A 112,569-nucleotide genomic window follows, 5' to 3' on the forward strand; every position below is an offset into this window, starting at 1 on the left:
GCCCCCGGGCACGACGCCGCGAACCTCGACGCCTCCGCCGAGGCGGCGCTGTCCGAGCTGGGGTTCATCATCGGCCAGCTCCAGCGCGTCATCTTCTACGCCCCGGGCATCAAGGAGACGAACTGGTCGGCGACCCGTGAGGTCGAGGGCGTCGACGGCGTCGTCCGTCGCTGGGTGTACCTGCACTACTTCAAGCAGGGTCAGCCCTCCGTGAACTGGCTGGACCCCAGCTTCGCCGGGATGAAGCTCGTCATCGGCGACGCGCTGCACTCCCTGGGCGACCTCGGGACGAGCGCGCTCCGTCTCGACGCCAACGGTTTCCTCGGGGTCGAGAAGAGCGTCGAGGGGCCCGCCTGGTCCGAGGGCCACCCGCTCTCCGAGGCCGCGAACCACCTCATCGCCGGGATGGTCCGCAAGGTCGGCGGGTTCACCTTCCAGGAGCTGAACCTCACCATCGAGGACATCCGCGACACCTCCGAGGTGGGCGCGGACCTCTCCTACGACTTCATCACCCGTCCCGGCTGCCAGCACGCCGTCGCGACGGGGGACACCGAGTTCCTCCGGCTCTGCCTGCGCCAGGCCCTCGAACTCGGCGTCGACCCGGCCTCGCTCGTGCACGCCCTGCAGAACCACGACGAGCTGACCTACGAACTCGTCCACTGGGCCACGCGGCACGCCGAGGACGAGTACGACTACCACGGCGGGAAGATCACGGGCGGGGCGCTGGCCGAGAAGATCCGCGCCGACCTCGTCGAGAAGCTGACCGGGGACGCCGGTCCGTACAACCTCGTCTTCACCACCAACGGGATCGCCTGCACGAGTGCGAGTGTCATCGCGGCCAGCCGCGGTCACCGCGACCTCGACGAGCTCACCGACGACGACGTGGAGCAGATCAAGCGAGCCCACCTGCTGATGGCGATGTTCAACGCCTGGCAGCCCGGCGTGTTCGCGATGTCCGGTTGGGACCTCATGGGCATGCTGCCGCTGCCCGTCGAGAGCGTGAAACCCCTGCTGTCCTCCGGCGACACCCGCTGGATCGAACGGGCCGCCCACGACCTCATGGGGGTCGCTCCCGAGGCGACGATGTCGGCGTCGGGGATCCCGGTCGGCCGTTCGCTCTACGGGACGATGCCGGAACAGCTGGCGGACGAGGCCTCGTTCGCGAACCGGCTCAGCGCGGTCCTCACCGTCCGCCGGGACCACAAGATCGCCACGGCCCGCCAGATCGACATCCCGGCCGTCGCGCACCCGAGCATGCTCGTCATGGTCCACGCCCTCGACCCCGCCGACCACGACGGCCAGGAGGTCCTGCAGGTCACGGTGCTGAACTTCGGGCAGGAGACCATCGAGGGTTCGGTGCGCTCCGAGCACTTCACCCCGCGGGTCCCGGTGTGCGACATGACGTCGGGTGCGGAGATCGGCTGGGTCGACGACCTGAAGAGCTTCGGGGTCTGGCTGGCGCCCTACGGCGGGTTGTCGCTGCTGCTCAAGCCGGCGACCGTCGAGGACGAGGACGTCCGCACCGCCGGCTGATCCTCAGCGTTCCTGCACGGGAACGTTGAAGGGGGTCAGGATCTGGATCGTCGAGGCCGAACCGCGCTGCTCCGAGCGCGTGTAGGGGGCCTGCAGGAGCATCCTGCAGGCCTGGGCGCAATCGGTGCGCAGGTCGTGGTGCAGCACGGCGGAGATCTCACCGCGGCTCAGCAGGTCGGCGTTCTCCCCGTCGAGGTCGTGCACCACGAACGGCAGCGGGCGGGAACCCCGGCGCTCGAAACCCCGGAGCACACCGGCGTTCCCGCCGGCCCCCGCGCACATGGAGTACACCGCGCGCAGCCCGGGTCGTTCCTCGAGGACCTTCGCGACCGCGTCCTCGAGGGCGCTCGGGTCGAGGTCGTCGTCGTAGACGTCGACGACGGTGCGCACCGACCCCTCCAACTGCGCCAGGGTCGCCTCGAAACCCCGCGAGCGCTGGCGTTCGCTGTCCTGCTCCAACCGGCTGCGGACGACGAGGACGGGGTCCTCGGGGTCCGGGGCCCACTGCGTCAGCAGGTAGGCGGCCGTCGCCCCGGCGCCGCGGTTGTCGGCACCGACGTACCCGCGGCGGGCGCTGCCCGGGAGGTCGCTGGCCAGCGTCACCACCGGGACCTGCCCGTCGGCGAGTCGTTGCACGGCGGCGCGGACGGCGGGGGAGTCCGGCGACTGCAGGACGACGCCGTGGGACCCGGTGCGCAGCACCCGGTCCAGCTCGGCCGCGACCCAGTCCCCGTCCGCGCCGTGCGAGGTGTGGAAACGGGCCCGCACGGTCGCGGGACGCAGGGTGGGCAGTTCGACCTCGAGGGCGGCGCGCACGGCGTCGGCGAACCGGCGCGGCGCGGACATCACGACGTCGAACATCACGGTGCGACCGCTGAGGCGCACCTGCGACTGCTGGAGCTCCAGGTCGGCGACGGCCCGGCGCACCTGCTCCACCGTCCCGGCCCGCACCCCCGGACGCTCGTGCAGGACCCGGTCCACGGTCGCTTCGGACAGCCCCGCCTGCACGGCGATGTCCCGCACGCTGAACTTCCGCCTCACCTCGTGAGTCTCGCACCCACCCCGGCCGGACTCAGCCCTGGTAGCGCCCCGGGCGGTGGTTCATCGACAGCACGAGGTTGAGCACCACGGCACCGAGCGCCGACAACCCGACGACCGGGGGCGGGACGACCGTGAGGGAGGCCAGCACCACGACGACGTCGAGGGCCATCTGGACGTACCCCGCGCGCCAGCCGAACCGGTCCTGCAGCAGCAGGGCCAGGATCCCGAAACCCCCGAGACTGGCCCGGTGGCGGAACAGCACCAGGATCCCCACGCCCGCGGCCAGGTTCCCGAACAGCGCCGCGTAGACCGGGGCGACGTCCAGGTCCGGCAGGGCCGCTGCGTGGATCGAGGAGAACACCGACACCGCGACCACCGCGACGAGGGAGCGGACCGTGAAGGCCCAGCCGCGCGTGCGCAGGGCCACCACGAAGAACGGCAGGTTCACCAGCGGGAACAGCACGGCGAAGGGGATCGGCGCGGCGTAGCTCAGCAGCAGGCTGAGTCCCGCGGTCCCGCCGGTCACGGCGGACGTGCTGTGCAGCAGGAACAACCCGAAGGAGGCGAGGAACGTCCCGACGGTGATCCCGGCGACGTCCTCGACGAGCGTGTGCGGTGGCGCCGCGGTCAGCGTCGGCGCGCTCACCGCAGCACCGCCAGCACGCGGTCGTTCGTGGCCGGATCGGCGAGGGTGATCCGGACCCCGTCGCCGGCGTAACCCCGCACCAGGACGTCGGCGGCGGCGAACGCCTCGACGAGCCCCTCGCGCCGGGCGTCGTCGGCGCGCAGCCAGACGAAGTTCGCCTGCGAGTCCGGTACCGCGTACCCCGCGGCGCGGAGTTCGCCCGTGACCCGGGCTCGCTCACGGGTGACCGCCCGCACCCGGTCGCGGACCTCGTCGGCCGCGTCGAGGGAGGCGATCGCGGCCCGCTGCGCGAGCGCGCTCACCGCGAAGGGCAGGGCCACCCGACGCAGTCCCTCGGCCAGCTCCGGGGACGTGACGGCGTAGCCGACGCGCAAGCCGGCGAGTCCGTAGGCCTTGGAGAACGTCCGCAGGACGCAGAGGCCGGGGAAGCGGCGTCGCAGCTGCAGGCTGTCCGGGCCGGTGCCGTCGGCGTACTCGACGTAGGCCTCGTCCACGACGACCAGGACCCCCGCGGGCACCTTCCCCAGGAACTCCTCGAACTCGACCGCGGAGATGCCCACGCCGGTCGGGTTGTTGGGCGAGCAGACGAGGACCGCCCGGGTCCGGGGGGTGACCGCGGCGGCCATGGCGTCCAGGTCGTGCCCCTCGTCGGCCCGCAGCGGGACCGGGACGGGCCGGGCCCCGGCCAGGGTCGTGAGGATCGGGTAGGCCTCGAAGGAGCGCCAGGCGAAGACGACCTCGTCGCCCGGGTCGCAGACGGTGGCGAGGACCTGGGCGAGGACCCCGACGCTGCCGGGACCGACGGCGATCTCCTCGGCCCGGGCGCCGAGGTGCGCGGCCAGGCGTGCGCGCAGGTCCTCGCACGTCGGGTCGGGGTAGCGGTTCAGGGTGGCGGCGGAGGACAGCACGACGTCCAGCACCGACGGCAACGGCGGGTAGTGGCTCTCGTTGGCGGCCAGCGCCGCGGTCAGGTCGCTGGTCGCGCGGCGACCGGCGACGTACCCGGGAAGTCCGGCCACGGTGGACCGGGGGCTCATGATCGTGCTCACCCGCCCAGGTTCGGGGTCCGGTGGAGGCTGCGCAACAGACGTCTCCACGACTGAGCACGATGACACCGTCTGGACGCAGATCGTGGCATCGTGCTCAAGGTGACGACCTTCACCGCCCTGGATCCCCTCGACGCCCGGATCCTGCTCGCCCTGGACGCCGACCCGGACGCGACCGTCCTCTCCCTGGCCCGTGAGCTCGGGGTCGCCCGCAACACCGTGCACGCCCGGCTGCACCGGATGAACGCGGCCGGCGCGCTGGGGGAGTTCAGCCGCCGCCTCGATCCCGTCGCGCTCGGCTACCCGATGATCGCGTTCCTGTCCGTGGCGCTGAGCCAGGCGTCGGGACCGGAGGCCGTCGCCGCGCTCCGCGAGGTCCCCGAGGTGGTCGAGATGCACGCCACGACGGGCGACGCGGACCTGCTCCTGAAGATCGTCGCCAGGGACACCTCCGACCTGCACCGCATCACGACGTCGCTGTTCAGCGTGCCGGGGGTGGTCCGCACCAGCACCTCGATCTCGCTGGCCACGGAACTGCCACCGCGGCACGGGGCGCTGCTGCGCCGGGTCGCGGAGGGCTGAGGCTCACATCAGCACCGACGACAACAGCAGGCTCGTCTCGGAGTTCACCACCCCGTCGACCCCGCGGATGCGGCCGAGCACGCGGTCGAACTCGGTCAGCGACGTCGTGCGGATCTCGGCGACGAGGTCCCAGCCACCGTTCGTCGTGTGCAGCGAGACGATCTCGGGCAGTCCGCGCAGCCGCTGGATCACCCGGTCCGTGGCACGGCCCTCGAGCTCGATGAACGAGATCGCCCGGACGTCGCCCTCGGCCCCCTCCCGGACCCGGGTGGTGAACCCGAGGATGGACCCGTTGGTCTGCAGCCGCTCGATCCGGTGGGTGATCGTCGCCCGGGTCACCCCGAGCCGCCGGGCCAGTGACGCCGCGGGTTCCCGGGCGTCCGTGCGCAGGGCGGCCAGCAGCCGCCGGTCGAGGTCGTCGAGTTCGGGCACGAGGGCAATCTAGGCGTTGTGCCTCCGGTCCGGGGTCGATCCGCGCAGTTGCCACCTGCAGATCGCGCGATCAGCCGGTTGATCCGCAGCAGACCCCGTTCCTAGCCTGGGGGACATGCAGTTCGTGAGCGTGCGCAACATGGCCCGGTGGGTCAGCTCGACGGGACCCGAGGCGGTCATCGCCGGGATGGTCGACGTCCTGGAGCGGGACTTCCGGCGGTGGCCGGACTTCGAGCGGACCCCCCGGCTCGCGGCGCACTCCGCCGTCGGGGTCATCGAGCTCATGCCGACCACGGACGGGGAGCAGTACGGGTTCAAGTACGTCAACGGCCACCCCGGCAACCCCGCGCACGGCCTGCAGACGGTGACCGCGTTCGGCGTGCTCGCCGACGTCTACACCGGCTACCCGACCTTCCTGGCCGAGATGACGCTGCTGACCGCGCTGCGCACGGCCGCGACCTCGGGGCTGGCCGCCCGCTGGCTCGCCCCGCCGGAGGCCCGCGACGGCGTGATGGCGATGATCGGGACCGGGTCGCAGGCGGAGTTCCAGGCCCTCGGCATCCGCTCCCAGCTCGGCGTCGCCCGGTTGCGCGTCTTCGACGTCGACCCCGCTGCCACGAGCAAGTTCGTCCGCAACCTCGCCCCGCTCGGCTTCGAGGTCACGGTCTGCGCCAGCGCCGCCGAGGCCGCCCGGGGGGCCCAGGTCGTGACGACCTGCACGGCCGACAAGCAGAACGCCACCGTCCTGCACCTTGACGACATCGCCCCCGGCGTCCACGTCAACGCCATCGGCGGCGACTGCCCCGGCAAGACCGAGCTCGACCCGCGCATCCTGCAGGCGGCCGACGTCTTCGTCGAGCACACCGAGCAGACCCGCGTCGAGGGTGAGATCCAGCACCAGCCGGCCGACTTCGCGGTCACCGAGCTGTGGCAGGTCATCCGCGGTGAACGCGCCGGCCGGGGCAGCCGCACCACGGTCTTCGACTCCGTGGGCTTCGCGATCGAGGACTTCTCGGCGTTGACCTACGTCCGGGACGCGGTGCGCGACAGCGCCTTCGCCGAGACGATCGACCTCATCGCCGGGCCCGAGGACCCCAAGGACCTCTTCGGGGTCATCGGGGCCCCGGTGCCGACCGGGTGACGCTCGGGTTGCCGCGGCGGCACTCCCGCGGGACGGTTGAGGTCAGGACGGACCAGGGAGGCAGTCGTGGCACGGCTCGAACTCGACGCGGGGTTGTCCTCCGTCGGCGCCGCCCGGCGCTGGGCCGCCGACGAGTTCCTCCGCGGTGACGGCCGGGTCGACGACCACGAGCTGGCGGTCCTCGAACTGCTGGTGACCGAGACGGTCTCCAACGCCCTCCGCCACGGCCGCGGACCGGTCAGCCTCGAGCTGAGCCGGGACCTCGCCACCGGCGGCGTGCACGTCGCCGTCCACGACGGCGAACCGAGCGCCCCCGTCCTGCGGGACGTCGACGACCACGCGACCGGGGGCCGGGGTGTCGCTCTCGTGGACCAGCTCGCGCAGTCCTGGGGAACCGACCTCCAGGGCGCCGAGGGCAAGACGGTGTGGTTCGACCTCGTTCCCCTCCCCGCCGCCGCCTGATCCCTCGTGCGCGAACGTTTCACGCGCGAACGGGTAACCTGGCGGGATGACCGCTGAGCTCGAGACCGACCCCCTCGCCTTGGAGCGACAGGTCTGCTTCGCGCTCGTGGTGGCCGCCCGGACCGTCCTGTCGGTCTACCGGCCCGTGCTGGAGCCGATGGGGCTGACCCACCCGCAGTACCTGGTCATGCTGGCTCTCTGGGGCAGCGAACCGATGTCGGTGAAGGACCTCAGCGAGGCCCTGCAGCTCGACCCGCCGACGCTGTCCCCGCTGCTGAAGCGGCTGGAGGCCGCGGGCCTGCTGGAACGCCGGCGCCTCCCCGAGGACCAGCGGTCGCTGGCCGTGACCCTCACCGAGCAGGGCCGGGCGCTGCGCGTGGAGGCGTTGAAGGTCCCGGCGCAGATCGTGGCCAGGCTGGGCATGGACGTCGGGGAGCTCGAGCGCCTCCGCGACGGCCTCACCCACGTCATCGACGCCGCCGTCCGCGCCGACAAGGGCGCCTGAGCGCCCGGGACGTCGTCCCGCGAGCTCAGGAACCCGTCGGGTACGGGTGGTCGGCGTCGTCGGCGTAGCAGATGCCGAAGGGCTTGTTCGTGATGAACAGGAACGTGCAGTCGTTCTCGGTGGCCCCGTGCTCCATCCAGCCGCCCTCGGGGAACCACACGAAGCTCCCCGGTCCGTGGTCGCCGGAGTGGGTGCGCAGCACCCCGTCGAGCACGAACATGCCGTGCGCGCAGGGATGGGTGTGCCAGACGTTGGTGAAACCCGCGGCGTAGCGCATGAGGAAGACCTGCATCCCGGGTCTGCGGCACCGTGAACAGGTCCCAGGGCAGGGAACTGGTGTCGGTGGCGAGCACGTCGACCAGGTTGGTCGGGATCATCGGGAACCTCCGGGGTGGGTGTCGGTCAAGCGGCGGTAGAGCTCGAGGTGGGTCCGTGCGGCGGCCGTCCAGGTGTGCCGGGCGGCCAGCTCCCGACCGCGAACGACCCGGTCGGGATCCGGGGTTCCGATCGCCGACCGGAACGCCTGCGCCATCCCCGGCGGTTCCGCCGCGAACAGCGCCGCCCCGTCGAAGACCTCCCGCAGCACGGGCAGTTCCCGGGTCACCAGCGGGACCCCGGCGGCCAGCGCCTCCATCGCGGCGAGCCCGAAACCCTCCTTCGTCGACAGGAAACCCATGGCGGCCGCACCCGCCACCAGCCCCGGGAGTTCCTCCTCGTCCACGACACCCAGCACGACGGGGTCCACCCCGAGTTCTCCGGCGAGCCGGTCGAACCGCACGCGGTAGTCCCGGTGGTCGAACAACGTCTCGCCCCCGGCGATCACCAGCCGGACGTCGGGGAGCTCCTCCCGCAGCAGGGCGAGCGCCCGCAGCAGGTCGAGGCTGCCCTTGCGGGGTTCGATCCCGCCGACGGCGACGACGTAGCGACCGAACCGGTCCCGCCACCGTCCGGGGTCCGCGCGGGCGAACCGGGCGGCGTCGACCCCGTTGGGGATCACCGTCGCCGAGATGCCCCACCCGTCGGCGAGTTCCCGCGCCACCGCGCCGGACACGCAGACGTGCGCGAACGGTTCGACGATCGCCCTCTCGTGGCAGGCCGCGAGCTGCGGGGTGGTGAAGGTGTCCAGGTGGTGGACGGTCCGCACGCAGCGCCCCACGGCGTTCGCGCTGATGCAGTCCTGGGCGTGCACCACGTCGTAGCCGGCCGGATCGAAACCCGCGTGCAGCACCTCGATCGACCGGACGATCCTCTCCCCGACGTCCTCACCGTCCCGCGCGGCGAACTCGACCACCCGGACGTCGACCCGGGGGTCCACCGGCCGGAAGAACGCCCGGTCGCCACCCCGCCCGAGCGTCCACACCGACACCTCGGCCCCGGCGGCGGCGAGCGCCTCCGCCAGCGCGAGCGTGTGGACGACCCCTCCGCGGGGTTTCGTCGAGTACGTGGTGAGCGCGATCCTCATCAGCGGACGGCGACCAGGTGACGCGCCGGGGACAGTTCCTGGATCCGGTCGGCGAGGAACTCCGCGTCCCGGGCCACCCCAGCGAACCGTCCGGAACCCCAGGTGTGCATCCACGGCAACCCGAGGAAGAACAACCCCTCGGTGCCGGTGACGCCGCGGGTCTGGCGGGGTCGCCCTCGGCCGTCGAACACGCCGAGCTCGATCCAGCGGTAGTCCGCCCGGTACCCGACGCTCCACACGATCGAGGTGATGCCGCTCGCCGCCAGGTCCAGGTCGGTGACCTCCTGCTCCGGGTGCCACACCGGCACGTAGCGGGCCTGTTCGGGCGCCTCGATCCCGCGGGCGGCGATCCAGCGGTCGATGGAGTCCTTGATGCTCTCCGCCACCGCGTCGGCGTGGTCCAGCGCCTCGCCCAGCGTGGGCGCGAACGTGACGACCCCGTCGCGGACGTCCTCCAGCCGGCCGTGCAACCGCATGCCCTCCAGCGCGAAGGTCCGCAGGTCGATGTCCCGGCCACCGTCGCGGCCCGTCATGTAGTGGTTCGTCTTCTCCTGCGCGGCAGCGCCGCCGGGGACCTCGGTGGCGGAGACGTCGTAGACGCCCATGTCCTCGAGCCAGGCGATGCAGTCCCGGCCGCGGTAGGTCCGGGCGCAGCGCGGGGCGTTGCCGACGGCGAGGTGGACGGTGCGCCCGGCCAGGTGCAGGTCCTCGGCGATCTGGGCCCCCGACTGCCCCGACCCGACGACGAGCACCGCACCGTCGGGGAGTTCCGGGGAACCGCGGTAGAGCGAGGAGTGCAGCTGCACGATCTCCTCGGGAACCCGCTCGGCCGCCGCCGGGACGATCGGCAGGTGGTACCCGCCCGTCGCCACGACCACCTGCCGCGCCGTGAACTCCCCGGCGCTGGAGGCGACGTGGAAGAGCCCGTCGTCCTCGCGGGTCAACCGCGTCACCTCCACGTGCTCGCGCACCGGCGGTCCGAAGCCGGCGGCGTAGGAGGTGACGAACCGGTGCACGTCGTCGCGGGGCATGAACCCGTCGGGGTCCTGACCACCGAACTCACCGGTGTAGGAGAACCCGGGGAGCCGGCACTGGAAGTTCGGGGTGACCAGGGTGAACGCGTCCCAGCGACCGTCACGCCACTCGTGGCCGATCTTGTCGCGTTCCAGCAGGACGTGGTCGATCCCGCGCTGCACGAGGTGCCAGCTGAGCGACAACCCGGCCTGCCCCGCGCCCACGATGAGCACGTCGTGGTGTTCGGTCATGACTCCTCCTGGGGGAGCGGGGGTTCGAGGGCGAGGACCCGGACCGTCCCGGCCGTGCCGGCGGCACGGTCCTCGATGGCGGCGAGCTGGGCCACGGCCGAGGTGCAGGTCATCCCGAACCTCGCCCGGACCCGTTCGCCGGCCTCGGTCAGCGCCGTGCGAGCGCGGGCGGTGAACTCCTCGACGGTGTACTCGGCGCCGACCTCGAGGTGGTCGTGCACCACGAGCGAGGGGGAGTAGCAGTGCTGGACGCCGCCGTCCGGCCACCGGACGCTGAACGTCATCTCAGGCATGCGCCGGCTCCCGCACGAGGGCGCCGTACGCGTCCGGACGGCGGTCGCGCAGGTTGAACATCGCCCGGCGGGCCGCGTCGAGTTCCGCGTCGACGTCGACGTCCGCGGCGGCGACCCCGGCGCCCACCCCGGTGTCGGCCAGGACGTCACCGCCGGGTCCGACGACCTTCGCGCTGCCCACGAACCGCAGCGAACCGAACGTGCCGGCCTGGTTGGAGGCGACCCAGACCACCTGGTTCTCCAGGGCCCGCGCCTGGTCGTAGAGGTCGAACCGCTTCTTCCAGCGGTCCTGCGCGAGGTCGGCCGCGGCCGCGGTCCGGGCCCCGGGCCAGGCGGAGATGCTGACGATGATCCGTGCCCCGTCGAGCGCCGCGGTGCGGGCGGCCTCCGGGAACGCCTTGTCGTAGCAGATCTGCAACCCGATCCGCCCGACCGGCGTCTCGAACGCCTCGAACGTCGAACCCGCCGCGTAGGAGAGGTTCTCGCCGAGGGGCTGGTGCACCTTGCGGTGCACCCCGAGGACGCCGTCCCCGGTCAGGGCGACGGCGGTGTTGTACCGGTCGGTCCCGCCGTCCTCGCAGATCCCGAGGACGACCACGACGTCGCGGGCCATCTCCTGCACCCGGCGCAGTTCCGGCCCGTCCAGGGCCAGGGCGGGTGGACCGGAACGCTGCCGCCGGGTCTCTGCGGTCCCGCGGTCCTCCGCGGAACCCAGGGAGGACAGGTACCCGCCGAGGCAGGCCTCCGGCAGGGCGATCAGTCCCGTGCCCTCGGCCCGGGCCTGCTGCAGCAACCGGTCGATGGTGGCGTAGGCGGCATCGAGGTCACGGCCGAAGTTCTCGGCCACGGCAGCCAGTCTGGTTCTCATGCGGTTCCCATTCCCGTCACAGTGCCCCGGATCGCCGGGGTCACCTCTCCGTCGGGCCAGCGCAGCGAGACCCCGGAGGGTCCCGGCCGGAGGCGGCCGATCGTTCGTGTGGTGGCCGGTCCGGCGGGTGCCGGTGCCCGGCCGGGGGTGTCGGCGGTCAGCATCCCGAACCCCGGGAAGCAGGTGAACCAGTCGCCGACGGTGGTCCCGGACGGACGCGGCACCGCGGCGACGTCGATCTCGGCCGCGACCCCGCTCGCCTCCGCGAGCATCCCCGCGGTCCCGACCAGACCGGCCATGCTGACGTCCTTCGCGGCGGCCGGCGCGGTGCGGGCCACGAACGACCCCATCGCCCGCAGGTCACCCGCGCGCCGCCACGACGTGGAGTCCCACTGCGACCCCGCGTACCCCGCTCGCCAGTGGCCCTCGAGGTCCGCGGTCAGCGACAGGTCGTGCCCCACCCGCCCCCCACCGGCCGGGACCGGGTGGTCGCTGCGCCCCAACGCCGTCACCGACAACGCCGCGGGAACCCCGAGCTGGGTGTGTCCTCCCAGGACCGGGACCCCCCAGGCCTGCGACGCCGCCCGCAACCCGGCGACGATCTCGGCGGCGTGCTCCCGGGTCGGAGCCGCCAGCGCGTCCAGCAACCCGACGGGTTCGGCCCCCATCGCCGCGAGGTCGTTGACGTTCACGAGGACGGCGCACCACCCGGCCCACCGAGGGTCGCGGTCCACGAGCGAGGGCAGGATCGCGTCGCAGGCCGCGACGACGTCGGTTCCCGGTACCGGGGAACCGTCGTCCCCGCGGAACCCCGTCGGAGTTTCGACGAACTCGGCCAGCAACCCCGCCAGGGCCGACTTCGTCGCGTCGGCCAGCCGTTGCGGGCGGTCCACCGGGTAGCGGACCAGCACGTGCGGAGTGCCCTGCACCTCGACGTCGCGGACCCGTTCCCACCCCAGCCGCCGGAACAGCACCACGTTCGCGGCCTGGACCGTCGCCTCGAACCGCAGCGCGCCGAGGTCCTCGGCGTGGGCGCAGGCCGCCCGGACCAGCGCGCTCCCGACCCCACCGAGGGTGCGCGCCCCGGCGACCACGACGAGCCGGCTCCCGCGCCACCAGCCGACGTCGGGTTCCGCGCACGGCGCCAACCGCACGCCACCCACGACCGTCCCGTCCGGGGTCCGGGCCACCAGGACCCGGCGACGCGGGTCGTCGTCGGCCTCGTCGTGGTCGTCGAGGTCGAACAAGCCCTGCTCCGCGACGAAGACCTCGCGCCGCACCCTGCGGTACGCGGTCTCGGTCGCGGCGTCCGCGACCTCGACGTGGAACCCCGCGCGGGGCCGCGGGACCCCGGCGAGGACGGGCACGTCCGGCGCGGCGAGGAACTGGTGCGGGACGAGGTGCTCGAGGTCCACCGGAACCCCTACGCGCCGAGGTTCTGCAGGACCGAGCAGGCGCCGCAGGCGGCGCAGCCGGCCATCTGGTCCGCCCCGCGCATCCCGGCGGCCTGCAACGCCTCCGCGACCCGGCGCGAGACGTCCGCCAGGACGGCCGGATCGGGTGCGGCGGCCCCGTCCTCGTCCACCGCGAGGGTGCCGGCCAGCGGCCGGAACGGGACGACGAACGGGTAGACCCCGAGCTCGACGAGGCGCTGCGCCCCGGCGACGAGCTCGTCCGGGTCCTCACCCAGCCCGACCAGCAGGTAGGTGGAGACCTGGTTGCGCCCGAACACCCGGACCGCCTCGGTCCACGCCGCCCAGTACTCGGTCAGCGGGACGCTCGACTTGCCGGGCATCCACCGACGGCGGACCCCGTCGTCGAGGGACTCGACGTGGATGCCGATCGACGACGCCCCGGCCTCCCTGAGCTCGGTGATCGTGGCGAGGTCGGCGGGGGGTTCGCACTGCACCTGGACCGGCAGTCCCGGAACGGCCTCCACGATCGCCCGGACGCACCGGGCCAGGTGCCGCGCCCCCCGGTCCGGTGCGGTCGAGCTCCCCGTCGTCATGACGACGTGCCTGACCCCGTCGAGGCGGACCGCGGCCTCCGCGACCTCGGCCAGCATCGCCGGGGTCTTGACCGCGATCGTCGCGCCGGAGTTCAGGGACTCCTCGATGGCGCAGAACCGGCAGCGGTTCTCCGGTGCGTAGCGGGAGCACGTCTGCACGACGGTCGTCGCGAGGACGTCCTTCCCGTGCAGCTTCGCGATCTTCTCGTAGTTCGTCCCGTCGGCGGTCTCCAGGTCGTAGAACCGCGGCCGTCGCACGGGATCGACCTCGATGCCGAGGTCGGTGACCGACCCCATCCGCTCGATCAGCAACCGCCCGTCGCGGACGAGGTAGGGGCTGTCGGCGCGCCGGGGGATCGCGGAGGCGAACCCGTCCAGGACCACGTGGCCGTCGTCGCTGGGGCCGGCCCCACCCGTGCGGCGCACGGGCGTGGCCAGCCGGACACCCCGGATCGCGACGTCGGCACGCGTGGCGACCCTGTCCGGGCAGGACATCAGAGGTTGTAGGTCGAGTTGATGATCGCGCCCTTGCGGGCGTAGTGGATGAGGGCGTCCTGCACGTCGAGAGGGTGGCAGGGGATGACGCCCTCGATGAGGTCCTCCTCGCGGTTGCCGTGCAGGGCGAGGCCGAAGCGGCAGCAGTAGACCGTGCCGCCCTCGGCGATGAACGTCGCCAGCGAACCGTTGATGTTCTGCTCACCCGGGAACCCCGAGTCCCCGACGGTCGGGAAACCGCGGGTGTCGATGCAGTTCATCGCGCCGGGACCGTAGAAGTAGATGGCGGAGTCGAAACCCTTCCGCAGCGCGCGGGTGGCCTGCAGGACCGCGACGAAGCTGACCGAGGACTCGTGGGCGATGCCGTGCACGAGGGTGAAGTAGGTCTCACCGCCTTCGGCCTGGTAGTCGGGGAACACCTTGGTGGAACCGTAGAGGTTCTCGCCCTTCGCCTTGCTCGGGTGCGGGACCTCGGCCAGCGACTTCGCGATGTTCGCCCTGATCTGCTCGTCGATCGCGGTGCCGGTGGTCGACGTCGTGGTGGTCGTGGTCATGTCGGGCTCCTCAGCCGTAGAGGGTGGAGTAGTTGTCCTGCAGGAACATCCGGACGAGTTCGGAGTTCCCCGAGGCCGCCTGCAGGCGAGCGAGCTCGCCCGCGTGGTCGCCCCACGGTTCGTCGCTGGCGAAGAGGACGCGGTCCGCGCCGACCCCTCGCCGTTCGATCTCCTGCGCGAGCCACCGGGGCGCGAAGCCGATGGCCCAGCTGGTGTCGGTGTAGACCTGCTTGCCGGCCTCGATCCAGTCGAAGAACCGGCCACCGATGAGTTTGACGTGGGCGCTCATCCCGCCGCCGAGGTGGACGAGGTGGATGCGGACGTGGTCGCCGTAGCGCTCCACGAGCTTCCCCACCTCGTCGATGTCCGAGGCCGCACCGGGGGAGGTGTGCACGTGCACGACGAGGTTCCGCTCGCGGGCCGTGCCGAAGATCTTCTCGATCTGCGGTTGCGAGGTCGGATCGTCGACCCCGCCACCGAGCAGGAAGCTCGTCTTGAGCGCGACCACCCCACGTTCCCCAGCCAGGGCCAGGGCGGCGTCGGTGAGTTCGGCGTCCTGGGCGCGGGGCGAGGTCCACAGCCCGCAGAGGAACCGGTCGTCCTTCGCCGCGGTCTCGAGGACCAGGTCGTTCAGGGCGAAGGACGCCGCCGCGACCGGGACGCCGTAGTTCGGCAGGAGGAGGGCCCGGGCCGTGCCCTCACGGTCGAGGTCGGCGAGCAGGTCCGCGATCTGGTCGCGGGCCGTGGTGTCGGGGTTGACCGGCGGGCCCCCGTAGAAGGGGTACGCCGGCAACCGTCCGAGGTGACGGTGCGCGTCGTACGTCGTGGTGCTCGGGGTGTTCGGCACGGGACATAGTTCACGCCCTAACTGTTTCGTGCTGGTTACACCTGGAACACGTTCAGGTTTCGTACACGTCGCTGCGCCGCTCGTCCAGGTGGTGCAGCGTGCGCCGCGCCCGGGCGACCTCGGCCTCGACGTCGACCTCGACCGCGGCCAGGCCGCCCTTGGACCCCGTCCGGGCCAGGACGTCGCCCCCGGGGCCGACGACCTTGGCCTGACCGAGGAAGCGGAGCGAGCCGTGCATGCCGGTCTGGTTCGAGGAGATCCAGACGACCTGGTTCTCCGCCGCCCGGGCGCAGTCGTAGAGGTCGAAGAGGCGCGACTGGCGGTCCTGGGGGAGCCGTGAGGCGCGGTCGGTCACGCTCGCCGGCCAGGCGGACAGGCAGGCGATGGCCTGCGCGCCCTGCAGGGCCAGGGTGCGCGCGGCCTCGGGGAAGGTCTTGTCGAAGTCGATGAGCATCCCCAGCCGGCCGACGGGGGTGTCGAACGCGGCCAGCCGGTCACCCGCCGCGTACAGCTCCGCCTCACCGGGCGGCAGGTGGACCTTGCGGTGGCGGCCCAGCACCCCGTCCCCGCTGAGGCAGACCGCCGCCGGGTGCTGCACGGGGGTGCCGTGGACCTCCTCGACCTCGGTGTAGCCGAGGCACACCGTCAACGGTCCGCACGCCTGCCGCAGGACCTCGAACACGGGGTCGTCCGCGGCCAGGGCCGGGGGGACCTGCGCGGAGTCGATGTCCACGAGGTCCGGCAGGTAGCCGCCCAGGGTGCCGTGCGGCAGCACCAGCAGGTCGGTCCGGGACGCCCGCGCCTCGGCGACGATCCCCAGCGCCTTCGCGAGACCGCGCTCGAGGTCGGGGCCGAAGTTGGCGGCCACCGCCGCGACGCGGACGGGGTGGGACACGTCAGGAGCCCCGCCTCAGTCGAACGCGGCGACGTGCTCGCCCAGCAACGACAGCGCGAGCTCGCAGAACATCGAGTCGGCCCAGGAGAACCACTCCCGCGTCCACTGCGAGGGGTCGTCGACGTGGAAGCCCTCGTGCACGTGCAGGGTTCCGTCGTCGGTGTCGGCGATGAGCCGCAACGTCGCGACGCGCTCGTCGGGGTCACCGCTCGTCAGGGCCTGCACGGCCAGCGAGATCGGCCAGACGTAGCGGTCGGGGGTGTGCGGGCTGCCGATCCCGGTCGCCGCGGTCCCGCGGTGGAACCACGGGTTCGCCTCGCTCAGGACGAGGGCCCGCGTCGCGACGTAGAGCGGGTCGTCGGCCGCGCACGCGCCCAGCAGGGGCAGCGACAGCAGGCTGGGGGTGTTCGCGTCGTCGGCCAGCAGGACGCCGCCGAGACCGTCGACCTCGTAGGCCCAGACCCGTCCGTGCACCGGGTGCTCCACCACCCCGAACTCCTCGACCCCCGCCCGCAGTTCCGCGGCCAGCGTCTCCGCGTCCGCGGCGAGCGCGGGGTCGTCGAACACCTCGCGGGCGAACGTCACCACGTGGTCGAGGGCCCGGGCCGCGAAGAGGTTCGCCGGGACGTTGTAGCCGTGCTCGCACGCGTCGTCGCTGGGCCGGAAACCCGACCAGGTCATGCCTGTGCGGCCGAGCGGAGTGCCCAGGCCGTCGCGGTCGAGGGTCTCGCTGCGCTCGTCGGTGGGGCGCACGAAGCGGTAGGGGGACTTCTCCTCGTGGTCCTGTTCCAGGCGCCACTGGTCGACGATCGCCCGGCAGGCCGCGGCCGCGTCGTGCCCGAGGACGTCGTCGCGCCCGGTCGCCCGGCGCAACCGGTGGGCGAGCAGCACCGGGAAGGCCAGGGAGTCGACCTCGTACTTGCGTTCCCACAACCAGGGGTCGTCGCCGAGGTCGGCCGGTTCGTGGCAGGCGCCCGTCGGGCCGTCGTTGAAGGCGTTGGCGTAGGGGTCGTGGACGATCGAGGTGAACTGGGTGCGCAGCACCCCCGCGATGACGTCGGCCAGCGCCGGCGCCCGGTCCAGCAGCAGCAGGTACGCCTGCCACTGCGCGGTCGAGTCCCGCAGCCACATGGCCGGGATGTCGCCCGTCACGACGAAGACGGACCCGTCGGCGCGCAGGGTCGGGGTGCGGTCGACGGTCTCGCGCAGGGCCCGGGTGAACATCGCGCCCACCCGTTCCCCCGCGCGACGCGAGACCTCTGCGCTGAGGTCGTCGACGAGGCCTTGCGGCAGCAGTTCGCTCACGCGCGCAACCTAGCGCGCGGCCTCCACCCGACACAGGTTCGCCGCCCCGATGGCCGCGACGGGACGGTCCCCGGGCAGCAGGACGAGCCGGTCGTGCAGGGCGAGCCCGCGCAGGAACGGCGAACCCGCCGCCTGCTGCCGCAGCGCGGCGGACACGCTGCGCAGCAACGGCTCCCCGAGGGCCGCGACCCCTCCGGCCAGGACGACGGTGCCCGAGTCGGCGGTCAGGGCCAGGGTGCGCACGGCCAGGGCCACGGCTGCGGCCCACCGGTCGCGGACGCCGACGGCGGCCGGGTCCCCGGCCTCGGCCGCGGCGAACAGGTGGACGGCGGAGCGTCCTTCGTCCCCGTGCGGCCACTCGCGCCGCAGCGCGGCACCGGAGGCGATCGTCTCCAGGCAACCCCGCTGCCCGCAGCCGCAGAGGTGACCGTCCCGGTCCAGCGCCAGGTGGCCGATCTCGCCGGCCGCGCCGCTCGCTCCGCGCAGCACCCGACCGTCGATGACGATCGCCGCCGCGAGGCCGGTGCCGAGCGAGACCAGGGTCAGGTCGCCGCCGAGCACGGCGTGCGCGCCGAGAGCGGTCGCCTTGACGTCGTTCTCGACGACCACGGGAACACCGCCGACCGCGCGGCTGACCAGGTCGGCCAGCGCCACCGGTTCCGGGCCGAACCCCAGGTTCACCGCACTGCGCACGGTCCCGGCCACCGGGTCCACGAGTCCCGGGATCCCGATCCCCACGACGGCCACGGGCAGGGGCGAGTCGCCCACCAGGTCCGCCACGAGGGCGGCCACCGTCGATACCACGTCGACGACGCCCCCGGGGGAGGGGTGGCGCGCCGTCGCGAGGACCTCGTCCCCGGGACCGAGCGCCACCCCGTCGATCTTCGTCCCACCGATGTCGAGGCCGACGCGCACGCTCGCCCGCGGGCCCCAGAGCTCGGCTCGCCGGGGCGTGAGCACGGCCACCGGTCAGCTCACCGCACGCAGCAGGGCGTGGCGCAGGGAGGAGAACTCGGCAAGGCTGTCGGCCAGCCCACCCGGACGCGACCGCAGCAGCCAGCAGGCCCGCTGCTCCTCGAGCAGGTCGTCGAGCTCGGGGAGCATGCGTGCCGCCGCGGTCGCCTCGAACGAACCGTCGCTCGCGCGGGCCTGCAGGACACGGACGGCGAACTCGCTGAGCCGCAGCGCCTGGGTGAGTTCGCGCAGCACGACGTCCCCGTCGGAGGCGGCGGGTTCCGCGGTGCGCAGGTCGAGCAGGCAGTCGGTGAGGATCCGCTGCGCGGTGGTCAGGGCGTCCGCGCTCGGCACGGCCCACGGCGCCAGGTCATCGGTCTCGCGCAGGGCGAGGACCAGCGGCGAGGCGTTGAGCACCGGGGTGCCGAGGACGTGGCAGACCTTCCCCGCCCGGACGAGGACGTCGCCGGTCACCCCCTGCGGGTCGAGCAGCAGCCTCGTGTCGAGGACCTCGGCGACGTCCAGGTCGCGGTTGCTCTCCAGCGACCACGACACCGCGCCGCCGAACAGCACCGGGCCGAAGGCGACCGACGGCGGGTCCCAGTGCCCGTGGTCACCCCAGGAGGTGTTCAGGTACCCCTGCGCGGAGTTCGCCAGGCCGACCTCGGCGGCGTCGACCATGTTGCCCAGCGCGTTCTCCCACCGGCCGAGCAGCGAGTTCCAGTTGCTGGCGCCCGGGGCGACCCAGAACGGGATGCCCGCGTCGAGCAGCAGCTTGGCGCGGTCGCGGAACCCGTCGCGGAGCTTGGTGACGTCGACCCCGAGGCTGCGCCACTCCTGGACCTGGTCCGGTTGCGCGGCGTCGACGACCTCGGCCAGCAGGCTGGGGGAGTCGTACTGCCAGACGACGGGGATCGCGCCGGCGGGGACCTTGTCCATCAGTTCGGGGTGGTCGCCGAAGACGTCGGCCCAGAACTCCACGGTGTAGCCGCGGTCCAGCCAGGGCTGCATGACCTCGGTGACGTAGTCGAAGTAGACCGTGCCCAGGCCGACCTCCTCGGCCCGCTGGCGGCTCTTGCCCTGGCCGAGCTCCCACGGTTCGTCGGCACCGATGTTGATGCGCTTGGTCCGGAAGTTCGGGGTGACGTCCTCGAGGAGCTCCTGGACGAACGCGGCGTTCTCGGAGGTCGGCTCGACGGTGCTCGGCGGGCGGTGCTGGCCGCGCATCGTGAACCCGTCCTCGTTCTCGGCCCGCTTGGCGTGCTCGGGGACCTTGAGGAACCGTTCCATGTGTCCCAGGGTGTTCTGGTTGCAGACCAGTTCGATGCCCTTCGAGGCGCACAGCGCGTCGAGCCACTGCAGGTCCTCCGCGGTGAGCGGGGAGGCGTCCTGCCAGACGGCCTGCTGGCCCGTGAAGGCGTAGGTGTGCTCGGTGTAGAGCTCGAGGGAGTTGATGCGGGCCAGGTCGAGGACCTCGACCCAGCGGGCCAGGGTGCGGCGGGTCGGCACCCGGTCGCGGCTGATGTCGAGCATGAAACCGCGGACGGGGAAGTCCGGGTGGTCGGTGATCGAGTAGCTCGTCGTCGCGAAGTCGCGGTCGGCGCGCAGCTGGTCGAGCGCGGCGAGGCCGTAGCGCAGACCCGCGGCGTCGGAGTGGGTGAGCGTGACCCCCTCCGCGGAGGTCTCCAGGGAGAAACCCTGGGCCGGGACCGAGGCGTCGAGGACGACGCGCACGGGGGCGTCGACGGCCGGGCCGACGCCGGTCTGCACCGACAGGTTCTTCGGGCGGGGGAAGAGGGTGACAGGCACGGGAGGAGCTCCAGGTTGTGGGTGGTTCGGGGGGGCGGGTGTCAGCCCTTGACGGCGCCGGCGACCATGCCCTTGGTCATGGCGTTCTGGACGAGGATGAAGACGATGAGGACGGGCACGGCGACGAGGGTCGAACCGGCCATCACACCGGCCCAGTCGGTCTCCTGCAGGTTGGAGGAGAACGTCTTCAGCCAGACCGGCAGGGTCAGCCGGTCGCCCGAGGCGAGGATCACGAAGGCGAGGGTGAACTCGTTCCACGCGACGAGGAAGCCGAAGACGCCCGTCGCGACGAGACCGGGCCCGAGCAGCGGGACGGTCACCCGGAAGAACGCGCCGAACCGCGAGCAGCCGTCCATCATGGCCGCCTCCTCGAGCTCGACGGGGACCCCGTCGACGAAACCCTTCAGCATCCACACCGTGAACGGGACGATGAGGCCGACGTAGAGCAGCGACAGGCCCGGCACGGAACCGAGCATGCCCCAGCCGTCGAGCATCCGGTACTGGGAGATGAAGAGCGCCTCGGCCGGGATCATCTGCACGACGAGGACCCCGACGAGGACCGCCCGGCGACCGACGAAGGAGAACCGGCTCAGCGCCACCGAGCCGAGGACGGCGGCCAGCAGGGAGACGGCCACGGCCAGGAACGTCACGGCGGCGCTGAAACCGAGCGATCGCCAGAACAGGGAGTCGTGGAAGATCTGCTGGAACGCGTGGACGCTCGGGTGGATCGGGGCCAGCAGCGGTGGCGTGTCGCGCAGCCGGTCGGCCGGCATGAGCGCCGAGTTGATCATCCAGTAGATCGGGAAGGCCCAGATGAGGGCGAGCACGATCGCCACGACGTTCCACACCGCGCGGTGCTTGTTCTTGGCCGACCGGGTCGTGTCGAACAGTCGGGGGGTTTCCGTGGCCGTTGCCATCAGAGGTCTCCCTGCTTCATGAGGGTCCGCATGTACCGGAAGGTCAGGACGAGGACGAGGAGCAGCATGACGGTCGCCAGGGCCGAGGCGACGCCGTAGTTCCCGCCGCTGATGCCGGTCTCGTAGACGTAGGTCCCGAGCAGGTTCGTGGCCTTGTTGTTGCCTGCGCTGGACTGCAGCACGTTGATCTGGGTGAAGACCTTGAGGTCCCAGATGATCTGCAGCATGAAGAGCAGCAGGACGACCGGCTGGATGATCGGGAGCACCACGGAACGCAGCCGGGTCCAGCCGTTGGCGCCGTCGAGCTGAGCGGCCTCCAGGACCTCCTCGTCGACCTGGTTCAGGGCCGCGTAGGTGGACAGCGTCACCAGCGGCGCCGACGTCCAGATCACCGCGATCGCGGCGATCGCGAAGAAGCTCCACGGGCTGCCCGCGAGCCAGGAGTATCCGCGGAAGCTCTCCAGGCCCATCGAGGTGAGGATCCAGTTCAGCAATCCGTACCGCGGTTCGACCAGCCACTTGTAGACGGTCAGGGCCGCGAGCGGCGGCATGGCCCAGGCGAGGACCAGGGCGATCTGCAGCACGATGCGCGGGACGACCGAGAGTTGCTGCATCAGCACCGCGAGCGCGATGCCGACTCCCATCGTGAGCACGGCGCAGACCGCGCAGAACGCCACGGAGCGCGCGACCACGGTCCAGAAGTAGGGGTCCGTGAGGATCTGGGTGTAGTTGTCGAGACCCACCCACGTGGGCGGACGGCCGAACTGCTGGGCCAGCCCGAACTCCTGGAAGGACATGATGAACTGCTTGACCATCGGGTAGCCGAGGGAGACGACCACGAGCACGACGGGCAGGACCAGCAGGAGGTACGGGACCACCAGCGAGCTGCGACGACGCCGCGGTCGAGGCCGGCCCCGGCCCGGGGCGGGAACCCCCGGGGCGAGGGTCGGTGCGCTGCTGACGCCGGCGCTGAGCTGATCGGACACCACGGTTCTCCTCCTGCTGGTCCTCGAGGTCTCTGCGGGTCAGCTCTTGTTGAGCGCGTCCGCGATGGTCTTGTCCACGTCGGCCGCGACGGTCTTGACGTCCTCGCCCTTGGCGATGCGCACCCAGAAGTCGCGGGGGACGTTGTTGCCGTCGAGGACGCCCCACTGCGGGGAGTTCGGCGTGAGGACGGAGTTCTCGATGATCTCCTGGGCGATGGAACCCGTCGGGCCGGTCAGCGCGGACGCGAAGGAGGTGCGGCCGGGGATCCAGCCGCCGACCGCGGCCATGTCGGTCATGAAGTCGTCGCCGTAGAGGAGTTTCATGAGCGACTTCGACAGGTCGACGTTGTGGTTGTTCGCCGAGATGCCCAGGCTCGAGCCGCCGGAGAACGTCTTGCCGATGCTGCCCGGGGTCAGACCCGGGAGGGCCAGGACGCCGACCTTGTCCGCGTCCCACATGGCCTGGTCGATCTTGCCCGAAGCGACGTTCAGGGCGCTGTACATGCCGATCTTGCCGTCGTTGAACAACTGGTACGCGGCCTGGACGTTCTCGTTGGAGTCGAGGGCGTACTTCGTGGCGTTGAGCATGAGGTCCTGGACCTGGGTCAGGGCGGCCTGCGAGCCGGGGTCGGACAGCATGCCCTTCCAGGTGTCGCCGTCCTTCTCGGCGTACTGACCGTCGTGGGTGAACAACCAGCCCTCGTTGGTGTGCGGATCGGCGCCGGGGAAGTAGATGCCGGAGAAGTCCGGGTTCGCCTCGGGGTTCGCGGTGTTCAGGGCCTTCGCGGCGGCGACGAGTTCGTCGAGGCTGGTCGGGACGGCGATGCCGGCCGCCGCGAACAGGTCCTTGCGGTAGTAGTACACGCGGGCGCCGGCGTACATCGGGGTGGCGTAGAGCTTGCCCTCCCACGAGCCCGCGTCGATGAAGCTCTGGATGAGGTCGCTGCCGCCGAGTTCGTCCTCCATGTCGGAGATGTCGAGCAGGGCACCGACCGAGGAGAACAGGGCGACCTGGGTGTTTCCGAACTCGACGACGTCGGGGCTCTCGTCCTTGCTGGCGAGGCTGGTCTGCAGCTTGGAGACGATGCCGTCCCACTGCTGGACCTGGATGTTCAGGGTGGCGCCGGCGTTCTCGGCCTCGAACGCCTTCTTCAGCGCGGCCTGCGTCTCGTCGGGGACGGAGTCCTGCATGAACCAGACGGTGAGGGACTTGCTGTCCCCACCACCGCCGGAGGTTCCGGAGGAGGAGCTGTCGCCGCCGCAGGCGGCGAGGCCGCCGAGGAGGGCGGCGCCGGAGGCGCTGGCGAGCAGGGATCGCCGGGTGAGGTTCATGGGGCGGCAACCTTTCGAGGTCCGGAGCGACGGTGCAGGACGGTGCTGGCGGTCGAGCAGGTGTGCTGGACGGGCGGCGAGCGTGCGACTCTGCGTTGAGTCTCGACACCCCGGCGTTCGCATGACAAGTGTTAGGACACCTGCTTAACAAGAATGTAACCCTCCCTGCCCATCTCGTGAAGGGGGACTTGCCGGGAGATTCGTAGGTAGGGAAAACTAATCGGGTGACCATCCCCGCGGTGCCCGTCCCGACGCCGCACCCGACGCCGCACCCGACGCGGTGGCGCGCCTCCGCACGGGGCCTGCGGCCCAGCGCGAAGGTCCTGCCCTCCCACGCCCGCGCGCACAACCGCTCCGTCGTGCTGGGGCTCCTCTTCCACGAGGGGCCGGTGTCGCGCGCCGACCTGGCCCGGGCCACCGGCCTCACCCGGGTGACGGTTTCGGAGATCGTGGCGGACCTGCTGACCGACGGGCTCGTCGCCGAGCTGGGTCTGCGGCCGGAGGGACGCGTCGGCAAGCCCGCCATGATGGTGGGGCTGCGCTCGGCGGAGCACCACGTCGTCGCCGTCGACCTGCAGCGGCTGCCGGCCGCCCGCATCGCCGTCCTGGACCTGTCGGGGGCGATCGTCAGCGAGAGCACCACCGACTTCACCGGCCTCCGCGGCGAGGACGCCGTCACCGCGTTCGACGGACTGTGTCGCGAGGTGATGGCCGCCGCGGGGCAACGGGTCGTCGGGGTGGGGATCGGGACCCCCGGCATCGTCGACGAGACGGGGGGTGTCGTGGAGTCCTCCCGGTTGGGCTGGACGGGCCTGCCCCTGGCGCAGCGCCTGTCCGCGTCCCTCGGGGTGGGCGTCCACGTCGCCAACGACGCGGACACCGCGGCCCTCGCCGAGTTCACCTACGGCGAGGCGTCCTCGTCCGGGTTCATGACGGTCGTCGTCGGTCAGGGCGTCGGGGCGGGACTCGTCCTCGACGGCCGTCTCGTCCGCGGGCACCGCCTCGCCGCGGGGGAGATCGGTCACCTCACGGTGGACCCGAAGGGCGAGCCCTGCGAGTGCGGCCGGCGGGGCTGCCTCGAGACGATCGTGGCCCCGACCTACCTGGCGCGGATCCTCGAGGGGCGGACCCCGGCCCGGCGGCGGACGGCGTTGCGTGACGCCGGTCGTCGCCTGGGGGCGGTGCTGGCCCCGATCGTCGCCGCCCTCGACCTCGAGGAGGTCATCCTCACCGGACCGGGGGAGCTGCTCGACGGCCCCCTCCTCGAGGCGGCCCGCGAGACCGTCGACGCCACGTGCCTCCCCTCCGACGCCGGAGCGCCGCAGGTGCGGATGGCGGAGCTCGGCGCCAACGGCGTGCTGCAGGGTGCCGCCGCCCTCGTGCTCTTCGGCGAGTTCGGCTTCAGCTGACAGGCTGGAGCGGTGAGCGAACCCCTCGAGGCCGTCACCTGGCCGCTGCACACCGAGCGACTCCTGCTGCGTCGCGCCACCGCCGCCGACGAGGACGCGCTGTGGAGCTACCGCCGCCTGGCCGAGGTCAGCCGGTGGGGGTCGTGGCACGCGCAGGACCGCGCGGACTTCCACGCGATCCTGCTCCCGCGGCTGCGTGACCAGCTCGTCGTCGAGCACGAGGGTCGTGTCGTGGGCGACCTCATGGTCAAGGTCGAGGACGCGTGGGCCCAGCGCGAGGTGCGCGACCGTGGCCGGGGTGTGCAGGCGGAACTCGGGTGGGCCCTGGCTCCGGCTGCAACCGGCCAGGGGTTCGCCACCGAGGCGGTGCGGGAGGCGCTCCGAACGTGCTTCTCGGACCTCGGCCTGCGCCGCGTCACGGCCAACGCCTTCGCGGACAACGAGGCCTCGTGCCGGCTCGCCGAGCGGGTCGGGATGCGTCGGGAGTCCTACTGCGTCGGCGAATCCCTGCACCGTGACCTCGGGTGGGTCGACAGCGTCGGGTACGCCCTGCTCGCGAGTGAATGGGTGGGACGCACGTCCGGCCCCGCAGCGTGACCGTTGCGGGGCTGTCGTGTCTCAGAACGGGGGATGGTCGGGCAGGTTCGGCCAGAGTTCGGTGGGTTTTCCGATTCGGGACGCGATCCGGGCTTGCTGGGCTTTCGTGGCTTCGAAGACGTACTGGGTCTTGAAGCGGTGGTGGCCCCGGCAGTACGCGCGGAGATTCGATGCCGTTGTCTGACCCTGCGGCCAGGGGATCTCGTGGTCGAGGTCGCAGTTCACGGCGGGGACGTGGCAGCCGGGCGCGGTGCAGTACTCGTCGCGGGCGGTGATGAAGCGGCGCATGGCGTCGGTGATGGCGTAGGCCTTGGCTCCGACGTCGATGACGTCTCGGGTTCCGGGTGAGCAGATGACCTTGCGCCACATCGCTCCGGTGGTGGTGGCGAGTTCGCGGGCGACGTGGGCCGGGACGGGGCCGAGGCCGTCGATGGTGGCTTCGTCGTCGTCGAGGCCGAGGAGGGTGGTGGCGTCGATGCGGACGTGGACCTGCACGGACGTCGCGTGGCGGTGGGTGCGGCCGATCACCGCGGGGGAGTCAGCGGTGGCAGGTGCGGTGGGGTCCGAGAGGGCGGGGACGGCGCGGTCCATGGCGTCGGTGAGCATGTCGACGATGACGTCGCGGACGCGTTGCCCGTGGGAGCGGGTGTCGAGGAGGCCGGCGCGCTTGGCCGCGTCCGCGGCGTGGTCGGCGGCAGCATTGGTGTGCGCCATCAACCGCAGGGCGAAGGCGGTGGGGGCGATGAATCCGAGGTGGCTGTTCAGGCCGTCTTCGCACGGGGTGTGTCCGATGCCGCGGGGGTCGTCGTTCTTCTCCAGAACGACGGATTCGTAGCCAGGGGTGAGAGCTCGGACTTTCCGGGAGCACTTGATGCCCAGTTTCCGTCCGGTCAGACCTGCCTGTGCGTGGTGGACTACCTCGGTGAGGTAGTCCTGCAGGGCCGCGGTGTAGGCGTCTCCTTGGAGGAGTTTCTCGCCCTCCTCGGCGTGGACGGAGGTGACGCATCCGTCGGGGTCGATCTCTTCGGTGAGGGTGGCGGTGCGGGCGCTGAGGCGTTCGGCGTGGTCTTCGATGGTGCGGGCCTGGTAGCGGGTGACGGTGGCGTCGGCGACGGCTTGCCAGAGGGTGCGGTGGTCGTGGCCCTTGCGCCAGGCGTTGTGGATGGTGGCGCGGTCGAAGTCCATGCCTTCGTCGCGGGAGTACTCCTCGGCGACGAGGTCGACGGCAGCCTCCCAGCGGTCGAAGCCGGTTCCGGTGATGGTGATCCCGCGGTCGTCGAGCTGGTCGAGGTCGGGGTGGGGGGAGTGGTGGACCATGGTGACGGCGTCGGCGACGCCGAGGTAGAACATGGCGTGGGCGGCGTCGGCGAAGCGGCGGTACTTCCCGGGCAGGCCGAAGGCGACCCCGGTGGGGGCTTCTTCCGTTCGCTCCGCGAGTGCCGCTGTCATGTCCTGAGTCTACCGCGTTCGACTGGTTCGAACAAGACAAACACATTGTGCTGCAACGCTTTCACTGAGTCATTCAGATGCCGGCCCTTGACGGCTCCAGCGCTCGAGCTCTGGACGGGGAACCGTTGCACGTAGACGCGCAGCGCCACGACGGACACGATCACGCCCCCGGCGGCTAGGGCGCCACAGCCGGTGCTGAACTCGCCCAACGGGTGGCTGAGTCGCACAGGCACGGTGAACTCGTCCTGCGAGCCCACGAACACGATCGCGAACAGGAAGGTGCTTCACGCGCTGATCAAGGCGAAGTTCCGGAGATGACCAGGCTCCGCAACTGCGTGCACAGCGTGGCCAGGAGGAACAGGGCCTTGCTGCGAGTACGAGTTCGACCGGTCGAGCCGGTACCGGTGCTCCCCGGCGGTTCCCGCCTACTGCTGGAGCGGCAGGATCGTGGCGAGCGAGTCCAGGGCGCCCAGACGGTCCTCGCCGACGGGGAAGAACGACACCTCGTCCAGCCCGGCGGCCTCGAGTTCCGCGATCCGGGAACGGATGCGTTCGGGCGTTCCCACGAGGGCCAGGTCGTCGACCCACTCGTCCGGCATGCGGCGGGTGAACTCCTCGGCGTCGGCGCACTCGGCGCGCAGCGCGTGGAGTTCCTCGGCGTAGGCGGAGGGGGCGACGTGGGCGGCGGCGTCGGGGGCGCCGACCCACACCAGCCCCGGACGCACCAGGTCGCGCGCCCGGGCGGGGTCGGCGTCGACCGCGGTGAGTTCGTAGCCGATCAACCGGTGGCCGGGCGCTTCGCCGATCTGGGAACGGGCGGCGCGGGCGTACTCCGGCGTGACGGGTTCGGCGAGCAGGGTCGCGTCGAGGTGCTCACCGGAGATCGCGAGCGACTTCGGTCCGCGCACGCCGGCGGCGACGGCGGGGGGCACGGCCGGCGGTGATTCGAGACGGACCCCGTCCAGGTGCACGTAGCGGCCGTCGAGGGTGACCGTCTCCCCGTGCAGCAACCGTCGGACGGCGGTGGCGTGCTCGGTGAACGAGGTGAGGGGGCTCGCCCCCCACGCCCCGGCCTGGCGCATCCAGCCGGGGACCCCGTGGCCCAGGCCGAGGGTGAAGCGGCCGGGGAAGAGGTCCGCGAGGGTGGCCGCCTCCATCGCCGTGAACACCGGGTTCCGCGCCGCGGCGGGGGCGATGCCGAGCCCGACGTGGATGCGGCTGGTGATCGCCAGCGCGGCCGCGGCCTGGGCGAACCCGCCGCGGAACCCGAGGTCCTCGATCACCCAGAGGGTGTCGAACCCGAGCTCCTCGGCGCGGCGGGCGAAGGGGAGGACGTCGGCGACGGGCAGGTCGCGGGGGAGGGTCACACCGGTGTGCACGTCCCGAACCTACCGGTCGGCGGGTCGGGCCACGGACCGGGCGAAGAACGCCGAGATCGCGACCATGACGAGCACCACGAGGATCGCGGACCGCAGCCCGGCGTGCTGGCCCACGAACCCCAGCACCGGCGGCCCGACCAGGAACGCGGTGTAGCCCGCCGTCGCGACGGCGCTCACCCGGCGGGCCGCCCCGACCGGGTCGTCACCGGCGGCGGACAGCGCGACGGGGAAACCGAGGGCCGCTCCGAGACCCCACAGCAGCACCCCGGGCACGGCCAGGGCGATGCCCGGGGCGAAGGAGACCAGCCCGATCCCGACGACGGCCGAGCACGCGGAGGCCAGCACCACCGGCGTCCGGCCGAACCGGTCGAGGAACCAGCCGCCGCCGAACCGGCCGACCGCCATCGCGCCGCCGAAGGAGGCGAACACCAGCGCTCCCGTCGTGGCGCTCAGTCCGAAACCGTCGACGACGATGAGCGGCAGCCAGTCGCCCGCCGACCCCTCGGCCAGCGCCATCCCGAGCACGATCACCCCGATCGCGATCGTGCGGGTCTCCCGCCACACCCCGAGGAAGCTCCGCACCGCGTCCGCGAGGGCGAAGGGGTGCGCGCCGCGTGGTTCGACGCCGGTGGCGGCGGGGAGCCCCCGCACCAGCCACACCGTCGTCGCGGTGGTCAGCACCGCCATCCCCAGCAGGTGCACGAGCACCGGGAGGTGGGTGGCGCTGGCCAGCAGTCCCAGCAGCGCGCCCACGCACAACGCGAGGCTGTAGCTGCCGTGCAGGCTCGGGACCACGGTGCGCCCGACGGCGGCCTCCAGGGTGATCCCCTCCACGTTCAGCGCGATCTCCCCGGACCCCATCCCGAAGCCGATGGCCGCGAGTCCCAGCGCCACCAGCCAGCCGAAGCCCACCGTGGCCCCGACGGCGACGACGGCCGTCCCGCAGGAGAGCGTGAGCAGTCCGGTGCGGACGACCGCTCGGGCGCCCGACCGCGCGACGTAGCCGCCACCGATCGCGATCCCGACCATCGAGCCGACGGACATGCCGGCGATGACGACACCCATCTGCGCCGTGCTGGCGTGCACGAGGTCGCGGATCGCGGGGGTCCGCGACGCCCAGCTCGCCATCGTGAGTCCGCTGCACGCGAAGGCGGCCACGAGCGACGCCCGCCAGCGCGTGGTGCCGAGGCTCTGCTGCGTCGTCACGTCAGCGGGCACTGACGACGGTGCCGACGCCGAACGCGGTGAGGACCGCGGCGCTGATCCGGTCCAGCGCTCTCGTGACCCGCGGGCGGCGGATCCAGCCGACCGCGCGGGCGGCGACGTGCGCGAGCACCGTGAGGTAGGTCAGGGCGACGACCGCCTCGAGCGCGCCGAGCAGCAACGTGCCCCGGACGGTGTTCCCCGCCGGGACGAACTGGGGGACGACGGCGAGGAAGAACAGACCCACCTTGGGGTTGAGCACGCAGGAGACGAGGCCGGAACGCCAGGCCCGGGCCAGTCCGGCCCCGTGCCCACCGTCCAGCGCGGGACCGTCGCCCCGTGCGGCCCGGCGGCTCCGCACGAACGTGCGGACCCCCAGGTGGACGAGGTAGAGCCCACCCAGCACCTTGAGCACCTGGTAGGCCTGCGCCGACCGTTCCAGCAGCGCCGCGAGACCGACCGCGACGGCGGTGGCCCAGACCACCGCCCCCACCGCGGACCCGAGCGCGGTCGCCACGCCGGTGCGGGCACCGTGCAGGCTGTGCCGCAGCACCAGGAACGTGTTCGGCCCGGGGGTCAGTTCGAGGAGCAGGCACAGGGCGCAGAACGCCAGGACGGACTCGAGTGTCACCGGCTCATCCAACACGGCCCGGAGGGCCGTCGGCCACCACGCCCGGAGGGCCGTCGGCCACCACGCCCGGAGGGGCGTCGGCCACCACGCCCGGAGGGGCGTCGGGTGATCGGGGTTCGGTGCGGCGAACTCCCGAGGGTGGCGGTCCTCGTGCGCGGTCGCCGGGACACCGGCCGCGAGAGTTCTTCCGACCGTGAAAACCCTTCGGCTGCAGGCTGTTCCGTCCCGTTGTGGGATGCTGGCGCCGTGTCCTTCCCGACGTTGCTGCTCATCGCCCTGGGTGTCTCGGCCGACGCCTTCGCCGTCGCCCTGGGCAAGGGGTTGCACCTGCGCAGGCTCACCCGGCGGGACGCGATCTCGATCGCCCTGGCCTTCGGGATCTTCCAGGCGCTGATGCCGGTCGTCGGGTACCTGCTGGCGCGCAGCTTCCGCGGCTACATCACCGCGTGGGACCACTGGATCGCCTTCGGTCTGCTGAGCCTGATCGGCGGCAGGATGCTGTGGGAGGCCATCACCTCCGGCGCCGACGACGAGGCGGACGCGGAGGGGATCGAGCTGCGTGAGCTCCTCGTCCTCTCGGTGGCGACGAGCATCGACGCCCTGGCCGTCGGCATCAGCTTCGCGTTCCTGGACGTCTCGATCGTCCCGGCCTCGATCCTCATCGGGGTCGTCACCGCGGCGATCTCCCTGCTGGGTGTGCGCATCGGTCACCGGGCCGGGGTGAGGTTCCGCAGGCCCGCCGAGATCGCCGGCGGCCTCGTCCTCATCGCGATCGGGGTGCGGGTCCTGCTGGACCACCTCGGCGTCCTCTGAACGGGCTGGCTGCGCGTTCAACGAGCGCTCCCCGGAGTCCGCTCCTACGGTCGAGGAGCACCAGGACGATCGAGGAGTCCTCGAGACCCGGTGGACTCCCTGGTGCCCCAACACGCAGCACCGCACCACCACCCAGGAGGTTCCAGTGAAGGCACTCGTCTACAACGGCGCGTTCGACGTCTCGGTCCAGGACGTCCCCGACGCCAGGATCGAAGCACCCACCGACGCCGTCGTCCGCATCACCTCGACGAACATCTGCGGTTCCGACCTGCACATGTACGAGGGACGCACGGACATGGAGACCGGGCGCGTGCTCGGTCACGAGAACATGGGGATCGTCGAGGCCGTCGGCGCCGGCGTCGACCGGATCAAGGTCGGGGACCGGGTCAGCCTGCCGTTCAACATCGGCTGCGGCACGTGCGAGACCTGCGTCGCGGGCAAGACCGGGTTCTGCCTGCGCGCCAACCAGGCCGGTACCGCCGGTGCCGCGTTCGGGTTCGCGGCGATGGGGGAGTACGCCGGGGGGCAGGCGGAACTCCTGCGGGTCCCGTGGGCCGACTTCAACGCCCTCGTCCTGCCGGCCGGGACGGAGAAGGAACTCGACTACACGATGCTGTCGGACATCTTCCCGACCGGGTGGCACGGGGTGCAGCTGTCGGGCTTCCAGCCCGGCGACTCCGTCGTGGTCTGGGGTGCGGGCCCCGTCGGGCTGATGGCGGCCTACAGCGCGCGGATCGCCGGTGCGGCGGAGGTGTTCGTCGTCGACGCCAAGCCCGACCGGTTGAAGCTCGTGGAGAAGGCGGGCGCCACCCCGATCGACTACTCCGCCGGTGACCCCGTCCAGCAGATCATGGACGCCACCGGGGGCCGGGGGACCGACCGCGGGGTCGACGCCATCGGCTACCAGGCCCACGACACGAGCGGGGAGGAGGACGCGTCGATGGTCCTCAACCAGCTCGTCCAGGTCGTGAAGGCGACCGGCGGCATCGGCGTGGTGGGCATCTACCTGCCGCAGGACCCGGGGGCCAAGGACGAGCTGTCCCGGCAGGGGAAGATCGCCTTCGACTACGGGACGTTCTGGTTCAAGGGTCAGACGATGGGCACCGGTCAGTGCAACGTCAAGGCCTACAACGTGAAGCTGCGCAACCTCATCACGGCCGGTGTCGCGAACCCGGGGTTCATCGTGAGCCACGAGCTCGACCTCACCGCCGCGGCGGAGGGGTACCAGAAGTTCGACCAGCGCGAGCAGGGCTGGACGAAGGTCGTCCTGCACCCGTCCGGCGTGTGAGCTGACTCAGACCGGGCGGCGGACCAGCAGGTCCGTCACCCGGTGGCCGAGGCGCAGGCCGCGGGCCTCGAACCCGGTGATCGGACGCCAGTCCGGACGCGTGTCGATGCCCGCGGTCTCCACGAACAGACCCGGTTCCGCGGAGAGCACGGTGAGCATCTGCTCGGCGTAGGGCTCCCAGTCGGTCGCGCAGTGCAGGAGACCGCCGGGGGCCAGGCGGTCCGCGACCAGGGCCGCGAAGTCCGGGCCGACCAGCCGGCGCTTGTGGTGCCTGGGCTTGGGCCAGGGGTCGGGGAAGTAGACCCGGACGCCGGCGAGGCTGCCGGAGGGGATGCGGTGGTGCAGGAACTGGCGGCCGTCGGCCTCCAGCACCCGCACGTTGTCCAGGCCGCGCTCGTCGAGCCCCAGCAGCAGACCGGCCACCCCCGGGGTGTGCACGTCGGAGGCGATGACGCCGGTCCCCGGGTCCGCCTCGGCCATCGTCAGCGTGCTGGCCCCCATCCCGAACCCGATCTCGAGGACGACGGGAACCTCCGCCCCGAAGAGGGCGGCCAGGTCCAGCGGGCCTTCTCCCTCGGGGACCGCGTAGCGCTCGGCGAGGTTGTCCAGGGCGACCTGGCGGGTGATGCCCATCCGGCCGCGGCGGATCTTGTATGAGCGCTTCGTGTCGTCCGGGGGACCGGGCGTCGCGGAGGCGTCGGTGGGGGTCGAGGGCACGGCTCCATCATCCGGCATCGGGCGACCCACCAATACCTTCCACTGGAAAGTTCGACGTGTACCATCGGGCGCGAGCCACCACCGTCCACAGAACGAAGGAGTCCTGAGGTGTCCCGGAAACCCTCCGTCCAGCTGTACTCGGTCCGCGAAGCGGTCCAGTCCGACCTGTCCGCCGCCGTCGCCCGTCTGGCCGAGATCGGCTTCGAGCAGGTCGAGCCGTACGGCTTCCACGAGCGCACCGCCGACTACGCGGCCGCGTTCAAGGCCGCCGGCGTCAGTGCCCCGTCCGGCCACGCGGCCGTCATCGACTCCGAGACCCCGGAGGCGATCTTCGAGGCCGCCAACGCGCTCGGGATCACCACCGTCATCGACCCGTTCGTCCCGACGCAGCGCTGGCAGAGCGCCGACGACGTGGCGCGCCTCGCGGAGCGGGTGAACACCCTCAGCGCCCTGGCCCACGAGTACGTCCTGGACTTCGGCTACCACAACCACCAGTGGGAACTGGAGAACACCGTCGACGGCCGCCCGGTGCTGGAACTCTTCGCCGACCAGCTCGAACCCGCCGTCGTGCTCGAGGTCGACACCTTCTGGGCCACCGTCGGCGGCGCCGACACCCCGGCCCTGCTGAAGGCCCTGGGGGACCGCGTGCGGTTCATCCACGTCAAGGACGGCGCCAAGAGCACCGACACCTCGCTGCAGCAGCCCGCGGGCCAGGGTGACGTCGACGTCGCCGGCATCCTCGCCGCGGCTCCGCAGGCGCTGCGGGTCGTGGAGTTCGACGCCTACGCCGGCGACGTCTTCGACGGCATCGCGCAGTCGCTGGCCTGGCTGAAGGAGAACGACCGGTGAGCCGCGTCGGTGTGGGCATCATCGGGGCGGGGAACATCTCCACCCAGTACCTGGAGAACCTCACGAAGTTCCCCGACGTCGAGGTCCGCTTCGTCGCCGACATCGCCCTGGACCGCGCGGCCGCGCAGGCCGAGGCGTTCGGGGTGGCGGCGTCCGGGACGGTCGAGGAACTCCTCGCCCGCGACGACGTCGAGATCGTCGTCAACCTGACGATCCCGGCCGCGCACGCCGAGGTCGGCCGTCAGGTCATCGCCGCCGGCAAGCACGTCTGGAGCGAGAAGCCCCTCGCCCTCGACGCCGAGTCCGGGCTGGCGCTGCTCGCCGACGCCGAGAAGGCCGGCCTGCGGGTCGCCTGCGCGCCGGACACCGTGCTGGGGGCGGGGATCCAGACCGCGCTGCGCGCGATCGCCCGCGGTGACATCGGGCAGCCGCTGTCGGCGACGACGATGTTCCACGTCCCGGGGCCGGAAGCCTGGCACCCGAACCCGGACTTCCTCTTCGCCCACGGCGCGGGTCCGCTCTTCGACATGGGGCCGTACTACGTGACGACCCTGGTGCACGCGTTCGGGTCCGCGAGCCGGGTCCAGGCCGTGTCGTCGCGGTCGGTGGCCACGCGCACCATCGCGACCGGCCCGCGGGCGGGGGAGACGTTCCCCGTCGAGGTCCCGACCCACCACGCCGCGCTCATCGAGTTCGACGGTGGGCAGTCGGCGCAGTCCACGTTCTCCTTCCAGCACGCTCTGCCGCGGATGGGGTTCGTCGAGGTCAACGGGACCGAGGGCACGATCGTGCTGCCCGACCCGAACACCTTCGAGGGTGATTCCACGTTGTGGCGCAACGGTTCCCAGGAACCCGAGACGGTCGCCGCAGTGGGTTCGACCTTCGGTCGGGGTTCCGGTGTCCTCGACCTCGCGCGGGCCATCCGCACCGGTGGCACCGAGCGCGCCTCGGGTGCGGTGGCCGCCCACGTCCTGGACGTGCTGCTCGCCGTCCGCGACGCGGCCGCCACCCGCAACGCCGTCGAGATCACCTCGACGGTCGCGCCCGTCGCGCCGCTGGCCGAGGACTGGGACCCCTCGGCGTCGACCCTCTGACGTCGAGCCCCTGACCCTGTCCTAGCCCGGCAGGAACCGTTCCAGCAGTTCCAGGGAGCGGCGCACGTCGACGGTCTCCGGGTCCAGCAACCACTGGACCTGGAGACCGTCGGAGGCGGCGATGACGAGCGACGCGGCGTCGGTCGCGTCGATGTCCGCCGGCGTGCGTCCGGCGGCCTGGGATTCCCGGATGCGGCGGACCAGGTCCTCCCGGACCCTCCGGAACCGTTCGTCGATGAACTCCCGGGTCGCGGTGTGCTGCTGCTGCAGCGCGTCCGCGGTCAGGGTCGAGTAGAGCTGCACCAACCCGGGAACCTCGCGGTTGCGGTCCGCGCTGCGGGCGATGTCCTCGACGGCACCGACGCCGTCCTCCTCGGGTTCACCCTCGACCTGCTGTTCGTGGGCGCGGTAGACCTCGATGAGCAGTTCGTCCCGCGACGCGAAGTAGTGCCGCAGCGCCGTGTGGGAAACCCCGATCGCGTCCCCGACCGAACGCATCGAGGCGCCGTCGACCCCGTGCTCGGCGAAGAGCTCGATGGCCCGGTCGAGGATCTGCTGGCGGCGTTCGACGCCCTTGCGGTACGGACGGACCGGAGTGCGGAGTTCGACCTCGGCGTCGTCCGCGCTGTCTGCCACGCGGACATGCTACGGCGACGGCAGGTGGGGTCTTGCGGTGGTGTCATCGTGGTGTCACCATGACGTCATGGAGCTCGATCCCTACGTCGACAGCGTGCGTGAGAACCTCCTCGCCTCGGCCGGGATCGGGGGCGAGGAGCTCCGGGTGCCGGCCGAACGGCTCGCCGCGGCGCTGGACGCCGCGGTCCGGCTGGCGCTGCTCGAGGCGCTCAGCGACGCCGTCGGCGAGGTCTCCCGGGACCTCGTCCCCGGCGGGGTCGAACTCCGGTTGCGCGGGCGATCGCCCGAGTTCGTCGTGACGTCGCCCGTCGCGACCCCCACCACCGCTCCCGTCGCCGCTCCCGTCACCGAGGAGACCGGCGACGAGGGGGCGACCTCCCGCACCACGCTGCGCCTGCCCGAGAACCTGAAGGTCCGGGTGGAGTCGGCCGCGGCCGCCGCACAGCTCAGCGTCAACGCCTGGCTCGTCCGGGCCATCAGCTCGGCCGTCGACGCGCCGGTCGGCGGCGATCGTCGCCCGCCGGCGTCGAGCGGTGGTTCCTTCCACGGCTGGGTCGGGTAACCGGCCCCGCCCCCACTCCCGGAGGTGCAGTGTGTCCACGTACGAAACTCCCGACGCCATCGCGGCGTCCATCGACGTCGGGGTCGCCCGCGTCGTGATCGTCGCCGGAGACCTCCCGCGGACCCGCGTCGAGATCGCCCCCAGCGATCCGCAGCGTCCTGCCGACGTCGCCCTGGCGTCGGACAGCCGCACCGAGTTCAGCGACGGCCGCCTGCGGGTGGTCGTCCCGCGGCGCAACCGGGTCTTCGGCCGCACCGAGTCCGTCGACGTGCACGTCGAACTCCCGACGGGTTCCGCGGTCGAGCTGCGGTCCCGCTACGGCGACGTCGTGGTGCGCGGATCGTTGGGCCGCAGCCGGTTCGAGGTCTCCTACGGGGACACCACGATCGAGCGGACCGGGGACCTGCACCTCCAGACCCCCCACGGGGTCGTCGAGGTGGGGACCGTGGACGGCGACCTCGACGCGCGGACCGGTCACGGCCGGACCCGCATCGGGCGGGTCACCGGTACGACGACCCTGCGCGGGACGCACGGCGACGTGGAGTTCGGGACCGTCGAGGGTCCGCTCACGGCGAAGCTGTCCGGTGGGTTGTTCGTCGGTCGTGCGCTGGCGTCGGTCGAGGCCGGCAGCGCCTACGGCGTGGTCCGCGTCGCGGAACTCCTGGGCGCGGGCGCGCGCGTGACGACGAGCTACGAGGGGATCGAGGTCGGGGTTCCCGCCGGGACGGCGGCGTGGCTGGACGCCGAGTCCCGGCACGGCACCGTGCGGAGCGAACTGACCTCCCGCGACGCGCCCGAGGACCACGACCGCAGCGTCGAACTCCACCTGCGCAGCGGGCACGGCGACATCCTCGTCCGCCGGGCCCTCGCGGGCGGGTGATCGACCGCTCAGACCGTCAGCGCGAGGACGGCGATGTCGTCGCCTTCGGAGCCCAGCCGCGCGAGCAGCCAACCGCACAGTTCGTCGAGGTCCTCGGGACCTTCCCCCAGAGCCGTGGCCAGGCGGGCCAGCCCTTCGTTGAGGTGTTCCCCGCGACGCTCGACCAGACCGTCGGTGTAGGCCAGCACCGTGGAACCGGGAGCCAGGTGGTGCCGCGCGGTCGTGCGGTGCTGGGCGCTGACCCCGAGCAGGAGGTCGTGGTGCTCGTCGAGGAACGTGACCCTCCCCGCCGGGTCGCGCACCAGCAATGGAGGGTGCCCAGCGCTGGAGTGCGTCATCGACCAGCCGCCACCGGAGCCGGGTTCCAGACGGGCGTAGGTGAGGGTCGCCAGGGTGCCCATCCCGAGCCCGGCGAGGAGTTCGTCGACGCGTTCGAGGACGCGTCCGGTGTCGGGGCCCGCCACGGGGTCCCACGCGCAGGCCCGCAGCAGCCCCCGCAGGTGGCCCATGGCGGCCGCGGCCATGACGTCGTGGCCGACGACGTCACCGATGGCCAGGCCGATGGCCCCACCGGGGAGGGCGATGAGCTCGTAGAAGTCGCCGCCGACCTGCGCCCCGGACACCGCCGCGCGGTAGCGGGCGGCCGCGCGGATCCCGGGGATGCTGGGGAGGGAGGGCAACAGACTGCTCTGCAACGTCTCCGCGATGGTGTGCTGCTGCTCGTAGAGCCGGGCGTTGTCCAGGATCAGGCCGGCGCGACGTCCCAGGTCGACGGCGATCTCGAGGTCGTCCTCGGTGTGGCGTGGGGACGAGGCACCGCGGACGAGGACCATCACGTCGCTGCTGCCCCGGCGCCCCGGCAGCGTGACGAACAACGCGGACGCGGCCCCCAGGGTGTCGCTGAGGTCCAGGACGGCCGGGTCGGTGACCCACCGTTCGCGTTCGGCGCGGCGTCGTGGGCTGTCGTAGTCGCTGACCCGACGGGCTGAGGCACCCTGCAGCAGCGTCTGCTGGGGAGAGCCCGCGACCAGCGATCGACGCAGTGCGGTGACGTAGCGGTCCACGTCCTCCGTGCGGTCGGGATCGACGTGGCGGGCCATGGCCGTCTCGATCGTGTCCCGCTCGTCGGTGGTGAGGAGCAGGGCCCAGTCGGCCAGGCCGGGGACGACGAGGTCGAGCAGGCGCTGCCGGCAGGCGGTCACGTCGAGGGTCACCGCGAGCTGACTGGTGGCCTCGGCGAGGAGAGCGAGTCGGCCCTGGGCGGCTTCGGCGGCCGCGCGGGCCTCCTCGGCCTCGAGCCGGGCACGTCGCTCGGCGGCCAGCGCCCGGTCGCGGTCCTCACCGGCCACGACGCTGGCGGTGACGTCGACCTGGATGCCGACGTAGTGCGTCAGTTCGCCGGTCGGACCGTGGATGGGGCTCAGCGAGAGCTGGTTCCAGAACGCGGTGCCGTCCTTGCGGTAGTTCAGCACGACGACCGTCTCGTCGCGTCCGGCGTCGACCACCTCGCGCATGAGCGCACGGGTGGCCGGGTCGGTGCCCTCCCCCTGGAGGAAGCGGCAGTTGCGTCCGACGCTGTCCGCGAAGGAGTAGCCGGTGGCCGCGGTGAACGCGGGGTTGACCCAGACCAGCGGGCGGTCCGGTGCGACGGCGTCGGCGACCGTGAACGAGAGGCCCGTCGAGAGGACCGCCTGCTCACGCAACGCCGTCTGCTGCTGGGCGGCGCTGGTGGCGGCCTGCACGGCGGCCCGCTCCCGGAGGGGAAGGAGCACGACGAGGGCGTGGTCCGCGAGCATCGGCGCGTCGACCATGGGCAGGGCGACGACCCAGAGCGGTTCCTGGCGTTCGCCCAGCTCACTGACCCGGGCGGCCGAGACCGCCTGACCCAGCACCGGCTCGGACCGGGCGATGCGCGACAGGGGGTGGGTGCCGTCGGAGAGCGGCGTGCCGTCGACGTCGCGCAGCTGCGCGGCGGTGGCCCAGGCGTCGATCTCCAGGGGCAGCCGCACACCGGGGGCGAGCTGATCGGCGACGGTGTTCGTGTGCACGACCCGACGCGACGTCAACTCCACGAGGAGCACGGCGGCGGGGGCATGACCCACCACCCGGGTGATCTCCGCGGCACGACCCGAGATCGGCCCTTCGGTCCTCGGCTCGTCCGCCACGTTCCTCCGTTCAGGCCCCGGTGACCCAGGACAGCGAACCATCCTACGCAACCCCGGCAGGTGGTGCGGGCACGAGACGTGGCGCGTAGGGTCGGGCCCGCGGGACGTGCGCCGTCCCGGTGGTTGAGCAGTCAGCCGTTCCCCGGTCCGCCACGCGGACCGCACGGCCGTGGACTCAGCGGCCTGTGCGCACGAACGAAGGAAACCTCCCATGGACACCGCCTCCGCCGTCGGGAACGCCTTCACCGAACTCGGCCGGATCGTCGTGGGCACGCAGCCCCTGGGTCAGGTCCTCCACCGGGTCGCGGAACTGGCGAAGGACTGCATCCCGGGTGCGGAAGAGGTCTCCGTCACGCTGATCGAGGGTGGGGGCAAGGGGCACAGCGCCGCGTTCACCGGATCGCTGGCGGCCTACCTCGACGAGAGGCAGTACGACCGCAGGTTCGGGCCGTGCCTGGACGCGGCCGAGACGGGTCAGACCGTCCGCATCCCCGACACCTCGGCGGAGACCCCGTATCCCGACTTCGCCGCGGTGGCCGCCCGTCGCGGGGTGAACAGCAGCGTCTCGGTGGGGATGCCCATGCCGCAGCAGGTCCTGGGCGGTCTGAACGTCTACCGCTCGGACGGTCAGGCGATCGACGACGACTCCGTGGAAACCCTGCAGGTCTTCGCCGGCTACGCGGCCGTCGCGGTGGCCAACCACTCGCTCTACGCCTCGGCGGTGGCCCTCAGCGAGAACCTGCAGGCCGCCATGCAGTCCCGGGCCGTGATCGAGCAGGCCAAGGGCGTGCTCATGGCGAGGCTCGGGTGCACCGCGGACGAGGCGTTCCAGCACCTGGCCACCCGGTCCCAGCACACGAACCGGAAGCTGCGTGAGATCGCCACCGAGCTGGTCGCGAACCTCTGAGGAGGCCGGGCGCCCCGCGACACGGGGCGTCGACGTCACTCGTGGCAGAACGTGGACAGGACCGCATCGGCGACGGCGCGGCTCTGCTCGTCCGTGAGCGGAGCCGCGCCGTCGACGGCGAACTGCGACTTCGCCACGCTGGAGAGGGCCTCGTCACCCTCGTCGCGCAGGGACTGCCGGCACACCTCCGCGGCGGCCAGGAGGATGCGGTTCTCGTCGTCCCCGAGCCCGGGTGAGATCGCGTCGAGCCGGGTGACGAGTTCCCGGGTCTGCGTCGCGTCAGGACTCCCGGTCACCGTGGGCGCCGACTCGGTCTGGGTCGCGGGTTCACCCTGCGTGGGTCGGGCCGGGGCCGTGAGGCTCGTCGGCAGGTCGCTCGCGGTGGGGGTTCCGCTCGGTGCGTCCTGGCTCTCGTCCTCCGCGCAGGCGGTGGCCAGGAGCAGGACCGTGGCGGCGATGACGAGCGAGGAGCGGAGACGGTGCATGCCTCTCCTCTACCCGCCCTCCGATCCGTCAACCAGTTTCGACGATCCCGCGAACCGACTACTGCACGTCCCCGCCGGCGGTCGGTCCGTGCTCACCGACGGCCGTGGCGTTGGTCGTCCGTCGTGGCATGACCAGGCCGAACAGGATCATGCCGATGCCGAGCACGAGGTGCAGCCAGTCGTCCGCGGTGTTCAGGGGCACGAAGTTCGCGCTGCTGTCCTCGGACACGACGAGGCCGTAGACCCACAGGGCGAGGTACACGATCCCGCCGAGCAGGAGGAACGTCCGGGCGGCGGCGGTGATGCGGGAGGCGAGGACCCCCAGGACGCCGAAGAGCAGGTGGACGACGTTGTGCAGCACGGACACCTGGAAGACGCCGAACAGCATCGCCATCGAGTGGTGCCCTGCGCCGGTCATGTCCCCGTAGTGGGTGGTGATCCCGGGGACGAAGCCGAGCACCCCGACGAGGAGGAACGCCGCACCGACGACCAGGGACGTCATCGACACGGGGGAACGGTGGACGGAGAGACGGGAGGTCGTGGTTCGGGTCGTGCTCATGGGGTTCTCCAGACGCGGAGCCGGAACTCCGAAGGAGGCGTCCGGCCGTGCGTTCGACCTGGTCCCACGCTACGTCGCGGGTTCCAGATGCGCTCGGCCGGAGCAGGGGGGAAGGTTCATCGTGATCGCGCTTCGCGATCGCCGGTGGAGCAGCGCGCCGAACGCCCGACGGGCGGGCGCCCTCGTGTGCCCGCCCTGGATCCCGGACCAGAACCAGATCACAGAAGAGGTAGACCGATGGCAGGACGCCAGACGCTCATCAGGACCCTGCACGACACCGGACTCGCCGCGTGGTTCGGCGGATCGCTGTTCGGAGCGGTCGGCCTGAACGGGGCCGCAGCGGCGGCCACCGACCCGTCCGAACGCACGAAGATCGCCGCGGCGGGGTGGGCCAAGTGGGCACCCGTGAACGCGGTCGCGCTCGCGGCCCACACCGTGGGTGGCGTCGGGCTCATCGTCGGCAACGCCGGCCGGGTCACCGCCCAGAAGGGTGCCCGTTCCAACACCACGCTCAAGTCCGTCCTCACGCTCGCCGCCATGGGGGTCACGGCCTACTCGGGCCTGCAGGGCGCCAAGCTCGGCAAGAACTCCCCGGCGCCCGCGCACGGGGCGACGGAACCCTCCGCGGCCACCCCCGAGGACGTCGCCGCGGCCCAGCGGCGTTTGAAGGTCCTGCAGTGGTCCATCCCCGCGCTGACCGGCGTGCTGCTGGTGATGACCGCGCAGCAGGGCGAGCAGCAGAAACCCTCGCAGATCGCCAAGGGGATCCTGGCGAGCGTTCGCCCCTGAGCCCCGTCCGAGCGGGGACACGCACGCACCCGACGCAAGAACCGCACTGCACTGGAGGAGACGATCGTGTACCGACACACTCGCGAACTGCAGTTCACGGCCAAGCCGGAGAAGCCCGACGCGCTCTTCGCCGCGAAGTTCCAGGAACTGCTCGGTGGGCAGTTCGGTGAGATGACCGTGATGATGCAGTACCTGTTCCAGGGCTGGAACTGTCGTGTCCCTGGCAAGTACAAGGACATGATCATGGACATCGGGACGGAGGAGATCGGCCACGTCGAGATGCTCACCGTGATGCTGGCCCGTCTCCTCGAGGGCGCTCCGGGGGAGGCCACCGACAAGGCCGCCGCCGCGAACCCGGCCCTGGCGGCCGTGCTCGGCGGCATGAACCCCCAGCACGCCATCGTCTCCGGCGGCGGCGCCCGGCCCACCGACTCCGTCGGGAACCCGTGGAACGCCGGGTACATCATCGCCAGCGGGAACCTGCTGACCGACTTCCGGTCCAACGTCTCCGCCGAGGCCCAGAGCCGGCTGATGACGAGCCGGATCGCCGGCATGACCGACGACGCGGGTGTCAAGGAGATGCTGGCCTTCAACCTGGCCCGTGACACCTACCACCAGCAGCAGTGGCTGCTGGGGATCCAGATGCTCATCGACGACGGCTACGTCGACAGCCAGATCGAGCAGTCGAACGGCGAGTGGGAGAACAAGGACGCAGCCCACGTCCTCTACACCGGCACCGAGGGGAGCCGGGCGGGTGAGGGGATCTGGGCCACCGGCAACAGCCTCGTCGACGGTGAGCCGCTGCGGGCCGAGGAACTCCGCCCGCTGCCCGACGACCAGGGGAACCTCGACGACGCCACGTTGCCGGCGCCCGACCCCAAGCAGTTCGTCACCTACGACGGCAACCAGGGGCCCGGGAAGCCCGGGACCGGCGCCGGCGGGCACCTGCAGGGTGCGCAGAACGTGGTCACGAAGGTCAAGGACGCCCTCACGGGCGACGACCACTGACCGCGTTCCGCACTCCGCCCCGCTGACCCGGGGCGACACGAGCGGGGACCGGCCCACCAGGGCCGGTCCCCGCCGCGCGTCAGCGACCGTCGGCCGCCAGAGGTGCGGGGGTGAACACCGCCCGCAGGCAGCCGTCGGTCTTGTGCTTGAACACGTCGTACCCGCGGACCGAGTCCTCCAGGGACATCGGGTGCGTCGCCAGGAAGCTCGTCTCCAGCTCGCCCGAGGCGAGGTGGTTCAGCAACCTCGGGACGTAGCGCTGACCGTGCTGCTGCGCGGACCTGATCGTGAGGCCCTTGTTGAGCACGACTCCGGTCGGGAAGCTGTCGGTGAGTCCGTAGACCCCGAGGACGGCGACCGTGCCGGCCTTGCGGACGGCGAGGAGGGCCTCGCGCAACGGGGTGGCCCGGTCCGTCTCCAGGCGCACGGCCTGCTTCGCGCGGTCCACGAGGTTCTGCACCCCGGTCCCGTGTCCCTCCATGCCGACGGCCTCGATGACGGCGTCGGGGCCCCGCCCACCGGTGGTCTCGCGCAGGAACTCCTGCACGCTGTCGACCTCGCCGTAGTCGAGCGTCTCGGCGCCCACGCGGGTGCGGGCCAGTTCGAGACGCTCGGGCAGCCGGTCGACCACGATGACGCGATCCGCCCCCAGCAGCCGGGCCGAGGCGGCGGCCATGAGACCGACCGCACCCGCGCCGAAGACGGCGACGGTGTCACCGGGGGAGATGTCGCAGAAGTCGGCGCCCATGTACCCGGTGGGAACCGCGTCGGAGACGAAGAGCGCCGACAGGTCGTCCACCTCGGGCGGGACCGTGAAGCAGTTCACGTCGCCGAACGGGACCCGGATGAACTCCGCGTGCGACCCCGCGTACCCGCCGAACGGCTGCGTGTAGCCGTAGATCCCGCCCGACGGGTAGCCCAGGACGGGTTGTTGCGCGGCGGCGTGCGGGTTGGTGGTGTCGCAGAGGGAGTAGAGCTCCCGGTCGCAGTACCAGCAGTTCCCGCACGCGATGAACGACGGGACGACGACGCGGTCACCGACCCGCACCCGGGTGACCCCGGGCCCGACCTCCACGACCCGGCCCATGAACTCGTGACCGAAGACGTCACCGGGGAGCATCCCCGGCAGGTACCCGTCGATGAAGTGCAGGTCCGACCCGCAGGTGCTGCTCAGCGACACCTGCACGACCACGTCACGCGGGTTCACGATCGCCGCGTCCGGCACCGTCTCGACGGCGAGGTCGTTGACCCCGTTCCAGACCAGGGCCCGCATCAGCGCTTCCCGTCCCGTCCGCTGGGAACGTCCCCCAGGGTGGGTGCCTCGCCGGTCTGCAGCAGGGCCCGGAGGCGGTAGAGCATCGTGAAGGCCAGTCCGCCGCCGACCTCGCCCGTCCCGGCCGGAACCGTCAGACGCAGGACGACCTCCGATCCCAGACCCTGTGGTGCCGGCCACGCCTCGACGGTCACGACGGGTTCGTCCGGGTCCTGCGCCGACCCCCCGCTGAACACGACGCGGTTCGGTTCGACGTGGGCCTGCGTCTCGATCGTCGTGTCCGCGACGGTCCAGGCGTAGACGCCCGCAGGACCCCGGTGCACGCTCCCGGCGGGAGAAACCATCGTGTCGAGCACGTCGGGATCGCGACAGGCCCGGAGGACGTCCTCCACGGTGCGCGCGATGGTCAGGGTCTGCTGTTCGGTGGTGTGGCCGCCCTCGCGGTGCAGGAGGGTCCGCGTCGCTGCGGAAGCGGCCCGCCGGGCCAGGTCCTGTGCTCTCGTCGTGTCCATCGACCGTCCGTCCTCGTTCGTCGGAGGTTTGGAACGCCCGCTGCTCGACGGCCCACCTGAGGTGCCCCCACTCTGGCCGAGCCCGGATCGCCGCGCACCTCCTGCGCTCAGCGGTAGCGCCGGGGCACCGTCCACGGCGCGCCGAAGACCGCGTCGAACTCCGCGGGGTGGAAGGGGCTGTCCCCACCGGCCGGGTAGTTCGTCAGCTCGCCGAAGACGATGCGGTCGGGCAGGTGGTAGAGGTCGACCCGGACGAAGTCGGTACCGGACGCGAGCCGTTCCGCGAGGTCGATCATCTCGCCCAGCCGGCGCGGTCTCGGGTGCGGTGGATCGGCCCAGTCCGGGCCACCGCTCATCGGCAGGTGCTCCCAGTCGGGGCGGTGGAAGTCCTGCGTGCGGGCTCCGAACCGGCCGGAGTCGACCTGGACGAAGTGGCACCGTCCGTGGAACACGAAGAACTTGTAGTCGTCCGGGATGGAGCCGTCCGGGGCGCGCAGCAGTTCCTCCACGAGGACCCGGGGCGGCACCTGTCCGTAGACCCACTCCCGGTTCGGCCCCTGGCCGTAGAGCCGGCTCGTCCAGTGCTCCCCGATCGCCACGAGGTCGTCGACGGGGGCGGCCTCGGGTCGCACGTGGGCGTAGACCCAGCTCCACCGGGCCTGCGGGAGCCGGGCCTGCGCAGGAGCCTCCGGTGAGACGACGACGACGGCCCCGCTGCCGTGGGTCGGTTTGAGGACGTACTCGGGGGGGAGCGCGACGGAACGCAGTTCGGCGGGGTCGGTCAGCACCGCGAACGCGCGGGGGAGGTACTGCTCGCCGGCCACCGCCGCCACGTGCCCGCGCACCGCAGCCTTGTCCGCGAACGTGACGAGCAGAGGACGGTGGTCCCGCAGCATCTTGTAGCGGACCTTCTCGGTGAACGTCTCGGGGTTCCGGGTCCGCAGCAGCCGCCACCCCCGGACCAGTCGACTGCGTTCGCGCCAGCGGGGCCGGGGTTCCCGCGCGTCGTGGGGACGGCCGCCGTGGGGGTGAGGGTGAGGAACCACGGATGCAGTGTGCCGCAGCGTGCGCGATCCCGAACCGCCCAGCACGATGGTCCGGTGATGCTTCGACTTCCCGGTACCTACCGGGCGCAGGGCGACACCTCCCTCCTGGCCGACACCCTCACCCGCGGGCAGTCCGTGGTCGGGCGCCGGGTCCTCGACCTCGGAACCGGCAGCGGTGCCCTCGCGGTGGCGGCGGTCCGTGCCGGCGCCCGCTCGGTCACCGCCGTCGACCTCTCCCTCCGGGCCGTCCTCACGGCGCGGCTGAACGGGCGACTGCACCGGGCGCCGGTCCGGGTGCGACGCGGGGACCTGTTCACCCCCGTGGCCGGCCAGCAGTTCGACGTGGTCCTGGCGAACCCGCCCTACGTCCCGGCGGACTCCGACCGGTTGCCCCGCCACCGCCGGGGGCGCTCCTGGGACGGTGGCCGGGACGGACGGGCGGTCATCGACCGCATCTGCGACGAGGTCGCCACCGTGCTGGCCCCGGGGGGACGGCTCCTCATGGTCCAGTCCGTGCTGGCGGGGGAGCGCCAGACCCTGGATCGGCTCGACTCCCGGGGTTTCGCCAGCGCCGTCGTCGCCCGCGCGGAGGAACCCTTCGGCCCGGTCATGCGGGCCCGCGCCGAGATGCTCCGGGCTCGCGGTCTGCTGCGACCCGGCCAGGACCGGGAGGAACTCGTCGTCGTGGACGCGGTCGCGAGCTCGGTCCCCTCGACGGTCACCGGAGGTGACTTCGAGGATGTCGCCTGAACCGGCCCGCAAGTTGGTCGTCACCGCAGACGGCCCGCTCCTGGTGGAGGGGCCGGTGGACATCGACCTGCCCGACGGGCGCCGCGTGCGTTCCGAACGTCCCGTGACCGCGGTGTGCGTCTGCGGACGCAGCGCCCGCTACCCGATCTGCGACACCAGCCACCGCGTCCGGGCCGCGAAGGCCCCGAAGGAGACGTCATGAGCCCCGCCCTCCCGACCCCCCGCGGACCCGTCAGCGCCGCCGTCCTCGCGTTCCTGCGCGGCGCGGCTCTCGAGGTGCCGGAGGGTGCCGCGTCCTGCGACCCGTGGGGTGAGGACCTGCAGCTCGCCCTCTACGTCTGCTACGAGCTGCACTACCGGGGTTTCGCCGACGTGGTGGAACCCGCGGACCACGAACTCGAGTGGCACCCGGACCTGCTGGCGCTCCGCTCCGCCCTCGAACGACGTTTCCTCGCCGCGTTGCGGGCCGCGGTCCCCGGGGGGGAGGACGTCGCGGGCGAGATCGCGGCGCTCGTCGCCGAGAACCCCGGCGAGGGCGGGGTGTCGCACCACCTCCGCCGGAGGGGCGAGCTGTGGCAGTTCCGGGAGTACATCGCGTTGCGGTCCGCGTACCACCTCAAGGAGGCCGATCCGCAGGCGTGGGTGATCCCCCGTCTCGAAGGGGCCGCGAAGGCGGCGCTGGTCTCCGTCGAGCACGACGAGTACGGGGCGGGGCGCGGTGAGCGCATGCACGCGCAGTTGTTCGCCGACATGATGCGCGACCTGGACCTGCACGACGACTACGGCCACTACCTCGACCACACGCCCGCCCCGGTCCTGGCCGAGGTGAACTTCATGTCGATGGCGGGCCTGCACCGCTCCCTGCGCGGTGCGCTCGTCGGGCAGTTCGCCGTCGTCGAGCTGACGTCGTCCCCGGGGTCGGCGCGGCTCGTGGCGGCCGCACAGCGCCTGGGGTGCGGCCCGGCGACGGTCGAGTTCTACTCCGAGCACGTCGAGGCGGACGCCGTGCACGAACAGGTCGTCCGGACCGGCATCATCGCCCCCCTGATCGCGGCCGACCCCGGGATGGCCGCGGACGTGGTGTTCGGGATCCAGGCCGCGAACCTGCTCGACGATCGCCTCGGTGCGCACGTGATGCAGGCCTGGGCGCAGGACCGCTCGGTCCTCGTGCGACCGCTCGAAGGAGCACTCCCCCGATGATCCGCGCTGCGGTCCGCGGAGGTGCGGTCGAGGATGTCTCCATGGACGCTGTGGACGATCTTCGTGCGTGGAAGGTGCTGGCCCCCGCCGGGTTGCTGGCCGTCGGGGCGGGGGTCTCGGTGGTGAGCGACGCGGCGGGCCGTCGCGGACGGCGGGCCCCCGCCCTGCAGTGGTTCGCCGAGGGCACCGTGGGGCTCGTGCTGCTGAACGGGGGTCTGAGCCTCTTCGGCGAAGCGGTCAAACGCCGGGCCCTGCACGACGTCGCCGCCCGGACCGGCGGAGCACCCGGTCCACGGTGACGACGTTGCGGCGTTCGGGGGATTCCCCCTGTGGAAGGCGGAGCCGGTTGCCGATGGAGACGGGGTGTCGACCGTGCTCTCAGCTGCCACCATCCACGACGTGATCGCCGCCAACTCCGTGCACAGCGTGTTCCAGCCGATCGTCGACCTGACGACCGGTGTGGTCGTGGCCTACGAGGCGCTGGCGCGCGGGCCGGTCGGGTCGCTGCACCGACCCGACGACCTCTTCGCCGCGGCGAGGGCGGCCGGAGTCCTGGCCGAACTCGACCAGGCCTGCCGGGCGGCGGCCTTCCGCGGCGCGATCGAGCACTCCCTCGTCGCCCCGCTCACGTTGTTCGTCAACGTCGAGCCGGAGGTCCTCGACACCGCGCCGCTGAGTGACCTGCTCGCCCTCGCCGACGGTGCCCCCGGGGACCTCCGCGTCGTCGTGGAGATCACGGAGCGTGCCCTCGCCGCCCGTCCGGCGGAGCTGCTGCGCACCGTCGCGCGGATCCGCGAGATCGGCTGGGGCGTCGCGCTCGACGACGTGGGCGCCGACGCCATGTCGCTGGCCTTCATGCCCCTGCTGCGCCCCGACGTGGTCAAGCTGGACCTGCGGTTGGTGCAGGAGCGCCCCGGTCCGGCCGTGGCCCAGATCATGAACGCCGTCAACGCCTACGCCCAGTCGACCGGTGCGTGGATCCTGGCCGAGGGGCTGGAGGACGAGCAGCACCTCATGACCGCCCGGGCCCTCGGGGCCCGGTTGGGGCAGGGGTGGATGTTCGGCCGCCCGGCGTCCCCGCCGCCCCCGGCGCTGGCCGTGGGCCAGTTGCCGCTCCTCGACCCCGTCGTGACGGTCGCTCCCCAGGACACCTCTCCCTTCGCCGTGCTGCCGACGGGGACGGAACTGCGCCGCTCGCCCAAGCCGCTGCTCATCGAGGTCAGCAAGCAGCTGGAACGCGAGGCGATGCGCCTGGGCGACACGTGCGTCGTGGCCTCGACGTTCCAGGAGGCCCGTCACTTCACCCCGGCCACCCGCAGTCGCTACCTGGACCTGGCCGACCGCGTCGGGTTCGTCGCCGCCTTCGGCGAGGACCTCCCCACCGTCCCGGTGCCGGGGGTCCGCGGGGCGACGCTGGCCCCGGAGGACCCGGTGCGGGGGGAGTGGGACGTGGTCGTCCTCGCCCCGCACTTCGCCGTCGCCCTGCTCGCGAGGGACCTGGGCGACCAGGGTCCCGACACGGAGCGGATGTTCGAGTACGCCCTGACCTACGACCGCGACACCGTGATCGCCGCCGCGCACTCCCTGCTCTCCCGGGTGGTCCCGCGCACCGCCGAACCGGTGCTCCGGGGTGACGTCGTCCCCGCGCCTCCCCGGCGGACGGTGACGCCCGCCCCGGTCCACCGAGGCGGTCTCCGCGGTGCGGAGGACCTGCTGGAGCGGGCCCTGAGCGCCACGACCAACGGCGTCACCATCGCCGACATGAGCCGGCCCGACCACCCGCTGATCTACGTCAACGCCGCCTTCGAGGTGTTGTCCGGGCTGCGTTCCGAAGAGGTCCTGGGGCGCAACTGCCGCTTCCTGCAGGGACCCGACACCGACAGTTCCGTCGTCGACTCCATCCGGTCGGCGATCGCCGCCGGGGAGGAGTGGCGGGGGGTCGTCCTGAACCACCGCGGTCCCGGACGCACGCCGTGGTGGAACGAGATCCACCTGGCCCCCGTCCTCGACGGGACGGGACGCGTCGTGCAGTACATCGGGGTCCAGAACGACGTCACCGACCGGGTGGTGGCCCAGCGCCAGGTGGAGACCGAACGCGCCAAGGTCCGCGAGCACGTCGCCCGGATCGAACAACTCGCCTACACCGATCCCCTCACGGGGTTGGCGAACCGGCGGCGCATCGAGGAACTCGTCGAGGCCGCCCTGTGGACCGCGCGCCTCGGAGACACCACCGTGGCCCTGCTGTTCTGCGACCTCGACGGTTTCAAGGCCGTCAACGACGACCTGGGCCACGCGGCCGGTGACGACCTGCTGGTGCACGTGGCGGGTGAACTGCGCCGCTCGTTGCGTCGCGGCGACCTGCTGGCGCGCCTCGGTGGTGACGAGTTCATCGTCGCTCTCACCGGGCTCGAGGTCGCGACCGCGGCCGAGACGGCCGTTCAGGTCGCGGCGACCCTCGTGGAGCGGTTGTCCCGTCCGGTCCGGTTGGGTTCGGGAGAGGTCTCGGTGGGGGCCAGCATCGGCGTCGCGACCTACCCCCGGCAGGGGGAGACCTTCGCGGGACTGCTGCGCGCGGCGGACCACGACATGTACCGCGTCAAGGACACGCACCGCGGCGCGCGCTGAGTCCTGACACCTGCTGCACTGCAGCCGAACACCTCCGGTTCGGGGGTTGCAAGACTCCGGTGTGGAGTGCTAGAAAAACCGTGTCCGGATCGGTCGACCCGATCCGTCGACGGTTGGCAGCGCATCTGGTTCTCGAGAGACCCGGAGGTGGTGGACATGCTGATGCGCACTGATCCCTTCCGAGAGTTCGACCGCCTGGCCCAGCAGGTGCTGGGGACGACGGCCCGGCCCGCGGCGATGCCGATGGACGCCTGGCGCGACGGTGACGAGTTCGTGATCGAGTTCGACCTGCCGGGGGTGGATCCGGCGTCCGTCGACCTCGACGTGGAGCGCAACGTGCTGACCGTGCGGGCGCAGCGACCGGTGTCGGAGGGCACGGGCGAGATGCTCGCCGCGGAGCGCCCGCGGGGCGTCTTCAGCCGGCAGCTGATCCTCGGCGACAACCTCGACACCGAGCGGATCGAGGCCGCCTACCGCGGCGGCGTCCTGCGTCTGCGCATCCCGGTCGCGGAACGGGCGAAACCGCGACGCATCGAGATCGCGACCGAGGACGACCAGCACGCCCTCACCTCCTGAGGGGGTTCCCGTGGACACTGCGGTGCGGGGGAGCGACGACGCCTTCGCCTCCGTGGTCTCCCTCCTGCAGGAGTGGGTCGACGCGGAGTTCGCGGCGGTGGTCGCCACCTGGGACGAGGACGACGGCGACGACACCGGCGGCGGGCACGGCTGCTGCTGCGTGACGGGCGCCGCCCCGGAACCGGGTGGGACCGACCGCGGCGCGGGTGAGGAACACCGCCACCCCCACGCCGTCGACGCGGGAGGGAGTGGCCTACCCGGGCGCCGGGTGCGCTCTCCTCCGTCCTGCTGAACGCCCGGACCCGTCCCGCTCCGTGAGGGGCGGGACGGGCCCGAGCGTGCCGTGGCCGGACTAGCGTTCGGCGCCGACGACCCGCTGCGCGAGCCACGTGTCGAACTCGTCGGCGGGCAGCGGACGGGCGTGCAGGTAGCCCTGCGTCTCGTCGCAGGCGAGCGCCGCGAGCGCCGCGAGGGTGGCTTCGTCCTCCACCCCCTCGGCGACGACCCGGAGCTGCAGGGCGTGCGCCAGGTTGATGGTGTTGGCCACGATGGCCGCGGCGCGCGGGTCGCTGAGCAGGTCCATGGTGAAGGAACGGTCCAGCTTGAGTTCGCTGACGGGCAGTTGTCGCAGCTGGGTCAGGGAGGAGTAGCCGGTTCCGAAGTCGTCGATGCTGACCTGGGCTCCCAGCGCCCGCAGACCTTCGACGACGGAGAGGCTCCGTTCCGGCTCGCGCAGCAACGCCGTCTCGGTGACCTCCAGGACCAGCGAGGTGGCGGGGACGCGGTGGTGGGTCAGCAGGGCGTTCACGGTCGCGGGGAGGGAGGTGTCCAGCAGGGTTCCCGCCGCGAGGTTCACGGAGACCCGGACGTGCAGGCCGTCGCGGTGCCAGCGGGCCTGCTGGGCCACGGCCTGCTCGAGCACCTCGCGGGTCAGGGCGTCCATCAGCGCGTGCGACTCCGCCAGGGGGAGGAACTGCCCCGGCATCAGCAGGCCCAGGACCGGGTGCTGCCAGCGCACCAGCGCTTCGACGCCGGCCAGTGCGCCCGTGCTCGCGACGAGTTGCGGCTGGTAGTGCAGGCGCAGCTGTCCGCCGGCGATGCCCTGGCGCAGGTCGGCCACCATGGACAGCAGTCCGCGGGTCTCGGCGTGGCGGGCGGAGTCGTAGGTGGTGCAGCGCAGGTCGTTCCGCTTGGCGTCGTACATCGCGGTGTCGGCCCGGCGCAGCAGCATCGCCGCGTCGACGGATCCACCGGGACCGGGGGAGTCCGCCGTCGGCCAGTGCGCCCGTCCGACGCTGAGGTCCACGTGCACGCTCATCCCGGCGAGGTGGAAGGGTTCTGCGAAGGCTTCGTCGAGCGCGCTCAGCACCTCGTCCCCCTGCGCCCCCGCGTTGCTGACGATGGCGAACTCGTCGCCGCCGAGCCGACCGAGCACCGTCGCCGCCGGGAGGGCGGGTTTCACGCGTTGGGCGACCATGCGCAGCAGGTCGTCGCCGGCGCTGTGGCCCAGCCCGTCGTTGACCTCCTTGAAGTGGTCGAGGTCGAAGACCACCACCTGGAGGCCCGGCTCACGGGTCCCGGGGTGGGCCAGGGTGTGGTCCAGCTGCCGCACGATCGCGCGGCGGTTGGCGATGCCGGTCAGGTCGTCGGTCAGGGCCTCCTCCCGGCTCGCGGCCAGCTGGGCGAGTTCTCCCGTGTTCACCAGCAGGCGGACGCTGGAACCCAGGACACCGGCCAGGCCGAGGACGGCGAGGACGCCGGGAGCACCGGTGGCGACGACCGCGACGGCGGTGCCGAGACCCGCGAGGACGACGACGAAGGACCCGACGGTGGACTTCACCGGGTCCGCGGACTGGGTCGGGACGAACCGCACCGGGAGGATCGCCGCCGTGGACAGGGCCAGCAGACCCAGGGCCCACACCGGGAGGGACCAGGCCGGGCGGGTGACGCCACCTCCGACGAGGGCGGCGAGGCCGCCGGCGCCGGCCAGCAGGTACGCGGAGGTCACCAGCCACAACCGGATGTCGCGGTAGAGCCGTCCGGCGAAGGCGGCGGTCAGCGCGGCCACCACCAGGACGATCACCGCGGAGTCCTGCACGAGGAGCACCTGCCGGAGCCCGGGGAGCGACGTGAGCAGTCCCCCTCCCGCGGTGTGGCCCTCGGGTGCGGTCCAGACCAGCAGGCTGCCCAGGACGGCGGTCAGGACGAGGAGCGACCCGCACCCGTTGAGGAGGTCGTCGGGGTCGACGCCGGATCCGTGCCGGCTCCACCGGACCAGGGCCCGGTAGGCCAGCGGGAAGGTCAGGACCCCGCAGATCCCGGCCGGTACCTCGGCCAGCGGAGCCGTGCGGGGGACGATCGCGACGACGACGGTGACGACCGCGCCGATGCCGTAGAGGAGGCAGCCGAGGCTGAACATCCGCCAGACCGCCCGTTCGGCGGTGGACCGTCGGGCCCGCCACCGGACGATCCACCAGGTGGCGGCCAGCGCGGTGGAGGACAGCGGGAGCGCCAGCGTGGACCGCAGGCCGGCCGGGCCGGGCCCGAGGACGGTGAGGAACAACCCGATCGCGGAGACGGCGAGCACCCCCAGGGCTCCTCTGGGCAGGACCGTCCCCCGGAGGGAGGCGGTGGCACCCGGGCGCGAGGACGGCACGTTGTCACTTCGGCTCACCGGGCGGCCCACCTGAGCCCCGCCGTCCCTCGGCGGGCGCAGTTCCCCCGGCCGGGTGAACGTGGGTGAATCGTTCAAGGAGCAGCGCTGCGGTTCCGATGCTTGAGCGATCCACTACGTGGTGGAGCGTCACCTGCAGAGGAGCCTCGACACCGTGTCCACGAACCCGCGACCGCAGCCGACCCGGAGGGGGAAGGCCGCCACGATCGCGGCGTTGACCCGCACCGCGGCCCACAGCGCCACCGACGTCGAAGCGATCACCGAGGTGCTGCGCGCCCTCTCGACGGTCAGCTCCCCGCAGGAGGCGGTCCGCATCGCGTTGGACACGGTGCGCGCCCGGTTCGGCTGGGCCTACGGCTCCTACTGGACGCTGGAGCCGGACGGTGACCGTGGGCAGGACGTCCTGCGCTTCGCCCAGGAGTCCGGTGACGTCGGCGCGGAGTTCCGGGAGATCACCTCGGTGGCGTCCTTCGCCGAGGGCGAGGGGTTGTCGGGGAGGGCGTGGCGGGCCCGCGACCTGGTCTTCGTGGCGGACCTGGCGCAGGTTCCCGACTGCGTCCGGGCCCCGGCCGCGCAACGGGCGGGCGTGAGGTCCGGGGTGTGCTTCCCGATCCTCGAGCAGGGCCGCGTGGTGGCCACCATGGACTTCTTCACCACCGAGGAGCTGGTCCCGGCACCGGGCCGGCTGGCCTCGTTGCGGGCGGTCGGTGTCCTGGTCTCCGGTGCCCTCGAACGCGCCCACGAGACGGTGCGGCAGGAGAAGGCGGCGCAGGACGTCGACGCGGTCTCCACCGTCATCCGCGAGCTGACGACGGCTCGCGACGAGCAGACGGCGCTGCGCACCGCCCTGGCGACGATCCGGCGCGAGTTCGACTGGCAGTACGGGTCCTTCTGGCGCCTGGACGAGTCCGATCCGCGGAGACCGGTGCTGCGGTTCGAACTGGAGTCCGGTGACGCGGGGGAGGAGTTCCGCGCGGTGACCCTGTCCGCGTCGTTCGCCCGGGGCGTCGGGTTGTCGGGCCGGACCTGGGCCGCGCAGGACCTGGTCTTCGTCGAGGACCTGGGCGAGATGACCGACTGCGTCCGCGCCCCGGCGGCGCAACGCGCCGGGGTGAGGTCGGGGGTGTGCCTGCCGGTCCTCGTCGGGGGTCGCGTGGTCGGGACCATGGACTTCTTCGCCACCCGCACCCTCGTCATGTCCTCGAGCCGGGAGAGCGCCCTGCGCAACACCGCGTTCCTGGTCGGTCAGGCGATGGAGCGCTTCGCCGCCGACACCCGGCTGCACGACGCGGGTGGGGAGCTGCTGTCCTCGATCGCAGAGGTGGAGCGCAACGTCACCTCCGCCGCGGAGGTCGCCGCCCGGGGGGAGGCGCTGGCCACGGAGGCCAACGACCAGGTCGCGGCGTTGGGGCGGGCCAGCGCGGAGATCGACGAGGTGGTGCGGGCGATCCAGTCGATCGCGGCCCAGACGAAGCTGCTGGCCCTGAACGCCTCGATCGAGGCGGCCCGCGCCGGGGAGGCCGGCAAGGGTTTCGCCGTCGTGGCGGGCGAGGTGAAGGAACTCTCCGGCCAGACCGAGCGCGCCACCGGTGACGTGGCGACGAAGGTCGCCACCATCCAGGACCGGGTCGCGGCCGTGGTCACCTCGTTGGCCGGCATCCACGCCGCGGTGGAGGAGATCAACCAGACCCAGTCCCTCATCGGTGGCGTCCTCACCGAGCAGGAAGCGACCACCCGCGCCGTCCTGGCCTGAGCCTCCGGCCTCGTACCGGGAGGGGACGTCAGCTCGTCGCGAGGACGACGGCCACGGCGGCGAGGACCGCGCCGACGCCGGTACCGGCGACGACCTGGGCGGGGGAGTGGGCCCGGACGCGGACCCGGGCCAGGGCGACGAGCGGGACGGCGAGGAGGACGGGGAACCACGCGGGGAAGAAGCCGACGACCACGACCGCGGACGCCGTCACGACCATCGCGTGCAGCGAGATCTTCCAGAACCTGGAGACGGCGAAACCCACGAGGGCGCAGGACGTCATCAGGCCCAGGAGGACGAGCGAGGCCGGAGAGGCGTCGACCAGGACGAGCAGCCCGGCGGTGAGGACGGTCAGGCCGGCCACCATCGCCATGAGCTTCGGTCGGTCCTCGCGGTTGCGGACGTGGTGGTCCTCGTAGCGTCCGCGACGGACCCCGATCGCGACGACGGTGTAGGGCACGACCGCGCAGACCAGGGTGACGAGGAGTCCCGTGAGGACCCCGCGCCAGAGCGGGGTGGTCGTGGCGGCGGCGATGAGGACGGGCATGACCGCGGCCAGGACCCAGGGCGCGAGGACCTCGCTGACGACCACGGCCCAGCGCGTCGTGCTCCTCGTCACCGGGCCCCCTGCGTCGTCGTGCGAGTCCCTGCGGAGCGCTCGCCTCAGGCGATGTCCCCGACGCGCAGAGCCCGGGTGATCGACTGGGCGGTGCTCGACGTCCCGTACCAACGGCGGGCCTGACGGAGGTGCGCCGACACTGCGGCGAGGTCCAGCCGCAGGGCAGCCGCCGCCTCGGAGGCCGAGGCGCCCTGGCAGATCAACTGCAGGATCGTCGACTGGAGGACCGGTGGAGGGGTGGCGAGGGCTCCGTTCCGCTCGCACAGGCCCCACCCCGGTGCGACGGTCGGCGCCGTCAGGCACTCGATGGCCAGGTCGTCGTCGACGACCTGGACCGCTCCGTCCCGGTGCACCCGCCGGATCAGTCGGCTCACGTAGGGCCGGGCGGCAGGGTCGATCTCGGCGACGTGCTCGAGGCGAGGAGGGGCGTCCTCGGGGTCCATACGTCCACCTCCGTGGTGGTGCACAGTCTCGGGGCACCCGTGCTCGTGCTCACCGTGCGCCGAGCGGTAGGCCGGTGACTACCGTCCCGTCACCGTAGCGTGTTCGCGCGAACATGGACACGCACTCCTCCTCACCCCTTCGGCCCCCGGGTGGCAGCATGGCCGTCGTGCCGCCGCCCGGATCCGAGGAGAGTGCCCCCGTGCCGGGCGCAGCGCCCGCGAGCCGACGCCGACCGAGCATGGCCGACGTGGCCACCGTGGCCGGGGTGTCGGCCCAGACGGTGTCGCGGGTCTCCAACGGCCGCGAGAACGTCGACCCCCTGACGCGGGAGAGGGTGCGCGAGGCCATGGCCACCCTCGGCTACCGCGCCAACTCCGCCGCCCGGTCCCTCGCGACCGGATCCTTCCGCAGCATCGGAGTCATCGCCTCGACGTTGACCACGTTCGGGGCGCAACAGGTCCTGGACGGGGTCGCCGACGAAGCCCGCCGGTGGGGCTACGACGTGGTGCTGATGCCGCTGAAGGCACCCTCGCCCGAGGAGGTCAGCGGAGCGGCCGACGTCATGTCGGGTCGCCACAACGTCGACGCCCTCGTGGTCGGCGTCGAGTCAGGGGTGCTGGAGTCCCTGTTCGGCGGGTTCCACGTCGACGTCCCGATCGTCGTGACGGACGGCGGCGCCCGGCATCCCCGCTTCCCCACGGCCGACAGCGATCCCGAGCCCGGACTCCGAGCGGCCCTGACCCACCTGATCTCCGGCGGGCACACCCGCATCTGGCACGCCGGCGGACCACCGGACTCCAACTCCGCGATCCACCGCCGCCAGATCTGGGAACGGGTGCTGCGCGAGCACGGACTCCCGGCGCAGACCTGCCTCGCGACGGACTGGTCCAGCGAGTCCGGTCACGCCGCAGGCCTCGTCGTGGGCGCGGCGACCCCCCGACCGACCGCGGTGGTGTGCGCCAACGACCAGACCGCCCTGGGGCTGATCCGGGCCCTGACCGACCTGGGGGTTCGGGTCCCCGACGACGTCAGCGTGGTCGGCTTCGACGACGTCGAAGCCGGACGGTTCTCGGTACCCCGGCTGAGCACCGTCCGCCACGACGTCCAGGAGGTCGGCCGCCGGGCGGTGCGGACCCTCATCAAGGAACTGTCCCCGGCGACCGAGGTCGGTCCGCTCGGGTTGGTCCCCTCGGTGTTCGTCGACCGCGAGAGCACCGCGCCGCTGACCGCTCCGAACCCCTGACCGGGCCGCTGGTCGAAGAGTCGCCGGCGACCCGGTGCCCTAGCATCGGGAGTCCTGCGTCGCCGCGAGCCTGACTGAACGTGGGCACCGCTGCACGGTTGAACCGCCAGCCACGCGCAGGCCCCCGCTCGGGGGTCGCCGCACGCTGCCTGGGCCGGGCTCAGCACGTGCAGTCGGAAGGCGCGAACGTGGTCGAGAGCTTCTTCACCCCCGACGGCGCCCTCCCACGCCACCAGGTCTCGCGCGGCCGGTCCAGCAGCGGTCGCGCGGCCCCGCCCCCGGCCGTCGCCGGAGTTCCAGTGCCACCGCCGATGCTGCCGCGGGAGGCGTTCGCCGAACTCGCTCAGCTCGTCGTCGGTTCTCATCCCCTGACGCACGTCCTGACGCGGGTCGCCGAGCTCGCCGTCGCCTTCACGGGATCTCTGGCGGCCCAGTTGGACGAACGGCAGTACGAGGACGGGTTCGGCCCTTGTCTGGACGCGGCCCGCGGGGGTCAGACGATCCGCATCGACGACACGGCGGACGAAGCGGTCTACACCGACTTCGCCGCCATCGCCGCGCGTCACGGCGTGCGCAGCGTCGTCTCGGTGGGCATGCCGATGCCGCGTTGGCCAACCACTCGCTCTACGCCACCGCCGTCGCGCTGGGCGACAACCTCCGCACGGCCATGCAGTCGCGGGCGGTGATCGAACAGGCCGAGGGGGTGTTGATGGCGAGCCTGCACTGCACGCCGGAGGAGGCGTTCCAGCACCTGTCGCTGCGGTCCCAGCGCAGCAACCGGAAACTGCGTGACGTCGCCGCCGACGTCGTGGCCAACCTCTGAGACCCGTTCCGAGGGCCGCGCTCCCGAACTCCTGCGGACTTCCCGTTCACCGCGGGAAGGCGTGACGGCGGGCGACGACGGTGGCGACCGCGGCGGGAACCACGACGGCGAGGGAGACCCACGACAGCGAGCCGACGCCGAAGTTCCCGATGAGGGCACCCCCGACGAGCGCGCCGACGCCGATCATGAGGTTCACGAGGGTGACCATCACCGCTGCGATGGAATCGGATCCGGCGGCCCGGAAACCCGCGGTGAGGAACCACGTCGCCCCGCCGCCGAAACCCAGGCCCCACAGCGCCGCCGCGAGGTACACCAGCACCGGAGCGACCGTCGCGAAGCCGAGGACGAGGAACGCGGTGGCGAGCAGCAGCACGCCGGCGACGGTGAGGTGACGGTGACGGCGGTCGATCCACACCCCGGTGACGAGGATGCTCGCGAAGGCGGCGACGCCGAACGTCAGCAGGACCCACTCGACCTGGCTCGCGATGCCGGCTTCGTCGACCACGGGGGCGATGTAGGTGTAGAGGACGTTGTGGGCCAGGAAGAAACCGCTCATCACGGCGAGGATCGTGAACACCCCGGGAGTTCCCCGGAGGACGTCACGGCGTGCGCGTTCCCCGCGCGGCGGTCGGGTGGCGACGACGCCCGGTAGTCCGGGGAGTGCGATCAGGACCCAGACGATGGTCGCCACACCGGCGAGACCGGTGACGGCGAAGGTGGAGTGCCAACTGGTCGTGGTGCCCAGCAGGGTTCCGAGGGGGAGTCCGAGCGACAGGGCCACGGGGGTTCCCGCGTTCGCGATCGACATCGCTCGCCCCTGCTTCGACGGTGGGACGAGGCGGGCTGCGTAGGCGGCCAGGTTCGTCCAGATCAGGCCCGCGCCGACCCCGGCGACGGTGCGGGCGGCCAGGACGACGGCGAAGTCGTCGGTCACGGCGATGACGAGGTTGGCGACCACGAAGGCCGCCAGCGCGGTCACGAGGACGGTTCTGCGGTTCCACCGCCGGAGGGCGACGCTCAGGGGGATGGCGCTGACCGCGGTGGCCAGGGCGTAGACCGTGACCGTCTGGCCCGCGACCGCCTCGGTCACGTCCAGGGCCCTGGCGATGTCGGGCAGGAGGCCGGCGGGGAGGGTCTCGTTGAGGATGCTCAGGAAGCCGGCGAAGAACAGCGCCAGCAGGCCGGCCCACGGCAGTCGCTCGTCGTGCCGGATCCGGGGTTCGGTCAGGTCGTCGGTGGTCAAGAGGTTCTCCCAGGTACGAAGATTGTCGTACCTGAATCACAGCACGTACCGAAGGTACGACGCAAGACGTACCTGAGGGATGCCGGGGGCCGCCGGCCGTGTTCTAGGCTGAGCCGGTTCCACCCAGGAGGTTCTGATGAGCGACAAGCCGCTGCCCACGCGGGACGAGATCGAGATCGGGCCCGTGCTGAGCGCTCTGTCGGACCCCAACCGCCGACAGGTGGTCCGCGACCTCTTCGAGGAACCCGAGGGCACGGAGCGGACCTGCACGAGTTTCAACCTGCCCGTCACCAAGGCGACGAGCACCCACCACTTCCGCGTCCTGCGCGAAGCGGGGCTCACCTACGACCTCAGCTACGGCAACCGCCGGGGCGTCTCGCTGCGGCGAGCGGACATCGAGGCCCGGTTCCCGGGTCTGCTGGCCGCGGTCTTCGCCGGGGTGTCGACGGGCGAGGCGCCTCCGTCCTGATCGCATGATCTGCGTCACACGAACCCGCGAACCTCGGCTCACGCCGCTGGGTCGGGGGAGAACGACAAAGGATCCCGGCTCCGTGAGGAGCCGAGATCCTGTGCTGCAGAGGACGATCCCTGCAGGTCGAACGAAGTGCGCCATCCTGGACTCGAACCAGGAACCCGCTGATTAAGAGTCAGCTGCTCTGCCAATTGAGCTAATGGCGCAACGAGTGGAACTCTACCAGCCACCTGGCCGTGCCACGAAATCCGGTCCCCGGGGGAACGAGAGGGGGCGCGCCCCCGGGAACCCGGACCTCGTGCGGTGCGCAGGATCAGTCCTGCTTCCACCACTCCTCGTCGGGCAGGCCCTCGGACTCCAGCAGCTCCGCGGAGTGCGGGCCGTCGGGCGAAGCCATGTCCATGATGAGCGACAGCGGGATGTGCTCGGAGAGCATCTCCATCACCGGTTCGCTCATCGCGTCCGCCTGGGTCTTGTCGTGCGTCATGCGTCCTCCCGAGGATCGACACCCCCCGCGAACAGGGGACGCACATGTGTTCGTCCTCCGTGGGCCCTTCCTTGAGAGTCCGCCCGGGCGGAGGACCCGTCCGGCGCAGAGTTCCGGGGCAGGGTCACCGCACGTGCAACGGTTCACCACGGTGGGTGCCGAGGGCGCTGGGCCGAACGCGTCGACCGTGCGACTGCTCACGTCGTACGGCCACCACCGCGGCGATCCGTCGTCGTCGGCGCCGGGTGGCGGCGTCGTCGAGCGGGTAACGGGTCAGCACCGGAGCGGTCATGATCACACCGTAGGGAGCGGCCCGGGCCGGCACATCACCCTCGCGCCGTAGCCGGGCATCACTCCCTGGGATGACCCCGGGCGACGTCCAGGGGACGGTCAGGTGGCCGAGCGCCCACCACCGGAGCACAGTGGGCAGGTGCGCAGCGAAGGGCGGTGGGGGATCGACCTCACCATGCCCCAGTCGCTGCTGCTGGCCCTGCACCTGCGCGACGCCGCGGGCCTGCAGCCCCCGACCTCGCCCCTGCTGCCCGACCTCCCGCCGCTGGACCCCGCGGCGATCCCGCTGCACACCGCGGGCGCCGACGTCGCCGGCCTCGAGACCGCGGGACGGCAGTGGGCCACCTGGTGGGCCCGGTCCTTCCCCGGCGGGGCCGACGCCCTCACCTCGATCCTGCCGCCCCGCTACCCGGGACTGAACGGGATGCCCGAACTGCGCGGCCTGGCCGAACTGGGGATGGACGACGCCGTCACCTGGTGCGCCCGGGCCCGCGAGCTGGAGAAGCGGATCATCACCCGCACCGCGACGGCGCTGTTCGAGACCAACCTGCTCACCGACGTCGAGCACGAGCTCGGACGCCGCATCCGGCCGTTCTTCCTGCAGGTGATCGTCCTGCCCGTGGCCGGCGCGCACCACTGGGACGTCGTCGGCCAGCCGGTCATCTCCCTCGGCCTGCGAGCCGACCGGGACGCCTACCTCGTCTGGCTGCGGGAACAGCTGATCGGGATCGGGCACGCGCGGTTCGGGGTCACCGACCACACCGAACGACCCTGACCCCCGCTGACCGCGACCGGAACGACGAAGGGCCCCGACGGTGTCGGGGCCCTTCGCACGTGGGGTGAGTGACGGGACTTGAACCCGCGACTTCCTGGACCACAACCAGGTGCTCTACCAGCTGAGCTACACCCACCACGGCACGCTCGACCGCTGCGCGGCTCACGTGACGGGTCGAGGATACACGGGCGCCGGACTGCTCCGGGACAGGATTCCCGGCGCACCCCGCCGAACGGGTCAGGCCTGGGGTTTGAGCTCGAACTTCGCGCCCGCGGCCTTCGCCGTCTCGGAGTCCGGGCCGGGGTCCGGCACGAACAGCACCTCGCGGTAGTACTTCAGCTCCTGGATGCTCTCGCGGATGTCCGCGAGCGCCCGGTGACCGCCGTGCTTGCTCGGGGTGTTGAAGTACACCCGCGGGAACCAGCGCTTGGCGAGTTCCTTGAGCGAGGACACGTCGATGAGCCGGTAGTGCAGGTGGTCCGTCAGCTGCAGCATGTCGCGGGCCAGGAACGCGCGGTCGGTGTGGACCGAACTGCCGGCCAGCGGCGCCTTGCGGGGCTCGGGGACCCACTTCTTCACGTACTCGAGGACGATCTGCTCGGCCTCCGCCAGCGTCTTGCCGTGGGGGATCTCGTCGAGCAGCCCGGAGGAGGTGTGCATGTCGACGACGACCTTGTCCATGTCGACCAGCGTCTCCGCGGGGGGCTTGATGACCACGTCGACGCCGTCGCCGAGGACGTTGAGGTCGGCGTCGGTGACCAGCACGGCCACCTCGACGAGTGCGTCCTCGGTCAGGCTCAGCCCGGTCATCTCGCAGTCGATCCAGACGATGCGCTCGGTGACCTTGTCGTTGCTCACGGGCTCAGACTAGAGGTCCGCCGGAGCTGGAGGAGCGGGCGACGGGCCAGCCCTTACCCTCGACGCATGTCGGCGTCGCGCGTCCGCGCGTCCGCGCTGCTCCCGTTGAGCGTCCTCGTGCTCGTGGTCTGCGGGCTGCTCAGCCTCACCGCGGTGACCATGGAGGTCGGCCTCCGGGGCGTGCTGCCGGGGCTGGCGCTGGCCGCCGTCCCGGTCGGTCCGGTGCTCGCGACCGTCCTCTGGCTGGACCGGCACGAGGCCGAACCCCCGCACCTGCTCGCCTTCGCGTTCGGCTGGGGCGCCTGCGTCGCGAGCCTGGGCGCGCTCGTCCTGAACACCGGGGTCTCGCGGTTGCTGGACCGCTCGGTGGGGGACGTGACGAACACCTCCGTCTTCGTCGCACCGGTCGTCGAGGAGACGCTCAAGGGGCTCGGGGTCCTGCTGCTCCTGCTCAAGCAGCGCCGGCAGTTCGACGGGGTCGTCGACGGGATCGTCTACGCGGCGTTCGTCGGGGTCGGGTTCGCCTACCTGGAGAACGTCCTCTACCTCGGCCGCGCCCTGGGGGACGACCAGCCGGCGTCGCTGGTGGTGGTGTTCGTGCTGCGCTGCCTGGTGTCGCCCTTCGCGCACCCGCTGTTCACGATGGCCGTGGGGGTCGGGTTGGGGGTCGCGGCCCGCCACCGCCGGGTCTCGTACCGCGTCGGGGCGCCGCTGCTGGGGCTGCTGGTGGCCGCCGTGCTGCACGCGCTGTGGAACGCCAGCGCGGGGTCGGGCACGGCGAACTTCATCGAGGTCTTCCTGCTGCTGCAGGTCCCCGTGTTCGCCGCGGCCGTGGCGGTGGCGCTCGCGGCCCGGGTGCGCGAGGCACGGCTCATCGGTCGCCACCTGCAGGTCTACGTCCGGACGGGGTGGCTGGGGGAGGCGGAGGTCGCGATGCTCGCCTCCGGCACCGGGCGGCGGCGGGCGCGCTCCGTGGCCTCCGGCGCCGGGGGGCGGGACGCCGTGCGGGCCGTGCGCGACTTCCAGGAGACGGCGACGGAACTGGCCTTCCGGCGCGACCGGATGCGGCGGGGGACGAGCGAGTCGAGCCCGGAGGAGGAGCTGGAACTGCTCGAGCGGCTCGCGGTGCAGCGGACGGCGGTGCTGGGGCTGTTGCCGTAGCGCCCAGGCTCACGGGCCGTTCACAGCCGGTCCTGGGCGGGACGGCAAGGTCGTGGCCGAACGTCTCGGCATGACCACCACCACGACGGCGCGCGGCGACGCGGGCACGGGACCGGCCGCGCCGCCCACGGGGCGAGCCCACCACCCGCACTGGGTCCGCTGGGCGACGATCGCGCTGCTGGCGGCGACGGGCGTCCTCCACCTCGTCGACCTCTCGGCCTCCGGCTACGCGAACAGCTTCTACGCGGCGGCCGTGCAGGCGGGGTCGCAGAGCTGGAAGGCCTGGTTCTTCGGCTCCCTCGACACCCAGAACTTCATCACCGTCGACAAACCGCCGGCCTCGCTGTGGGTCAGCGGGATCGCCGCGCGCGTCGTCGGGTTCAGCAGCTGGTCGCTGCTCGTCCCGCAGGCCCTCGAGGGGGTCGGCGCGGTGTGGCTGGTCAACGCCGCGGTCCGCCGCTGGCACGGGCCGGTCGCCGGCCTGATCGCCGGGGCGGCCCTCGCCCTGACCCCCGCAGCCGCGCTGATCTTCCGCTTCGACAACCCCGACGCGCTGCTCGTGCTGCTCATGACCCTCGCCGCCTACTGCACCGTCCGGGCGACGGAGAGGGCGTCGTGGAAGTGGCTGGCCTGGGCCGGGGTCGCGATCGGGTTCGCCTTCCTCACCAAGATGCTGCAGGGCTTCCTCGTCCTGCCCGGTCTGGCCCTGGTCTACCTGTGGGCGGCGCCGACGGGACTCGGCAGGCGCGTCCTGCACCTGCTCGGTGCGGCCGCCGCGGTCGTCGTCGCCGCCGGCTGGTGGGTCCTCGCGGTCACTCTCTGGCCGGGGGAGAAGCCCTACATCGGCGGTTCCACCGACGGCACCGTCATGGACCTCGTCCTCGGCTACAACGGCCTCGGGCGCATCCTCGGCTCCGACGGCAACGGCGGGGGCGGCGGCGGGATGTCCGGCGGGACCCCGGGGTCCAGCTTCGGCGGTACCGCGACCTGGCAGCGCCTGTTCTCCTCCGAGATGGGCAACGAGATCTCCTGGCTGCTGCCCGCGGCGCTGCTCGCCCTAGTCCTCGGGCTGATCGCCCGGGGTCGCGCACCGCGCACCGACCTGAAGCGGGCCTCGCTGATCATGTGGGGCGGCTGGCTGCTCGTCTCCGGGCTGACGTTCGCCTACATGGAGGGGACCGTCCACCCGTACTACACGGTGGCGCTGGCCCCGGCCGTCGCGGCGCTCGCCGCCGGTGGCGGACAGGTCCTCTGGGCCCGTCGGACCCGGGTCCTGGCCCGGGTCGGCCTCGCGCTGGTCCTCGCCTCGGCCGGCGTCTGGGCCTTCGTCCTGCTGCACCGCAACGGGACCTGGGTGTGGGCGGGCTGGCTGCTGATGCTGGTGAGCGTCGCGCTGGCGACCGGGTTCGTCGTGACCCCGGTGCGGATGCGCAAGCTCGCGATCGTCCTGGTGCTCTCGGGCACGATCGTCGGCCTGGGCGGGTCGGCGTCCTACGCGGTGGCCACCGCGGCCACCGCGCACACCGGTTCCATCCCCACGGTCGGGCCGTCGGGCGCTGCGGCCGGCAGCGGCACGGGCGGTGGTTTCGGCGGGGCCGGTGGGTTCGCGGGGCGGACCCAGGACGGCACCACCGGCCAGGCGCCGACGGGTGCGGCGCCGGGCGGGACCACCGGCGGCGGGGAGTCCGCGACCACCAGCAGCGACCTCGTGACCCTCCTGCAGGACGCGGGCACGACGTGGGCGGCGGCGGTGTCGGGGTCGCAGTCGGCGGCCTCGCTCGAACTGGCCAGCAACACCGCCGTCATGGCGATGGGCGGCTGGAGCGACGACCCGACCCCGACGCTCGCGCAGTTCCAGCAGTACGTCGCCGACGGCGACGTCCACTACCTGATCAGCGGCGGGGGCAGGGGCGGGGCAGGAGGTGGCGGCGACTCCGACGCCACGAAGATCCAGGAGTGGGTCGCGGCGAACTACACCGCCCTCACCGTGGGCGGTCAGACCGTCTACGACCTCACCCGGCCGACGACCGCCGGCTGAGCGAGAGCTACCTCACACTGGGGCGCCGCCCGGACTCCCGGGCGGCGCCCCGGTGCGTCCAGGTCGTAACCTTCGGTGGTCCGACGATCTCCTACCAACGAGGGTGAGTCTCGTGCCCGCATCGAACCGCTACGACGCCGTGCTCATCGGGGGCGGGGTCATGAGCGCCACGCTCGCGACGATGCTGGCCGAGGTGGAGCCGGACTGGAAGGTCCTGGTCCTGGAGAAGCTCGACACCGTCGGGGCCGAGAGCTCGGACATGTGGAACAACGCCGGCACCGGCCACTCCGCGCTGTGCGAGCTGAACTACACCCCGGCCACGGCCGACGGCGGGGTCGAGATCAGCAAGGCCGTCGCCATCAACGAGCAGTTCCAGTTGTCACGCCAGTTCTGGTCCCACCTCGTCGAGGAAGGTGTCCTCCCCGACCCCCGCGACTTCATCAACTCCGTCCCGCACATGAGCTTCGTCCGCGGCGGGGACGTCGAGTTCCTCCGCGCCCGTCACGAAGCGCTGAGCCGGCACCCGTTGTTCGCGGGGATGGAGTGGGCCGAGGACCAGGCCACGATCGGGGAGTGGGCCCCGCTGCTCACCCAGGGCCGGGGTGCGGGGGAGAAGGTCGCCGCGACCCGGGCCGGGGCCGGGACGGACGTCGACTTCGGCTCGCTCACCAAGCAGTTGTTCACGGGGGCCGCGAAGGCGGGCGTGGAGCTCCTCACCGGGCACACGGTCAAGGACCTGCGTCGTCGTGGTTCGGGCTGGACCGTCGTGGGGGCGAGTTCGACGGGGAGCTTCGAGATCGCCACCCCGTTCGTGTTCGTCGGTTCCGGCGGTGGAGCGCTGCACCTGCTGCAGCGCAGCGGGATCCCCGAGGGCGAGGGTTTCGGCGGGTTCCCGGTCAGCGGCCAGTGGTTGCGGTGCACGAACCCCGACGTGATCGCCGAGCACGGGGCCAAGGTCTACGGGCAGGCCGAGGTGGGGGCGCCGCCGATGTCGGTGCCGCACCTGGACACCCGCTACGACCACGGCCGGAAGGCCCTGATGTTCGGGCCCTACGCCGGGTTCTCGCCGAAGTTCCTGAAGCAGGGTTCGCTGCTGGACCTGCCGCTGTCCGTGCGCCCGCACAACCTGCTGCCGATGCTCGCCGTGGCCCGCGACAACGTCTCGCTCATGACCTACCTGGGCAAGCAGATCGTGCAGTCCATGGATCAGCGCCTCGACGCGCTGAAGATCTTCTACCCCGACGCCCGCGCCGAGGACTGGGAACTGCTGACCGCGGGTCAGCGGGTCCAGGTGATCAAGAAGGGCAAGCGTGGCGGGGTGCTGCAGTTCGGCACCGAACTCGTCCACGCCGCCGACGGTTCCGTCGCGGCGCTGCTCGGCGCCTCCCCGGGGGCCTCGACGGCCGTCGAGGTGATGCTGCGGCTGCTGCGGCAGTGCTTCCCGGCCCACCAGGACCTCTGGCGTTCCCGGTTGGAGGCGATGGTGCCCTCCTACGGCACGAAGCTCTCCGACGACACCGACCTCCTCACGAAGACGTTGTCCCGCACCAGCGACGTCCTCAAGCTCGCGGCCTGAGCCGTGGCGGTCTCGTTCACCGCGACCGTGGAACTGCACCGCACGACCGCGACCGGGATCGAGGTCCCGGCGGAGGTCGTCACGGCGCTGGACGGCGGGAAGCGGCCGGCCGTCGTCGTCACCTTCGCGGGGTACAGCTACCGCACGACGGTCGGGGTCATGGGTGGACGCAGCCTCGTCCCGATCAGCGCCGAGGTGCGGGCGGCGTCGGGGGTGGCGGCGGGTGACGAGCTCGAGGTCACCCTCGACCTCGACACCGCACCGCGCACCGTCGAGGTGCCGCCCGACCTCGCCCGGGCCCTCGAGGGGACCGGGCTGAGCGCCGCGTTCGAGGCGCTGTCGCCCTCGGCCCGCAAGGCGCACGTCACCTCCGTCGAGGGGGCCAAGGCGGAGGCGACGCGCCTGCGCCGCGTCGAGAAGGTCGTCAGCGACCTCTCCCGCTAGTCGTTCTTCACCGCACCCCAGCCGTGCCAGTTGCCGATCTCGACGAGGACCGTCACCCGCGGGCTGTCGCGGTTGGGGTAGGGGCGACCGGTGTAGTGGGTGGAGACCCGGTCGATGTCGGCGAGGTCGGTGTCGTCGCGGACCTCCACGACGTCCCCCTGCACGCTGACGTGGGTGTACCAGTCGCCCTCGGCCAGGGCGGTCAGCGAGACCTTCGGGTTCGCCTTGAGGTGCCGCAACCGGGCGCGGCTCGCGTCGAGGTTCAGCAGCAGCCTGCCGTCCTCGAACAGGTACCAGGTCGCGACGGTCACCGGGTGGCCGTCGGGGTGGATCGTCGCCATGACGGCCGGGTTCGGCTTCGCGAACAGCGCCGCGACGTCGTCGGGCAGCGGGGGCTTGGGCACGGTTCCTCCAGTGGTGCGCGGGTGGGACGCTGAGCACCGTACGACACCGTCCGCGGAGAGGAACCTGGTGCGCTGGACCGTGCTCGCCTCGCCGCTCGGCGATCTGACGCTGGCCCGCTCCGAGGCCGGGATCGCTGGACTGTGGTTCGCCGACCACCGCGGCGGACCGGGCGCGAGCCGCACCGGACCCGCCGAACGCGACGACACCGCCTTCGACGACGTCGCCGGCCAGCTCGCGGAGTACTTCGCGGGGGAGCGGCGCAGCTTCTACCTGCCGCTGGCCCCGCGCGGGGAGGCGTTCGCCCGCTCCGTGTGGGCGGCGCTGCGCGAGATCCCCTACGGCGAGACGTCGACGTACGGGGCCGTCGCCCGACGTCTCGGCGGCGTCGGGCACGCCCAGGCCGTGGGGGTCGCGAACGGTCGCAACCCGATCTCGATCGTCGTGCCCTGCCACCGCGTCGTCGGTCACGACGGGGCGCTCGTCGGGTACGCGGGCGGGTTGTGGCGCAAGCGCTTCCTGCTCGCCCTGGAGGAACCCGCCGCGGACGACGCGGGGCGCCTGTTCTAGGACGTGGTAGTCCTGGGACCGTGCTGCCCGGTCTCTCCTCGCGTCCGCTGACCCTCGACGACGTGCCCGCGTGGTGGCGGCTGGAGGAACGTTCCGCCGCCCTCGACCACCCCCACTCCCGGGAGGGCGAGGCGTCGTTGCGCTCCCGCCTGGTCGGTGAGGGCTTCGACCCCGCGCGGCAGAGCACCGGGGGTTTCGACGAGGCCGGGGAACTGCGGGCCGTCGGCTGGCTCGGACTGCGCCTCGGGGACACCGAGCACCTGCGGCTGCACTTCACCGGGGTCGTCGACCCCGCCTGGCGCGGACGGGGCGTGGGTCGCGAACTGCTGGCCTGGGCCGAGGCGACCGCCCGGGAACGGGCGGCGTGGCGCCGCGCCGACCTCGGGCGGGACGTCCCCGCCGCCCTGCAGGTGTGGACCGCCGACGACCGCGAGGACCTCGCCCGCCTCTGCGCCGCCGGCGGACTCGGCGTGCGGCGCCACTTCAGCACGATGCGCCTGGACCTGCGTCCCGGCGTGCCCGACGCCCCCGAGCCGCCCACCGGGTACCGCCTCGTCCGGGTGGACGAGCACGGCACCGAGGGGTTGCGGGAGGCGCACAACGAGGTGTTCGCCGACCACTGGGGTTCGCAGCCGCTGACCCCGGCGGACTGGTCGCTGCTCGTCGTCGACAACCCCACGTTCCGGCCCGCGTGGAGCTACCTCGTCCTGCACGGCGAGGAGATCGCCGGGTACGCCGCGGTGCACGCCCACGAGGACGACTGGCCGGCGCTCGGTTTCGGCGAGGCCCACCTCGACACCCTCGGGGTGCGACGCACCCACCGCGGGCACCGGCTGGCCGGGGTGCTGCTGGCCGCCGTCGCCCGCCGCGCCGCCGAGGTCGGACTGGCCGCGGTGGCCCTGGACGTCGACACCGAGAACCCCTCCGGCGCACTGGGTCTCTACGAACGCGCCGGGTACGTCCGGGCCCACGGCGCGACGCTGCACGCCAAGGACCTCTGAGCGGACCTACGCGCCCGCCGTCGGTGCTGCGGACCCGGTGGGCGCGGTGGGCGCGGCGGGCGTCGCACCGTCCGTCGAGGGGGCCCCGGGCGACCCCGCGGGCGGGGCGGGTGCGCCCGCCGGGGGCGTCGGCGGGACCGGGCGACCGACCTCGACGCGGGTCGCGGTGAAGGACCCGTCGGAGGCGACGTCGGCACCGGCGGGCGCCTCGGCGTGCACGTGCTGCCCCACCACGATCGCGGAGGCGTCCGCGGCGGCGCCGTCGGCGAGGACCTCCGCGCCGGACACGTCGACGACGCTGGTGCGTCCGTCCGGTCCGCCGAGGGTGACGCGGTCGCCGTCGACGGCGGTGACCTCACCGTCGGCGCGCAACGGCTCGACGACGACGCGCTGCGCCGCTCCACCGTCGCCGGCGAGGTCGGCGTGCACGTGCTGCCCGACGGTGAGGGCCGAGCGGTCGGCGCTGCCCTCGCCCTGACCGGGTCCCCGGTCCAGGACGACGGTCGTCGCGTCGTCCAGGGTCACGGTCGCCGTCTCCCCGCGGGGTCCGGTGACGACGAGGACGTCCCCGTCGAGGCTGGTGACGGTGCCGTGCGCGTGCAGGGCGTCGTCGACGGGCGGGCCCACGGGCCCGGCAGGGGCGGGGGGCGGCGTCACGGTCCCGGTGCTCGCGCCGGGGCTCGGCGTGGCGGTCCCGTCGGCGAACGCGGCGGTCGCACTCGCACCGGCCACGGCCGTGACGGCCACGAGGGCGCCCAACGCGGTGCGGCGCAGGCGAGCACGGGTACGGGGGGTGTTCGGCACGGTGTTCCTCCAGTCGTCCGGGGTGTCTCCCCGGTCGAGACCACTGGACCCGGTGGACCTGAAGTCGACCTGAAGCGCGGCGTCGCAGCCGCGTTCTTCAGCCGGGCTTCAGGCTCCGGTGTGGCCGCCGGCTCCGGCCTCTGCGATGTTCGGCGGGTGCCCCCCACCGCCGTCCGCGTCCTCTTCGTCGAGGACGACCCCCTCATCGCGGAGTCGGTGGCCGCGGCGCTGACCGCGGCCGGGATGGTGGTGCACAGCCAGGCGGACGGGAGCGACCTGCCCACCGTCCTCGACGCCTTCCGCCCTGACATCGCCGTGCTCGACGTGATGCTCCCCGGCGAGGACGGTCTCTCGCTGGCCCGCCGGGTCTGCGTCCCCCGCGACGTCCCCGTCGTCTTCGTCACCGCCCGCGACGCCGTCGACGACCGGCTGTCCGGGTTCGACGCCGGCGCCGACGACTACCTCGTCAAACCCTTCGCCGTCGAGGAACTCCTCGTCCGGCTGCGGGCCGTGCTGCGCCGCGCCGGCCGGGCGCCGCAGGTCGTGCAGGTCGACGACCTCGTCCTCGACGAGTCCGCCGCGGTCGCGGTGCGGGCGGGGGAGCGCCTCGACCTGACGGCCACGGAGTTCAGGCTGCTGGCCCAGCTCGTCCGCCACCGCGGACGCACCCTGTCGAAGTTGCAGCTGCTGACCCAGGTCTGGGGGTACGAGCACTACGACCAGAACCTCGTCGAGGTCCACGTCAGTGCGCTGCGCCGCAAGCTGGAGGAGCACGGACCGCGCATCGTGCACACCGAACGCGGCATCGGCTACGTCCTGCGGGCCGACCTCACCCCCCGCCGGGACGGGTGAGGCGTGCGCACCGTCTCACTGCGGCGGCGGGTCGTCGCCGTGTCCGCCGCCGTCGTCGTCCTGCTGCTGCTCGCCGTCGGGGTCTTCGTCGACGCTGACCTGGGCTCGCGGCTGCGCGACGACGCCCGCGCCCGACTCGTCGGGCTGGCCGACCTCGGGGTCCAGCTCGACGGGGTCGTCGACGACCAGACCCTGGTGAACCGCCTCGCCACCGCCGGGGCCTCGGCGGAGCTGCGGACCGACGGGGGCACCGTCGTGGGGCGACCGGGTCCCGGTGCCGGTCCGGCGGCGGGTCCCCCCGGCCCGGCCGCTGCCGCGCCCGGGCCCGCGCCCGACGTCGTCGAGGACGGGGACCTGCTGCGGGTCGAGCGGGAGCTGGGCGACGGGCGGGTGCTGGAGGTGACGACCTCGCTGCGCCCCGTCGAGGACGCCCGGTCGCAGTTCCGGCGTTCGATGCTGTGGGGTGGGGCCATCGGCGTCGTCGTGGCCGTCCTCGCCCTCTGGTTGCTCCTCGGCCGGGCCCTCGTCCCGCTGGACACGATGACCCGCACGGCCCGGTCCATCGCCGCCGGCGACCGCGGCCGACGACTGGCGCCGGACCGGGCGGGAACGGAACTCGGACGGGTCGCGGTCGCCTTCGACGAGATGCTGGACTCCCTCGAGGGTGCGGAGTCCCGCGCTTCGCAGGCCCGGGACCGGTTGCAGCGCTTCCTGTCCGACGCCGCCCACGACCTGCGGACACCGCTGGCCGCGGTGGTCGCCGCCGCGGAACGGCTGCTGCTCGACAGCGGTTCCCGCGAGCAGCGCGAGGAGGCCGCGGTGCGGATCGTGCGGGAGGCCCGCCGCGCGGGCCGGTTGGTGACCGACCTGCTCGCGGTGTCGCGGCTGGAGGAGGTCCGCCCGCAGCCGTCGCCGCTGGACCTCGCCGACGTCGTCCGCACGGCCGTCCACGACGCGGCACCCGGGGCGCCCGTGGAGGTCCGGGCCGTCGCCGTGCCGTTGCGCGCCGACGCCGAACACGTGCGGCGGGTCGTGGTGAACCTCCTCGCCAACGCCCGCGTCGCCGCGCCCGGGGGACGCGTCGTCGTCGTGGTCGACCGCGCCGACGACGGCCGCTGGGGACGTGTCGTCGTGGCCGACGACGGGCCCGGCATCGCCCCCGCCGACCGGGAACTCGTCTTCGGACGCCTCGTCCGCCTCGACCCCTCCCGCACCGGCGACGGGGGAGCGGGGCTCGGGTTGTCGATCTCGCGCGGGCTGGCCCGGGCCGCGGGCGGGGACCTGCGCTGCGCGGACCCCGACGACCCGACGCTGCCGCCGGACCTCCCGGCCGGCGCCGTGCTCGTCCTCACCCTGCCCGCGGGCTGAGCCGGGTCAGAGCATCCGGCGCACGTGCTCCACGACGGCGTCGGCCGACGCCTCGACCTGTTCCAGGGTCTGCTCGAAGTCCTCGCGGCCGCCGTACCAGGGGTCGGCCATGTCCGGACCGGACCCCTCGGCGCCCGGTTCGAAGGACCGGTAGAGCCGGACCTCCGCGTCGGGGTCCTGGCTGCGCAGCCACTGCGCGTGCCGGGCCGTCATGGCCAGCAGCAGGTCCCGGTGCGCGATCTCGTCGACCGTGACCTGGTGGGCCCGGTGGGTGGGCACCTCGTAGCCGTGCTCGCGCAGCACCGCCGCGGCGCGCCGGTCGATCGGGTTGCCGTCCTCCTCGTCGGAGATGCCCGAGGAGTCGACCACCACCCGCCCGGCGAGCCCGGCCGCCGCGAGCCGGTCACGCAGGACCACCTCGGCGATCGGGGATCGACAGATGTTGCCCGTGCAGACGGTCATGATGCGCAGAGGATCGGTGCTCACCCGCACAGTCTGTCGAACTCGACCGCCGCGTCCCCTTGTGGGCCGGCTGTGAGTGGTGAAAGCTCACAGCGCGCACAGGTCGTGCCCCTTCCGGGGGAAGGGTCACCCGTGCCACGACCCAGGAGGAGATTCATGGTCCACCCCTCGCGCGGCGGCCGACTGGCCCTGGCCGCCCTGTCGGTGACGGCGCTCGCGATCCCGGCGTCGGCGACCGCTGCCTCGGCCGAGCCGTCCCTGCTGTCGGTGCCGCTGGCCTCCGACATGAAGCTCGTCGACGGGAACTACAAGGGCGGGCGCCCGCTGCCGCTGACGTCCCAGGCGGACGCGGGTGCTGCGCGGACGACGCTGTCCGCCCCGCAGGCGCGCAGCGGCGGTGGGGTTCAGGTCGGTGACGAGAAGGACTGGCCGTCCCTCATCGACGGGGGCGTCACCCCCGACGGCGAGGTGTTCGACACCGCCATCGACGTCCGCGGTTACACCCTCAAGGGTCTCGGCGACCACATCGAGGTCTGGGTCGCCGACGACCTCAGCTTCCCCGAGGGCGACTGCCGCAACACCCTCTCCGACGGGGCGCTGACGTCGGTCACCGACGCCCAGGCCCAGAGCTTCGCCGACGAGTTCGACGACAACATGCTGCCGAAGGAGTCCGAGGCGTTCTCGGTCGCCCCCGACCGCGACGGGTCGAACCAGGTGTTCAGCTCGCTCTTCCCCGACGGCACCTACCCGGCCGACTACTGGAACGGCGAGGGGGACCGGACCGTCGCGCTCATCGACAACGTGCGCGACCAGAACTACTACGACCCGACCAACGTCAACGGCCGCACCTACATCGGCGGGTTCTTCTACTCGACGTTCAACGAGCTCCTCGACCGCAACGTCATGACCATCGACGGGTTCGACTGGCTCCACCGCACCGGCACCAACCCGCCGGACGACTCCGACGACCCCGCCTACCAGGCCTGCGCGGACTTCCTGCAGCGTCCCGGCCTCGGTGAACCCCGGGTGCGCAACTACGAGGGCACCTTCGCCCACGAGTACCAGCACCTGCTGCAGTACTACACCGACTCCGACGAGGTGAACTGGGTCAACGAGGGGCTCTCGGACTGGGCGCAGACCCTCGTCGGTTACGTCGACCCGTCGGTCCCGCTGGACGACCCGACGGCCGACAGCCACCTCTCCTCGTTCTTTGGCTGGAACCCCACGCAGAGCTTCGGCGGCCCGGAGCAGTCGATCACCCAGTGGGGTGACCAGGGCGCTCCGGAGACCCTCGCGGACTACGGCGCCACCTACGCGTTCATGCTCTACCTCGCCGACCACTTCGGTGGTGACGAGTTCATGAGCGCCCTGCACAACGAACCCGCGAACGGGCTCGCCGGTCTGCAGAACGTCCTCGACCAGTTCGGCTACGACGACGACGCCCTCGACGTCCTGCACGCCTACCTGGCCTCCAACGCCGTGGACGCCGCGATCGACGGCGGGGCGAGCGTGAAGCACGGGAACGCCGCGGACCTCACCTCGGGCGCGTTGTCCGGGATGGTCAACTGGGACACCCCGCAGGCCTACGACTCGCCCGGGGCCCCGGTCAACGGCGCGGACTACGTCCGGCTACGCAACCTCGACGGCTACCTCTCCGACGGTTTCGTGAGCTTCGTCGGGGCGAGCAACTACCCGGTCAGCCCGGTCGAGTGGACCTCCGAGGACGGCAACCTCACCTCGGGCAAGGGCGACAACCTCGACCGCGCGATCGTGCGTTCCGTCGACGTCCCCGCGGACGACCCGACGATCACGCTGGACCTCGCCCTGGACACCGAGGAGGGCTACGACTACTTCTACGTCCAGGTCTACGACGAGGCGACGGGGACGTGGGTCAACCTGCCCACCGCCGACGCCGACCCCACCACGGGCGGGCTCAGCGGCGTCGTCAACGGTGAGACGGTCTTCGACGCCTCCTCGGTGGCCGGCCGGACCGTCGACGTGGCCCTGCGCTACGTCACCGACGGCGGGGTCTCCAACCCCGGCGTGACGGTGAAGTCGGTCCGTGTCGGGGGGAACGAACTCCCTGACGCGATGGACCTCTCGACCTGGCAGTCGCTGACCCAGGCGCACCCGATCCCGGTGGCGGGCTGGACGGTTCAGCTCGTCGGGTACTCCGGCGACGAGGTGTCCGTGGTGAAGCTGCCCGTCGTGAAGGCCCCCTGGGGCTGGACGACGGTGGCTCCGGTCTCGCTCGTCCTCGGGTTCACCCCCGACGTCGCCGCGGTGCTCGTGACCGCGGACGACCCGACCGAGACGGCGCCGTCCTACGCGCCGTACCAGATGTTCGCCAACGGGATCCTGCAGCCCGGCGGTGGCTCGGGCGCCTGAGCCCGGACGCAGGACGGCCCCGGAACCCTCGCGGGTTCCGGGGCCGTCGTGCGTCCGCGTGGGTCAGACGATCGCGAAGAGCACGTACCCGCCGACGGCCAGCACCAGCACGATCGTGGCGAGGACCGTCGGGTTGCGGTACCAGCCGGCCTCGCGCGGGACGGCGCGCACCGAGGCGGGGGTGAGGGACCAGACGAGGCCCTTCAGGTCCGCCTCCGGTTTCGGCGTCCCGCCGCGGGAGACGAGCCAGCCGACGAGCACCGCCACGACCGTGGCGACGCCGCCGCCGAGGAAGCTGGAACCCTGCCCGGACAACGAGATCACCCCGACCTGGTTCAGCACGAACACGAACACCGCGCTGAGCGTCCCCGAGAGCAGACCCCAGAAACCGGCCGTCCCGGTGAGCTTCTTCCAGAACAGGCCGAACGCGAACACCGCGAACAGCGGGACGTTGAAGAACGAGAACAACGTCTGGATGTAGTCCATGATGTTGCTGAACCCGGCGGCGATGAACGCGGTGCCGATGGCCAGCGCGGTCCCGACGACGGTCACGATGCGGCCGACCTTGAGGTAGTGCGCGTCGTCCTTGCCCGGTCGCAGCCAGTCCTGCCACAGGTCGTAGGTGAAGACCGTGTTGAAGGAGCTGACGTTCGCGGCCATGCCGGCCATGAACGCCGCGAGCAGACCGGCGAGCGCCACCCCGAGGAAGCCGTTGGGCAGCAGTTCACGCAGCAGCAGCGGGACGGCGTCGTTGTAGGTGACGTCGCTCGGCAGGCCCTTCTTGAGGCTCTCGATGCCGGGGATCAGGACCGCGGCGATCATGCCGGGGATGATGATGACCAGCGCGATGAGCACCTTGGGAATGGCCGCGATGAGCGGGGTGCGCTGCGCCGCCGCGGCGTTGCGGGCGGAGAACGCCCGCTGCACCTCGGTGAAGTTGGTCGTCCAGTAGCCGAAGCTGGTGACGAAACCCAGGCCGAGGACGACGCCGAACGTGGAGCCCACGGCACTGCCGATCCCGGTGAGGTCCTGGGCGGGGAACGCCTGCAGCATGTTCTGGCTGCCCTGGTCGGTCAGGCGCGAGACGAGCCCGTCCCAGCCGCCGACGCGGTGCAGGCCGACGAGGGTGATGGGGACCATCGTCACGACGATGACGAAGAACTGCAGGACCTCGTTGTAGATCGCGGCGGAGAGGCCACCGAGGAACGTGTAGGCCAGGACGATGACGCCGGCGACGACGATCGCCAGCCACGTCGGCCAGCCCAGCAGGGCGTTCACGACGATGGCCATCGCGTAGAGGTTCACGCCGGCCAGCAGGACGGAGGCGATGGCGAACAGCAGGCCCTGCAGGCGCTGGGTCTTCGCGTCGAAGCGGCGGCCGAGGAACTCCGGGACGGAGCGGACCTTCGAGCCGTAGTAGAACGGCATCATCACCAGCGCGAGGAACACCATCGCCGGGATCGCGCCGATCCAGTAGTAGTGGAACGCCTGCTCACCGAACTGGGCGCCGTTGGCGGCCTGGCCGAGGAGCTCGGTGGCGCCGAGGTTGGCGGAGACGAAGGCGAGTCCGGTGACCCAGGCGGGCAGGCTGCGACCCGAGAGCAGGAAGTCCAGGCTCGAGGAGACGCTGCGGCGCGCGATGAGGCCGATGCCCAGGACGATGAGGAAGTAGAACCCGACGAGCAGGTAGTCGATGAGGTGGGCGTCGATGCGCAGGTTCGACGCGGTGGCCACGCTCGTCGCGAGGGTGGCGCTCACTTCGCGTCCTCCCCGTCAGGGAGGTCGGCGGCGTCGGTGGCCGGCGCCTCGGCGTGGAGCGGTTTCGCCACGGTCCAGCCGATGAAGAGCGCGGACAGGACCAGCATGCCGATCCCGGTCCACAGGTTGAGGTTGATGCCGCCCGTCTTGGCGCGGTCGGCGTCGGTGAACGACACCAGTCCGTAGATGAGGCAGACCACGCCGTAGACGGCGAACAGGCCGCCGATCACGGTGCGGATGTCGAAGAGGACGTCGGCCTTGCCGTCGCCCCCCGTGCGTCGTGCAGACACGAGTCAGCTCCAGTGCAACGTTGAAGGATCGGCGGATACCTTTGCATGAGGCAACCGTTGCCACGCAACCGGGGTCCGGTGTGGCCGGGGTCACACCGGCCCGATCGTGACGTTCCGGGATCCAGGCACTCGACCGCTTCGAAGACCGGAGGAGACGTCGAGCCGCAGGGGCTCGTGGAGGAGGCGGAGCAGTGGTGGACGATCGGATCAGCCGCGAAGCGGCCGCGTCGCGCGTCGCGTCGTGGACGGCCGACGAGGTGGACGTCCTGCGCGCCGTGGCCCGGGGACTCCCCGCGAGCGTCGTCGCGGAGCACCGGCGGACCACCCTGGCCCAGGTCGGCGCCACGCTCGCCTCGGCCCGGGGGAAGGCGTCCGTCACCTCCACGCAGGCCGCGGTCGGGCTCGCCCGGGAGGCCGGGCTCCTGGACTGACGGCGCAGGTCAGCGGGCCGGAACCGCGTCCACGCGGGACCGCAGACCGTCCACGACCGCGACGAGACCCGCGGGCGCCGCCGTGGCGGGGACGTCGAACACGATGCCGAGGTCGTGACCACCGGCACGGTCCTGACCCTGGTCACGGCGCCCGCGGAGGTCGACGGTGGGGCCAGTGCACGACGACGCGGGTACCGACCCCGACGCGCTGGGTCGACGCGGTGGTGACCCACGCGCCTCCGAGCCCCAGGTCCAGCGCCTTCGCGGGGTTCTCCCGGCCCTCGACGCGCAGCACGACGTCCGGCGGACAGGGGAACCGCGAGACCCGGCGCCGCTCCGCGGTGGCCGCGAGATCACCCGTCTGGCGGGCACCGTCGACCGCGGCGGCGATCTCGTCGGTCCCGCCGACGGGTGCCGGCACGGCGCGCAGGCCGCGGAGCACGGCGTGGGCGTCGGCCCGGACCGTCGCCACCGTCGTGGCGATCTCGTGGGTCGAGCCGGCCGTCGTCGCCGCGAGCGCCTTCTCGTCGATGACGTCCGTGGAGGCCCCGGCGTCGGCGACCTGCCCCTCGAACTGCCCGGCCGTCACGACCCGGTCCGCCTCCGACCTCACCGTCGCGGTCTCGAGGTCGGCCCGGCCGCGACCGCACCGACGACGAGGACCTCCACGTCCCGGGTGGGACAGGTGGCGATCAGTTGATCTTGAGCCCCGCACCACGCATGCGCTTCTTGCTCCGCTGCACCGATTCCTTGAACGCCCGGATGACCTTGATCCCGCGGCGACGGAAACCGATGACGTCCATCGCGCCGTCGAGCAGCGCCTGCTCCTGCACCTCCAGTCCCAGGCGGGCGAACGTCAGGGCGACCGCGGCGTCGACGACCGCGGGCGGGGTCTGGTCCACGTTGGGGTGCCCGCCGTTCAGGCCGGCGAGGAACTCCGCGACCCTCGTCTCGGCGTCCGCGGCGGAACCGAGACCCTTGGGCAGCTCGAGTTCGGCGGGTTCTTCGAGTTCGGCGGGTTCTTCGAGTTCGGCGGGTTCTTCGACGACGGCGGGTTCTTCGACGACGGCGGGTTCTTCGACGACGGCGGGTTCTTCGACGACGGCGGGTTCTTCGACGACGGCGGGTTCTTCGACGACGGCGGGTTCTTCGACGACGGCGGGTTCTTCGACGACAACGGGTTCTTCTCGGGTGCGGTCCAGGTCGGTGAACCGGGCGAGGGCGTCGGTGATCCTGCGGGTCGTCCCGCGCGGATCCCGGAACCAGTCGAGCGCAGGGACCGTGAGGTGGCCCACGCGTGCACCCGCCAGTCGGGCGGGGCGGGCGATCTCGCGGTCGCGCACCGTCGCCAGCGCAGCGTACGCGGGACCGTCGAGGTCGACGGCGAGGGCGGGGAGTTCGCCGGCGCGTGCGGCCACGACCAGGTCGACGACGCGACCGGCCACCACCTCACCCGTGGTGACCGCCACCGTGCCGCGCAACGCCGCGGCCAGGGACTCGCGGAAGGTCTCGATCGCGGGGGTGGCGACGGCCGCCGGCCACCCGAGTTCGTGGGGTTCCACCGAGCGGACCGTCCGGGTCCAGGCGGAACCCGGGTCCGTCGCGCCGGTCGAGTGGACCACGACCAGTTGACGGGCTCGACCGGCCAGGTCCAGCACGCGCGCGGTCTCGAACTCCTGCGCGTCCACCACGACCAGGACGTCGTACCCGCCATCGGGTGTCGCGGTGCGGGCCGGGCGGACGGTGCCCTCGGTGACGGACGCCCTCAGATCCTCGGCGGCACGGGTCCGCCGCCCCGTCGCCAGCTCGCGGAGGTCCCGCCCCGGGTCGACGGAGGGTCCGGTGGTCCGTTCCTCGGTGAGCGCTCGCAGCCACACCGCGCGGACCAGCTGCTCGACGTCGGCCGCGGAGGCGCCCGTGGGCAGCGCTGAACGGAGTTCGTCGAGCTCGGGGGCACCGATCGGCAGCGGCTCGCGGACCGGGGTGTTCGTCAGGGACTCGGCCTGCTCGGCCAGGGGGACGAACTCCGCCACCTCGAACTCGGCCAGGTCGGCGGGGACCCCGGGGAGCGCGCCCGCCGCCGTGCGCAGCGACCGGCGGACGAGTTCGACCTGGCGGGCGAGGTCGGGGCGGACGGGCCAGGTGGCCGGTGTGCCCGAGGACTGTTCGGCCCACGCGTCCTGCAGCACCTGCAGCGCGTCGACGTCGGCCACCCCGAACGCACCGTCGTGACGCAGGCCGGCGAGGCGCTTCACCTCGCGGCGGCGGTCACGTTCCTCGCTGCTCAGGAAGGAGCGCTGCGGGCGGGTCAGGACCTCACGGGCCCGGGCCAGGTCGGTGCGGAACGCCGCCGGCAGGTAGGTGCTCCGGGCCGCCTCGACGCGGCCGAGCAGTTCCAGGGCGCGGTCGAGGTCGGCGAGGGTCCGGGGCCGGTGCCAGGCCAGGTCGAGCACCAGACGCTCGGTCAGCGAGGTCAGGTCCCGCAGCTGGGCGGGGAGCGCCGTGACCGCGGCGACCTCGTCCTCGGAGCGCCCGGCGAGCGGGTCCGCCGGTGCGCCCGTCCCGCCCCGCAGGGCCTCCGCGACGTCCTCCCGGGCGCTCGCGGACCACGTCGCCGCCCCCGGCTGCAGCGGCGGGTGCACGTGCTGGGCCCGGAGGGCGACGAGTTCGGCCACCGCCTCGAAGAGGCTCGGGGCACCGTCCGCCACCGGCTCGCCGGGTCGGTCCGCGCGCTGTTCCAGCTCCGAGACCAGCGCGGCCCAGCGTTGCGGGTCGTCCTCGACCGCGACGGGCAGCGGAGCCGGGGTCACCCCGTCCAGCAGCGGGACACCGAGCGCCGACACCTCGGCGCCGACCCGCGCGGCGGAGGAGCCGGCGAGGAGGCCGACGTCAGCGCCGTGGGCGAGCAGCACCGCCAGCAGCCCGGCGACGAACGCGGCCGCCTCCTCGCCCGCGTCGACGGCCACCGGCCCGCCGCCCAGGACGGCCCCCACCGCGCGGCTGTGCCGGGACGTCGCGCTCTCGGGGAGCAGGTCGAACCAGGACGCAGCGTCCGGTCCCTCGTCCTGCACGCGCAGCACGGGGACCGCCGCGTCGCTGCGCAGCGCGTCCAGCAGCTGGGTGTGCAGGGCGGCGTTCGGGACGTGGGGGGCGTACGGGTCGGAGCTCACGTTCGGAAAGTACCGGGCGGAGCGGGGTCACGGCTCGTGCGGGCGTCGACCAGGGCCGCTGAAACCGTCGACGGCCCGCACCACGCCCGCCGGCCCATCGGCGGAGGTGGGCTGTGGAGCACCCACCCATCCTCCCGTGACCCACGGGGGCGATCGGCCGAGACCTCGCGGAGGATGTCGGGGTGGAGGAGGAACCGGTCGTCCTGGGGGCCGTCGGGATCCGACGTGCGGTGGTGACCGCGGTCGGGGCCCTCGTCGTGGTCGGGGTGCTGGCCTGGTGGAACCCGTGGGGAGCCGCGGGGGTCCTCGGCTACGTCGGCGGCTACGTCGCCGTGGCCGCTCTCTGCGTCGTCTGGTCGGTGCTGGTCCACCGCGCCGACCGGGTCCGGTTGGAGGGGGAGGCCGTCGTCGTCGTCCGCCGAGGCGGGGAGACCTCCTACCCGTGGGCCGAGGTGCTCGAGGTGTCCTGGTCGACGACGACCTGGCCCTACGCCGGCAGCGGTCCGGTCCTGCGCCTGCGCGGCGGGGCCTACGACACCCCGGGGCCGAACGCGCCGGCGCAGATCGCGAGCCTGCCCGTCTTCGGACGCGGCGCCGCGGAGACCGTGGCGCTGCTGCGGCGGGCCGCCGAGGCGCACGGCGTCCCCTACACGCCGAAGCTCCTCGAACTCATCACGACGGGGAAGCGGAGCCCCCGGCTCCCGGGGGAGCGGCGCGATGCCCGCGGCGGGTCCCTCTGAGCCCCGGGGGACCGGGGCGCGCCGGGTGACCGCACGGCGATCACGGACCAGGTGCCCCCAGCAGGATTCGAACCTGCGACACACGGTTTAGGAAACCGATGCTCTATCCCCTGAGCTATGGGGGCGCGGGGCAAGCCTACCGGGGGAGGGGCCGCGCGCCGCGGCGTGGTTCCGGGACCGCGCCCCACTGCGTCCGACCTCGTCGAACTACGACAGAGCGTCGTTGGAAACCTCTTGCGCTGCAAGCGAACGCAGAGGGCTCCCGGTGCCCCCGTGGTCACCGCTGCCCCGAACAGGTGCCTAGACTCAAGTCGTACAGAACAGCGACCGATGGCCTCACTGGTTGTCGGTAACGAGTCGACGGGGACTCCGGCACCAGGTCGATGTCGTCAACCGAGGAGTAACCGGAAATGCCCGCCACCCAGCTCCGCAACGACTCGCGCGCCACCCTTCGCGGTGACGTCCCCGCTCAGCGCCGCGCCCCCCGCCAGCAGGCCGCCGTCGCCGCCCTCGACGCCGCCCTCCAGGAGTCGGGCTGCATCCTGGTCTCGACCACCGTCGTCGAGACCGGCTGCACCATCGCCTTCTACGACGCCCGCTCGCTCGGTCGCGCCGTCGACGTGATCGCCTCCGCGGCCACCGCGTCCGGCGACACCGCCCTCGCCGCCCGCGCCCGCCAGCAGGGGGCGGACGCGTGGAAGGTCACCGCGCAGCCGCAGACGTGGAACGCCGCCGAAGGCGACCCCCGCGCCTGCGACATCCGGTCCTCCACCAGCTGGCGCCTCGACATCCCGCTGAACGACCTGGTCCCCAGCGCCGCCGCGCTGCTCGCCTAGACCTCGATCTCCGCGAGGACCGGCGGCACCTGCGCCGGCAGCTCGCGGGCGAGGAACCCGAGACGGCCCACCGAGCTGGCCAACCGGTCACCCGCACGTCCGTGCAGGTGAGCGGCCCACACGGCCGCCTGGACCGGGTCCGCGCCCCGCGCGCACAACCCGGTGACGATCCCCGAGAGGACGTCACCGGACCCGGACACCCCGAGACCGGCACCGCCGGAGGCGTCGCGCCAGCACCGGCCGTCGGGAGCCGCGATCCACGACTCCCCGCCCCCGGCCGCCACGGCGCACCGACTGCGACGGGCGAGCTCGACCGTCGCCCCGGCCACGTCCCGCTCCACCTCCTCGGGCTCGGCGTCCAGCACGATCGCCAGCTCCGACAGGTTCGGGGTCAGCACCGCGCCACCCTCCAGGTGGTGCAGGAAGGTGACGTCCGCGGTCACCGGCGCCAACCCCAGAGCGTCGAGGACGACGACGGTGCGCAGCCGGGGGACGAGCTGCGACAACAGCGACCGCACGTCCTCCTCGCCGATCGCCCCGACCCCCAGCAACGCCGCGTGGGCCCCTTCGACGAGCTCGGACAGCTCACCACCCTCGGCTCCGCACGCCGGGTCGATCCCGCCCTCCGCCGTCTCGGGCAGGGGCAGCACCAGCGCCTCCGGGAGGGCGATCCCCATCGGGGCGGCCGTCGTCGTCGTTGTCGCGACCTGCAGCTTCCCCGCCCCGCACCGCAGGGCCGACTCCGCGGCCAGCAGGACCGCACCCGGGGTCCGCGTGCTGCCACCGACCACGACCGTCCTACCGCGGGACTCCTTCCCGGTGCCGGGCGGCGGTAGCGGCCACTCGCGCAGGACCGCGGAGGTCACCGTCACAGCCCGGTCGGACACGTTGCTCATCAGGACCTCGGTTCGTCGTCGACATCGTCATCGGTCACCTTCACGTCCGCGACGGCCCGCGTGTCACCCGCCGCCCGCAGCTCCAGACCGCCGGGACCGGCCGCGTAGGAGGTCACCGAGCAGTTGGCCAGCGGCTGCTCCGCGTCGATCGCCAGCAGGCTGCGCTCGTCGAGACCCTCCAGCACCAGCCGGAAGTTCATGATCACCGCCTGGTGGGACACCAGGAGGACCCGCCGGCCCGGGTGCTCCTCGCGCAGCGAGGACAGGACGCTGCGGACCCGCAGCGCCACGTCGCACCAGCTCTCACCGCCCGGCGGCCGGTAGTAGAACTTCCCGATCCGCTGCCTGCGGGCCGCCTCCTCGGGGAAGCGGGCCCGGACCCCGGCGCCGGTCAGCCCGTCCCACCAGCCGAGGTCGCGTTCCCGCAGCCGCTCGTCGGTCCGCGGGGTCGCCACGTCGTGGCCCGCCTCCCGCGCCGCGTCGACGATGGCGAGCGCCGTGTGGTGGGCCCGCTCGTAGGGCGAGCAGACCACGACCTCCGGCGGCGAGGGAGCGTCCGACGCCGTCGCCAGCCAGTGGCCGACGGCCTGCGCCTGGGCGCGACCGAGGGGGGAGAGCGGGACGTCGGCGTCCCGCTCGGCGATGTCCACCACCTCGGAGCGCGTCGCGTAGGCGTGCGCGTCGGCGAGGTTCCCCGTGGACTGCCCGTGACGGACGAGGACGAGTTCGGTGGGCCAGGGGCGGTCTGGAGCGATCACGGCTCCACCCTCACCCGCCCCGCGCCCCGCTGCCTCCCGAGGACGGCTCTGACCCCTCCGGTGGACGGGGATGACGGGAACGGGGCCGGGGATGACAAGGTGTGACCCACCCGCGGCGGTGATCGTCACCGTCACCGGGCCGGGCGAGGGGGTAGCCGTGACGAGGACGTGGCACCGCCTCATGACGCGGACGTCGCTGCAGCGACGGGTGTCTGTCATGGGGCTGTCGTTCCTCGTCGTCGTGCTCGTGCTGACGCTCGTCCTCGCGTGGAGCCTCATCGCCTCGGCCGTGGAGTCGCAGTCGCAGGGCCGCCCCGTGGAGAGCGAGTTCGAGGGCGGCTTCCGCACCCGGGTCAGCGCCTTCCAGGACGACCTCGTCGCCGCCCAGACGGCCCACCAGCTCTACATCACCTCCGACACCGCGAGCTTCGCGCGTCGGACGGCAGACCGTGAGAGCGCGCTGGAGAAGTACGACCGCGACCGGGCCGTCCTCGTCTCCGACCTGCGGAACGAGCAGATGCCGACCCTGGGGGACGACGCGCCCCGGCAGCTCGCGGTCGTCCTGGACCAGGCGGCCCAGTGGCGTCAGGTGATCGACAGACAGGCCAAGTTCAAGCAGGGCTCGGACGTGACGGAGCTCAGCAACTCGATCGTCAACGCACCGGCCGCGTCGGCCTTCTCGACGCTCTACAAGGATCTCGAGGCGCTGCGCACGACGCTCGACGACCGGCGGTCCACCGCGCTCCAGGAGGTCCGGGGTGAGCGCAACCAGTTCCGCTACGTCCAGTTCCTCGTCGCCGCCATCGCCCTGCTCCTCGTGCCGCTGGCGCTGTACCTGGTGCGGCGCTGGGTGATCCACCCCCTCGGCTCGCTGTCCGAGCAGCTGGTGAAGGTGGGGGAGGGGGACCTGCAGACGCCCATCGCGCTGCCCGGCCCGCCCGAACTCGCCGCCGTCGCCGCGTCCGCGGAGATGATGCGCAAGCGGATCCTCGACGAACTCGCCGACGCGGTCTCCGCCCGGGAGGCCCTCCAGCAGGGGCAGCCGCTGGTCGCCGAGGTCCGCGACCAGCTGAGCGCCCACGAACTGCCCGTCGTCGTCGGCTGGTCCTCCGCCGCCGCGTTGCGCCCGGCCGAGGGGCTGCTCGCCGGCGACTGGTACGACGTGCTCCCGCTGCCCGACGGCCGCTTCGCCGTCGTCGTCGCCGACGTCTCCGGCCACGGGGCGCGCGCCGGGATCGTCGCCATCCAGCTGAAGCGGCTGCTCGAGGCGGCCCTGCACCTCTCACCCGAACCCGACCTCGCGCTGGCCATGGCCGCACGCGTCTTCTCCGACGAGGCCGAGCGGTTCGCCAGCTGCGTCGTCGTGGTCGTCGACCCCGACTCCGGCACCGTCCGCTACGCCAACGCCGGGCACCCCGCGCCCCTGGTGCTGCGCCGCGACGACTCCGTCGACGGCGGGGTGCGCGTGGTCACCGAACTCGAACCCACCGGTCCGCTGCTGTCCTGGCTGCACCTGGACGTCCCCGGCAGCTGGCACACCGAGACGGCGTCCATGGCCCCGGGCTCGTTGCTCGTCGTCTTCACCGACGGCCTCACCGAGGCCCGGCCCACCGGCAGCACGGTGGAGCTCGGCATCGAAGGGGTCCTCGCGGCGTTGGGGGAGCTGCCGGAGCTGACCCCGCAGGCCCTCGTCGACGAGGCCCTCGACGTGGCCCGTCGCTACAGCGGCGGCCGGGCGCGCGACGACGTCACGCTGGTGGCGCTCTCCCGCGGGTCCGTGCTCACGTCCGCGGGCGTCCCGGCCATGCGCGACGGCACGCACGAGCCCCGCGCCTGAGCGGATCACGGCGTGCGGACGCCTATCGTTGGTCTGTGACACCTTCCCCCGCGATCGGCCCCGACTCGACACGTCGGCGCTGGTGGGCGGAGGCCGAGGTCCTCGGCGGCACGTCCGGTCTGCTGGACTGCCCCGTCGGCACCGACGCCGTGCTCGACCTCACCACCGCCCACCCCTCCGGACTCGCCCAGCTGCTCGCCGGCGGTCCCGCCCCGCTGTCCAGCCTCGTGCGCGAGGCCGGTGCCTTCGCCGAGGCCCGCCGCCGGGCCCGGACCACCCACCGCGTCGCCGGGGCGCTCCTCGCCCAGCGCGGCACCCGCTCGCTCGCCGTCGCCGTCGGCACGGTGGGGTGGTCGCTGGCGGGGGAGAGCAGCGCCGAGGAACTGGCCGAAGGGTCCGTCCCGGTCCTGCGCACCCCACGTCGCACGCCCGTCCTGCTGCGCCGCTGCACGGTGACCCCCTCGACGGAGGCCCTCGACGACTTCGTCGTCCAGCTGGTCCCCGAGGTGATCGTCAACCCCGTCCTCGTCCGCGTCGTCCGCGACGAGCTCGGCATCGCGCTCGACACCCGCCGCATCGCCTCCGCCGTCGGCGCGCACTGGGGCTTCGACCCCAACCCCGCCATGGACGAACTGCGCCGTCAGCTCGCGGGCACCACCGGGCTGCGGGTGGAGCGCCGGTTGGTGCTCGCCACCTTCGCGGACCCCGGCGCCGACCTGCTGGCCGACCTGCGCCGCCGTGGCGCCGTGGTGCGCGACCACCGGATCGTCTCGGCGCTCGCCGCCGGGCGGCCCGTCGAGCCCCCGGAGGACGACCCCCGGGCCGTCGTCGTCCCCGCCGACGAGATCGGCATCGCCCTCGACCCCGCCCAGCGGCGCGCCGTCGACGCGGTGCTCGCCGGCGGCGACCTGCGCCTGCACGCCCCGACGGGCACGGGGGCCACCCAGGTCGCGGCGGCCGTCATCGCCGCGACCGTCGCCGCGGGGGCGCGCGTGCTGCTCGTGGCCGACTCCGCCGCCGACCGTCGCGCGATCGACGAACGCCTGCGCGACAACGGCTTCGGACGGCTCGTGCTGCACCTCGTGGCCGACCTCGACCCCCGGGCCGGCGAGACCGACGCCCGCGACCAGGTCGCCGCCGCCCGCCGCGAGGTCGCGGCCCGCAACGCCATCGAGCGTCCCTCCGGTGCGCTGCCCGACGTCGCCGGCCCCGCCCGGGCGCTGGAGGACCACGCCCAGGCCATGCACCGTCCCCGCGCCCCGTGGGGGGTCAGCGTCCACGAGGCCATGGAGTCGCTCGTCGCTCTCGGCGAGCGCGACGTCCCGCCGACGACCTCCCGTCGGCTGCGGGGTGAGGACCTCGCCGCGTGCTCCCGCGAGGACGTGACGCGCTGGTCGAGCGTCCTCGAGGAGGCCGTCGACCTCGGCGCGTTCACCGTCGGGCCGGGCAGCACGCCCTGGGTCGGAGCCCGGCTGCGCAGCGACGAGACGGCCGCGCAGGCGCTGGCCCGCGTCGACGGGCTCGTCGGGATCCGGCTGCCCTCGGTGCGCGCCCTGCTCGCCACCGTCTGCGACGCCGCCGGTCTGCGGGGGGCGTCCTCGGTGTCCGAGGCGGCGGAACGCACCGACCTGCTCGACGGCGTCCGCACGACCATCGGCCGGTTCGGGCCCGAGATCTTCGCGCAGTCCCTGGGGGACGTCGCCGCGGCGACGGCGACGCCGCAGTGGCGACGCGAGCACGAGGTCCGCCTGGGGCTGCTGACCCGGTGGCGGTTGCGCCGGGCGGCCCGGGCCATGCTCCGGCCCGACGTGACCGCCGGGGACTGGGCGACGCTGCACGACTGGCTGCAGCAGGCCCGCAGCCAGCGGATGCGCTGGCAACGCGCGTGCGTGCGGGACAACCCGCCCGCGGTGCCGGCCGACCTGGACGCCCTGGTGGCGGCCGTCGACGGCCTCCGTCACGAGCTGGAGGCCCTCGCCGAGGTCCTGCCGCCCCGTTCCTGGGCCGAGCTCGGCGCGGACTCCCTCCTCGAGGTCCAGCTCCCCGAGCTGACGGCGCTGCTGCGCCGTCTCGTCGCCGACGCCGCGGCCCTGGACACGCTGCCCCGGCGCACCGTGCTCCTCGAGGAACTCACCGCCGCGGGCTGGGGCGGGCTGCTCGAGGACCTCGAGGTGCGCTGGGCGGGACCCGGCAGCCTGCACCTGCCCTCCGAGGTGGAGGCGGCCTGGTGGGCCGGGATCCTCGACACGATCTCCATGACCGACCCGCTCGTCGGGACGGGGGAGGCGGGATCGCTGCGCCGGGCCCGCTACGAGCTGCAGCTCGCCGCCGTCGCCGGACGGGGCCTGCGTGCCGCCGCGGTGCGCTCCGCGCTCGACGCCCGCAGCACCTCCGACGACGAGGTCCTGCCGGTCACGGCGATGTCCGCGGCCGGGGTCGCCGCGCTGGCCGACCGCGTCGAGGAGACCGACCTGCTGGTCGTCCTCGGCGCCCAGGCCACCACCACGGCCGCCGTCCTACCCGCGCTCTCCCGCGGCCGCCGGCTGCTCGTCGTCGGCGACCCCGCGCTGCCCGGTCCGGCCGACGTCCTCACGGCGTCGGAACGTCAGGACGAGCCGCAGGCCAGCAGGGCCAGCTTCTTCGCCGACACCGAAGGGTTGCTCCCCACCCTGCAGCTCGACCGCCAGCACGCCCTCCTCGACGACGGTCTCCTCCACGACGTCCCCGCGGGACTGGCTGCAGTGCAGGAGGTCTCGTTGCCCGGACCCGGGCTCGACGCCCGGGCCGTGGCCCGCACCTCGCACCGTCCGCCCGGTGCGCGCCGCGGTCCTGACGCGCTCGTGGACCTCGTCGCCGACCGGGCCCTCGCCGCGCTGCGCGCCCACCCCGAGGAGTCCCTCGGGATCGTCGTCCCGGACGCGGCCGGTGCGGAACTCCTCGCCGACGCCGTTCGTCGCCGCGCCCTCGCCGAGGGACTCCCGCTGGCCGTCGGGCGGGAGGCGCTGCTCGTCGCGACCCCGGCCCGCTGGGCGGGGGAGCGGCGCGACCACGTGCTCGTCGTCGCCGACGCCGTCCTCAACGGCGCGGGTCTCGGCGTGGCGGGCGACCCCGTCGCCGGCCGCGCGCAGGTCTGGATGGCGCTGACCCGTCCCCGGCTGCGCACCACCCTCGTGCTCGACGACTCCGGCTGGTCGGCCGAACAGGGCGCCGACGACGTCGCCACCCAGGCCCGTCGGATGCTCGCCCGCCTCGCGCTGTCCTGGGAGGAGTACCCCGAACCGCTCGAGCGTCCCGGCGCCTCGGCCCTCGTGCGCTCGCTCGCCGCCGCGTGCCGGGCCCTCGGGTTGCCCGTGGAGTGCGGGGTCGGGGCCTCCCGCCGGCTGGCGATGGTCGTGCGCGACCAGCGCGCCCGGGCCGGGGTGGGTCCGGGGCTCGTGGTCGAGGTCGACGACCCGGCGTGGGCCGCGGCCGGTCTGCTGGACCGCGAGGTCGACGGGCCGACGGAGTTCGAGCGTCGCGGGTGGCGCTACGTCCGGGTCCTGGAGTCCGACGTCTTCGCCGACGTCGACGCCGAGGCCGACCGGATCGCCCGGCTCTGGCGCGAGGCGCTCGCCGACACGGGACACGACCTGCCCTGGGTCGTCGACGTCACGGACCCGGGCGTGGAGTTCGACCTCGCCGCGGGTGTCGAGGACGTCGCGCGGGACGCGTCGTGATCCCGCGCGACGGCGAGCCCACCGAGTCCCTCGAGCCCACCGCACCCGAGGTGCCCGCGGAGCCGCGGGAGGCGCTGCTGGAGGACGAACGTTCCGGCGACGACCGCGACGAGGGCTGGGGCGAGCGGTCCGGCGGCGGCTTCGACGACGACTGGTACCTCTCGCAGCGCCCTCCGCACTGGGACTGACAGCACGCTCGTCGCTGCGCGAACGCACAGCGAGTGATCATCCACTTGCTGTCTGACAACTGTGGATGACTGCGCGCTCAACCAGAATGACTCTGGGTCGAAAGTTGGGATTCGACCGTCTCCGGGACTTCTGCGCAGTGCCCGCCTGCACCCATCATGGGCGCGGAACCTCGACCGGTGTCCCCCGGACGGGGGACGACCACGACACGTGGACGGTCCCTCGAGGGCGGCGGAAGGTGGAGGATGCAGCGCTCGTCGGCCACCCTCGTGGCCCCACGTCCGGTCCCCGTCCCCCCCGGCCGTCCCGCCGCCGGGGTGCCGGCCGGGGCCCTGGACGCGGTCGTCGTCGTGCTGGCCCTCGCCGTGGTCCTCACGGCCCTCCTCCTCGGGTCGCGCTCTCCGGCCCCCTGGCACGCGTCCGCCTTCTCCTTCGTGCTCGCCCTCGTCGTCCTGGTCGCGGAGTCCCGCTCGGTCACCCGCCGCACCGGCGGCGCCGACGCGCTGCCCGTCTCCTGGGGCTTCCTCGTCGCCCTCGTCGCCCTCGGGCCGTTGTCCCTCGCCCTGGCCGTCCGTGCCGTCCCCGCGCTGGTGCGCGACGTGCGCCGAGGCCGAGGGTCGCGGGCCCTCGTCACCGGGATCGCCACCTCCGTGGTCGGCGTCCTGGTCTGCCACGTCGTCATCGGCGCGCTGGTGGGAGCCGACACCGCCTCGGGGACCACGCTCCGATCGCCCGAGCAGTGGCCTGCCGTCCTCGCCGGCGGGGCTGCCGGACTCGCCGCGCAGGGCCTCGTCGGGCTGCTCGCCCGTCGGGTCCTCACCCGCCCTCCCCGCCGACCGCTGCGCACCGGCTCGGCCTCGGGCGCGCTGCTGTCGCTGGCCGTGATCGCCTCGGCCCCCGTGCTCGCCGTCAGCGCCGAGGGCGGGCCCTGGCTGCTGCTGCTCGTCTGCGTCCCCCTCGGCGTCCTGCTCGTCAGCGCGGTGCTCGCCCGGCGCCACGAACGACGCGCCATGGTCGACGACCTCACCGGCCTGCCCGACCGCGAGGCCCTGCTCACCTGCACGGCCCGCGCGTTGCGCGGGGTCGGAGGCGGCGCCCGCGGTGGCCCGGGCCTGCTCGTCGTCGACCTCGACCACTTCAAGGACGTCAACGACACCCTCGGCCACCCCGTCGGCGACGCGCTGCTGCGCGAGGTCGCGGAACGCCTCGTCGCCCTGGCCCCCTCCGACGCCGTCGTCGCCCGCCTCGGTGGCGACGAGTTCGGTCTGCTGGTCGTCGCCGCGGCCGACGCCGAGGCGCTCGCCGCGGCCGTCGTCGAGGACATGTCCCGGCCGCTGCGGGTGGGCGACCTGCAGGTCCTGCTCCCCGCGAGCGTCGGCGTCGCCCTGGCCCCCGAGCACGGGACGAACGCGCCCTCGCTGCTCAAGAGCGCCGACGTCGCGCTCTACCAGGCCAAGGAGGTCCGCGGCCGGTACCGCACCTACGCGGGCCGGCACGACGTCAACAGCATCGAGCGGCTGCGACTCCTCGGGGACCTCGGCCGCGCCGTCGACCGCGGTGAGCTCTACGTCCGCTACCAACCGCAGATCGACCCGCGCACCGGGGTCGTCGTCGGGGCCGAGGCCCTCGTCCGGTGGCAGCACCCCGAGCTCGGGGCCGTCGCCCCCGACCGGTTCATCCCGCTCGCCGAGCAGTCCGGGCTCGTCGCCGACGTGACCGCCGTCGTCCTCGACCAGGCGCTGGCCGACGTGGCGCGCTGGCGCGCCGCAGGGTTCAGCCCGACCGTGTCGGTCAACCTCTCCGCCCGCCTCCTCACCGACCACGACCTCCTCGCCCTCGTCGCGGGGGCGCTGCACCGCCACGGCGTCGACGCCTCCGCGCTCGTCCTCGAGGTCACCGAGACCGGGATCGTCTCCGACCCCGAACGGGCCGGGGCCGTGGTGCGCCGCCTGCGAGCGCTGGGCTGCGGTGTCGCCGTCGACGACTACGGCACCGGCCAGTGCTCGCTCACCTACCTGACCGACCTCGACGTCGACGAGCTGAAGATCGACCGCAGCTTCGTCACCGGGATGACCGTCGACCACGCCCGCGGCGTCATCGTGCGCTCGACGATCCTCATGGCCCGTGAGCTCGGCCTGCGCGTCGTCGCGGAAGGCGTCGCCGACGCCCCCACCCAGCAGGTCCTCGCCGACCTCGGCTGCCACATCGCCCAGGGCGAGCACGTCGGGGACCCCATGTCGGCCGACGACGTCCTCCGGATGCTGCGCCGCCGGGTACCCGAACCCACCGGTGCCGTCGTTCCCGCACGTTCGCCGCTGGCCCTGGAGTCCTGAGCGGGCCCTCACGCGCCACGCACCGCGACGACGGTCCGACCCGCCGCCGCCGTCAACCGCGTCGCCGTCGCCGCCTCGACCGCGACCAGCACGCTCGTCCCCGTTCCCGGCGTCCCCGTCGAGGACCCGCCCAGCAGCCCGTCACCCGCCGAGGCGGTCGGCACCCGCAGCACCACCACGTCGCTCGCGATGCGCTCGGCCCCCGTCGCCGCACCCGTGACCGGGTCCTCGGTGCGGGCCAGGACGTCCACGTGCACCCCGGGCCCCAACCCGGCCAGCAGCGCCGGGTCGCCGACGTCCACGGTCACGGCCAGGGTCCCGGCCGGCTGGGCGACCAGCAGCGAGGCCTGCGCGGTCCGGGTGTCGGTGAGCACCTCACCGGTGCGGACGGCGCTCGCGAGCACGGCCCCGCTCGCCCCCGACGGGGTGAGGAGCCCGCCGGGCAGGGTGTCCGCCGGTCGCTGCACGCTGCGGACGTCGGAGGGTCCGAGCAGCGCACCCACCGGCAGGTCCCGGGCGGCCACGAGGGCCGTGACCGTCGTGGGGGCGGGAGGAGCGAGGGTGGTGACGGCGATCCCGCCCGCCGCCGCGACGAGACCCGCGGCCAGCCACCGCCGGGTCAGGCGACGCCGGCGGCGGGCGCGGGGCCCCTCGGCGCGCTCGGCGGGCGGGTCCGGCGTGGTGACGGCCGGGCGGAACGTGGTCGAGGGCATGAGCGGACGCTAGGTCCGGGCCCGGACGCGACAGGACCCGCCGGCGGTCGGCTGTGGACGACGACCGCCGCGGCGGGCCTGTGCAGACCGCGGTGACTCAGGCGGCGGAGCTCGACCCGCTGCTCGAGCTGCCCGACGAGCTGCTGGAGCCGGAGCTGCTGGTGCTGGAGCTGCCGGTACCGGTGCTGGTGGAGCTCGTGCTGGTGGAGCTCGACGACGGCGTGCTCGAGCCGGTCGACTCCTTGGGCGTGCTGCTGCTGGACGAGCTCTCCGAGGACGTGGACGAACTCCGAGAGTCGTTGCGGTAGAAACCGGACCCCTTGAACACGATCCCGACGTTGTTGAACAGCTTCCGCAGCTGACCGGAGCACTCGGGGCAGACCGTCAGGGTGTCGTCGCTGAAGGACTGGCGGACCTCGAAGGAGTGTCCGCACGACTGGCAGGCGTAGGCGTAGGTGGGCACGCTGTCTCCGTAGCTCCTGGACCCCGGCTGGCACTCGGGGAGTTCGAGTGCCAATGGTACTCGGCGCGCGGGGCTCCCGTGGAGCTCAGCGCACGTCTCGCTCGTACCGGTCGACCAGCGGACCCGAGGGCTGGAGCCGCAACCAGCCGTCGTCGGTGCCCGGAGCCGCCGCCCGCGCCGTCGCGGGGAGGCCGGCCTGGTCCGCGGCGACCGAGAGCACCGCGGCGTTCGCCGTCCCCACCCGCAGGACCTCCTCCTCGCGCCGGACCCCTGCGGGGGCGCCACCCTCGACGACGGCGACCCGCACACCGCGAGCCCGCAGCGCCTCCGTCCACCGCCCCAGCAGCACCGACTCGTCGGGGTCGGTGAGGGGACCGGCGCTCACGAGCACGACGCTGCGCGAGGCCGCGCCCGCCGCCGCGAGGTCGTCGCGCACCCGGGTCAGGGCGTGGGCCTCAGCGCCGCGGATCGTGCCCGCCCGCGTGGCCACGCTCACGAAGCGCGTCCCCGCCACGTCGACGGCGGTGGCGGGCGGTCCCGCCGAGGAGAGCCCGCCCGCCGCCGGCGTCCCGACCTCACCGTCGCCGGCGGTCCAGGTCCAGGACACCGTCGGCGGCAGGCTCCGGGCCAGTACGGCCCGCACGAGGTCGACGTCCTGGGCCGTCCCGGGGGCGGCCGCCGAGCCGACGACGTCACCGGCGAGCACGATCCGTTGCGCGCCGGCGGCGACCACGCGGCGGAGTTCGCCCGCGAGGTGCTCCGCGGAGGAGGGACGGGCCGCGCTCACCGACGTGCCCGAGACCACCGCGACCCGGGCGGTCCGGGGGCCGGTGGCCGCCAGCGGTCCGAGTGCCGGGTCCGGTGCGCCCGTTCCGGTGGTGGCGACCGGCGGCACCGTGGCCTGCAGGGCCGCGACGTCGAGCGATCCCGCCCGGCGCGCGGCCACCGAGGTCTGGGCGAGGTAGATCCGTTCCAGGGCGACCGAGCGGGCTCCCGCCGGGACCGGGACGCGCACGGTCCGCCACCCGGTGAAGTCCACGCGGGAGGCGAAGGTGACCGGTCGGAGCGCACCGTCGACCACGAGCTGCCCGCGCAGCCAGCCGCCCTGCCCGTCCCCCCTGACCTGCAGGACGACCTCGCGGCTGCCGCTCGGCAGCGGCAGCGGGGTCCGCGCCACTAGGGCCGCCGTGCTCGTCCCCGCCGGCTGTCCGGTGAAGTCGTAGTCCAGGCGCAGCGCCGCCCGCACGCCCGGGAGATCGGGGACGTCGACCCGGCGCAGCGAGGCGGTCGCCCGGGTCGCGCTCGGCATCCAGCCCGCGGGGTCGTCGAGCGCGTCCAGCAGGACGGGACGGGTGCCGACCCCGACCCTCGCGGTCGAGGTGAGCCCCGCGGCGCTCAGCCGCAGCTCGACGCTCGTGGGGCCGGCGGCCAGGGCCGTCAGCCGCAGTCGACCGTCGGGGAGGGGGTCGGCCCGCAGCGCGGCGGGGTCGGTGGCGACGGTGACGTCGGCGGCGCTGAGCGGTGCCGAGCGGCCTTCGGCGTCGCGGCCCACGAGGGTCACGTCGGCGCCGGCCCCGGGGCCGTCGAGGACCGTCGGCGTCTCGAGGTCCACCCGGCGCAGGGGGTCCAGGACCTCGACGTCGAGGGACCCGACCGCGCCGCCGAGGGAGGCGTGCAGGGAGGACAGGCCCGGTGCGGTGCCGCGGACCCGGGACCCCTCGACCGTGGCGACCGCGCCGTCCGTGCTGGTCACGACCGGGGTCCCGGGGACGGGGGCGCCCGCGGAGTTCACCGGGACCGCCGCCACGAGACCGGTCAGACCGGGGAACAGGCGGGTCGGGGACCCGTTGCCGCGCAGCACGATCGAAGCGGCGACGGGCGCCGCCGCGGCCGGCACCAGGCCGATGGCGTTCGCGACGGGACGCGCAGCGCCGTCGGAGGGGACGGCCACCTCGCTGACTCCCGTCTCGCCCGGTCGGCGGGCGACGAGCTGGGCGGAACCGCCGCCGTCGAGCATGACGGCACCGCGGGCGCCGGCCTGGACCATCCGCTGCGCGGTCTCGACGGCGGTCACCCCGCGCGAGCGGGAGGTGCCGCCGTCGATCGTCAGGAGCAGCAGGTCCCCGCCCGCGCTCCACCCGATCGCGGTCCGGGCGCGCAGGGCCGCCCAGGTCGGGTCCATCGTGTCGATCGCCGCAACCGCCCCGTCGCGCACGAGTTCGAGGCGGGCGCCGAGAGCGAACCCGCGGGAGCCAGGGGTGAGCGCGTCGTCGCGGACCTGCAGCTCGGTCGTGGCGGGGGTGCCGAGCGCGGTCCCGGCCAGGGCGGTGGCGACCGTGCCGGTGGCGACGAGGACGAACCCGTCGCCCGGGACGGGTGTCGGGCCGGGGGGGCGGACCGCGCTGACCCGGCCCGACCGGACCTCCAGCTCGATCCCGGTGGGCGCGGTGAGGGCGCGGTCGCCGCTGCCCCAGGCCGGGGTGAAGAGGGCGAGGGAGTCGGTCGGGACGGTCCGGGTCCCGAGGGCGACCAGCGGGAAGGTCCGGCCGCCGAGCGATGCGCTGCCCTGCAGCAGGACCTGACCGAGGCGGCCGACCCAGCCGCTCGCGCCGGCGTCGACGCCGACCGCGGTCTGCGGCTGGGCGTCGGCCTTGAGCGGTGTGCCGTCGAGGACCACGGGTCCGTCCGGCGTACCGGTGCGGTCGATGTCGAAGAAGTCACCGTTGACGGCGGCGACCGCGCCGGCGGCGCTGGCGAGGTCGGCGGGGGTCCGGGGGGAGGAGAGGTCCTGCTGGAGCAACCGCGGTGTCGTGGTGGAGCCCGCGCTCAGGCGCAGCAGGGAGCTGCGGACGGGGCCGGTGGCGTCGAGGGTCGTGCGGCGTTCGAGGCTCACCCCGGGGGCGATGCTCTGCTGCTCCGCCGAGACCTCGACGGAGTCGACGGGGTCGAGGGGGTCGGCGAGCGCCGGTGCGGCGGCCGCGGTGGTGAGCAGAGCCCCGAGGAGGGTGGTGCACACACCGACGGCGACGTTGCGGAGGGCGCGCATCACTCGACTGTAGTCAAGTAGTCACTCTCTGTGGTGCCAGTCGGCGAGCTTCCCGTGCCGGCTGATCGCCTGCAGCCGTTCCTCCACCGCCGACCGTTCGGCGGTCGCGGTGACCACCAGCAGGTCGTCACCGCGGCGCAGGACGGTGCGCGGCTGGGGCACGAAGGTCGCGCCGTCCCGCGCGACCAGGCTGACGTTGGCCCCGCGCGGCAGCCGCAGCTCGAACACCTCCACGCCGTGCAGCCGTGACGCCGGCCCGACCCGGACCTGCACCACGTCCGCGGACAGGGTGCCCAGCGGCGACACCTCGACGTCGAGGTCCTGCGTGGGGGTGGCGGAGATCAGCCCGAGCCGCCGGGCCAGGGGGGCCAGCGTCGGGGCCTGGACCAGGGTGAAGACGACCACCAGGACGAGCACGAGGTCGAACAGCCGCTCGGAGCCGGGGATGCCGGCGACCACGGGCACCGTCGCCAGCACGACGGGGACGGCCCCGCGCAGACCCGCCCAGGACAGGAACACCAGGTCCGGCCGGGGCATCCGGAACCCGACGAGGCTGACCAGGACCGACAGCGGGCGCGCGAACAGCGTCAGGACGAGCCCGACGAGCAGGGCGTCGACGAGGGCGCCGGGGAGCCGGGAGGGGCTGGCCAGCAGGCCGAGCATGACGAACAACCCGATCTGGGCCAGCCACCCGAAGGCCTCGGCGAAACCCCGGGTCGCGTGCCGGTGCGGGAGGCGCGCGTTGCCCAGCACCAGACCGCACAGGTAGGTGGCGAGGAACCCCGAGGCGTGCAGCACGTCGGCCACCGCGAAGGCCAGGACGGTGAGGGCCAGGACCGCGACGGGGTACAACCCGGAACTCGGCAACGCGGTGCGCCGCAGCAACAGCGCCCCCGCGGCCCCGACGCCGACCCCGAGCAGGGTGCCGAGGGCGAGTTCGAGGACCGCCTCGCCGGCGAAGAACCACCAGGCGTGCTCGCTGTGCCCGCCCGCGACCTCGGTGAGGGCCAGCACGGCGATGACGACGGGGGCGTCGTTGAGTCCCGACTCGGCCTCGAGCAGGCCGGACAGCCTGCGCGGCAACGGCACCGTGCGCAGCACCGAGAACACCGCGGCCGCGTCGGTGGAGGACACGACGGCGCCGATGAGGAACGACACCGGCCAGGCCGTGTGCAGCAGCAGGTGCGCCCCGCAGCCGACGACCCCGATCGAGACGAGCGTCCCTCCCGTCGCCAGCACCCCGGCGGGGGCGATGACGCCGCGGATCGTCGACCACCGCGTCGTCAGCCCGCCCTCGGCCAGGATCAGCACGAGGGCCCCGTAGCCCAGGACCTGGGCGATCTCCGCGTCCGCGAAGGGGATCCCCAACCCGTCCTCGCCGAGCACCAGCCCGAGGGCGAGGTAGAGGAGGAGGGAGGGGAGCCCGGTCCGGGCGGCGAGCCGGACGGCGAGGACGGCGAGGAGGAGGACCCCGGAGGACAGCAGCAGGATGCGACTGAACTCATCCAGGGTCATGCGGCACCGTAGCGCGTCGGTCGCGGCACGGGGCGGTGATCAGCTGGTGGTGCTCGGTTCCCGGTCGCCGGTCAGGTCGACCCGGGTCGGCCAGCCCTTGCCCCAGTCGGCGCGTTCGTTCCACAGCGGCCGCCAGGTCTCGCCACGGCGCAGGACGACCTCGCCGACGGAGCGCAGCGCGACCCCCGCGGTCAGCAGCCCGACGCCGGCCCGGGCCCGCCCCGGCGTCCAGTGCTTGATCGCGTACTCGGCCTTGCCGCGCAGCAGGAGTCGCTGCTTGGCGGTCTTGGTCGAGGACGACTTCCCGCCGGCGTGCACGACGACCGCCGCGGGGGTGATGGCCGGGTGGAAACCGGCGTCGGCCGCACGTCGGTTGAGGTCGGCGTCCTCGCCGTACATGAAGAACTTCTCGTCGAATCCGCCCAGGGCGCGCCAGGTCTCCGTCGTCGCCATGAGGAAGGCGCCGCTGATGATGTCGACGTCGCGGACGCTGTCGCGGTCCCAGCGGCCCATCGACTCGGGGTCGAAGAGCGAGCTGCGCTTGAACGCCGTCGAGAGCCCGGTGGCGTAGCAGAACCAGCTCCAGAGCGAGGGTTGCGCGAAGCAGCTCGTGAGCGAGACGGAACCGTCGGGGTAGAGGACGCGGCCGCCGACGATCCCGCGGGTGGGGTCCTCGTCGAGGAACGCGAGCAGGGCGTCGACGGCCCCCGGCTTGATCATCGCGTCCGGGTTCATCAGCAGCACGGTCCGGCCGGTGGCCATCTCGGCGGCGCGGTTCACGCCCACGGCGAAGCCGAGGTTGTCGGGGGAGAAGTGCGTGCGCAGCTCGGGGGTGGTCTCCGCGCGCTCGCGCAGCAGCTGCTTCGTCTCCTCGCCCGAGGCGTTGTCGAAGGCGATGACCTCGAAGGAGGCCCGCGGCCTGGACTCGCCCGTGAGGGAGTCCAGGCACTGCGCGATCCACTCGGGGGCGTTGTAGGTGATCACCAGGATCGACACGTCCACACTCATGGCCAGGCGCTCCTCTTGACGTTCCGTATCGGTCTGGTCACCGTCGACGCGCGCACAGTGAACCACGAACCGCTCCGGGGCCGGGAGTCTCAGGCTGCCAACCACAACCAGCGGGACGGGGTGACGACGGCCTGGACGAGCCGGTCGTGGGGGAGCACGGGCAGCGGGCTGACCGCGGCGTCGAGCAGTTCGTCGTCGTGCACGACGGCCAGCACCGGCACCCGCGCGGGCACCCGCGCCAGCGCCCGGTCGTAGCTGCCCCCGCCCTGCCCGAGCCGGCGGCCGGCGGTGTCGACGGCGAGCGCCGGGACGACGACGAGGTCCACGGAGGCGACGGCGTGCGGGCCCAGCGGGCCCAGCGGACCGGGGGCTCCGCGACGCGGCGCGCGCAGTTCCCAGTCGAGGTCGCCGTCCTCCAACAGGACGGGCAGCAGGACCTCGACGTCGTGGCGCCGGAGTTCGGCGAGCAGCGTCCTCGTCCCGGGTTCACCGGTCGTCGAGGAGTAGCAGGCGATGCGGCGGGCGCCGGCCAGCAGGGGACAGCCGGCGAGGACGCGGGCGACCGCGGTGTCGACGGTCCGGGCGGTCTCGGCGTCCCGTTCGCGACGGCGGGAACGGATCCCCTGGCGCAGTCGGCGCTTGCGGGCCTCGACCTCGAGGACGTCCACGGTGACGGACAACGAGTCGATCACGAGGTCGTGGCCGGTGTCGGGTGTGGTGGGCACGGCGGCTCCTGGTTCGCACGGACGACGCGACGATTGTTTCGCCGGGGCGTCCTCCCCCTGAGTTTGCCTCGCCGCGGGCCAGAAGGGAATGCGTCGCGCGTCGTCCCCCGACGGCCCAGCACCGCAGCGGGCAGTGCACGACCCGGGACGGGCGGTAGCCTCCGGGCCATGACTGAACGCGACGAGCGTCCCGGCCGCACGGTTCGCAAGGCCGTGATCCCCGCCGCCGGGCAGGGAACGCGCTTCCTGCCGGCCACCAAGGCGATGCCCAAGGAGATGCTGCCGGTGGTCGACACCCCGGCCATCCAGTACATCGTCGAGGAGGCCGTGCGTGCGGGCCTCACGGACGTGCTGATGATCACGGGCCGCAACAAGCGGTCCCTGGAGGACCACTTCGACCGCAACGTCGAGCTCGAGGTCGGCCTCCAGGCCAAGGGCGACCAGGCCAAGCTGGCCCGGGTTCAGGAGTCCACCGACCTCGCCCAGGTGCACTACGTGCGCCAGGGCGACCCGAAGGGCCTGGGGCACGCCGTGCTCGTCGCCGAGCAGCACGTGGGTGACGAACCGTTCGTGGTCCTGCTGGGCGACGACATCGTCGACGCCCGGGACCCGTTGCTGGACATCATGATCAAGGTCCGTGAGGAGCGCGGCGGCAGCGTCGTCGCCTTCATGGAGGTGCCCCACGACCAGATCCACCTCTACGGCTGCGCGGTCGCCGAACCGACCGACACCGAGGACGTCGTGAAGGTGTCCGGGCTCGTCGAGAAGCCGAAGACGGAGGAGGCCCCCAGCGACCTCGCCATCATCGGCCGCTACCTGCTGGACCCGGCCGTCTTCGCGGTCCTGCACGAGACCGCGCCCGGCAAGGGCGGCGAGATCCAGCTGACCGACGCCCTGCAGGTCCTGGCCCAGGGCGAGGGCCCCGGCTACGGCGTGCACGGGGTCGTCTTCCGCGGCCGTCGCTACGACACCGGCGACAAGCTCGACTACATCAAGGCCGTCGTCCGGCTGGCGAGCGAGCGCAAGGACATCGGGGCGGACCTGCGCCAGTGGCTCGGCGAGTACGTCGCGTCGGGTGCGGGGGCCAGCACCCAGGCCTGACGTCACCGAGGGCCTGCCCGGCTGCCGAGGGCCTGCACGCCCGCAGGCCCTCGGCGTCCGAGCGTGACAACCTGTCGCGGTGAGTGTCGAGACCCTGACCACCGTCGCGGCGCACCGGGCGGCGTGCCTGGACCTGGTGCGTCCGCTGCCGCCGCTGGACCTGGCGCTGCGCGACGCCCTCGGCTGCGTGCTGGCCGAGGACGTCGTCAGCCCGCGTCCGCTGCCCGCCTTCGACAACTCCGGCATGGACGGCTACGCCGTGCGCCTGCGCGACGTCGCGGGCGCGACGGAGGAGACCCCGGTGGGTCTTCCGGTGGTCTCCGACATCGCGGCCGGCCGGGCCGACGCCGTGCGCCTGACGAGCGGGACGACCGCCCGGATCATGACCGGGGCGCCCGTCCCCGCGGGCACCGAGGCGATCGTGCCGGTGGAGTGGACCGACCGCGGCGTCAGCCAGGTGCTGATCCGCCAGGTGCCCGTGATGGGCCAGCACATCCGTCGCGCCGGCGAGGACGTCGTCGCCGGGACGCTCGTCCTGGAGGCCGGGACGCGGCTGGAACCCCGCCACATCGGCGTCCTCGCCGCGCTCGGGCGGGCCCGGGTGCGCGTCCGCCCGCGGCCGCGGGTGGTGGTCGTCTCGACCGGCACCGAGGTCGTGGAACCCGGTACGGCGCTGGCCCGTGGGCAGCTGCACGACGCCAACGGCTACCTGCTGACCGCGGCGGCGGAGGAGGTGGGCGCGCTGGCCTACCGGGTCGGGGTCGTCTCCGACGACGCCCGCGAACTGGCCTCCGTCCTCGACGACCAGCTCGTGCGCGCCGACGTGATCGTCACCTCCGGCGGGGTCAGCGAAGGCGCCTACGACACCGTCAAGGAGGTGCTCTCCGCGCCCGGGGAGCACTCCGTCCGCTTCGACCGGGTCGGCATGCAGCCCGGGATGCCGCAGGGCTGCGGGACGCTCGGCGAGCACGCCGTCCCCGTCTTCACCCTGCCCGGCAACCCGGTCAGCTCCTTCGTCTCCTTCGAGGTGTTCGTCCGTCCTGCGTTGCGGCGCATGCTGGGGGCCGAGGGGCCCGACCACGAACGGCCCCACGTGCGGGCCGTGGCCGGGGCGCGCTGGACCTCGCCCCCGGGCAAGGAGCAGTACGTGCGCGCGGCCTGGACCCGCGACGCCGAGGGGCGCTTCGTGGTCGAGCCCGTCTCCGGTCACGGTTCGCACCTGGTGACCGGGCTGGCCCGTGCGACGTGCCTCGTCGTCGTCCCGGTCGGCACCTCCGTCGTCGAGGTCGGTGACGAGGTCGAGTGCGTCCTCCTCGGGCCGTTGCCCGGAGCGCCCGAGGCGCCGGGAAGGATGGCCTGATGGACCGTCTCACCCACCTCGACGACGCGGGGCACGCGCGCATGGTCGACGTCTCCGCCAAACCCGTCACGGCCCGCGAGGCCCGCGCCGAAGGGTTCGTCCGCTGCTCGCGGGCCGTGCTCGACCTCATCGCCGAAGGCGGTCTGCCCAAGGGCGACGCCCTGGCCGTCGCCCGGATCGCGGGACTCCAAGCGGCCAAACGCACCCCCGAACTCATCCCGTTGGCGCATCCTGTTGCCGTGCACGCGGTCGAGGTCGACATCACCCCCCGGTCGGACGGGGTGCGGATCACCGCCGCCGTGCGCACCGCGGACCGGACGGGGATCGAGATGGAAGCGCTGACCTGCGTCGTCGTCGCGGGGCTGACGTTCGTGGACATGGTCAAGGCCGTCGACCGGCGGACCGTCCTCGACGGCGTCCGGGTCACCGCCAAGAGCGGTGGACGGTCGGGGGACTGGAGCGTCGATGACTGAGGCCAGGGCACTCGTCGTCACCGTCTCCAACCGCGCCTCGGCCGGGGTCTACTCCGACCGGTCCGGCCCGATCGTCGTCGAAGGGCTGCGGGAGAGCGGGTTCCTCGTCGACGGGCCGCTCGTCGTCCCCGACGGCGACCCCGTCGAGGAGGCCCTGCGGGACGCGGTGGCCGCCGGGTACGACGTCGTCGTCACCAACGGCGGGACGGGGCTGAGCCCGCTCGACCTGACGCCCGAACGGACGCGACGTGTCCTGGACTACGAGGTTCCCGGTGTGCCGGAGGCGATCCGGGCCTACGGGGTGGCCCACGGGATCGCGACCTCGGTGCTGTCGCGGGGGATCGCGGGCGTCGCCGGCCGGACGTTCGTGGTGAACCTGCCGGGCTCGCCCGGCGGCTGCAAGGACGGTGTCGCGGTGCTGCAGGGTTTCCTCGTGCACGCCGTCGACCAGCTGCACGGTGGGGACCACACCCCTCCCGGCGGAACCCGGTGACCCCGACCTGGCCCGTCGAACTGCGCGAGGGGGCCGTCCGCCTGCGACCGCTGCGCCGTGGTGACGCCTCGACGTGGCGCCGGGTCCGCGCCGCGAACGCCTCCTGGCTGCGGCCCTGGGAGGCCACGAGCCCCGAGGGCAGCGGGCCGGCGCCGACGTTCCCGCAGATGGTCCGGGGTTTCTCCCGCGAGGCCCGCGCCGGACGGATGCTGCCCTTCGTCGTGGAACTCGACGGGAACCTCGTCGGTCAGATCACCGTCTCCGGGATCACCTGGGGGTCGCTGCGTTCCGCGCACGTCGGGTACTGGATCGACCAGCGCGTCGCGGGGCGCGGAACCATCCCGATCGCCCTCGCCCTGGTCGGGGACCACTGCTTCAGAGCCCTTCGGCTGCACCGGATCGAGGTGAACATCCGGCCCGAGAACGCGGCGTCGCTGCGGGTGGCGGAGAAGCTGGGGATGCGCGACGAGGGACTGCGCAAGGCGTTCCTGCACATCGACGGTTCCTGGCGCGACCACCGGACGTTCGCGATGACCGCGGAGGAGGTGCCGGAGGGTCTGCTGAACCGCTACCGGTCCTCGCGCGGGGCCCGCCACTGAGTCGTGCGCGGGGCTGTTGGACGGTGCCGCGCACCTCCGCGGCAACTCCACCGCGCGACACGCCCGGACGTGCACGATCTTCCCGGTCGTGAGCCCTAGCGTTGCGTTTCGTGCCCGCCAGCAGTCTCATCTTCCTCGTCATCATCGTCCTGTGGGCTGCCTACCTCGTCCCCGGTGCGATCAGGAAGCACCGACGGGTCGCGTCGGCGAGACAGGCCGACCGCGACTCGCAGGCGATGCGGGTCGTCGTGCGCAGGAACTCCGCCCCGGTGGGCCAGGCCCTCGCGGCGGCCGCGGTGAACGCCGCCGTCCTCGGCGCCTCCAGCCGTCCCGTCCTCGGGGGGACCAGCCCGGCCCTCCCCGCGGCGCCGTCGGTGTCGGTGTCGAGCCCCGCTCCCTCGCTCGTCCGTGCCGCTCCGTCGGCCCCGTCCTCGCGCACGGTCTCCGCCGTGGTGACCCGGCGTCGTCGGCTGCTCGGCACCGTCGTCGGTCTCACCGTCCTCGGCTGGCTGACCGTCCTCGCCGGCCTGGCGCCCTGGTACTCCGGCGCCCTCCCGACGCTCGGGTTGCTGCTCGTCGTCGCCGCGTTGTCCCGCCACGGTGCGGCCAGGTCGGCCCGCCCCGTGGCCGCGCCCTCGCGCGTCACCGAGGTCACGCAGGTCACCGCGGTCCTGCCCGTCCTCCGTCCGAGCGCACCGACCGTCCCCGTGCAGCGGGAGCAGAAGCCGTCCCCCCTCGCCGGCGACCGCAGCTGGCAGCCCGTGCCCGTGCCGCTGCCGACGTACCTGCTCAAGGACAAGGCCCCCTTCGTCGTACCGCCGCTGCCCGCGGTCGCCGTCGCGACGGAGGAGTGGGAGGACGAGCTGGTCACCCGCGTCATCGACCTCCGCGACCACGCGAGAGTCGTCAACCAGTAGCTCCCCGTGGTCCGAGGCGGGGTGCGGGACTGGTAACCTCTTCTCCGTTGCCGCGTCGTCCGGAGCTCCGGGTGCGACGAGGGAACGGCAAGGGGCTGTGGCGCAGCTGGTAGCGCACCTCGTTCGCAACGAGGGGGTCAGGGGTTCGAATCCCCTCAGCTCCACCCATGGGTACGAAGGCCCCCACCGGGTTCCGGTGGGGGCCTTCGTCGTTCCGGGGTGGTCGCGGAGTGTCCGGCCCGGACGTGTGCCCGCCGTGAGGGGCTTGCGGCGAACGGGTGACTCCCGGCTACCATGGGTGGTGTCAGTTCATCCGTCCGTAGTGGTGTTCCGCCGTTCGGAGCGTCCGATCGGGTGACTGGCGTCCCACACCGTCGTGGGGTTCCTGAGCGGACTCACGACGGGGGAGGTCATGGCGACTGAGGAAGTGCGGCTCCTGCCGACGCAACAGCGTCGGCTCATCGAAGCTGACGCGAAGAGCAGGTCCGGCGACGTCAGCCAACCGTTCTTGCCGCGCTCCCGGCGCCGACCTCTTCCCCCACGCCCCCGGGACGGACGTCGTCCCGTCTGGCAGCGCGAGTACGTCCGCACGATCGTCGTCACCGACCTCCTCGCGGCCGCCCTCGGTGCCCTGCTCGGCTGGGCCGTCCGCTTCGGTGACGTCGACCTGCACGTCGGGACCGCCAGCGGGATGTCCGTCGCCTGGACCATGGCGTTGCTCCCGCCCGTCTGGGTCCTGGCCATGCTCTTCTTCCGCGCCTACGAGCCGCGCTTCCTCGCGGTCGGGTCGGAGGAGTTCCAGCGGGTCCTGCTGGCGGGCACGACCGTCGTCGCCCTCGTCGGGACGGCGTCCTGGGCCTTCGACCTGGACGTCGCCCGCGGGTTCGTCGTCGTGGCCCTGCCCAGTGCCGGCCTCCTCACCGTCCTCGCCCGCCTCGGCGTCCGTCACTTCCTGCACGTGCGGCGCGCGGCGGGGGAGTGCATGCAGTCGACGCTCGTCGCCGGTCACCCGGCCGCCGTCGCCGCCCTCGTCCGCCAGGTCCGTCGTCAGACCGACCACGGTCTGCGCGTCGACGCCGCGTGCACCCCGGACGGGGTGACGTCACCGGAACTGCAGGACCTCGGCGTCCCCGTGCTCGGCTCGCTCGACGACATCGCCCCCGTGACCCGGGCCATGGACGCTGACGTCGTCGCCACCCTCACCTGCCCCGAGCTCGACGGCCCGGTGCTGCGCCGCCTCGGGTGGGAGCTCGAGGACACCCGGGCCGACCTGGTCGTCGCGCCGGCGCTGACCGACGTCGTAGGTCCGCGGGTCGTCATCCGCCCCGTCTCCGGGCTCCCGCTGCTGCACGTCGACCGCCCGGAGCTGAGGGGGATCCGCCACCTCGGCAAGACCGTCCTCGACCGCGGCAGCGCCGCGGCCGGCCTGTTCGTCCTGATGCCGCTCTTCCTCGTGCTGGCCGTGCTGATCAAGCTCGACTCGCCCGGACCGGTGTTCTTCCGCCAGACCCGCGTCGGCCGCGACGGCCGCGAGTTCTCCATGGTCAAGTTCCGCTCGATGGTCACCGACGCGGAGAAGCTCCTGATCGACCTGCGCACGGAGTCCGAGGGCAACGGGCTGCTCTTCAAGATGCGTCGTGACCCGCGCGTCACCCGCGTCGGGGCGTTCCTGCGCCGGTACTCCGTCGACGAGCTGCCCCAGCTGTTCAACGTCCTCGGCGGGAGCATGTCGTTGGTCGGGCCGCGGCCCCCGCTGCCCGCCGAGGTCGCCGAGTACGGCGACGACCTGCGGCGTCGGCTGCTGGTGAAACCCGGCCTGACCGGTCTGTGGCAGGTCTCGGGGCGTTCCGACCTCGACCTCGACGAATCGACCCGCCTCGACCTGCAGTACGTCGAGAACTGGTCGCCGGCCTTCGACCTGATGATCCTCGCCAAGACGGCGAAGGCCGTGTTCGGCGGGCGCGGGGCCTACTGACCCCGCCGGGTGGGGTCAGCGGGGGTCGATCGTGACCGCCGCGCCGGTCCAGCCCAGGACGTTGCCCGTGAAGACGATGTCCTTGTTCGTGGGCGCGACGATCGCCCCGTAGCGGCTGTTGTCGTCGAAGGTGTTGCCCTTGACGACGAGACCCGAGATGTTCGCGTCGCTGCGAATGTTGACGGTGTAGGAACCGCCACCGAGGAAGTTCTTCTCGATGAGGACGTTCTTGAGCGACTGCTGGCCCGTCTCGGTGCCGATCATGATGGCGGAGTTCAGCGGGTCGCCGTTGTTGGACGGGTCGAGGGTGTTGTGCCGGATCACGACGTTGGCGCCCGAAGTGGTCTGCATCGCGTCGGAGTGCAGGCTGTCCTCGCGGGACATGTCGTGGATCCAGGAGTCCTCGATGGTGACGTTGGTGCCCCAGCGGGCGCCGTCGGCCGAGCCGTGGAGGTTCACCCGGCGCAGGGTGTAGTTGCCCCAGCCGATGCCGACGTCGGTGCCGGTCGCGTCGATCTCGGAGTCCTCGATGACGAGGTTCTTCGCGCCGTCGGCGACGTTGATCGCCAGCTGGCGGCCCTTGCGGTTGCAGACGACCTTGCTGTTGCGGATCGTGACGTTGCTGGCCTTCACGACGAGGCAGCCGTTGATCAGGACGCCGTCCACGACGGTGCCGTCGGCCGTGATGGTCAGGTCGCCGGTCTGGCTGCGGGCGGGAGCGCCGCCGCGCAGGCCGGTGGTGAAGGCGTTGGGACGCCCGTCGCCGTACTGGGCGCGGGCGGTGCGGGTCGGGCGGTCGACGGTCGCGCCGCTGCCGGAACCGAGGTTGGTGGAGGGGTCGACCACGCGGAGCGACTTCGCGACGCTGCTGCTGCTCTTCCCGCTCACCATCCTCGCGGTGAGGCTGATCCGGCCGGCGAAACCGGACAGGTCGACGGAGGTGGTGGCGGCCCAGTCGCCGTCGGCCAGCTGCGCGGCCTTCGCGGTGGCGCTGACGACCTTGCCGGAGACCACGTAGGTCACGGTGTCGAAGGCCTTGGGGGAGCGGGTGGTCATGTCGATCGTGCTCGCGGGGACACGGGCGTTGTTCACGGAGGTGCCGTTGTAGGCGATCCACGGCGAGGAGCTCGCGGCCAGGGCCGGCGTCGGGGTCGACGCGATGACCGCGGCGGTGCCGAGCACGGCCAGGGCGCAACGCCAGGTACGTCGGGTGGTGAACACGGGGTGCCTCCGCTGGGGTGATGTCTCGAGAACGTTGTCGTCCTCCAAGGCATCGGGTCGCGGGGCACCTCACCGCCATCCCCTCAGCGGGTGACGCGAACGGGTCGCCGAGCGCCGGATCGCGTCACCCTCCGTGAGCCGTTGCGTCCAGCCGGGCGCAGGCGTCACCCACCGCTCACGAAGCCGGTGCGGGTTGCTCCTTCTGGAGCCGTCCGTACGGACCGACGGTGATGTCGCTGCGGATCACCTTCGCCGGGGACCCCGCCACGATCGAGCGGGGCGGGACGTCCCTGGTCACCACGGCACCGGCCGCGACGATCGACCCGTCGCCGATCGTGACCCCCGGCAGCACGATCGCGCCGGCCCCGACGAAGCAGTTGCGCCCGATCCGGGTGTGCGTCTTCTTCGCCCGCGTCATGTCGTGGGCCAGGACGATGGCCTCGAGGGCCACGTAGCTGCGCTCCCCGACGTGGATGCCCCGGGGGAAGGTCTTGTCGAAGCGGGCGGACAGGCTGAACGTCGCCGTGGGGTGGATGTCCATGCCCCACACGCGGTTGAAGACGAAGCGCTTCGTCCCCACGAGGCCCTGGCGCAGCCAGCGCAGCTTGTTGAGGGAGCGTCCGGGTGGGGTGGGCACGAGGGGCCTCCAGGTCAGGCGGTGGGTGTGGGGCGTGAGGTCGTGTCGCGGTCCCAGGCGACGTCCGTGCCGGCGGCGAGCCGCCGGCGGGCGCGGAGCCGGGTCAGCAGCCCCACCGCCGCGTAGACCGGGACCGCCGGCCACACCGCGGGGGAGGTGAGCAGGCGCCGACCGGCCGAGGCCGGGGCGGCCTGCGATCCGCTCGAGGAGGTCTGGGCGTGCTCGGCGACGCTGAAGCGGGCCCGGGTCTTGATCGCCAGCAGGGCCTCGAGCGTGCGCGGCGGGTGGACGGTGAACCGCGTCCCCGCGACCCCGACCCGCTCGCCGGGGGTGAAGAGGGACCGCACGAAGGTGTCGTCGCCCGTCGCGGCCGGGAAGCGGCCGAAGCGCGCACGTCCCGCCGCGGACAGCACGTAGACCCCGGAGCCGATGAGGTCGTCGGTGACGTAGGGGAGCGCGGTCCACACCTTGTAGTACGCGCGCACCACCGGGGAGGAGTGGGTGACGTCGACGTGCAGGCGTGGGGCGGCCGCCAGGGCCGGGCCGTCGCGGACGACGTCGAGCACGCGGCGCAGGTCGTCGGCGTCGAGGGTGATGTCGGCGTCGAGGTAGGCGCGGGGGAACGTCGTGGCCGCCGCGTCCCCGAGGTCGAGGGCGTTGGCCTTGCCGGGCACGTCGGTCTCGACGACGGTCACGCCGTGGGCGCGGGCGCGTTCGGCGGTGTCGTCCGTGCAGGCGTTGGCCACGACCACCACCTCGAGGTCGCCGCGGGCGAGGTCGAGGCGCTGCAGGCAACGGTCGATGACCGCGGACTCGTCGTGCGCCGGGATGACGACGCTGCCGGCGGAACCCACCCGATCGCTCACGCGCGCACCGTAGCAGTCAGGCCACTCAGGGTCGCCTGGCTACGACGAACGGGTGAAATCAGGGCTGGACTTCCTTGATCTTCGTCGTGGTCCCGCGGAGGTTGTTGGAGTCGTCGACGTCCACCTTGTCCTCGGGGGCGATGAGCGGCCCGTACCGGGCCGAGGTGCCGAAGACGTTGTCGCGCAGCACGATCCCCGAGATCCCGGCGTCGCTGCGGACGTTGATCGTGTAGTTGCCGCCGTCGAGGTAGTTGTCCTCGATCGTGATGTCGGAGAGCGTGCCGCTGTCCGCCTCCGCCCCCAGCTGGATCGCCGAGTTCAGCACGTCGCCGGTCGAGGTCTCGGTCGGCATCAACGTGTTGTGCCGGACGACGATCCCGGTGCCGCCGTTGGCCTGCAGGGCGTCGCTGTGGAAGTCGTCCTTGCGGACCATGTCGTGGATCCAGCTGTCCTCGATCGTGACGCCGCCACCGAGCCGGGGGCCGTCCTGGACGTCGTGGACGTTCACCCGGCGCAGCGTGTAGCCGCCCCAGCCGATCGCGACCTCCGTCGTCCCGGCACCGTCGATCTCGGAGTCCTCGATCACGATCCCCTTGCGCGACCCCTCGATGACGATCGCGCGCTGCTTGCCCCCGCACGTCAGCTTCACGTTGCGCACCACCACGTTGCTGGCCTTGATGGAGAGGCAGCCGGTGATGTTCAGGTTCTCCACGACCTGCCCGTCCCGGTCCGCCGTGACCGGTCCCGAGTCCGTGAGCGCCGTGCCCAGCGGGACACCGGTGTTCTGCGGCCCGGGGTAGCCGTCGGGGATGCCGAGCCCACGGGCCTGCTGGGTGAGGCGCTCGCGCTGGGCGGCGTTGCGGTCCTCCGAGGTCGACGACCGGTCCGTGGAGGCGCCGCCGGAGCAGGCGGTCAGGGTCAGGGCCAGCGTGGCCAGCACCGGTCCGAGGAGTCGCAGGGGACGGGACGGGGGGAGCGGGAGCACGGTCACCTCTCGAGCGCGGACCTCGTCATCAAACCACGGCGCCGAGGACGCCCGATCGGCCCAGTCACTGGGGATGTTCGCTACGGACAGGTGATTGTGCAATGCTCAGCGTCGTCCAGCAGAGATGCCGTTCGGCGGAACGACGCGCTCTTCCCGGCCGAACGGCCCTCCGACCGGAACTGTGTGCTCGAGAGGCCGAGGAGACCGCCTGTGACCATCGGATCGCTGTCCAGGGTGCTGCTGCACCGCTGGTACCTGACCATCGTGGTGCTTGCGGTCGTCGTGTACTTCGCCCGTGGCGCCTGGAACCAGGCCGAGCCCGAGTACCAGACGTCCACGACGTTCCTGGTGACGCCGAGCGTCGCGCTCTCCACGCCGAAGCCGGAGCTCCCGCAGGGGACGCAGCCCGGCCCCAGCAACCCGTTCTCCCTCTCCGGTGGCGCCACCACGCTGGCCCAGACCATCTCGACGTCGCTGAACACCGACTCCCTGCAGGCCGGCTTCATGGCCCCCTTCCCCGACGCGCAGTTCTCCGCGGCGGAGGCCTCGAGCACCTCGGGCAGCAAGACCTTCTTCACCGTCACCGCGGTCACCGCGACCCCCGACCAGGGCGGAGCGGTCCTGCAGGCGGCCCTCGGCGCCGCGGCGCAGAACCTGCTCGACGTCCAGCACGCCGTCCAGGCACCGGACAACGCGCTCTTCATCGTCATCCAGTCGACCCCGGTCAACGGGCCGGTCGAGAGCTACCCCGACCGGGCCCGCGCCGCCGGCGCCGTCGGCCTGGGCGGTCTCGTCGCCGGGATCGTCGCCATCGTGCTGGTCGACCTGATCCTCTCCGGGATCGTCGGGGCGATCCGTCGCCGCCGTGACCGCGCGGCGGGGCGCAGCTCCACTCCCGGGACCGCGGTCGTCGACGGCGCGCCGCTGAGCACGGAGGACCCCGCGGCGGTCGGGAGCACGGGCGCGGAACCGCGCATCGACGTGCGTGAGTCGAACGGGTCCAGCCGTGAGTCGCGCGAACGCGCGAGCTCCGCCGGCCCCCGTCCCTGAGTCCCGCGTGAGCCTGGCCACGATCGGGCGCTCGGTCGCCCGCACCGTCGCAGACCCCACGCGGCACGTCCCCCACCGGCCCCGGCCGTTGCGGGTGTCGTGGCTGCCGGTCGCCGTCATCGCCTTCGCGTTCCTCGTCCCGGGCAACTTCGTGGTCCCCGGGCCGTTGCGCTCCAACGGCAGCCCGGCGCGCATCTTCTCGCTGGTCTGCCTCGCGCTCGCCGTCCTGACCTTCGTGGCCGCTTCCCGCCGCCGCAGCGACACCGACGTCCCGCGCTGGTCCGTGGTCGGGGGCGCGATCGCGCTCTACCTCGGTGCGGCGACGTGGAGCTACGGCGTCGCCGTGATGCACCCGCTGGACGCGGGGCAGTCCGCCGGTGCGCTGCGCTCGCTCATCGCGGTGCTCGGGGCCGCCGGGGTCGCGCTCTACGTCTGGATGCTCGTGCGCGACCGCGCCGACGTCGACCGCATCCTCGGCTGGATCGTCGTCGGGGCCACGTTCTCCGTCCTCGTCGCGCTCGCCGGGATGGCCGGGCTCATCCCCAGCTGGGCCTCGATCGCGCGGATGAGCGGACTCGTCGAGAACACCGCGACCCTGCGGGAACTGAGCCGACTGGACTTCACCCGGGCCCGGGGGACCAGCGAGCACCCCATCGAGTTCTCGCTGGCCACCACCGCGGCCCTGCCGCTGGCCCTGCACTACGCCCGCTACGCCGTGACCCGCACCGCCCGCGGCTGGTCCGCGGTGGCCTCGGTCCTGCTCGTCGTCGGGGTGCCGCTGGCCGTCTCGCGCACCGCCGTCCTCGGGGTCGTCATCGCCCTCGTCGTCGCGGTCTCGATCTGGCCCGCGGTCCAGAAGTTCGTCGCCGCGCTGGTCGGGGCCGCCGCCGTGGTCGGCTTCTTCGTGCTCGCGCCGGCCCTCGTGCAGTCGCTGGTGGAGATCTTC

At 72.9% G+C, this 112,569-nt stretch carries 111 protein-coding genes and 4 tRNA genes (2 of these 115 running past the window's edge); 54 read left to right on the forward strand and 61 right to left on the reverse strand.

Features of this window, described 5'->3' with window-relative positions; genetic code table 11:
• A protein-coding gene (gene treS, locus ACFQ46_RS19280) for a maltose alpha-D-glucosyltransferase (RefSeq protein WP_380261092.1) crosses the window boundary here: on the forward strand, positions 1-1,533 show its 3' portion. 774 nt of this gene lie to the left of the window's left edge; only the last 1,533 of its 2,307 coding nucleotides appear in the window; its start codon lies beyond the left edge, outside the window; it ends in the stop codon at positions 1,531-1,533.
• A gap of 3 nt (positions 1,534-1,536) precedes the next feature.
• On the opposite strand, the gene ACFQ46_RS19285 is transcribed toward treS, so the two are convergent.
• The 3 genes from ACFQ46_RS19285 to ACFQ46_RS19295 are packed head-to-tail and all read right to left on the reverse strand — an operon-like array spanning position 1,537 to position 4,257.
• The gene (locus ACFQ46_RS19285; RefSeq protein ID WP_380261094.1) at positions 1,537-2,574 is read right to left on the reverse strand and encodes a LacI family DNA-binding transcriptional regulator; all 1,038 of its coding nucleotides are present in this window, start codon (positions 2,572-2,574) and stop codon (positions 1,537-1,539) included.
• Between the two features lie 31 nt (positions 2,575-2,605).
• Positions 2,606-3,220: a YitT family protein gene (locus ACFQ46_RS19290; protein ID WP_380261096.1), complete on the reverse strand. Its 615-nt coding sequence runs from the start codon at positions 3,218-3,220 to the stop codon at positions 2,606-2,608.
• Positions 3,217-4,257 (reverse strand): histidinol-phosphate transaminase, encoded by a 1,041-nt coding sequence (locus tag ACFQ46_RS19295; protein WP_380261545.1) that lies wholly within the window; start codon positions 4,255-4,257, stop codon positions 3,217-3,219. The genes ACFQ46_RS19290 and ACFQ46_RS19295 overlap by 4 nt, the downstream gene beginning before the upstream one ends.
• Before the next feature lie 111 nt (positions 4,258-4,368).
• Between ACFQ46_RS19295 and ACFQ46_RS19300 the strand changes: the two genes are divergently transcribed.
• Positions 4,369-4,848 (forward strand): Lrp/AsnC family transcriptional regulator, encoded by a 480-nt coding sequence (locus ACFQ46_RS19300; protein WP_380261098.1) that lies wholly within the window; start codon positions 4,369-4,371, stop codon positions 4,846-4,848.
• 3 nt (positions 4,849-4,851) lie between these two features.
• Here ACFQ46_RS19300 and ACFQ46_RS19305 read toward each other — a convergent pair whose 3' ends face one another.
• Entirely contained in the window at positions 4,852-5,280 is a 429-nt protein-coding gene (locus ACFQ46_RS19305) for an Lrp/AsnC family transcriptional regulator (RefSeq protein ID WP_328295048.1), read from the reverse strand.
• A 115-nt stretch (positions 5,281-5,395) separates the two neighbouring features.
• Between ACFQ46_RS19305 and ACFQ46_RS19310 the strand changes: the two genes are divergently transcribed.
• The 3 genes from ACFQ46_RS19310 to ACFQ46_RS19320 all read left to right on the forward strand — a co-directional run bounded on the left by ACFQ46_RS19310 (position 5,396) and on the right by ACFQ46_RS19320 (position 7,388).
• Complete coding sequence (locus tag ACFQ46_RS19310; protein WP_380261100.1) at positions 5,396-6,421, forward strand: ornithine cyclodeaminase; 1,026 nt, start codon at positions 5,396-5,398, stop codon at positions 6,419-6,421.
• A gap of 66 nt (positions 6,422-6,487) precedes the next feature.
• Positions 6,488-6,883 carry an ATP-binding protein gene (locus tag ACFQ46_RS19315; protein WP_380261102.1) on the forward strand — a complete coding sequence of 132 codons (396 nt, stop codon included), beginning with the start codon at positions 6,488-6,490 and terminating at the stop codon, positions 6,881-6,883.
• Between the two features lie 46 nt (positions 6,884-6,929).
• The gene (locus ACFQ46_RS19320; protein ID WP_380261104.1) at positions 6,930-7,388 is read left to right on the forward strand and encodes a MarR family winged helix-turn-helix transcriptional regulator; all 459 of its coding nucleotides are present in this window, start codon (positions 6,930-6,932) and stop codon (positions 7,386-7,388) included.
• Between the two features lie 25 nt (positions 7,389-7,413).
• Here the strand turns inward: ACFQ46_RS19320 and ACFQ46_RS19325 are convergent, their stop codons facing one another.
• The 16 genes from ACFQ46_RS19325 to ACFQ46_RS19400 form a co-directional block, all read right to left on the reverse strand.
• Positions 7,414-7,680, reverse strand: a complete 267-nt coding sequence (locus ACFQ46_RS19325; protein WP_380261106.1) for a cupin domain-containing protein — start codon at positions 7,678-7,680, stop codon at positions 7,414-7,416.
• An 81-nt stretch (positions 7,681-7,761) separates the two neighbouring features.
• Positions 7,762-8,850: an MSMEG_0565 family glycosyltransferase gene (locus tag ACFQ46_RS19330; protein ID WP_380261108.1), complete on the reverse strand. Its 1,089-nt coding sequence runs from the start codon at positions 8,848-8,850 to the stop codon at positions 7,762-7,764.
• Positions 8,850-10,115, reverse strand: coding sequence for an MSMEG_0569 family flavin-dependent oxidoreductase (locus ACFQ46_RS19335; RefSeq protein ID WP_380261110.1), 1,266 nt, complete (start codon positions 10,113-10,115; stop codon positions 8,850-8,852). Before ACFQ46_RS19335 ends, ACFQ46_RS19330 begins: the two co-directional genes overlap by 1 nt.
• Entirely contained in the window at positions 10,112-10,408 is a 297-nt protein-coding gene (locus ACFQ46_RS19340; protein WP_380261112.1) for an MSMEG_0570 family nitrogen starvation response protein, read from the reverse strand. The genes ACFQ46_RS19335 and ACFQ46_RS19340 overlap by 4 nt, the downstream gene beginning before the upstream one ends.
• Positions 10,401-11,276, reverse strand: coding sequence for a carbon-nitrogen hydrolase family protein (locus ACFQ46_RS19345; RefSeq protein WP_380261114.1), 876 nt, complete (start codon positions 11,274-11,276; stop codon positions 10,401-10,403). The genes ACFQ46_RS19340 and ACFQ46_RS19345 overlap by 8 nt, the downstream gene beginning before the upstream one ends.
• Positions 11,273-12,691: an MSMEG_0567/sll0787 family protein gene (locus tag ACFQ46_RS19350; RefSeq protein WP_380261116.1), complete on the reverse strand. Its 1,419-nt coding sequence runs from the start codon at positions 12,689-12,691 to the stop codon at positions 11,273-11,275. The genes ACFQ46_RS19345 and ACFQ46_RS19350 overlap by 4 nt, the downstream gene beginning before the upstream one ends.
• 8 nt (positions 12,692-12,699) lie before the next feature.
• Positions 12,700-13,779 (reverse strand): MSMEG_0568 family radical SAM protein, encoded by a 1,080-nt coding sequence (locus ACFQ46_RS19355; RefSeq protein WP_380261118.1) that lies wholly within the window; start codon positions 13,777-13,779, stop codon positions 12,700-12,702.
• Positions 13,779-14,333, reverse strand: coding sequence for an MSMEG_0572/Sll0783 family nitrogen starvation response protein (locus tag ACFQ46_RS19360; protein WP_380261120.1), 555 nt, complete (start codon positions 14,331-14,333; stop codon positions 13,779-13,781). The genes ACFQ46_RS19355 and ACFQ46_RS19360 overlap by 1 nt, the downstream gene beginning before the upstream one ends.
• A gap of 10 nt (positions 14,334-14,343) precedes the next feature.
• A complete protein-coding gene (locus ACFQ46_RS19365; RefSeq protein WP_380157857.1) occupies positions 14,344-15,180 on the reverse strand; it encodes an amidohydrolase family protein in 837 nt (278 codons plus the stop codon).
• Between the two features lie 52 nt (positions 15,181-15,232).
• A complete protein-coding gene (locus ACFQ46_RS19370) occupies positions 15,233-16,075 on the reverse strand; it encodes a carbon-nitrogen hydrolase family protein (protein ID WP_380157855.1) in 843 nt (280 codons plus the stop codon).
• Between the two features lie 15 nt (positions 16,076-16,090).
• Positions 16,091-17,380 (reverse strand): glycoside hydrolase family 125 protein, encoded by a 1,290-nt coding sequence (locus ACFQ46_RS19375; protein ID WP_380261123.1) that lies wholly within the window; start codon positions 17,378-17,380, stop codon positions 16,091-16,093.
• A 9-nt stretch (positions 17,381-17,389) separates the two neighbouring features.
• The gene (locus tag ACFQ46_RS19380) at positions 17,390-18,346 is read right to left on the reverse strand and encodes an ROK family protein (RefSeq protein ID WP_380261125.1); all 957 of its coding nucleotides are present in this window, start codon (positions 18,344-18,346) and stop codon (positions 17,390-17,392) included.
• A gap of 3 nt (positions 18,347-18,349) precedes the next feature.
• Complete coding sequence (locus tag ACFQ46_RS19385; RefSeq protein ID WP_380261127.1) at positions 18,350-20,143, reverse strand: family 20 glycosylhydrolase; 1,794 nt, start codon at positions 20,141-20,143, stop codon at positions 18,350-18,352.
• A gap of 41 nt (positions 20,144-20,184) precedes the next feature.
• On the reverse strand, positions 20,185-21,060 hold the full coding sequence (locus ACFQ46_RS19390) for a carbohydrate ABC transporter permease (protein ID WP_328295065.1): 876 nt from the start codon (positions 21,058-21,060) through the stop codon (positions 20,185-20,187).
• Positions 21,060-22,046, reverse strand: a complete 987-nt coding sequence (locus ACFQ46_RS19395) for a carbohydrate ABC transporter permease (RefSeq protein ID WP_380261129.1) — start codon at positions 22,044-22,046, stop codon at positions 21,060-21,062. The genes ACFQ46_RS19390 and ACFQ46_RS19395 overlap by 1 nt, the downstream gene beginning before the upstream one ends.
• Before the next feature lie 39 nt (positions 22,047-22,085).
• Positions 22,086-23,378 carry an extracellular solute-binding protein gene (locus ACFQ46_RS19400; protein WP_380261131.1) on the reverse strand — a complete coding sequence of 431 codons (1,293 nt, stop codon included), beginning with the start codon at positions 23,376-23,378 and terminating at the stop codon, positions 22,086-22,088.
• Positions 23,379-23,617: 239 nt separating this feature from the next.
• Between ACFQ46_RS19400 and ACFQ46_RS19405 the strand changes: the two genes are divergently transcribed.
• Positions 23,618-24,787 (forward strand): ROK family protein, encoded by a 1,170-nt coding sequence (locus ACFQ46_RS19405; protein WP_380261133.1) that lies wholly within the window; start codon positions 23,618-23,620, stop codon positions 24,785-24,787.
• Positions 24,788-24,799: 12 nt separating this feature from the next.
• The gene (locus tag ACFQ46_RS19410; protein WP_380261135.1) at positions 24,800-25,384 is read left to right on the forward strand and encodes a GNAT family N-acetyltransferase; all 585 of its coding nucleotides are present in this window, start codon (positions 24,800-24,802) and stop codon (positions 25,382-25,384) included.
• 21 nt (positions 25,385-25,405) lie between these two features.
• Here the strand turns inward: ACFQ46_RS19410 and ACFQ46_RS19415 are convergent, their stop codons facing one another.
• The 4 genes from ACFQ46_RS19415 to ACFQ46_RS19430 all read right to left on the reverse strand — a co-directional run bounded on the left by ACFQ46_RS19415 (position 25,406) and on the right by ACFQ46_RS19430 (position 30,046).
• Positions 25,406-26,833: an HNH endonuclease signature motif containing protein gene (locus ACFQ46_RS19415; protein ID WP_380261137.1), complete on the reverse strand. Its 1,428-nt coding sequence runs from the start codon at positions 26,831-26,833 to the stop codon at positions 25,406-25,408.
• A gap of 425 nt (positions 26,834-27,258) precedes the next feature.
• Positions 27,259-28,212, reverse strand: coding sequence for an LLM class flavin-dependent oxidoreductase (locus tag ACFQ46_RS19420; protein WP_380261139.1), 954 nt, complete (start codon positions 28,210-28,212; stop codon positions 27,259-27,261).
• A gap of 9 nt (positions 28,213-28,221) precedes the next feature.
• Positions 28,222-29,418, reverse strand: a complete 1,197-nt coding sequence (locus ACFQ46_RS19425) for an MFS transporter (RefSeq protein WP_380261141.1) — start codon at positions 29,416-29,418, stop codon at positions 28,222-28,224.
• A 1-nt stretch (position 29,419) separates the two neighbouring features.
• Complete coding sequence (locus ACFQ46_RS19430) at positions 29,420-30,046, reverse strand: LysE family translocator (protein ID WP_380261143.1); 627 nt, start codon at positions 30,044-30,046, stop codon at positions 29,420-29,422.
• A 246-nt stretch (positions 30,047-30,292) separates the two neighbouring features.
• On the opposite strand from ACFQ46_RS19430, the gene ACFQ46_RS19435 reads away from it, so the two are divergent.
• The gene (locus tag ACFQ46_RS19435) at positions 30,293-30,859 is read left to right on the forward strand and encodes a manganese efflux pump MntP family protein (protein ID WP_380261145.1); all 567 of its coding nucleotides are present in this window, start codon (positions 30,293-30,295) and stop codon (positions 30,857-30,859) included.
• A gap of 145 nt (positions 30,860-31,004) precedes the next feature.
• On the forward strand, positions 31,005-32,147 hold the full coding sequence (locus ACFQ46_RS19440) for a glutathione-independent formaldehyde dehydrogenase (RefSeq protein WP_380261147.1): 1,143 nt from the start codon (positions 31,005-31,007) through the stop codon (positions 32,145-32,147).
• Positions 32,148-32,153: 6 nt separating this feature from the next.
• Here ACFQ46_RS19440 and trmB read toward each other — a convergent pair whose 3' ends face one another.
• A complete protein-coding gene (gene trmB, locus ACFQ46_RS19445) occupies positions 32,154-32,864 on the reverse strand; it encodes a tRNA (guanosine(46)-N7)-methyltransferase TrmB (RefSeq protein ID WP_380261149.1) in 711 nt (236 codons plus the stop codon).
• 108 nt (positions 32,865-32,972) lie between these two features.
• Between trmB and ACFQ46_RS19450 the strand changes: the two genes are divergently transcribed.
• Positions 32,973-33,713: a sugar phosphate isomerase/epimerase family protein gene (locus tag ACFQ46_RS19450; RefSeq protein ID WP_380261151.1), complete on the forward strand. Its 741-nt coding sequence runs from the start codon at positions 32,973-32,975 to the stop codon at positions 33,711-33,713.
• Positions 33,710-34,807: a Gfo/Idh/MocA family protein gene (locus ACFQ46_RS19455; protein WP_380261153.1), complete on the forward strand. Its 1,098-nt coding sequence runs from the start codon at positions 33,710-33,712 to the stop codon at positions 34,805-34,807. The genes ACFQ46_RS19450 and ACFQ46_RS19455 overlap by 4 nt, the downstream gene beginning before the upstream one ends.
• Positions 34,808-34,828: 21 nt before the next feature.
• Here the strand turns inward: ACFQ46_RS19455 and ACFQ46_RS19460 are convergent, their stop codons facing one another.
• Positions 34,829-35,443, reverse strand: coding sequence for a TetR/AcrR family transcriptional regulator (locus ACFQ46_RS19460; RefSeq protein WP_380261155.1), 615 nt, complete (start codon positions 35,441-35,443; stop codon positions 34,829-34,831).
• Between the two features lie 67 nt (positions 35,444-35,510).
• Here ACFQ46_RS19460 and ACFQ46_RS19465 point away from each other — a divergent pair, with 67 nt between their 5' ends.
• Positions 35,511-36,005, forward strand: coding sequence for a histidine kinase (locus ACFQ46_RS19465; RefSeq protein ID WP_380261157.1), 495 nt, complete (start codon positions 35,511-35,513; stop codon positions 36,003-36,005).
• Between the two features lie 31 nt (positions 36,006-36,036).
• Positions 36,037-36,885: a DUF4097 domain-containing protein gene (locus ACFQ46_RS19470; RefSeq protein ID WP_380261159.1), complete on the forward strand. Its 849-nt coding sequence runs from the start codon at positions 36,037-36,039 to the stop codon at positions 36,883-36,885.
• Positions 36,886-36,893: 8 nt separating this feature from the next.
• On the opposite strand, the gene ACFQ46_RS19475 is transcribed toward ACFQ46_RS19470, so the two are convergent.
• Complete coding sequence (locus tag ACFQ46_RS19475) at positions 36,894-38,933, reverse strand: SpoIIE family protein phosphatase (protein ID WP_380261161.1); 2,040 nt, start codon at positions 38,931-38,933, stop codon at positions 36,894-36,896.
• Positions 38,934-39,261: 328 nt separating this feature from the next.
• Here ACFQ46_RS19475 and ACFQ46_RS19480 point away from each other — a divergent pair, with 328 nt between their 5' ends.
• Complete coding sequence (locus ACFQ46_RS19480) at positions 39,262-39,957, forward strand: ANTAR domain-containing protein (protein WP_380261163.1); 696 nt, start codon at positions 39,262-39,264, stop codon at positions 39,955-39,957.
• 35 nt (positions 39,958-39,992) lie between these two features.
• Here the strand turns inward: ACFQ46_RS19480 and ACFQ46_RS19485 are convergent, their stop codons facing one another.
• Together ACFQ46_RS19485 and ACFQ46_RS19490 are read right to left on the reverse strand one after the other, a co-directional pair.
• Complete coding sequence (locus ACFQ46_RS19485) at positions 39,993-40,442, reverse strand: hypothetical protein (protein WP_380261165.1); 450 nt, start codon at positions 40,440-40,442, stop codon at positions 39,993-39,995.
• Positions 40,443-40,500: 58 nt separating this feature from the next.
• A complete protein-coding gene (locus tag ACFQ46_RS19490; protein WP_380261167.1) occupies positions 40,501-41,001 on the reverse strand; it encodes a DUF4383 domain-containing protein in 501 nt (166 codons plus the stop codon).
• Between the two features lie 237 nt (positions 41,002-41,238).
• Here ACFQ46_RS19490 and ACFQ46_RS19495 point away from each other — a divergent pair, with 237 nt between their 5' ends.
• Both ACFQ46_RS19495 and ACFQ46_RS19500 read left to right on the forward strand, forming a co-directional pair.
• Positions 41,239-41,790 (forward strand): hypothetical protein, encoded by a 552-nt coding sequence (locus tag ACFQ46_RS19495; RefSeq protein ID WP_380261169.1) that lies wholly within the window; start codon positions 41,239-41,241, stop codon positions 41,788-41,790.
• Between the two features lie 66 nt (positions 41,791-41,856).
• Positions 41,857-42,798 carry a manganese catalase family protein gene (locus tag ACFQ46_RS19500; RefSeq protein ID WP_380261171.1) on the forward strand — a complete coding sequence of 314 codons (942 nt, stop codon included), beginning with the start codon at positions 41,857-41,859 and terminating at the stop codon, positions 42,796-42,798.
• A 79-nt stretch (positions 42,799-42,877) separates the two neighbouring features.
• Here ACFQ46_RS19500 and ACFQ46_RS19505 read toward each other — a convergent pair whose 3' ends face one another.
• The 3 genes from ACFQ46_RS19505 to ACFQ46_RS19515 form a co-directional block, all read right to left on the reverse strand.
• Entirely contained in the window at positions 42,878-44,071 is a 1,194-nt protein-coding gene (locus ACFQ46_RS19505; RefSeq protein ID WP_380261173.1) for a zinc-dependent alcohol dehydrogenase, read from the reverse strand.
• Positions 44,071-44,583, reverse strand: a complete 513-nt coding sequence (locus tag ACFQ46_RS19510; RefSeq protein WP_380261175.1) for a hypothetical protein — start codon at positions 44,581-44,583, stop codon at positions 44,071-44,073. Before ACFQ46_RS19510 ends, ACFQ46_RS19505 begins: the two co-directional genes overlap by 1 nt.
• Before the next feature lie 107 nt (positions 44,584-44,690).
• A complete protein-coding gene (locus ACFQ46_RS19515; protein WP_380261177.1) occupies positions 44,691-45,629 on the reverse strand; it encodes an ATP-grasp fold amidoligase family protein in 939 nt (312 codons plus the stop codon).
• A 57-nt stretch (positions 45,630-45,686) separates the two neighbouring features.
• On the opposite strand from ACFQ46_RS19515, the gene ACFQ46_RS19520 reads away from it, so the two are divergent.
• The 7 genes from ACFQ46_RS19520 to ACFQ46_RS19550 all read left to right on the forward strand — a co-directional run bounded on the left by ACFQ46_RS19520 (position 45,687) and on the right by ACFQ46_RS19550 (position 51,072).
• Positions 45,687-46,379 (forward strand): HemK2/MTQ2 family protein methyltransferase, encoded by a 693-nt coding sequence (locus ACFQ46_RS19520; protein ID WP_380261547.1) that lies wholly within the window; start codon positions 45,687-45,689, stop codon positions 46,377-46,379.
• Complete coding sequence (locus tag ACFQ46_RS19525; RefSeq protein ID WP_380261179.1) at positions 46,369-46,581, forward strand: CDGSH iron-sulfur domain-containing protein; 213 nt, start codon at positions 46,369-46,371, stop codon at positions 46,579-46,581. The genes ACFQ46_RS19520 and ACFQ46_RS19525 overlap by 11 nt, the downstream gene beginning before the upstream one ends.
• Positions 46,578-47,579: an iron-containing redox enzyme family protein gene (locus tag ACFQ46_RS19530; RefSeq protein ID WP_380261181.1), complete on the forward strand. Its 1,002-nt coding sequence runs from the start codon at positions 46,578-46,580 to the stop codon at positions 47,577-47,579. The genes ACFQ46_RS19525 and ACFQ46_RS19530 overlap by 4 nt, the downstream gene beginning before the upstream one ends.
• Positions 47,580-47,620: 41 nt before the next feature.
• On the forward strand, positions 47,621-47,878 hold the full coding sequence (locus tag ACFQ46_RS19535; protein ID WP_380261183.1) for a hypothetical protein: 258 nt from the start codon (positions 47,621-47,623) through the stop codon (positions 47,876-47,878).
• Positions 47,879-47,942: 64 nt separating this feature from the next.
• On the forward strand, positions 47,943-50,204 hold the full coding sequence (locus ACFQ46_RS19540) for a diguanylate cyclase domain-containing protein (RefSeq protein WP_380261185.1): 2,262 nt from the start codon (positions 47,943-47,945) through the stop codon (positions 50,202-50,204).
• Between the two features lie 156 nt (positions 50,205-50,360).
• The gene (locus ACFQ46_RS19545; RefSeq protein WP_328295090.1) at positions 50,361-50,780 is read left to right on the forward strand and encodes an HSP20 family small heat-shock protein; all 420 of its coding nucleotides are present in this window, start codon (positions 50,361-50,363) and stop codon (positions 50,778-50,780) included.
• 10 nt (positions 50,781-50,790) lie between these two features.
• Positions 50,791-51,072, forward strand: a complete 282-nt coding sequence (locus ACFQ46_RS19550) for a hypothetical protein (RefSeq protein WP_380261187.1) — start codon at positions 50,791-50,793, stop codon at positions 51,070-51,072.
• 60 nt (positions 51,073-51,132) lie between these two features.
• Here the strand turns inward: ACFQ46_RS19550 and ACFQ46_RS19555 are convergent, their stop codons facing one another.
• A complete protein-coding gene (locus ACFQ46_RS19555; RefSeq protein WP_380261190.1) occupies positions 51,133-53,436 on the reverse strand; it encodes a putative bifunctional diguanylate cyclase/phosphodiesterase in 2,304 nt (767 codons plus the stop codon).
• A gap of 172 nt (positions 53,437-53,608) precedes the next feature.
• Here ACFQ46_RS19555 and ACFQ46_RS19560 point away from each other — a divergent pair, with 172 nt between their 5' ends.
• The gene (locus tag ACFQ46_RS19560; RefSeq protein WP_380261192.1) at positions 53,609-55,207 is read left to right on the forward strand and encodes a GAF domain-containing protein; all 1,599 of its coding nucleotides are present in this window, start codon (positions 53,609-53,611) and stop codon (positions 55,205-55,207) included.
• Positions 55,208-55,235: 28 nt separating this feature from the next.
• On the opposite strand, the gene ACFQ46_RS19565 is transcribed toward ACFQ46_RS19560, so the two are convergent.
• Positions 55,236-55,823, reverse strand: a complete 588-nt coding sequence (locus ACFQ46_RS19565) for a phosphoesterase PA-phosphatase (RefSeq protein WP_380261194.1) — start codon at positions 55,821-55,823, stop codon at positions 55,236-55,238.
• Between the two features lie 44 nt (positions 55,824-55,867).
• A complete protein-coding gene (locus ACFQ46_RS19570) occupies positions 55,868-56,266 on the reverse strand; it encodes a hypothetical protein (protein WP_380261196.1) in 399 nt (132 codons plus the stop codon).
• Positions 56,267-56,514: 248 nt separating this feature from the next.
• On the opposite strand from ACFQ46_RS19570, the gene ACFQ46_RS19575 reads away from it, so the two are divergent.
• Both ACFQ46_RS19575 and ACFQ46_RS19580 read left to right on the forward strand, forming a co-directional pair.
• Positions 56,515-57,510, forward strand: a complete 996-nt coding sequence (locus ACFQ46_RS19575; protein ID WP_380261198.1) for a LacI family DNA-binding transcriptional regulator — start codon at positions 56,515-56,517, stop codon at positions 57,508-57,510.
• Positions 57,511-58,117: 607 nt separating this feature from the next.
• A complete protein-coding gene (locus ACFQ46_RS19580; protein ID WP_380261200.1) occupies positions 58,118-58,333 on the forward strand; it encodes an ANTAR domain-containing protein in 216 nt (71 codons plus the stop codon).
• 46 nt (positions 58,334-58,379) lie between these two features.
• Here ACFQ46_RS19580 and ACFQ46_RS19585 read toward each other — a convergent pair whose 3' ends face one another.
• Entirely contained in the window at positions 58,380-59,576 is a 1,197-nt protein-coding gene (locus ACFQ46_RS19585; RefSeq protein WP_380261202.1) for an MFS transporter, read from the reverse strand.
• Between the two features lie 136 nt (positions 59,577-59,712).
• Between ACFQ46_RS19585 and ACFQ46_RS19590 the strand changes: the two genes are divergently transcribed.
• Positions 59,713-60,045: an ArsR/SmtB family transcription factor gene (locus tag ACFQ46_RS19590; protein WP_380261204.1), complete on the forward strand. Its 333-nt coding sequence runs from the start codon at positions 59,713-59,715 to the stop codon at positions 60,043-60,045.
• Positions 60,046-60,181: 136 nt separating this feature from the next.
• Here ACFQ46_RS19590 and ACFQ46_RS19595 read toward each other — a convergent pair.
• The 3 genes from ACFQ46_RS19595 to ACFQ46_RS19605 form a co-directional block, all read right to left on the reverse strand.
• Positions 60,182-60,254, reverse strand: a tRNA-Lys gene (locus ACFQ46_RS19595).
• A 107-nt stretch (positions 60,255-60,361) separates the two neighbouring features.
• A complete protein-coding gene (locus ACFQ46_RS19600) occupies positions 60,362-60,535 on the reverse strand; it encodes a hypothetical protein (RefSeq protein ID WP_328295101.1) in 174 nt (57 codons plus the stop codon).
• A 124-nt stretch (positions 60,536-60,659) separates the two neighbouring features.
• Positions 60,660-60,827, reverse strand: coding sequence for a hypothetical protein (locus ACFQ46_RS19605; RefSeq protein ID WP_380261206.1), 168 nt, complete (start codon positions 60,825-60,827; stop codon positions 60,660-60,662).
• 138 nt (positions 60,828-60,965) lie between these two features.
• Here ACFQ46_RS19605 and ACFQ46_RS19610 point away from each other — a divergent pair, with 138 nt between their 5' ends.
• Complete coding sequence (locus ACFQ46_RS19610; RefSeq protein ID WP_380261208.1) at positions 60,966-61,601, forward strand: hypothetical protein; 636 nt, start codon at positions 60,966-60,968, stop codon at positions 61,599-61,601.
• A gap of 60 nt (positions 61,602-61,661) precedes the next feature.
• Here ACFQ46_RS19610 and ACFQ46_RS19615 read toward each other — a convergent pair.
• A tRNA-His gene (locus tag ACFQ46_RS19615) sits at positions 61,662-61,737 on the reverse strand.
• A 101-nt stretch (positions 61,738-61,838) separates the two neighbouring features.
• The gene (gene orn / locus ACFQ46_RS19620; protein WP_380261210.1) at positions 61,839-62,459 is read right to left on the reverse strand and encodes an oligoribonuclease; all 621 of its coding nucleotides are present in this window, start codon (positions 62,457-62,459) and stop codon (positions 61,839-61,841) included.
• A 66-nt stretch (positions 62,460-62,525) separates the two neighbouring features.
• Here orn and ACFQ46_RS19625 point away from each other — a divergent pair, with 66 nt between their 5' ends.
• The 4 genes from ACFQ46_RS19625 (at position 62,526) to ACFQ46_RS19640 (ending at position 67,678) form a co-directional block, all read left to right on the forward strand.
• A complete protein-coding gene (locus tag ACFQ46_RS19625; protein WP_380261212.1) occupies positions 62,526-63,620 on the forward strand; it encodes a PrsW family intramembrane metalloprotease in 1,095 nt (364 codons plus the stop codon).
• Between the two features lie 70 nt (positions 63,621-63,690).
• A complete protein-coding gene (locus tag ACFQ46_RS19630) occupies positions 63,691-65,658 on the forward strand; it encodes an ArnT family glycosyltransferase (RefSeq protein WP_380261214.1) in 1,968 nt (655 codons plus the stop codon).
• A 103-nt stretch (positions 65,659-65,761) separates the two neighbouring features.
• Positions 65,762-67,234, forward strand: a complete 1,473-nt coding sequence (locus tag ACFQ46_RS19635) for a malate:quinone oxidoreductase (protein ID WP_380261216.1) — start codon at positions 65,762-65,764, stop codon at positions 67,232-67,234.
• A gap of 3 nt (positions 67,235-67,237) precedes the next feature.
• Positions 67,238-67,678, forward strand: coding sequence for a YdeI/OmpD-associated family protein (locus ACFQ46_RS19640; protein ID WP_380261218.1), 441 nt, complete (start codon positions 67,238-67,240; stop codon positions 67,676-67,678).
• On the opposite strand, the gene ACFQ46_RS19645 is transcribed toward ACFQ46_RS19640, so the two are convergent.
• Entirely contained in the window at positions 67,675-68,082 is a 408-nt protein-coding gene (locus tag ACFQ46_RS19645) for a TIGR03618 family F420-dependent PPOX class oxidoreductase (protein WP_380261220.1), read from the reverse strand. The two genes, ACFQ46_RS19640 and ACFQ46_RS19645, sit on opposite strands and share 4 nt — an antisense overlap.
• A gap of 67 nt (positions 68,083-68,149) precedes the next feature.
• Here ACFQ46_RS19645 and ACFQ46_RS19650 point away from each other — a divergent pair, with 67 nt between their 5' ends.
• Entirely contained in the window at positions 68,150-68,650 is a 501-nt protein-coding gene (locus ACFQ46_RS19650; RefSeq protein ID WP_380261222.1) for a methylated-DNA--[protein]-cysteine S-methyltransferase, read from the forward strand.
• A 20-nt stretch (positions 68,651-68,670) separates the two neighbouring features.
• Complete coding sequence (locus ACFQ46_RS19655) at positions 68,671-69,651, forward strand: GNAT family N-acetyltransferase (protein ID WP_380261224.1); 981 nt, start codon at positions 68,671-68,673, stop codon at positions 69,649-69,651.
• A 6-nt stretch (positions 69,652-69,657) separates the two neighbouring features.
• Here the strand turns inward: ACFQ46_RS19655 and ACFQ46_RS19660 are convergent, their stop codons facing one another.
• Positions 69,658-70,455: a hypothetical protein gene (locus ACFQ46_RS19660; RefSeq protein WP_380261226.1), complete on the reverse strand. Its 798-nt coding sequence runs from the start codon at positions 70,453-70,455 to the stop codon at positions 69,658-69,660.
• 156 nt (positions 70,456-70,611) lie between these two features.
• On the opposite strand from ACFQ46_RS19660, the gene ACFQ46_RS19665 reads away from it, so the two are divergent.
• Together ACFQ46_RS19665 and ACFQ46_RS19670 are read left to right on the forward strand one after the other, a co-directional pair.
• Positions 70,612-71,307, forward strand: a complete 696-nt coding sequence (locus tag ACFQ46_RS19665) for a response regulator transcription factor (protein WP_380261228.1) — start codon at positions 70,612-70,614, stop codon at positions 71,305-71,307.
• A gap of 3 nt (positions 71,308-71,310) precedes the next feature.
• Entirely contained in the window at positions 71,311-72,675 is a 1,365-nt protein-coding gene (locus tag ACFQ46_RS19670) for an ATP-binding protein (RefSeq protein ID WP_380261230.1), read from the forward strand.
• A gap of 6 nt (positions 72,676-72,681) precedes the next feature.
• On the opposite strand, the gene ACFQ46_RS19675 is transcribed toward ACFQ46_RS19670, so the two are convergent.
• The gene (locus ACFQ46_RS19675) at positions 72,682-73,137 is read right to left on the reverse strand and encodes a low molecular weight protein-tyrosine-phosphatase (RefSeq protein ID WP_380261549.1); all 456 of its coding nucleotides are present in this window, start codon (positions 73,135-73,137) and stop codon (positions 72,682-72,684) included.
• A gap of 156 nt (positions 73,138-73,293) precedes the next feature.
• Here ACFQ46_RS19675 and ACFQ46_RS19680 point away from each other — a divergent pair, with 156 nt between their 5' ends.
• Positions 73,294-75,525, forward strand: a complete 2,232-nt coding sequence (locus tag ACFQ46_RS19680; RefSeq protein WP_380261232.1) for a peptidase M6 — start codon at positions 73,294-73,296, stop codon at positions 75,523-75,525.
• Between the two features lie 63 nt (positions 75,526-75,588).
• Here the strand turns inward: ACFQ46_RS19680 and ACFQ46_RS19685 are convergent, their stop codons facing one another.
• Both ACFQ46_RS19685 and ACFQ46_RS19690 read right to left on the reverse strand, forming a co-directional pair.
• Positions 75,589-77,283: a sodium:solute symporter family protein gene (locus tag ACFQ46_RS19685; RefSeq protein WP_380261234.1), complete on the reverse strand. Its 1,695-nt coding sequence runs from the start codon at positions 77,281-77,283 to the stop codon at positions 75,589-75,591.
• Positions 77,280-77,573, reverse strand: coding sequence for a hypothetical protein (locus ACFQ46_RS19690; protein ID WP_380261236.1), 294 nt, complete (start codon positions 77,571-77,573; stop codon positions 77,280-77,282). The genes ACFQ46_RS19685 and ACFQ46_RS19690 overlap by 4 nt, the downstream gene beginning before the upstream one ends.
• Before the next feature lie 194 nt (positions 77,574-77,767).
• Between ACFQ46_RS19690 and ACFQ46_RS19695 the strand changes: the two genes are divergently transcribed.
• A complete protein-coding gene (locus ACFQ46_RS19695; protein WP_380261238.1) occupies positions 77,768-78,004 on the forward strand; it encodes a hypothetical protein in 237 nt (78 codons plus the stop codon).
• Between the two features lie 142 nt (positions 78,005-78,146).
• On the opposite strand, the gene ACFQ46_RS19700 is transcribed toward ACFQ46_RS19695, so the two are convergent.
• Together ACFQ46_RS19700 and ACFQ46_RS19705 are read right to left on the reverse strand one after the other, a co-directional pair.
• Positions 78,147-78,617 carry a hypothetical protein gene (locus ACFQ46_RS19700; protein WP_380261240.1) on the reverse strand — a complete coding sequence of 157 codons (471 nt, stop codon included), beginning with the start codon at positions 78,615-78,617 and terminating at the stop codon, positions 78,147-78,149.
• 79 nt (positions 78,618-78,696) lie between these two features.
• Complete coding sequence (locus ACFQ46_RS19705; RefSeq protein ID WP_380261242.1) at positions 78,697-81,174, reverse strand: hypothetical protein; 2,478 nt, start codon at positions 81,172-81,174, stop codon at positions 78,697-78,699.
• A 182-nt stretch (positions 81,175-81,356) separates the two neighbouring features.
• On the opposite strand from ACFQ46_RS19705, the gene ACFQ46_RS19710 reads away from it, so the two are divergent.
• On the forward strand, positions 81,357-81,914 hold the full coding sequence (locus ACFQ46_RS19710) for a hypothetical protein (protein ID WP_380261244.1): 558 nt from the start codon (positions 81,357-81,359) through the stop codon (positions 81,912-81,914).
• 52 nt (positions 81,915-81,966) lie between these two features.
• Here ACFQ46_RS19710 and ACFQ46_RS19715 read toward each other — a convergent pair.
• Positions 81,967-82,039 (reverse strand) — tRNA-Arg (locus ACFQ46_RS19715).
• 285 nt (positions 82,040-82,324) lie between these two features.
• Between ACFQ46_RS19715 and ACFQ46_RS19720 the strand changes: the two genes are divergently transcribed.
• Positions 82,325-82,750: a hypothetical protein gene (locus tag ACFQ46_RS19720; RefSeq protein ID WP_380261246.1), complete on the forward strand. Its 426-nt coding sequence runs from the start codon at positions 82,325-82,327 to the stop codon at positions 82,748-82,750.
• On the opposite strand, the gene ACFQ46_RS19725 is transcribed toward ACFQ46_RS19720, so the two are convergent.
• Both ACFQ46_RS19725 and ACFQ46_RS19730 read right to left on the reverse strand, forming a co-directional pair.
• Complete coding sequence (locus ACFQ46_RS19725) at positions 82,747-83,646, reverse strand: NAD(P)H-hydrate dehydratase (protein WP_380261248.1); 900 nt, start codon at positions 83,644-83,646, stop codon at positions 82,747-82,749. The two genes, ACFQ46_RS19720 and ACFQ46_RS19725, sit on opposite strands and share 4 nt — an antisense overlap.
• On the reverse strand, positions 83,646-84,404 hold the full coding sequence (locus ACFQ46_RS19730) for a histidine phosphatase family protein (protein ID WP_380261250.1): 759 nt from the start codon (positions 84,402-84,404) through the stop codon (positions 83,646-83,648). Before ACFQ46_RS19730 ends, ACFQ46_RS19725 begins: the two co-directional genes overlap by 1 nt.
• A 217-nt stretch (positions 84,405-84,621) precedes the next feature.
• Here ACFQ46_RS19730 and ACFQ46_RS19735 point away from each other — a divergent pair, with 217 nt between their 5' ends.
• The 4 genes from ACFQ46_RS19735 to ACFQ46_RS19750 all read left to right on the forward strand — a co-directional run bounded on the left by ACFQ46_RS19735 (position 84,622) and on the right by ACFQ46_RS19750 (position 92,476).
• Positions 84,622-86,241, forward strand: a complete 1,620-nt coding sequence (locus ACFQ46_RS19735) for a PP2C family protein-serine/threonine phosphatase (protein ID WP_380261252.1) — start codon at positions 84,622-84,624, stop codon at positions 86,239-86,241.
• A gap of 35 nt (positions 86,242-86,276) precedes the next feature.
• Positions 86,277-89,957 carry a hypothetical protein gene (locus tag ACFQ46_RS19740; RefSeq protein ID WP_380261254.1) on the forward strand — a complete coding sequence of 1,227 codons (3,681 nt, stop codon included), beginning with the start codon at positions 86,277-86,279 and terminating at the stop codon, positions 89,955-89,957.
• Positions 89,954-90,145, forward strand: a complete 192-nt coding sequence (locus tag ACFQ46_RS19745) for a hypothetical protein (protein ID WP_380261256.1) — start codon at positions 89,954-89,956, stop codon at positions 90,143-90,145. The genes ACFQ46_RS19740 and ACFQ46_RS19745 overlap by 4 nt, the downstream gene beginning before the upstream one ends.
• A gap of 243 nt (positions 90,146-90,388) precedes the next feature.
• On the forward strand, positions 90,389-92,476 hold the full coding sequence (locus tag ACFQ46_RS19750) for a putative bifunctional diguanylate cyclase/phosphodiesterase (RefSeq protein ID WP_380261258.1): 2,088 nt from the start codon (positions 90,389-90,391) through the stop codon (positions 92,474-92,476).
• 8 nt (positions 92,477-92,484) lie between these two features.
• Here the strand turns inward: ACFQ46_RS19750 and ACFQ46_RS19755 are convergent, their stop codons facing one another.
• From ACFQ46_RS19755 to ACFQ46_RS19780, 6 genes are all read right to left on the reverse strand, one after another.
• Positions 92,485-93,189 carry an SAF domain-containing protein gene (locus tag ACFQ46_RS19755; RefSeq protein ID WP_380261260.1) on the reverse strand — a complete coding sequence of 235 codons (705 nt, stop codon included), beginning with the start codon at positions 93,187-93,189 and terminating at the stop codon, positions 92,485-92,487.
• 97 nt (positions 93,190-93,286) lie between these two features.
• Positions 93,287-93,652: an FmdB family zinc ribbon protein gene (locus ACFQ46_RS19760; protein WP_380261262.1), complete on the reverse strand. Its 366-nt coding sequence runs from the start codon at positions 93,650-93,652 to the stop codon at positions 93,287-93,289.
• Positions 93,653-93,737: 85 nt separating this feature from the next.
• Complete coding sequence (locus ACFQ46_RS19765; protein WP_380261264.1) at positions 93,738-96,698, reverse strand: phosphodiester glycosidase family protein; 2,961 nt, start codon at positions 96,696-96,698, stop codon at positions 93,738-93,740.
• Positions 96,699-96,719: 21 nt separating this feature from the next.
• Positions 96,720-98,213, reverse strand: coding sequence for a potassium/proton antiporter (locus ACFQ46_RS19770; RefSeq protein WP_380261266.1), 1,494 nt, complete (start codon positions 98,211-98,213; stop codon positions 96,720-96,722).
• A 39-nt stretch (positions 98,214-98,252) separates the two neighbouring features.
• Positions 98,253-99,221 (reverse strand): glycosyltransferase family 2 protein, encoded by a 969-nt coding sequence (locus ACFQ46_RS19775; protein WP_380261268.1) that lies wholly within the window; start codon positions 99,219-99,221, stop codon positions 98,253-98,255.
• Between the two features lie 89 nt (positions 99,222-99,310).
• Complete coding sequence (locus ACFQ46_RS19780; protein ID WP_380261270.1) at positions 99,311-99,946, reverse strand: 5-formyltetrahydrofolate cyclo-ligase; 636 nt, start codon at positions 99,944-99,946, stop codon at positions 99,311-99,313.
• A gap of 168 nt (positions 99,947-100,114) precedes the next feature.
• On the opposite strand from ACFQ46_RS19780, the gene galU reads away from it, so the two are divergent.
• The 8 genes from galU to ACFQ46_RS19820 all read left to right on the forward strand — a co-directional run bounded on the left by galU (position 100,115) and on the right by ACFQ46_RS19820 (position 106,864).
• Entirely contained in the window at positions 100,115-101,047 is a 933-nt protein-coding gene (galU, locus tag ACFQ46_RS19785; RefSeq protein WP_380261272.1) for a UTP--glucose-1-phosphate uridylyltransferase GalU, read from the forward strand.
• A gap of 79 nt (positions 101,048-101,126) precedes the next feature.
• On the forward strand, positions 101,127-102,407 hold the full coding sequence (gene glp / locus ACFQ46_RS19790) for a gephyrin-like molybdotransferase Glp (protein WP_380261274.1): 1,281 nt from the start codon (positions 101,127-101,129) through the stop codon (positions 102,405-102,407).
• Positions 102,407-102,880 (forward strand): cyclic pyranopterin monophosphate synthase MoaC, encoded by a 474-nt coding sequence (gene moaC / locus ACFQ46_RS19795; protein WP_380261276.1) that lies wholly within the window; start codon positions 102,407-102,409, stop codon positions 102,878-102,880. Before glp ends, moaC begins: the two co-directional genes overlap by 1 nt.
• Positions 102,873-103,373: a MogA/MoaB family molybdenum cofactor biosynthesis protein gene (locus ACFQ46_RS19800; RefSeq protein ID WP_328295141.1), complete on the forward strand. Its 501-nt coding sequence runs from the start codon at positions 102,873-102,875 to the stop codon at positions 103,371-103,373. The genes moaC and ACFQ46_RS19800 overlap by 8 nt, the downstream gene beginning before the upstream one ends.
• Positions 103,370-103,972, forward strand: a complete 603-nt coding sequence (locus ACFQ46_RS19805; RefSeq protein WP_380157728.1) for a GNAT family N-acetyltransferase — start codon at positions 103,370-103,372, stop codon at positions 103,970-103,972. Before ACFQ46_RS19800 ends, ACFQ46_RS19805 begins: the two co-directional genes overlap by 4 nt.
• Before the next feature lie 110 nt (positions 103,973-104,082).
• A complete protein-coding gene (locus ACFQ46_RS19810) occupies positions 104,083-104,889 on the forward strand; it encodes a hypothetical protein (protein WP_380261279.1) in 807 nt (268 codons plus the stop codon).
• A 91-nt stretch (positions 104,890-104,980) separates the two neighbouring features.
• Positions 104,981-105,053: transfer RNA gene (locus ACFQ46_RS19815), tRNA-Ala, on the forward strand.
• Positions 105,054-105,301: 248 nt separating this feature from the next.
• Positions 105,302-106,864: a sugar transferase gene (locus ACFQ46_RS19820; RefSeq protein ID WP_380261281.1), complete on the forward strand. Its 1,563-nt coding sequence runs from the start codon at positions 105,302-105,304 to the stop codon at positions 106,862-106,864.
• A 15-nt stretch (positions 106,865-106,879) separates the two neighbouring features.
• Here ACFQ46_RS19820 and ACFQ46_RS19825 read toward each other — a convergent pair whose 3' ends face one another.
• The 4 genes from ACFQ46_RS19825 to ACFQ46_RS19840 all read right to left on the reverse strand — a co-directional run bounded on the left by ACFQ46_RS19825 (position 106,880) and on the right by ACFQ46_RS19840 (position 110,573).
• On the reverse strand, positions 106,880-108,085 hold the full coding sequence (locus ACFQ46_RS19825) for a hypothetical protein (protein ID WP_380261283.1): 1,206 nt from the start codon (positions 108,083-108,085) through the stop codon (positions 106,880-106,882).
• 175 nt (positions 108,086-108,260) lie between these two features.
• Entirely contained in the window at positions 108,261-108,722 is a 462-nt protein-coding gene (locus tag ACFQ46_RS19830) for an acyltransferase (RefSeq protein WP_380261285.1), read from the reverse strand.
• Positions 108,723-108,736: 14 nt separating this feature from the next.
• Positions 108,737-109,588: a glycosyltransferase gene (locus ACFQ46_RS19835; protein ID WP_380261287.1), complete on the reverse strand. Its 852-nt coding sequence runs from the start codon at positions 109,586-109,588 to the stop codon at positions 108,737-108,739.
• Positions 109,589-109,646: 58 nt separating this feature from the next.
• Complete coding sequence (locus ACFQ46_RS19840; protein WP_380261289.1) at positions 109,647-110,573, reverse strand: hypothetical protein; 927 nt, start codon at positions 110,571-110,573, stop codon at positions 109,647-109,649.
• 210 nt (positions 110,574-110,783) lie between these two features.
• On the opposite strand from ACFQ46_RS19840, the gene ACFQ46_RS19845 reads away from it, so the two are divergent.
• Positions 110,784-111,623, forward strand: a complete 840-nt coding sequence (locus ACFQ46_RS19845; RefSeq protein WP_380261291.1) for a hypothetical protein — start codon at positions 110,784-110,786, stop codon at positions 111,621-111,623.
• A gap of 7 nt (positions 111,624-111,630) precedes the next feature.
• Positions 111,631-112,569: the 5' portion of an O-antigen ligase family protein gene (locus tag ACFQ46_RS19850; RefSeq protein WP_380261293.1), read on the forward strand. The gene runs 411 nt beyond the window's last position; the window shows 939 of its 1,350 coding nt (coding positions 1-939); the start codon lies at positions 111,631-111,633; its stop codon lies off the right edge, out of view.

The organism is Kineococcus sp. GCM10028916 (assembly GCF_042674865.1).
In the GTDB taxonomy this organism is placed as follows: Bacteria; Actinomycetota; Actinomycetes; order Actinomycetales; family Kineococcaceae; genus Kineococcus.

What these genes read in the sequence shown, in the direction of transcription:
- ACFQ46_RS19320 (WP_380261104.1), top strand. Translation starts at nt 6,930, where the DNA reads ATGACCGCTGAGCTCGAGACCGACCCCCTCGCCTTGGAGCGACAGGTC.
- ACFQ46_RS19765 (WP_380261264.1), bottom strand. Translation starts at nt 96,698, where the DNA reads ATGCGCGCCCTCCGCAACGTCGCCGTCGGTGTGTGCACCACCCTCCTC.
- ACFQ46_RS19755 (WP_380261260.1), bottom strand. Translation starts at nt 93,189, where the DNA reads ATGCCCTCGACCACGTTCCGCCCGGCCGTCACCACGCCGGACCCGCCC.
- ACFQ46_RS19295 (WP_380261545.1), bottom strand. Translation starts at nt 4,257, where the DNA reads ATGAGCCCCCGGTCCACCGTGGCCGGACTTCCCGGGTACGTCGCCGGT.
- ACFQ46_RS19535 (WP_380261183.1), top strand. Translation starts at nt 47,621, where the DNA reads ATGGACGCTGTGGACGATCTTCGTGCGTGGAAGGTGCTGGCCCCCGCC.
- ACFQ46_RS19400 (WP_380261131.1), bottom strand. Translation starts at nt 23,378, where the DNA reads ATGAACCTCACCCGGCGATCCCTGCTCGCCAGCGCCTCCGGCGCCGCC.
- ACFQ46_RS19625 (WP_380261212.1), top strand. Translation starts at nt 62,526, where the DNA reads ATGTCGGCGTCGCGCGTCCGCGCGTCCGCGCTGCTCCCGTTGAGCGTC.
- ACFQ46_RS19355 (WP_380261118.1), bottom strand. Translation starts at nt 13,779, where the DNA reads ATGTCCTGCCCGGACAGGGTCGCCACGCGTGCCGACGTCGCGATCCGG.
- ACFQ46_RS19725 (WP_380261248.1), bottom strand. Translation starts at nt 83,646, where the DNA reads ATGAGCAACGTGTCCGACCGGGCTGTGACGGTGACCTCCGCGGTCCTG.
- ACFQ46_RS19590 (WP_380261204.1), top strand. Translation starts at nt 59,713, where the DNA reads ATGAGCGACAAGCCGCTGCCCACGCGGGACGAGATCGAGATCGGGCCC.
- ACFQ46_RS19675 (WP_380261549.1), bottom strand. Translation starts at nt 73,137, where the DNA reads ATGACCGTCTGCACGGGCAACATCTGTCGATCCCCGATCGCCGAGGTG.
- ACFQ46_RS19800 (WP_328295141.1), top strand. Translation starts at nt 102,873, where the DNA reads ATGACTGAGGCCAGGGCACTCGTCGTCACCGTCTCCAACCGCGCCTCG.
- ACFQ46_RS19490 (WP_380261167.1), bottom strand. Translation starts at nt 41,001, where the DNA reads ATGAGCACGACCCGAACCACGACCTCCCGTCTCTCCGTCCACCGTTCC.
- ACFQ46_RS19600 (WP_328295101.1), bottom strand. Translation starts at nt 60,535, where the DNA reads ATGACGCACGACAAGACCCAGGCGGACGCGATGAGCGAACCGGTGATG.
- ACFQ46_RS19345 (WP_380261114.1), bottom strand. Translation starts at nt 11,276, where the DNA reads ATGAGAACCAGACTGGCTGCCGTGGCCGAGAACTTCGGCCGTGACCTC.
- ACFQ46_RS19505 (WP_380261173.1), bottom strand. Translation starts at nt 44,071, where the DNA reads ATGCGGGCCCTGGTCTGGAACGGGGTCAACGACCTCGCCGTCGAGACG.
- ACFQ46_RS19770 (WP_380261266.1), bottom strand. Translation starts at nt 98,213, where the DNA reads ATGACCCTGGATGAGTTCAGTCGCATCCTGCTGCTGTCCTCCGGGGTC.
- ACFQ46_RS19545 (WP_328295090.1), top strand. Translation starts at nt 50,361, where the DNA reads ATGCTGATGCGCACTGATCCCTTCCGAGAGTTCGACCGCCTGGCCCAG.
- ACFQ46_RS19520 (WP_380261547.1), top strand. Translation starts at nt 45,687, where the DNA reads ATGCTTCGACTTCCCGGTACCTACCGGGCGCAGGGCGACACCTCCCTC.
- galU (WP_380261272.1), top strand. Translation starts at nt 100,115, where the DNA reads ATGACTGAACGCGACGAGCGTCCCGGCCGCACGGTTCGCAAGGCCGTG.
- ACFQ46_RS19680 (WP_380261232.1), top strand. Translation starts at nt 73,294, where the DNA reads ATGGTCCACCCCTCGCGCGGCGGCCGACTGGCCCTGGCCGCCCTGTCG.
- ACFQ46_RS19330 (WP_380261108.1), bottom strand. Translation starts at nt 8,850, where the DNA reads ATGAGGATCGCGCTCACCACGTACTCGACGAAACCCCGCGGAGGGGTC.
- ACFQ46_RS19525 (WP_380261179.1), top strand. Translation starts at nt 46,369, where the DNA reads ATGTCGCCTGAACCGGCCCGCAAGTTGGTCGTCACCGCAGACGGCCCG.
- ACFQ46_RS19720 (WP_380261246.1), top strand. Translation starts at nt 82,325, where the DNA reads ATGCCCGCCACCCAGCTCCGCAACGACTCGCGCGCCACCCTTCGCGGT.
- ACFQ46_RS19775 (WP_380261268.1), bottom strand. Translation starts at nt 99,221, where the DNA reads ATGAGTGTGGACGTGTCGATCCTGGTGATCACCTACAACGCCCCCGAG.
- ACFQ46_RS19465 (WP_380261157.1), top strand. Translation starts at nt 35,511, where the DNA reads ATGGAGCTCGATCCCTACGTCGACAGCGTGCGTGAGAACCTCCTCGCC.
- ACFQ46_RS19335 (WP_380261110.1), bottom strand. Translation starts at nt 10,115, where the DNA reads ATGACCGAACACCACGACGTGCTCATCGTGGGCGCGGGGCAGGCCGGG.
- ACFQ46_RS19495 (WP_380261169.1), top strand. Translation starts at nt 41,239, where the DNA reads ATGGCAGGACGCCAGACGCTCATCAGGACCCTGCACGACACCGGACTC.
- ACFQ46_RS19390 (WP_328295065.1), bottom strand. Translation starts at nt 21,060, where the DNA reads ATGGCAACGGCCACGGAAACCCCCCGACTGTTCGACACGACCCGGTCG.
- ACFQ46_RS19360 (WP_380261120.1), bottom strand. Translation starts at nt 14,333, where the DNA reads ATGACCACGACCACCACGACGTCGACCACCGGCACCGCGATCGACGAG.
- moaC (WP_380261276.1), top strand. Translation starts at nt 102,407, where the DNA reads ATGGACCGTCTCACCCACCTCGACGACGCGGGGCACGCGCGCATGGTC.
- ACFQ46_RS19485 (WP_380261165.1), bottom strand. Translation starts at nt 40,442, where the DNA reads ATGCACCGTCTCCGCTCCTCGCTCGTCATCGCCGCCACGGTCCTGCTC.
- ACFQ46_RS19310 (WP_380261100.1), top strand. Translation starts at nt 5,396, where the DNA reads ATGCAGTTCGTGAGCGTGCGCAACATGGCCCGGTGGGTCAGCTCGACG.
- ACFQ46_RS19605 (WP_380261206.1), bottom strand. Translation starts at nt 60,827, where the DNA reads ATGACCGCTCCGGTGCTGACCCGTTACCCGCTCGACGACGCCGCCACC.
- ACFQ46_RS19570 (WP_380261196.1), bottom strand. Translation starts at nt 56,266, where the DNA reads ATGGACCCCGAGGACGCCCCTCCTCGCCTCGAGCACGTCGCCGAGATC.
- ACFQ46_RS19750 (WP_380261258.1), top strand. Translation starts at nt 90,389, where the DNA reads ATGCAGCGCTCGTCGGCCACCCTCGTGGCCCCACGTCCGGTCCCCGTC.
- ACFQ46_RS19630 (WP_380261214.1), top strand. Translation starts at nt 63,691, where the DNA reads ATGACCACCACCACGACGGCGCGCGGCGACGCGGGCACGGGACCGGCC.
- ACFQ46_RS19480 (WP_380261163.1), top strand. Translation starts at nt 39,262, where the DNA reads ATGGACACCGCCTCCGCCGTCGGGAACGCCTTCACCGAACTCGGCCGG.
- ACFQ46_RS19340 (WP_380261112.1), bottom strand. Translation starts at nt 10,408, where the DNA reads ATGCCTGAGATGACGTTCAGCGTCCGGTGGCCGGACGGCGGCGTCCAG.
- ACFQ46_RS19735 (WP_380261252.1), top strand. Translation starts at nt 84,622, where the DNA reads ATGGGGCTGTCGTTCCTCGTCGTCGTGCTCGTGCTGACGCTCGTCCTC.
- ACFQ46_RS19820 (WP_380261281.1), top strand. Translation starts at nt 105,302, where the DNA reads ATGGCGACTGAGGAAGTGCGGCTCCTGCCGACGCAACAGCGTCGGCTC.
- ACFQ46_RS19415 (WP_380261137.1), bottom strand. Translation starts at nt 26,833, where the DNA reads ATGACAGCGGCACTCGCGGAGCGAACGGAAGAAGCCCCCACCGGGGTC.
- ACFQ46_RS19530 (WP_380261181.1), top strand. Translation starts at nt 46,578, where the DNA reads ATGAGCCCCGCCCTCCCGACCCCCCGCGGACCCGTCAGCGCCGCCGTC.
- ACFQ46_RS19510 (WP_380261175.1), bottom strand. Translation starts at nt 44,583, where the DNA reads ATGGACACGACGAGAGCACAGGACCTGGCCCGGCGGGCCGCTTCCGCA.
- ACFQ46_RS19325 (WP_380261106.1), bottom strand. Translation starts at nt 7,680, where the DNA reads ATGCAGGTCTTCCTCATGCGCTACGCCGCGGGTTTCACCAACGTCTGG.